Source organism: Brucella sp. NBRC 12953, assembly GCF_040369775.1.
Classification (GTDB): domain Bacteria; phylum Pseudomonadota; class Alphaproteobacteria; order Rhizobiales; family Rhizobiaceae; genus Brucella; species Brucella pseudogrignonensis.
Map to the genome: position 1 here is coordinate 113,981 of NZ_BAABSV010000004.1, position 114,511 is coordinate 228,491.

The following is a 114,511-nucleotide window of genomic DNA, read 5'->3' on the forward strand; positions in this document are numbered from 1 at the left end:
GATCAAATTCGGCAAAGGCGCTGTTCTCACCTAAGATGACACCACAGCGAACGATACCTACCTTCTCTTCAAGCGTCACCAGCCGATCCGACTCGTCGCCTGTTCTGCGATGACGTGCCAGCGATACCGCAGCGCCAACAGTCGGATGACCGGCAAATGGCAACTCGTAGTCCGGGGTAAAAATGCGGACGGCTGCCTCATGCATCGGATTTTCAGGCGGAAAGATAAAGACCGTTTCGGACAGATTGAACTCCCGCGCAATGCCCTGCATACGCGCGTCCGTCAGCCCTTCACTCTCGTGCACAACAGCCAGCGGATTCCCAGCCAGAGCCTTATCGGCGAAAACGTCGAAAATCTCATAATACCGGCCAGCACTGGCAGCTTCTGTCATCGTTCACGTCTCCCTCAGATCACAGTCGGCGAATAGCCTTAAGCTGCGAGCATAGCCAATTTCTCGGCGCTGTCATCTGTAAGAACCAATCGTTACTGTTGATTATCAAAATGCCAGTCGGCAAATGCGCGCACATAGGATGGCGTCGCCTGCCCCATGGCTCCTGCCTGCTTAACCGGAATGATTTCCGACAATTCCGGCTCGGCTTGAGCAGCGAGATTTGCCTCTATTCGTTTCAACAACTCCGTCGTCGAAAGATCAAAGTAATGTCGGCGGAAAAGCGCAATGCTTCCATCGGCAGTTACCAGATGCGTCTTGGCTTCCACCTTGGCATCACCGAGATTAATGCCCGTTTCCTCAAAGACTTCGCGCGCCATATTGGTTTCATAATCCGCCCGACCATCAACGACATCATTGTCATCAATCGAACCGGCTGGAAAATAAATGCGCCCTCCAGCGGCATTATGAGCGCCCATACGCGCGGCAATAAGATGCCCTTCAGATGATACAATCACTCCCACACCAAAAATGTGCCAGGGACGTAAAGGCTGTGCATCTTTGCGCCAATACATAAGAGTTGCAAAGCTCGTGCGATGGAAACCGGCGGAAAAAGACTGGCCTTCCAGTTTCGCTTGTGGTGCAAGATAAATTTCACCATCAAATAAAGTCGGATTAGCCTGACACTCGCGCTGCCAGTTTTCAGCGATTGCGGTTTTATTGGCTTGCGCATAATCGAGCGGTCCCGGAAAAATCCGGACATCGACACGATCAATTTCATAAACCGTGTTTTCTTTCACATGCTGCATTAGCCGTCTCATTCTCAAACAATGTTCAGCGTGACAGCCACGGGGCAATGGTCACTGGCCTTAGGACGATCCCATCCAGTGCGTGGATAACGATCAACTTCTTGTCCTGGCGGGAAAACCGTGCGCCAGGGCTGGCCACGGCGGATAATCTTCGGAATCGCACCACCGTTTTTGTCAGCCAGAGCTGGCGACGCAAGAATGTAATCAAGCTGGCAAAGATGGCGTTCCTGCGGTCCGCGGGTGTGATAGAGCGTCCAGCGGTCCATTTCAGGGCGTCGCTCCACAAGATTGATGGCGAAGCCATCGCTTAGCAGCGTATCCAGAGCACTGGCAGCTTCCTTCACAGGCGAGAATCGATAACCGTTCCACTCATCGCCTTCGATGATGACGCGTTCACGGTAATCGTTGAAATCACCGCAAATGAGCCAGCGCTTACCCGAAGTGTGCCCTGCGCCAAACTTCTCTTCGATAATGTGACGGATCGCACGCGTTTCTGCCTGTCTGACCGGCAAGGATGCAGTGCGACCATCAAGCCCGTTCCGGGCACCGCCCATTGATTTCAGGTGAACAACAAAAAGCGTCAGTGGCTTGCCGTCGATACGCATATCGAGACAAAGACAATCGCGCTTAAAAATGCGATCATGCGGTTCAAGTCCGAGCTCAGCAAGCACCGGCTGATAAAGATCAAGATCCTTATAGGTCAGATGCGCGTGGCTGGTGACTTCCAGCACTTCAATCCGCTGGCCATCACGCGTCGTATCGCGTGCCATCACGGCAACGTCGATGCCTCGGCTATCATTGCCGTCAATCAGATATTTATTGCGATAGCCTTGCCCGACCATCTTGAAAAGATAGCCATATTCAAACGCATTGAGGGCAGCGAGATTATCGACTTCTTGCAGGCAAAGCACATCGGCCCGTGTTTCGGCTATTGCCAGCGCCGTCATCTGCCGTGTGTCATCGGTATGGGCAATCGCCCGCGCCTGCTCCAGCAGACGGTATTGCGTTTCATCGCCGATCTCGAAGAGCTTGAGCGAGCGATCCTGATGCAATTCATTGCGAAAGCCGGAAAAATCAAACCGGCGCATCAGATTTTCGACATTGAAGGTTGCTATCGTAAACATGCCCGCGCAATCTCACCACTTGCGCTATGATTGGCAAGTGGTTCTTTTCAAAATTGCACAGCCGCGCTGGTTTTGATCAGAAAAGCCACCATATAAAGTCTGGAAATCAGGACACCGAAAATGCTTGATAAGATACGGTACATCGCACTTTGCTCAGGTCTCTTTGCAGCAAGCCTTGTTGGCAGCGCTGCAGCGGTTGACCTGAATACGCCCTACGTGCCGTCTTTGCGTCCAAGCACACCCCCTATCGCTGGCGGGCTGCCGCGGACTTATCAGCCACAAGCAGGATCAAGTAAGTGTTACGGCGTGGGGTGCCGCGACAGTGGCAATTACATCTCGCGCGAAGGCATCCCGATCTACAAGAATGGCGACCCGCTTCAAGTTCGCCCATCCAATCGCAAGCCTGTCACCACCTTCGGTCCAAGCAGCAATCATATTTCATGGTGCTCAAATCGTTACCGCAGTTATCGTACGTCGGACAACACATACCAGCCCTTGGCAGGGCCGCGTACCGGCTGTAATTCGCCTTTTCAATAAAAAAGCCGGGCAATGCCCGGCTCGTTTATTTCTTATGCAGCTTCCGATTTGGAATGCGTGCGGATCAAGCGCCCCAGACGCATGATGCCTTCATCAATCATTTCATCATTAGCGCATGAATAGCTCAGACGCAGCGTATTGGCACCCGTGCCATCCGCAAAGAACGCCTTGCCCGGTACAAACGCCACTTTCTCGCTTTCAATCGATGCGGCAAGCAATGCAGCACCGTCCATGCCCTTTGGAAGCGTGACCCAGATGAACATGCCGCCTTCCGGCTTGGTCCAGTCAGTGCCTTCCGGCATGTATTTAGCAAGTGCTTCCAGCATCTTATCGCGGCGGTGCTTGTAAACGCTATGCAGTTTAGCGACTTGCCTGTCAAAACCAGTCGAAGCAACACGATGGATGGCAATCTGGTTGATCGTCGAAGAATGAAGATCAGCCGCCTGCTTCATCAGAACCAGCTTGCGGATAACCGACTGCGAAGCAACCACGTAACCAACGCGCAGGCCAGGTGCGAGGGTCTTCGAGAACGATCCGCAATAGATCGTGCGGGTCTTTTCGATATCACCGCCGTGACGCGCAATATCCATCGACAGGATCGGCGCAATCGCTTCCCCGTTGTAACGCAGATACTGATAAGCGGCATCTTCGATAATCGGCACATTCAGCTCATCAGCATCGGCCAGCAGCTTTTCACGGCCCGCACGATCGACCGTTTCGCCGGTCGGATTGCTGAAATCTGCCGAAAGATAGGCAAACTTAACCTGACCGCCAGCATTTTCCGCTGCCTGCTTATAGGAATCCGGTGTGCGATTGCCATTCAGCGAGAGAATGTCATAGGTCGGTTCATAGGCGTTAAACGCCTGTAACGCACCAAGATAGGTCGGGGCAGTCACCAGCGCCGTGTCATTTGGCGAGATGAAAAGCTTGCCGAGATAGTCAAGTGCTTGCTGCGAACCGGACGTGATGAAGACGTTGTCTTCGGTACACGGAATACCGATCTTGGCAAGTTCACTCACCAACCAGGTACGGAGCGGCTTGTAACCTTCGGATACCGAATATTGCAGAGCTGCATTGGCTTCAGGGCCACCAAAGATGTCCTGATAAGCGCTCTGGAATTCAGTATGTGGAAACAGCGCCGGATCGGGAATACCGCCAGCAAAGGAAATAATATCCGGACGTTCCAGCAGTTTTAGAAGTTCACGGATTTCCGAAGCGCGCATACGTTTCGAGCGCGTTGCAAATACAGTTTCCCAGTCCAACACGGGAAATCTCCTCAATACGGTGGAGGCAAAGCCTCCTCAAACCTTGCCAGATAAAGTTCTAGCGATAGCGCAATTTTTTGCTAACGAGAACACTTTCTTCCATGCTGAGACGGAATAAAGATATTCTGAATTGTTTTGGCCAAATGACGCACAAAACACAAATTCCAAAAGCATCCGACGATCTTTTCGTGCGCTACATTTCACACGACCAAATCCCTATGCATGAAAGGGGCGTAAGAAACGCCCCCTTTTTGTCTGATCATCGAGCACCCAAAATCTAGCAAGATTCTGGCTCTGGCTTGGCGAAAATGGTGTTTTGTGAGAACCGGAGCGGAGCGTACATAAAGTACGTGAGCACCGGAAGTGAAACAAAATGCCATTTGCAGACGGCCAGAGCTTGAATATTGCAGATTTTTAGTTGCGTGCCTTGTCGACGAGCTTGTTCGCTGCGATCCATGGCATCATGCCGCGGAGCTTTTCGCCGACTTCTTCGATCTGGTGGCTGTCGTTGTTACGACGGATACCCTTGAAGCGAGCTGCACCTGCACGGTATTCCTGCATCCAATCGGAAGTGAACTTGCCGGTCTGAATGTCCTTCAGAACGCGCTTCATTTCTTCCTTGGTTTCTGCAGTGATGATGCGTGGACCAGTGACGTATTCGCCCCACTCAGCAGTGTTGGAGATCGAGTAGTTCATGTTCGCAATGCCGCCTTCGTAGATCAGGTCTACGATGAGCTTCATTTCGTGCAGGCACTCGAAGTAAGCCATTTCTGGTGCATAGCCAGCTTCTACGAGAACTTCAAAGCCGGTGCGGATGAGTTCAACAACACCGCCGCAAAGAACAGCCTGCTCACCGAACAGATCGGTTTCGCACTCTTCCTTGAAGGTGGTTTCGATAACGCCCGAACGGCCGCCGCCAACGCCCGAAGCGTAAGACAGAGCGAGATCATGTGCGTTGCCCGAAGCATCCTGATGGATAGCGATGAGGCAAGGAACGCCGCCGCCCTTCTGGTATTCGCCGCGAACCGTGTGGCCTGGGCCCTTTGGTGCGATCATGACAACGTCAACCGACTTCTTTGGCTCAATCAGGCCGAAGTGAACATTAAGGCCATGAGCGAAAGCAATCGCTGCGCCGTCACGGATGTTATCCTGAATGTGGTCTTTGTAGATGTCAGCCTGAAGTTCATCAGGGGTTGCCATCATGAGGAGATCGCCCCACTTGGCAGCATCAGCAACGTTCATCACTTCGAAGCCATCAGCTTCGGCCTTCTTGACCGTTGCCGAACCTTCACGAAGAGCGATGCGCACGTTGGCAGCGCCGGAGTCCTTGAGGTTCAGTGCATGGGCACGGCCCTGGCTACCGTAACCGACGATAACAACCTTCTTCGACTTGATCAGATTAACGTCTGCATCACGATCGTAATAAACGCGCATTTTCGTATTCCCTTCATTCAGATTATTTTTCAGATTGCTCTGCGGCTTCCTCGCGTTGGCCGTTGGTTATGCCCCGTAAAGAGCGAAAAACTGCTTTGTAGCACGCCGGGCGTCCCGGATGACCACTTCGTCAGTCAGTTCCAGCCGGTCGCCAAGCAGCAACCGGATCTGCATGTCCCGAACGACAAGTCCGAAAAATGCACGAAAAGCTTCGTCGATGTCGTCAAAAGCCAGAAGCTTTGCTTCCTGACCCATTTCGAGGATCGGCTTGAGACGCTTTGCCATCGCCACCGGACCATTGGCGAGAACGATGTCGCCAAGTGCCGATTTGCCCGATGCCGTGTGGCTGACAGCCAGACGGTTCAATGCAATCGATGTTGGACCAGACAGCACCAGCAGCCAGTCACGCGCAAAATGTTCTAGGCTTGAGAAAAGCGATTCCGCGTCAAGCTTCTCGCGAGCTACCGGCACGACACGAACCTTCGATGCTTGCCAGCGAACCATTGCGGTTAGCAGACCATCGCGATCACCAAACCATTTATAAAGGCTTTCCTTGGAGCAATTGGCAGCACGCGCAATGCTCGCCGTCGTCAAAGCGCGGTCCCCGCCTTCGACAAGAAGGCGCAACGCCTGCTCCAGAACATCGTTCTGACGCGGCGAAAAAGACGGCTGCTTCTGAGCCTGCAATTCGTCGCTTTTATCAGTCACGGATCAATCCCTCCACCTTGTACCGTACGGTACGGTTCCGTTTAATAATCCTTGCTTGACAGACCGTCAAGCAGGATTTTTCAACAAGATAGAAGATTTTAGAATTGCGATCCGAGCACCGCTTGGAGCTTCGTTTCGACAACTGGAAAGAAGCAAACAAATTCAAAAAGAAAGGGCGCCTTCCGGAATCAACTTCTCAGAAGGCGCCCTTTAAAAATATGCATATCTGGCTTCATGCCTTAGAGATTTACTTGTGTGCCTATTTCCACAACACGACCTGTTGGGATCTGGAAATATTCCGTCGCATCAGAGGCCGTACGAGCAAGCAGGATGAAAAGCTTATCCTGCCAGAGCGGCAAACCGGAATGTGCGGAAGCCTTGAGCCAGCGACGTGACAGGAAGAAAGACGTCGTCATGATGTCGAACTTCCAGCCGAGTTTTCGGCAAAGTCCCAGCGCGCGCGGAATATTCGGTTGCTGCATATAGCCAAATGTCAGCGTGACCTGCATGAAGCGTTCATTGAACTGCGAAACACGCGCACGGTCAGCACTCGACACCCAAGGCTTGGAAGCCGTTACAACAGTCAGAATAACATTGTTCTGGTGCAGAACCTTATAGTGCTTGAGACTATGCATGAGTGCCGTCGGCGCGCTCTTGGGATCACCTGTCAGAAACACAGCCGTTCCCGGAACAATTGTCGGCGGACGCTTGTTCATCTGCTCGACGATGAGATCGAGCGGCACCTCCGCCTTGCGTGTCTTTTGGAACAGGTGGCGCGTACCACGCACCCATGTCCACATGATGACCACAAGAATAAGCGCAAAGGTAATCGACGCCCAGCCGCCATCATGCACCTTGATGATGTTGGCGCTGAAGAACATCACATCAATGATCAAAAAGCCTGCAATCAGGGGAGCAGCGCGGCTGACACGCCAGTTCCAGATGCGAGTCATGACGAAATAAAGAAGACCGGTCGTGACCAGCATGTTGCCCGTCACGGCGATACCGTAAGCAGATGCCAGATTGTTCGACTTCTCGAAGCCGAGAACGAGAATGATGACCGTCAGACCAAGCAGCAAATTGACGCGCGGAATGTAGATTTGTCCGTGCAGTTTTTCCGACGTGTGCTGGATTTCAAGACGCGGCAGAATGTTAAGCTGAACCGCCTGACGCGCCACAGAAAACGCGCCGCTGATGACGGCCTGACTGGCGATCACAGTGGCAGCTGTCGCCAGGAGCACCATCGGCCAGAGCGCAAAATCCGGCATCATCTGGAAGAAAGGCAACGCCGCCGCTTCACCATGGGACAACACGAATGCCGCCTGTCCGAAATAGTTAAGCAGAAGACATGGGAACACAATCCAAAGCCAAGCTCGAACGATTGGCTTGCGGCCAAAATGACCAAGATCAGCGTAAAGCGCTTCGGCGCCTGTCATGGCAAGAAAGACTGCGCCTACGGTAATGAAGGCGACACCGGGGCTCACGACAAGAAAGCGCAGGGCATAATAGGGATTGAGCGCTGCCATTACGGTCGGATCGTCAAAGATATGCCAAAGACCCGACGCACCGAGAGCCAGAAACCACACTGCCATGATCGGCCCGAAAACAATCGCAACCTTGCCCGTCCCGTACTTCTGGATTGAGAAAAGAACGACGAGAATGACCACTGTAATGGGCACCACAAAGGGCGTCATATGGGGCGCAACAATCTGCACCCCTTCCACCGCAGACAACACCGAAATCGCAGGCGTAATGACCGCATCGCCAAAAAATAGCGCCGCTCCGCAAATACCAGCGGCCAGAACGATGTCGGGCCGCCCTTTAAGGGCAGCCCTTACCAAAGCCATCAGAGAGAGAATGCCGCCTTCGCCATTATTGTCGGCACGCAGCACGAAGATCACATATTTCACCGTCACAACGAGCAGAAGCGCCCAGAAGATCAGAGAAACGACACCCAGAATATCACTTCTGGAAAGAAACCCATCCGAAGTTGCCGCGTGCAATGCTTCGCGGAAGGCGTAGATCGGGCTCGTACCAATATCACCATAAACGACGCCGAGAGCACCAAGCACCAGCATCTTCATACTGTCATGGGAATGGTCGTTTTCTTCCGAAGCAATCGAGTTCTCTGGAGAAACGCCAGCAGGCAGCGTATTTTGAGAACCCGCCTGCGCATCTCCTGCGACTGGCGTGTTCTTATCTGGTTGCTCGCTGCTCATATGCAGACACCTCGTGAGGTCGTAAGTATCGGGATTGGATATCAGAGCGCCTGGGAGTTAAACAAACCGTCAACAGCTAGGGAATACATGATCGCTGCAAAGGTTCCCATGCAAGTTCGGTATCAGTCAAATGCCTGAAGTGTCAAAGTTAAACTCTTTAAAGAAAAGTAGGCTAACTCGCCGCTGAAGCGCGAAGCTCGGAATGCGGAAAACTTCATGTATGCTTCCCTCAAATGACCCAGCGCGCCCCCGAGCGTGGTTATTCTGTGGCGGGCGGTCTATATCTTGTCGCGCCCGCGCACAAATGCAGATTTCGCAAAGCTCCATTGTCAGCCATGCATTTTCGCAAAGCCTATCCAGCCAAGGCTGCAATGTATCGGCTAACGGTCACCGGCATGCCATACATCAAAGCATCTGCGGTCAGACCGTGCCCAATCGACACTTCGCTTAACTGCGGTACACGTTTCACCAAAGCTGGGAGATTCTCAACTGTCAGATCGTGCCCTGCATTGATTGCGAGTCCGAGCGCAGTTGCTGCATCTGCAGCTTTGCCGAGACGGCTCAGTTCCTGTGTAGCGGCAGCCGGATCATCATAAGTCGCTCCATATGGGCCCGTATAGAGCTCAATGCGGTCTGCGCCAATTGCCTTGGCCTTTTCATAACCCAGCGGGCCAGGGTCAGCAAATAACGATACACGCATTCCCTGTGATTTCAGCCGCTGAACGATAGGTTCCAGGAAATCGGATTTGGTTTCAAAGTCCCAACCGTGATCGGAAGTTGCCTGCATCGGATCATCAGGAACCAATGTCACCTGCTCAGGTTGATGTTTTTCAACCAGTTCCAGAAAGGCTTCTGTTGGAAAGCCTTCAATGTTGAATTCAGCCTGCGGGTATTCATCATCGATCAATGCGCGGATATCGCCAAGATCGGTAAAACGAATATGACGCTGATCAGGGCGCGGGTGCACCGTCAAGCCAGCCGCTCCTGCTGCAAGCGCCGCTCGTCCTAGACCGGTCACACTCGGCCAAGGAAGATCTCGTCGATTACGCAACATGGCTATGGCGTTGAGATTGACGGACAATTTTGCAGGCATAGAGCTTCGCTCCTTCAATTCGATATGAGGCTTTATATCGTCAGCCATTGAAAAGTGTGAGTGTTTTCCTGTCACACCTCAAACCAATATAGGGATTGCTAATTTTGAAGGCCTGCCGCAACCTTTATCCCCTGAGAGGCGTTTTAGTGAAATAACACGACGTTCTAAGAACCGGAGGTCAACGATGCGCAACGAGGACATTCCTGTCATCCGTCGCATTTCAACCAATCGTGAAGATGTCTTTGCTTTTGCAATCGAGGGACATCTCGACGACGCTTCCCTCGAAAATCTTTATGGGCTCCTCGATGCAGCCTATGAAGGCCATGATGAAATCGACCTTCTCATCCGCCTGACCGGCTATGACGGCGTGGATTGGGGTTCAGCATTTTCGGAGAGCATGCTGTCGATGCGTGCAAAATCTCTGCGTCACCTTCGACGTTATGCGATTGTTGGCGGCCCGCTATGGATACAGGCAAGCGTCACGCTCATGCAGCCGTTTCTGTCCATCGAAATGAAGACATTCGAATCCGAAGATGAGCCCAAAGCTTGGGAGTGGCTAAGCGCCGAACCAACGGAACAATGATTATTTTACAATTGTCAGCTGTTCGGCTGCACGCGTGATTGCGGTGTAAAGCCAGCGCTCGCGCGTGTCGCGGAAAGCGTAGCTTTCATCGAACAGCACGACATTATCCCACTGCGAACCCTGCGCCTTGTGAACCGTCAGCGCATAACCGTAATCAAAATCATCGAAACGCTTCTTGGTCTGCCAAGGAATTTCAGCATCCGGGTCCTCAAACTGCGCTTTGAGCAGTTTGATCTTGGCGACGCCTCGGTCTTCGTCTTCGGGCGAGACCAGCAGATTAATTCCCGGTTTCACTGTTTCCTTGGAGGAGGTCATTACCTTCCAGAGTGAGCCGTTCAGAAGCCCCTTGGCCGGATCGTTGCGCAGGCAAACCAGCTTATCGCCGGCCTGGGGGTATTCCGCAGTAAAGCCCTTCAACTCGCGCAGCCGCTGATTATAGCGCTTGCGTGTACGGTTGGTGCCAACGAGAACCTGATCGGCTGAAAGAACCAGATCCTGATTGACCTCAGATTTGGAAATAACTTTCGCTCTTCCCTCATCCCCATAAGCAAGCTCACGACCCTCACGCACGTCAAGCGCCATGCGGATGATCGGGTTATCGCGTGCCTGACGATGAATTTCCGTCAGCAGATAATCCGGTTCGTGCTCAGTAAAAAAACCGCCGCCCGAAATCGGCGGCAACTGTCCCGGATCACCCAGCACCAGAATAGGTGTGCCAAATGTCATCAGATCGCGACCGAGCTGCTCATCAACCATGGAACATTCGTCCACGACGATCAGAGCGGCCTTGGCCACTGGGCTTTGACGATTAAGGGAAAATGTCGGGGCGATAGACGTCTTACCGGTTGTTTCGTCTTCAATCGCTTCTTCACCGCGCGGCCGATAGATCAGTGAATGCAGCGTGCGCGCATTGTTTGCGCCCTTGGAGCGTAGCACCTGCGCGGCCTTGCCGGTGAAGGCCGCAAACTGCACATCACCATCCACATGCTCGGCAAAATAACGCGCAAGCGTGGTTTTGCCTGTGCCAGCATAACCAAACAGCCTGAAGATAGGGGAACGCCCTTCCTTCAGCCACTTGCCAACGGCTTTTAAAGCCTGATCCTGTTCCGGTGAAAACTGCATACCCTGTTCAGACAGGATTCGGCACTTAAAGACAAGTGAATAGGAGAACAAAACAGCATCAAAGCCATGAGGCCACACACAACAAACCATCAATGCTAGCTAATAAACGAGCCTATTATATTGAAGAATAAATTAGTAATGCAAATAATTATAAGTACGTTTAATCGTTTTCATCATAACTTAATAAATCATATTCAGTATAAACTTATAGAAGGAGTTCAATCATGATGCTTCTTGTTTTTGCAGTTTTGGCACTTTCATTAGTTTTCGCATGGTTCGGGCGTCAGTCCGTTGCAATATTTCTTGCCGTTCTCTGCCTTGCATTGGGCGTAAAACAGTTTCTTTGGGAAATATATAGTTCTGAATACGGCTATCGGATGCCTTGGATTCAAACAGAAGTGGTCGATCAGCCTAAGCGGCAACAGTCCGCTTCTGCTTTCACGCCGAGCTTAAAATCTGATGGAACAGCAGCATGATTGATTTAGCCTCAGATCATGACACCAACAAGCAGCAGACATTCGCCACTCTTCTCTCGATTTATCTTCTGGGAATGATGGCCGTCATCGCAGCAATTTTGACCGCAGCAATGGTGCTGCAATATGCCAATGGAGAAATACCTTGCCCGCTTTGTCTTTTACAACGCGTTGCGATGTTTGGTGTTTGTTTCGGCATCATTTTGCAGTTTCGGCATGGTTTCTCATACCGCAACACCGGCATGAGTATGATGTTCTCACTTTTTCTGCTGATCGTATCCGTGCGGCAGACATTGCTTGATATCTACCCTCGCCCTGGGCATGAATATATCGGCACCTCAGTCTTTGGCCTTCATATGCCCGTCTGGTCGATTCTCATTGCTGTCGCGCTGTTGATTGCCTTCGCTTTTCAACTCATCTTATGGGGCGGCAGCACGCAATTGCAGCACAAATCTCTGACGCATCAGTCGTCACTTCGCGTGTTGGCAACTGCTCTCAGTTTGTATGTGATTGCGATTGGTGTGATTAATTTCGTCTCGGTGGGCGTTCAATGCGGCGTCGATGAGTGCCACACCTTTGGCTACGCCCTTCTCAAATGAAAAATAGCGGCTGGAGTAACTCTCCGGCCGCTTTCCCAACTTAGCTGCCAACCAGTGCTGCAAATCTTTCCAGATCGACATTGCCACCACTGACGATCACGCCAACACGCTTACCTTTGAGCCCCGGCGCCATCTGCAAAGCGCCAGCGAACGCCAGGCAGCCGGTCGGTTCGACCACCATCTTCATTCGGCTGGCAAAAAACTTCATGCCTTGCACCAGATCATTGTCACTGACTGCCAAAATATCGTGAACGCTGTTCTGAATGACAGCAAATGTCATATCGCCAAGTGCCTGTGTCTGCGCGCCATCGGCTAAGGTTTTTGGAACGTCAATATGAACGATCTTGCCAGAACGGAATGATTGTTGGCCGTCATTGCCTGCTTCCGGCTCAACCCCATAGACATCGCATGAAGGTGAAAGCGCTTTGGCCGCAAGAGCAGAACCCGCCAGCAAACCGCCTCCACCGAGGCATACAAACAGCACGTCAAGTTGGCCAACCTCTTCAATCAGCTCTTTGGTTGCCGTGCCCTGCCCCGCAATGATATGCGGATGATTGAACGGCGGAATAAGCGTTAAACCGCCCTCCTCCGCAAGCTGCTTTGAAAGCGTATCTCGGTCTTCAGTATAACGGTTATAGGTCACAACCTTTGCACCATAGCCACGCGTTGCGTCCAGTTTTGCAGCGGGCGCGTCTTCAGGCATGATAATCGTGGCAGCTATGCCGAGCAATTTCGCCGAAAGAGCTATCGCTTGCGCATGGTTTCCAGAGGAAAAGGCAAGGACACCGCGCTTCTTCTGCTCACCGCTAAAGCGCGACAAGGCATTGTATGCCCCACGAAACTTGAACGCTCCGATACGCTGAAAGTTCTCGCATTTGAAAAAGAATTGCGCTCCTGTTTCGCGATCAATGGTCGATGAGGTGAAGACGGGCGTGCGATGCGCGTGCCCTTCAATCAGTTCAGCTGCAGACACCACATCGTCATAGGTAGGAAGCGCAGACATCATTCACCTCTTCAACTCGTTATTTTAACATCGGCCACAAGCTCAGAACGAGCAGCAAGGCCATGGTCAGATTGAACCACTTCAACCGGGTGGGATCGGCAAGCCAGTTGCGCAATAATGTGCCAAACCCCGCCCAGACCGACACGCTCGGCAGGTTCACAATTGCAAAGGCAGTACTCACCAGCAGCACTGCCACGTAGTAGTTGTCGTGGTTGGCGTAGGTCGCAATGCCGGTGATCGCCATCACCCAGGCTTTCGGATTAACCCATTGAAAGGCAGCAGCCTGAAAAAATGTCATCGGCACGCCGCTATCACTGGCCTTGGATTCACCGATGGAGCGCGAGGTCGCAATTTTCCATGCGAGATAAAGCATATAGGCCCCGCCCGCGAATTTGAGCGATGTATAGAACGACGGCATGGTTTCGATCAGCGCGCCAAGGCCAAAGCCAACCGCTAGCAGCAGCACGAAAAAGCCCACGCCGATGCCCAGCATATGTGGGACTGTGCGCCGAAAACCGAAGTTCACCCCCGACGCAAGCAGCATCAGATTATTAGGGCCAGGGGTCACGGAAGAAACAAAGGCGAATACGAGAAGCGCTAAGAAAATTTCAAAAGACATTGGATTGATCCAGCTAACAAGGACAAATTAGCCCAATAAAAAACCGGCACAATCGAAACATTGTGCCGGTTTCAACCGATATTGTCTCGATTTACGTAACTTACAGTCCCTGAGGACCGCGGTTCATTGCAGCCACACCGGTCCGGCAAATCTCCACGAGACCAAGTGGCTTCATCAGCGAAATGAACTGGTCGATCTTGGCCGTCTTACCGGTAATCTCGACGATGAAATGCTCGGTCGTTGCATCAACGATCTTCGCATTGAAAGCATCAGTCAGGCGCAGAGTTTCAGCGCGTGCCTCGCCCTTTCCTGCCACTTTAATCAACGCAAGTTCACGCTCAATTGGGCGCTCGTGGCCAAGCTCGACAGCGCGATGCGTCATGTCAACCACGCGATGAACAGGAACAATACGCTCCAGCTGATGACGGATTTGATCAAGCACATTCGGCGTGCCGCGCGTAACAATCGTAATGCGCGACAGATGCTGTTCATGCTCGGTTTCAGAAACAGTCAGGCTTTCAATATTATAGCCACGCCCCGAAAACAGGCCGATTACGCGGGCTAGAACACCCGGTTCATTATCAACGAGAACCGATAGCGTGTGTGTTTCCGGTGTCTGGGTATCGGCTGCAATGAAATATGCCGAGCCGGATGCTAGATTTTGTGCGTTCATATTCTTCACTCCGGATCAGACTAGGGAACGGCCCTTGGCGTCAATGGCATTGGCAACAGCTTCGTCAGTCGCTTCATCTGGCAACAGCATTTCATTATGCGCTTTGCCAGATGGGATCATTGGGAAGCAGTTGGCGAGATTGGCGACACGGCAATCGAAGATGACCGGCTTTTTGATATCAATCATTTCCATGATTGCATCATCAAGCAAAGCTGGCTTGTCGCAACGAATGCCATGGGCACCGTAAGCTTCTGCGAGCTTCACGAAATCAGGCATTGCTTCGGTATAAGAATGCGACAGGCGATTGCCATGCAGCAACTGCTGCCACTGACGAACCATGCCCATATACTGATTGTTCAGAATGAAAATCTTGATTGGCGCATTGTACTGAATGGCCGCCGACATTTCCTGAATACACATCTGGATAGAGGCATCACCGGCGATATCAATGACCAGTGCGTCAGGATGTGCAATCTGCACGCCCAAAGCTGCTGGCAAGCCGTAGCCCATCGTTCCCAAACCGCCCGATGTCATCCAGCGATTTGGCGCTTCGAAATCCATGAACTGTGCAGCCCACATCTGATGCTGGCCGACTTCAGTGGTGATGTATGTATCACGGTCTTTGGTCAGCTCGTTCAGACGTTGCAACGCATATTGCGGCATGATGACGTCTTTGTTTGGCGCATATGCCAGCGAATTGCGAGCACGCCAGCGGTCGATCTGCTCCCACCAGGCAGCAATCGCGTTCTTCTCAGGCTTCTTTGCTGAAGCACGGAACTGGCGAACAATATCTTCCAGAACATGCGCAACATCACCGATGATCGGTACATCAACGCGAACGTTTTTGTTGATCGACGATGGATCAATATCGATGTGAATCTTGCGCGAATGCGGAGCGAATGCATTCAGACGGCCCGTGATACGGTCGTCAAAACGCGCTCCAACGCACAGCATGACATCGCAATCATGCATGGTCATGTTGGCTTCGTATGTGCCATGCATACCGAGCATACCGAGCCAGTTCTTGCCCGATGCAGGATAAGCACCCAACCCCATCAAAGTCGAGGTGATCGGGAAATTGCTGATCTCAACCAGTTCGCGCAGCAGCTTCGTTGCAGCAGGACCAGAGTTGATAACACCGCCACCCGAATAGATGACCGGCTTCTTTGCAGTCAACAGCATTTCAACAGCCTGCGCGATAGCCGACTTGTCGCCTTCAATGGTTGGACGATAGCTTGTGCGCGGCGATGTCTGCGGTGGCGTGTAGATGCCGGTCGCAAACTGAATATCCTTTGGAATATCAACCAGAACCGGACCCGGACGACCAGTCGAAGCAATGTGAAACGCTTCGTGCAGAACGCGAGACAGATCATTTACGTCACGAACCAACCAGTTATGCTTGGTGCATGGACGGGTGATGCCAACGGTATCAGCTTCCTGAAAACCATCGGAACCGATGAGTGATGTTGGAACCTGACCGGAAATGCAGACCAGCGGGATCGAATCCATCAGCGCGTCCTGCAAAGGCGTAACCGCATTGGTCGCACCTGGGCCGGATGTCACCAGCATAACCCCAACCTTGCCGGTCGAACGTGCATAGCCTTCAGCCGCATGGCCAGCGCCCTGCTCGTGACGAACCAGAATATGCTGAACTTTGTCCTGCTGGAAAAGTTCGTCATAGATCGGCAGCACTGCACCACCCGGATAACCAAAAAGATGCTCCACGCCATGATCGATCATAGCCTGAACCACCATTTCCGCGCCGGTCATTTCGCGTTGCCCCGCGGAGATCGTCGCCGCCTCGCTTGTTGCTGCCGTCATCGTCGTCACTTCCCGTCTGCTTTACATATTCAATTTCGTTGATGTTTAGATAACAAAAAAGGCCCCCGAGGGAGCCTGTCTTTCGCGCATGGGAGCTTTCGCCGGATGGTTACACCATCCTGCCCATGCGCGTACGTACCACAAGAATAAGAGCTGTTCTGTTCATGGCGGCGAGAGTAATCAGCGAAAATCGTGTCGTCAACGCATAAATGTATGAAGCGCGATATTTTCTTCTGTCAAACTGCGCCTCTCGATAAGATTATTGCCCTGACAGGGCATTTTCACCTGAGGAGAACACCTTCCAGCTCTCGTCAAGCTGGTTGCGAAACCATGTTGATTGCCGCTTGGCATATTGGCGGGTGGCGATAATCGATCGCTCGATAGCGTCTTCACGCGTCATCTCACCCGCAAAAAATGCCGAAATCTCGCGCACCCCGATCGCCTTCATCGCTGGCAATGCCGGATCAAGATGAAGAGCGTTCAACGCGCGCACTTCGTCAAGCGCCCCATGGTCCCACATGAGATTGAAACGTTGAGCAATCCGCTCGCCCAACCATTTGCGGTCGGGCAGCAACACGATCTTTGTTGCGCTTGCATCATCAACGAGAGCCGTTCCGGTATTCTTCTGCCAGTGCAGCAGCGACTTGCCCGTTCCTTCAAACACCTCCAGCGCACGCACAATACGCTGACTGTCAGTCGGGCGCAGTGTGGCGGCAATCTCCGGATCAAGTTCTGTAAGAGCACTGTGGAGCGCTTCTGCCCCTTCTTCACTCATTCTATTGCGCCAGTACTCGCGCACATCTGCGGGCACTTCCGGCATCTGCGAAAGACCGCCTAAAAGCGCACGGAAATAAAGTCCGGTGCCCCCAACAAAGATCGGTGTGCGGGCTCTGAGATCAGCACGCGATAAAAGGGCTTCGACATCTGCAAACCATTTTCCTGTCGAATAGGATACTGATGGCGCGACATGGCCGTACAGAAAATGCTCGGCTTCACGAAGCTCGTCAGATTGCGGGCGAGCGCTCAAAAGATCGAGCACATCATAAACCTGCATGGAATCGGTGTTCACGATGAAGCCGCCGGTCTTCTTTGCCATATGAAGGGCAAGAGCCGACTTGCCGCTGGCCGTTGGGCCAGCTATCAGGATTGCATCCTTTGCCGCTTCACTCATCGCAGGAAATATTCCTCATGTCCCGATCCGCTTCCCTCGTTGCTACACTGATTGCCAATCCGGCCAAAGCGTCGCTTATTCCGTCCTTGGGGATTAAAGCCTCGGCAGCAGTGAATGCAAGCGGGCTTTACTGGCTCGCCGATGGCATCGCCTGCGATATACCGCTTGCTTCCGGTTTAAGCCATGAAGAAGCAGATCAGGCGTTGCGCTCTTCCCTTGATGGCGCTCCAGTTGATGTCGTGGTGCAGGAACAGGAAAGCCGGCGCAAGAAAATTCTGATTGCAGACATGGATTCCACCATGATCCAGCAGGAATGCATTGATGAACTGGCGGAAGAAGCCGGTCTTCGTGAACATGTTGCAGCGATCACTGCCCGTGCCATGAATGGCGAAATTGAGTTCGAACCGGCACTTCGTGAACGCGTAGCACTTCTCAAAGGTCTGCCACTGTCGGTGATCGACAAGGTTATCTCGACCCGCATTTCGCTTATGCCGGGTGGTGTCGAATTGGTGCGCACCATGCGCAAGCACGGCGCCTATACGGCACTTGTGTCTGGTGGCTTCACATCCTTCACACGCCGTGTTGCAGAAATGATTGGCTTTAACGAAGATCGCGCCAACACACTTCTTCATGATGGCGCGCATCTAAGCGGCGCCGTTTCCGATCCGATCCTCGGCCGCGAAGCAAAAGTGGAAAAGCTGGTCGAAATCGCTGACCGTCTTGGCCTCACCCCGCAGGATGCAATTGCTGTGGGTGACGGGGCCAACGATCTTGGCATGATCCAGCTCGCAGGCACAGGCGTCGCGCTTCATGCAAAACCAGCTGTGGCAGCGCAGGCAAAAGTGCGTATCGATCATGGTGATCTGACCGCCCTTCTCTATATTCAGGGCTATCGCAAATCGGATTTCGTTGAATGATTATTCTGGAAACGCCTCGCCTCATTATTCGTAACTGGGAAGATCGAGATCGTGAATTGATGCACGAGATCAACTCCGATGATGAGGTGATGCGTTTCTTTCCATTTCGGCGCAATCGTGCAGAATCGGATGATCTGTTTGAGCGTCTGCAGAAAATGATTACTGAAACTGGATTTGGCTTCTACGCACTCGAAGAAAAACTGAGCGGGCAATGCATCGGATTTGCAGGCCTTGCCCGCACTGACCTTGAACCGCCTTTTCCAAAAGGTACTGTCGAAATCGGCTGGCGACTAGCTCATCGTTTCTGGGGCAAAGGCTATGTAACGGAAGCTGGCAACGCGCTTCTGGCTTATGCCTTCGAAACACTGAACCTTCCCGAGGTCGTATCCTTTGCAGTGTTTAACAATGACCGTTCAACATCTGTTATGCAGCGTATAGGTATGGCTCGTGATGAGACTGGCGACTTCGATCATCCCAATGTGCCTGACGAAACGCCTCACCTCAAACATCACGTCGTCTACCGCTTAGCAAACTACACGAAGAACAGAATCACATTCAGAGCTACCCCGCCTAAATGATTCAAACTACAATGAAAAAGGCGTCGCAAATTGTTGCGACGCCTTTTTTGTTTAAGAAAAGAATATTTAGTCGATGCGGATTGTCACAAAACGCAGTTCGCCGGAACGCGACGCAAGCATCAGCAACGCATTCTTACGGCCTTCACGACGCAGAGCATCAATTCGCTTCTTCACATCAGCCGGTGACTTCACAGTAACCTGTCCGATATCGACAATCACGTCGCCGGTTTCGATACGCTTTTCACCAGCAGCAGAACCGGGAGCAACATAAAGTACAGCCACCCCTTCCACATCTTCGGCAATGCCAAATTCGCCACGCACATCGTCGTTGATTTCCGAAAGCTTCATACCGAGTACCGACGTGCCAGCCTGTTCCTTTTGCTCCTTCTTAGGAGCGTTTGGAACTTCTTCACCCTCTTCGCCTTCTTCCATATCTGGCGGAGGTGCCTGATCTTCGGTCGCTTCCTCGCTGCTCTTATCGTCTTCGACCAAACGGCCAAGCTTGACCTTTACGGTTTTCTCTTCGCCATCGCGGACAACAACAACTTCGACTTCATCCCCGACAGCGCTTTCGGCAACAAGACGCGGCAGGTCACGCGCGCGCTCTACCGGCTTACCGTCATAACGGATCACAACGTCACCCGCCTTGATCTCTTTATTGTCGACACCTGAATTTTCGATAAGACCCGCGATCAATGCGCCTTTAGATTCCTTCAGGCCAAGACTCTGGGCAATATCATCAGTGACCGGCTGGATACGAACACCGAGCCAGCCTCGGCGCACTTCGCCGAACTCTTTAAGCTGATCGATAACGCCAACAGCCATTTCAGCCGGAATAGCAAAACCAATACCAATCGAACCACCTGATGGTGAATAGATCGCCGTATTGATGCCGATCACCTTGCCGTCCATATCAAACAGCGGACCACCGGAATTACCGCGATTGATTGCAGCATCCGTCTGGATGAAATCATCATAAGGGCCGGACTGGATATCGCGCTTGCGTGCGGAAATAATACCGGCTGTCACTGTGCCGCCAAGGCCAAACGGATTACCGATTGCCAGCACCCAATCGCCAATGCGCGCCTTGTCCGAATTACCAAACTGCACGGATTTAAGCTTATGCTTCGTTGGATCAACTTTCAGCACGGCAAGATCGGTCTTTGTGTCCTTCCCCACCAGCTCCGCTTTCAGCTTGGAACCGTCAACGAAATTCACTTCGATCTCATCTGCATCGGCAATGACGTGGTTGTTTGTGACGATAAAGCCTTTTTCGGCATCAATCACAAAGCCCGAACCTAGCGATTGCACTTTGCGCGAATCGTTTTTCTTTGCGCCGTCCTTATCGTTGAAGAAGTCGTTGAAATACTCCTGAAACGGAGAACCTTCCGGCACCTGTGGCATAGGCACACCGCCGTCTTCTTCACCATCTTCCTTGACGGTCTGCGATGTCGAAATATTCACGACCGCATCCAGAAGGCCTTCGGCCAGATCAGCTACAGAACCCGGTCCCTGCCTGATTGGCGCTGTTTGCTGGGCGAACGAAGGTGCTGTGCCAATTGCAACTGTCCCTGTAAAACTCATCGCTCCAAGAGCTACGGTTGCTAAAAGGGTGCGAGCAAATCTCGCCTTGGGTGCAATTGCCATGAAGCTCTGCTCCGTTTCTGTCTGCGATAAGAAATCCAGAAGTTTAGATCGCTGCAAAATACGGCCTGTTTACGGCCCCGCATAGAGCGACGAGCAGAAATATAATGAATGAACTGGCTTATCCCCTGACAAGCCAGACAATGAAGACGCCAATTGCCAGTGCCGAAAGCCCTGCAATCCGCAACATGCTTTCGGGCGCTTCTGATGCATCGCGCGCAAGCTTTTTGGCAAAAAAAGGAAAGCCGCCGTAGAGCAGCCCTTCGAAGACGAAGAGAAGACCTACGGCGGCTAGAAAATCGCTCATTTGCGATAATTTCTCTTACTGAGACGGCGTTGCCAGTTTCCCACCAGCATCACGGAAGAACTTGAAGAACTCCGAATCCGGTGAGAGAACAAGCGTTGTGTCTGGCGTCTGGAGAGCTTCACGATACGCTGCCATCGAACGATAGAAGGCAAAGAAGCCAGGGTCCTTAGACGCAGACTGAGCGAAGATATCACTGCGCTGTGCTTCGCCTTCACCGCGAAGGATTTCAGATTCCTTACGTGCTTCAGCAAGCGTTTCCACAACCTGACGATCAGCAATAGCGCGGATACGCTGCGCTGCTTCACGACCACGCGCACGCAGACGTTCTGCTTCTGCAAGACGTTCTGCCTTCATGCGGTCGTAGGTCTGCTGCGAAACTTCAGCTGTCAGATCGGTACGACGAATACGAACATCTTCAATCGTGAGACCAAGCGAAGTCGCGTCAGCGCGCATCTGGTTTGCCACTTCACGCATCATGTCGCCGCGTTCTTCGGAGAGTGCAGCTTCAAAGCCACGCTGACCGTAAACGCCACGCAATGCAGCATCAAGACGCGTACGCAGGCGCTGTTCGGCGAGCAAAGTGCTACCCGAAACTGTCTCGCGGAATTTGCGGGCATCAGTAATACGATAAACGAGGAACGCGTCCACGTCGTAGAACTTACCGCCCGAAACCTGAACACGGATATCATCAAGATCGAAGCGCAGGAGACGATCATCGATCAACTGCACGGTATCTGCATCAAGAAAGCCGAAAGGCATTTTGAAATAGATGCCTGGTTCAGTCTTCACAGCAACAATCTGACCAAAGCGCAGAACGATTGCCTGCTGGCGTTCGTTAACAATGAACGTGGCCGAGTATGCCAGGAAAAGGATGACGGCGATGATACCGCCAATAATCGGAAGCCTGTTCTGAGACATTACTGTGCACCTCCGCCGGTCGTGGTTGCGTTTGCACCGGGACGCGGCTGCTGACGCATAAGTTCATTCAGAGGCAGATAAGGCACGACTTCTTTTCCGGGCTCCACGATGACTTTTTTCGTGCTCTTGAGTACCTGTTCCATCGTTTCTAGGAAAAGACGATTACGGGTAACTTCCGGCGACTTCTGATATTCGCCAAGCACCGAGCTGAAACGCTGCGCTTCACCTTCAGCTTCCTGGACAACACGGTTTTTATAAGCTGCTGCTTCTTCACGAAGCTGTGCCGCTTCACCGCGCGCCTGACCGAGACGCTGGTTGGAGTACTGGTTGGATTCTTCTACGAAGCGGTCTTCATCCTGTTCAGCACGCTGTACTTCATCGAACGCATCGGCCACTTCACGCGGCGGCGCTGCATCTTCGATGGAAACGGCGTTGACCTGAATGCCGGCATTGTAGCGATCAAGCGTTGCCTGAACGATGTCGCGAACGCTCTGCGCAATGGCAGCACGGTTATCACGGAACACGTCCTGAGCTGGTCGGCGGCCGACGATCTCGCGGATCGCACTTTCCGAAACCTGCTGGACCATCGAGTCCGGATTATCGACATTGAACAAATATGCACGCGGATCGGATACGCGGTAAAGCACCGAGAACTGAACATTGACGATGTTCTGATCGCCCGTCAGCATCAGGCCCTGCGTGGCGTTACGCGAGCCCTGCCCACCGATATTGATCTGCTTTTCGACGATCTGAGCCTTTTCATAGGTCTCGATCGGCCAGAAATGGAAATGCAGGCCCGGCTCGGAAACTTCAGCCTTTGGTTTACCAAAGCGAAGTTCCACGGCGAGTTCATCAGGCTGAACGGTATAGACCGACTGAAAAAGCCAGAAACCCAACACCGCTGCGCCGATGAGGAAAAATACGCCGCGATTGCTGCCGCCCTTGCCGCCACTGCCACCTGGAAAAACTTTTTTCAGACGGTCCTGGCCCTTACGGAGAATGTCTTCAAGATCCGGCGGTGTGTTTGGTCCGCCACCGCGCGGTCCTTTCGGTCCCTGCCCCCATGGGCCACCGTTGCCACCATTATTATTGTTATTGCCGTTATTATTATCGCCGCCGCCACCCCATGGGCCGCCGCCGCCATTCTGATTACTCCAGGGCATCCTCACCTCTCGTCCGGGAGACGGGAAAGCAAGCGCCACCTCCCGTCATCAACTAATGTTACCGTTTTATAGGCATCGCGAGGGCCGCTTTCAACGTGAGGCGGCAAATTTCCTGCGTTATAATTTACGCAACACGCCGTTCGTACTGAATATAGCGTGTTGGATGACTATCTTTTTCGCCTGCAGGCACGTCTTCACTCGAAATTACCTGCCAGATATTCGAATCGATTTCTGGGAAATACGTGTCACCATCAATTGTGGCCAGAACGCGCGTCAGATGCACCTTATCGGCCAATGGTAGCGCCTGCGCATAGATCTTGCCACCACCAATAATGCAGACTTCATCGACACCCAGCTCTATTGCAAGCTTGCGGCCGAGATTGATTGCATCTTCGAGCGAAGCAGTAATCTGAGCACCGTCGGCTGCAAAATTCGCATCTCTCGTTATCACGATATTTGGGCGCCCCGGCAAAGGCCGACCAATAGATTCCCATGTCTTCCGCCCCATAATCACCGGCTTACCAAGTGTGAGTGCCTTAAAGCGCTTGAGATCGGTAGACAGTTTCCAAGGCATGTCATTGTCGCGGCCAATGACACCATTTTCCGCGGCAGCCACAATGATCGATACAATCGGATTTCGAGCAGTCATATCTTACACCGCGATCGGAGCTTTGATCGTCGGATCAGCTTCGTAACCCACCAGTTCGAAGTCTTCGAATTGGAAGGCAAACAGATCTTTGACATCCGGATTGATCCGCATGGTCGGCAATGCTTTTGGCGTGCGGGTCAGCTGTAAACGCGCCTGCTCGAAATGATTGGAATAGATATGCGCATCACCAAGAGTATGCACAAAGTCCCCTGGCTCAAGGCCCGCAACTTGCGCAATCATCATCGTCAGCAATGCATAGGATGCGATGTTGAAAGGAACGCCCAGGAAAATATCTGCCGAACGCTGATAGAGCTGGCAGGAAAGCTTGCCATCAGACACGTAGAACTGGAACAGGCAATGGCATGGCGGCAGTGCCATTTCATCAACCAGCGCCGGATTCCACGCAGATACGATCAGACGTCGTGAATTAGGATTTTCACGCAACATCTTGAGAAGATTCGCAATCTGATCAATGTGGTGGCCATCCGGTGCTGGCCATGAGCGCCACTGATAGCCATAGACAGGGCCGAGATCGCCATTCTCATCGGCCCATTCATCCCAGATCGAAACGCCGTTTTCCTTAAGATAGGCGATATTTGTATCGCCTTTGAGAAACCACAGCAGCTCATGAATGATTGAGCGCAGATGCAGCTTTTTGGTGGTCAGAACCGGAAACCCTTCGGCCAGATTGAATCGCATCTGATAACCGAAAACCGAACGCGTGCCCGTTCCTGTACGGTCGCCACGGTCAACGCCATTGTCGAGCACATGCTGGAGAAGGTCGAGATAGGTACGCATAGGGAAACTTTCCGAGTCCGATTCGCTTTAGGACCACTATAAAGAAAAACCTCGGCGCGACGAGGCACCGAGGTTTCAAACTCCACAAGGGAGTGAATGGATCAGAGGTCGCCGAGCTTACCAAGCTGCTTTGCGACGAGATAATAGAAGGTGACGCGGTGCTTGTTGCGATCGCCCTTCATCACTTCAGCTACATGGTTGACCACTTCTTCAGCCTTGGCAGCGTCGGCAACACCGAGCTTCTTCGCTACCCAGCTATCGCGCACGCGCTTGAGTTCTTCCGGATCGGTTGCTGAAACTAGAGAGGAATCGCGATTGCGCAGCGCAATGCCGAGATGCTTTACGATCTTCTCGACAGCGGCTTCATCAGCGCCAGCATCATAACGACGGACATCCGCGAGATAGTCACTCATATATCCACTCTCCTTAGATTGGGTATCTGCCCCGATTAAACCTCCGCCACAGCTGGATATTTCTGTTTCTATCCAGCATGCACCGGTAGTGGAGTGAGGATTGACCAGCCTGCGCTGACTGTCAATAAAAATGAACGCTAAAAGCGAAGAGCAAGATCGGCGAACAACCTGTTAAATCATAACTACCCCCTTCCAATCGAAGAGAAGGACGCCTATATACGGCGTGTCAGCGCAAGCTGACTATGGTGATAAATGGACGATGTAATAAACCTATTGGACCCGGGGGCGGTACCCGGCGCCTCCACCACAACGCAAGAAGCATTAATAGCGAGTTGCGCTGCGGCGGGGGCGAAATAGGATCGACAAGGGTGTAAAGATCGCTCTTTTGCTCGGCATGATACCACCGTTATCGGGTCAATTGAGTAGTTGCAAATGACAACAAAGCTCAGGGTTACGCTCTCGCTGCCTAATGGCGGTGCGGGAAACCCACTCTAAAGCCCTTAGGGTTAGCACCTTAAGGCGGGGTTCGGAGGCACCTGGCAACAGAAGCCTCCACTTCTCTACAAAATTACAGCGGCTTAAATGAAAACGGCTCCAGAAAATCTGAAGCCGTTCTGTTTTAGACTATTGCTGCTTCTGTATCCGGCTCTGCCTTGCGCGAGAAAACAATCAGCGCAAGCAGGAAAGCCGTCACGGCACAGGCGGCGATTCCGCCTATCATCGGCAGTGCCGAACCATCGAAGAAAGCACCTGTGATACCAATTGCGATACCACCAATCACAAAGTGCAGCGTTCCCAAAAGTGCTGAGGCAGTTCCCGCAATTTCACCATGATCTTCAAGCGCCAGCACAGCAGTTGTCGGGATAACCAGACCAAGGAAGCCGTAACCGACAAACAGGAAGCTGGCGATTAGCCAAAGCGAATGATGGCCCATTAGCACGGCAGCGAACATCGCAAGCATAACAGCAGCAAATCCCGATACCGCCACGCGCATCACGCGGCGCAGTCCAAAACGGGCACCCAAAACACCATTGAGCTGCGACACACTAAAGAACGAGACCGCGTTCACCGAGAATGCCACAGCATATTGGCTTCTGGTCAGGCCATAATGGTCGATCAAAATGAACGACGAGTTAGCCAGATAGACGAAGAAAGAAGCGATACCGAACCCACCAATGGCAGCCAGCCCCATGAAGTAACGATCTTTGAGCAGGCGTCCATAGCCGCGCAATGCGCTGCTGAGATTACTTTCAAGACGAGCTTCGGCCCCTCTCGTTTCTTTCAGAGCTGTTGCAACCAGCACGATGCCGACAAGAGCCGCGACAAGCACCGCCCAGAACACGCCGCGCCAACCAAAGAAATCAATAAGCACCGAGCCACTCAAAGGCGCAAGGATCGGTGAAATCGAGAAAACAAGCATGAGCAGCGACATTAATCGTGCAGCATCCACGCCTGTATGGAGATCACGCACCACAGCACGCGGGATCACCGTACCGGCAGCAGCTCCAAGGCCCTGAAGGAAGCGGAACATCACAAGGACATCAATATTGGTCGCTAAAGCCGACCCGACGCTGCCGATCGCAAACAAAATAAGTCCGCCATAAAGAGGCACCCTGCGCCCCACCATGTCAGACAACGGGCCACAAAATAGCTGTGCAATCGCCAAAGCGATAAAAAACGCCAGAAGGCTCATCTGAACTGCACCGGTTTCGGCGCGCAGATCAGTCGCAATCGTCGGCAATGCTGGCAGATACATATCAATCGCAAACGGGCCTATTGCTGACAAAAGACCCAGAATAATTGCGTTGCGCACGAGACCGGAAGTAGCAGAGCCAGATGAGGATCCTAAACGGGTGCCTGAACTCATGGGGGGAGCACTTTCATCAATGTTTCGTGAGTCGCCTGTTACGACTTCGGCCCCGGGTCATCGCTTGGGAGGATGGCAGGTCAGGGTCGAAATATCGCAACCGGATGTCTATCCACATGTTATTGCTGAATATTTTCAATTATATCTGTGACAAACCGGCCCCCAACCGGATATCGCAGCCTTTAAAAACAGTGTAGCAATCCGCATAATGGACGAGATGTCAAAACCGTTTTGACACAAGTGTAAAATTAGACACTATTGTCCAAACCGTCAAGTCGTCTTATGTTATGAATATGAAACCTACTGACATGCTCGATATAGCCGTTCTGCCGGACAGACGTGCCACCCTTTCGAAAGGGATGAATTCTGCGGCAGTGAAACCGGGGCAATGCATGAAGCGCGACTTCATTCTTTGCGCTGCAGCCCGCGTGTTTTACCGCGATGGGTTTCAAGGTGCGAGCATAGATCTCATTGCCAGCGAAGCCGGAGTATCCCGTCAGACGATCTATAATCATTATCGCGACAAGGAAGCACTACTGGCTGCTGTCGTTGATGATGCCTTTGACCGGATGACTGCTAGCCTTTTTGCTGTTTTAGCCACTTTTCCGCAGTCGGGCGAAAATCTGGAAAAGGCTCTGATCTCATTTTCCATCAGGATGAGTCGTAGCTGCGTTTATGACTCTTCTACTGTTTTCCTTCGCAAACTTTTTCAATCCGACGAAGATGCTCTGCCGTTGAAAAGCGATATTTGCAGTAATCGCGGCCCCGCACAAGCCGTGCCAGCAATTGCCGCTCATCTGGCTCGTCTTGCGCTTGCCGGCGACTTGCAGATTGAGGATCCGGACCTCGCCGCTCGCCATTATCTGGCACTTATCAATGCTGACATTCACTACCACCTCCTGACAGGCCAAAGTGTGGATGATAGCATTATCGAGAAAAGCTCGATCAATGGTGTCCGGACGTTTCTGATGGCATTTGGCAAACGCGCTTAGGTCTTCCTCCCCCTTCACATTCGCGCCTTGATTGCTTTTACAGTCCCACCCTCGTGGGAGTTGAGCTTTTTCACGATATAATTTTCAATTCAATTGAGAACAAACTTGACATCAACCCGCGAATCCGTGGGATAAGCAAATCATGGTACAGGATTTGATCCGTTACGATATTTTGGCTCAGGAAGCCCTCCGCGGCGTCATTCGCAAGGTTCTTGCGGAGGTCGCGTCAACTGGCTTGCCTGGAAACCACCACTTCTTCATCACGTTCCTGACGGGAGCGCCTGGTGTGCGCATTTCATCGCGCCTCAAGGAAAAATACCCTGAGCAGATGACGATCGTTTTACAGCACCAGTTTTGGGATATGGTAGTGACAGACCAGCTTTTTGAGATTGGTCTGTCCTTCGGTGATGTCCCTGAAAAGCTGACCGTTCCGTTCTCGGCTATCCGCGGCTTTTACGATCCTTCCGTGAACTTCGAGCTGGAATTCGACGTGTCCGTCGTCCAGCCGACCAGTGACAATGACGAAGGCAGTAATATTTCTTCGATTGAGCTGATTTCTTCTGAAGAAGCCCCGGCCAAAAAGCCGAAGTCAAAACCGCGCAAAACTGCTGCGGAAAAGGAAGATGCAGCCGCCAAGGAAAACGAAGCGTCAGAAGGCGATGATGCAGAATCTAAACCATCTGCGGATGTCGTTTCGCTTGATTCTTTCCGCAAGAAGTAAGCTTAAACCTTCCTTATGAGATCAGAGCCAGAGCAGGTTTTCCTCTCTGGCGTTTTCATTTGCGCTTAAAAGCGACCTTCCCATAAGCCAGATTTTTTGCCCAATTGACTTTAATCAAGGCATACGGACAATTAGGCGATAATTATACAAATATTGGCAACGATTTGGATGGTGGTTTTATGCTGCGTTTAATTGCACAGGCAGTCTTGTGGCTCAGCGGGCTTATTGCTGCGGTATTCGTTGCAAAGGATGAGCCGAATTTTCCGCTCTGGCAAATGACGTTCGGCTTGCTTATGCTTGTTGTGCTGTCATTGGCCATCTGGTGGTTTACAAACCCCAGAACGCCAAGAAAATAACAGAGGCGGTTACAAGCCTAACCCACCAATCGAATAACAGGCTTTCATGAGCGATATCGTCAATCTGCGCCAGTTCAAGAAACAGAAGGCTCGCCAGTCGAAAGAACAGCAGGCCGAGCAGAACCGTATTCTTCATGGACGCACGAAAGCCGAGAAAGAATTCGCGCGAGAAGAAACGCGAAAAGCTGAAAAATTCCTCACCCTCAATCGGCTGGAGCCGAGCAAAAAACCGGATGACGGAGAGTGAGTGTCTCTGCCCGGCTTCGCAAGCATTCCGTCAGCATTCGTGGACATGCCACCAGCTACACACTGGAGGACCCCTTCTATGAAATCATAGAAGAGATAGCTCAAGAACGTGAGATGGCCGTTGCCGCTCTCATCGCGGAAATCGACAGTCAACGCGACCGAATGATAAATCTTTCATCAGCTTTGCGTCTTCATGCGCTTGAATGGCTTAAAGCCAAACTGCCAGTAACAAATTAACCTAATTTAAGGCTGAGTTTGTGGGCTGGGCTGCGTATCTGGCGAAGGCTCTAGACTCTTCAGGAAATCATTAAGCGACTGACCATTCTGGCCATTGAGAGGTGCTCCGCCGCCACTTGGCACAGGTATGGTAGCCCCATCATTTTGCATTTGCTCAGCCCTGCGTTGGGCCTCCGCCCGTGCATCGGCTTCAGCTTTTTTGCGCGCTTCCTCTTCCTGCTTCACACGCTCGCGTTCCTGTTCATCGGAAGTAAGCAAATCAAGTTGGCGACGCAGCTGCTGTTTTTCAACAATGCTTGCCTGCATCGCTTCAACGCGCTCCTGCTCACGCTCAAGCGCACGCTGTGTGAGGAATTGCACCAGCGGCTGACGGTCAAATTGAGCCGAAGGCGCGTCATAAGTGCCGCCGATTGAATAACGCAAATTGGCAGCGCCATCAGCTTCCGCATTATCTGCGTTTTTGAAAGACAAGCTGCCAGTACCACCCAAAGCAAGCGTGGAAAGATCAAACTGCAAGTCACCAGAAAGCACCGTATCGCCAGCGCTCAAACTAAATGGCGAAAGTCGCGCGATGCCACCGGCGACGGTGAAATCAAATCTGGTCATGCCTGCAATAAACTGCCCTTGGCCAACTGCTTTATCGGCAATTGCCACAAACTGCTTCGCATCAATTTGCGTGGCACCTGTAGGCTGATCTGCCAGTGTATCAGCTGCTGTCAACATCACGGGGAAACTAGCAGCATCAAGCCCGTTGATGGCGAAGTTTTCAACATCTGCACTTCCCGTGCCCGCAAGTGATGACACGAGCTCCGCGACACTTGTGCCGCTGCCGTTCAGCGACAATGCGGCCTTCACTGTCCCGGCAAGCGGGATGCCACCATCTGGCAGATGGTAGAAGTCCTGAAGTGCTGCACCACTCCATTTTAGGTCAGAGGCCAACAGCGCAGTCTTGTCGTTATTGCGCAGCGAAACGTTACCAACCAGATAGCCACCAGCCCAATTTCCAGTCAGTTCACCAAGCGTGAGCCCATCAATGCTTTTTTGCAGCCGCGTGGAAAAATCACTGACTGTTCCAAATCCATCCATATGCGCCTGTGCTGCGGTCAGTTTCATGTCCATGAGCAAAGGCAAGGACGGTCGAACAGCAAAAGTGTTTTTCGGCCACACAGACCCTTTACCCGCTTTTGTCGGTTCTATCGCATCCTGCCCAAGCATGATCCCAGCAAGGCTCGCCAACTCAATTGACGCAAGCTTTGCTTCACCCTTGATCTGCGGCAGACCACTGTCAGAAAAATTCGCCTCTATGCGCGCAGAGATGTCATCGCCGCCAAGTTTTCCTGCGAAATTTGGGAAGCGCAGCAAACCTTTTGCGAATTGAAAATCACTGGAGAGATCGGCAGAAAGCCCTTCCCCAAAACCAGGAAGCGTGTAACCGGCCGTCGCAATGAAGGGCTGCAAATCGGCCGATTTCAACTGAGCCTTGCCGCTCGCAGCAATATCGCCGCCAACCAATGAAAGAATACCATCGGCGACCGCGTTACCGTCAGGCGCGGTAAGCTTGAGTTGAGTACGCATACCAGCGCTTGGTGCACCCTGCATCGTCAGATCAGCGGTCAATTCACCAGCAAGGCCAAGTGGCAAAGATGGAACTCCCAGCAATGCAAGCACTGTCTCGCCATTCGGCGACGATGCTGTGCCATTAAGCTGCATTTGCATCGGATCACTGTCGGAGCTGCCACCACTCGTTGTTCCGGATAAATCAAGCTTCATCCCGCCCGCTTTGCCAGTCACACTGAACGAGGCTTCTCCACCTTTGGCTGGTGTCTTTGTGTTCGCTTCTTTGGTGCGCGCGCTTTTATCCTTGCCCGCATTTTTGCTCGCGGCGGTTGCCGATGCGGCAACGTTGCTGGGCGGTGCAACCGCATTTGCGATGATGTTGATTTCAGTGTCTTCGAACAGGCCCGGATAGTTATCCGCGCGCGCTGAAAGCGAGCGGAAGAACGGAACCTGCGGATGGCGATGCGCAGCCAAAGTCAGGAATTGCGAAAGATCGGAAGACAACAAGGTCGCATCCAGCGAGCCAGATGGCGCAGTCGCAAAAGGCTCATAAGTTCCGGTTGCAGTAAGGGTTGTGCCCGCGACGTCATTGATCATCAAGCGATCAAAATCAAAACGGCCACCATGCACGCGTACAGCGAGATCGACGCTGCCTGCTTCCATATCCTCATATTGGACTGGGCCTGCTTTAAAGCCGATATCAAGCGCCTGTCCATCAAGCGAGGCCATGCCGTGGCCGTCTGAGAAAAAACCAGTAAACGCCCGTAAAGCATTGCTATCGACAGAACCACCCTGTAGGCGCAAAGTGATAGCAGGTTCAGCTGAACCTGCTATCTGACGCAAGAAACTGCCCTTGAGTGTCGTTTTGCCAAGTCCGATTTCGAGATTATCGATGCTTTGCATTCCGTCGCGCAGATCGACTTTGCCTGAAAAACCGACGCCATCGAGTTTGCGGATCGATTCATCGACTGTTTCATTGAGCCACGAAGCAAGACCGGATGGTTGACGTGAGGCCACAAGCATATCACCCGCGAACCCGAAATCGCGCCCCACTGAAAGCCTGCCCTTGGCTTCAACCTTGGTGCGACCTGGAAGGTCGGCTGCGAACTGGCGGATATTCCAGCCATTGCCATCAGGCTCGGCGCTGACGGTCACGGAACGGATTGTGGTACCACCTGCAATTACCGCAGGCAGACGCAAATCTACATTGCCAGGCATACCAGGTATCGGCAATTGCTCCAGTATTCGCCGGGCAATCGCGACTCGATCGACAATCGGAATGGTCTGCACTTCCGCTTGGCTCTCTTGCGTATCGACCGGACCCCAGAAAATCTGCTGGCCATCAGCGCTGATCTCAAAGCGCGGCGTATCACCGTAATCAATCAGCGCCTTGCCGTTCACAACATAGGGGTTGTCGGCAGGTCCCTGCTCCATGCGAAACTCGCTCGCATCGAAACGGCTCTTGTTTGCATCGAATTTTCCACTAACGCGAAGATCGCTGAAGAATGGCTTCTCGATTGGAGCCTTCTGGTTTTTGGCAGCAGGTGCCATCGCATCAGCAGAGCGCAGTGAGAAATTACCGGCATAATTCAATCTGCCATCATCGAGCGTGATGTCACCGTCGGTTTCAAACGATGCAGGTACAGCTTCGGGCGAAATACGCGCGCGCAGACGCAATGAACCATCTGGCTTTGCTTCGCCGCTGTTAAGATCGAGCGCGAGCTTTTGCCCTTCGATGTTGAGGGTACCGTTGGCGTTCCACGGACCTGCAAGACTATTGGCCGACATAACAGCATTAATCGCTGTCGCTTCATGCGAACGGCCACTGGCTCTGTCGACCAGTGTCGCCTTGCCATCTGTGATCGAAAGACGTTCAACCTTGATCTTCGCCGGATCGAGCGGCGTTGACGGGCGAATTGCCCAATCAACCTTGCCATCCTTATCAAGCGAAATTGTTGCCTGCGGACGCTCCACGCGCATATCGAAAATCAGTAACTGGCCGCGCAGAAACGGCATCAGTTCGGCATCCATCGAGAAGGTATCGACAGTCATTACCGGATGTTCGGCATCTGCCCCCACCCGCACATCGGAGAAAGCCACCGAAGGAAACGGCAGCAATCGAGCACTGACATCACCTGTCACATGAACCGGCCGGCCAAGGATCTGGCTTGCCTCACGTTCGAACTCGGCCCGATAGCCGCTCCAGTCGACAAATGGCGGCACGACGAGCGCTGCAGTCAAAAGCAGCACCAGCAATCCACCCACGATGACGAATATGCGGCCCAAACGAAGCTCCGATAAAATGCTTAATGCTCGCCGAATGAAACAAAGGGTGAATCACGCGGTCTTTATCGGTGCAACATAACGGCATCGTTCCGGCGATAACAAGGCAAATTGCCTTTCACCGAAACGATTCATGGCTGTTTCATGGGTGATATTGAATCGCCTTATCAAAAAGACGATTCAAAACGCTGATTTGAATCAGGAAATCAGGATTTTCCCGGGGTTCATAATGTTATACGGGTCGATCGCTTTCTTGATCATCCGCATATAATCAGTCGCCTCACCAAGCTCCATGGGAAGGTATTTCATCTTGCCCTGCCCGATGCCGTGCTCGCCCGTGCAGGTACCTTCCATAGCAATTGCACGCCGGACCAGACGATCCATGAAATCTTCGGCGCGCTCCATCTCCGATGCATCATCGGTATCGAGCAGAAGCAGAAGATGGAAATTACCATCACCAACATGGCCAACGATTGGAGCAATCAGAGCGCTTTCAGCCAAATCTTTTTCTGTCTCGGCAATGCAGTCGGCAAGCCGCGAAATCGGCACGCAGACGTCAGTTGAGACGCCCTTTGCGCCCGTGCGCAGAAGGAAGGACGCAAGATAGGCATCATGCCGCGCACGCCAGAGCCGGTCGCGTTCTTCTGGATCATTGGTCCAGCGGAATTCTCCGCCACCATTTTCAGCGGCAATCTCGCCAAAGATTTCGGCCTGTTCGGCGACGCCGGTTTCCGTGCCGTGGAACTCGACAAACAGATATGGCTGGGCCTCATAGGGCAGTTTGGAATGCAGGATCAGAGCTTCCATCTGAAGCTTGTTGACCAGCTCAATGCGCGCAACCGGAATACCCATCTGGATGGTTTCAATCACCGCGCGGCAAGCTGATTCAACATCAGGAAACGGGCAGATACCGCCTGAAACAGCTTGCGGAATACCTTGGAGCTTCAAGGTAAGTTCAGTGATGATACCAAGCGTCCCTTCCGAACCGATCAGAAGGCGTGTCAGATCATAGCCAGCGGCTGTCTTTTTCACGCGCTTGGACGTTTCGATAAGACGGCCATCCGGCATAACGGCTTTGAGCGCCAGCACGTTTTCGCGCATGGTGCCATAGCGTACCGCATTGGTGCCGGAAGCACGCGTCGAGGCCATACCGCCGAGTGTTGCGTTCGCACCCGGATCAATCGGGAAGAAAAGCCCGGTATCGCGCAGATACTCGTTGAGTTCGCGACGTGTGATCCCCGGTTCAATAACGCAATCCAGGTCTTCTGCATGAACAGCCAGAACGCGGTTCATCTGTGTGAGATCAATCGAAACACCACCCGCAGGCGCATTCACCTGACCTTCAAGCGAGGAACCGGCACCAAAGGCAATCACCGGAACCTTATGCTCAGCACAGATGCGGACGACTTCCTGCACGTCCTGCGTATCATGCGCAAAAATGACAATGTCAGGTGCCTGTGTCGGCACATAAGTCGTCGTGTGGCCATGCTGCTCGCGGATTGCCTGCCCGGTCTGGGCGCGTTCGCCAAAACGCTGTTTCAGGATTTCAACTGCGGCAGCAATACCCTCCTCATTACGCTGAAGGGCAACCACATTCTGAAGCGACATTGTTCATTCTCCGTATTTCAAATTAGAGCGCCAGGCGCCCTAACACTCTAAAATCAGAGCATAATTTTACGCTAAACTGATTCAAGTTTAAGGAATTTTGCTCTATGCTGCAGGCAAAGCCAGAGCGACGGGGTCTTGGCCGAGATGCTCCGCAATGGCTCGCACAACCAGGTTGTGATCCTCACGCTGCGGCAGACCTGAAACAATTGCTGTTCCAATCACCCCTGCACCCGCCACATTGATCGGGAAACCGCCACCCGCGAGAGCATAATCGGCAACATCAAGCGCCTTGTGGGCCGCAAACATCTTGTCGTCGCGGTTCTGTTCAAGAACAAGGCGATAGCTCGAAGCATGAAACCTTCGCACGACATTGAATTTGCGGCGCAGCCATTCGCTGTTGTCCACAGTCGTTCCGGCAGTAGATGCAAAGAACAGACGGCGATCCCAAAGCGAAATATCGATAGCAACTGAAAGCTTTTGCTTCACGGCCAGATCACGAATGCGATGGCCAAGAGAAAACGCATCATTTTCGTTGAAAGACGTGAAAATCAACGCCTGTTCCTGTCGGATAATCTGCTTGATATCGTCGCTCTGAGCCATGTTGCATTATCTCCCCAAAATTCAGTGTGAGTTCTTTTGCGCCCTCAATCACATGAATGCAACCGCTTACCCGCACCATCAAACTTGATTGATCGCGCGTGAACCGCTAGTGGAGCCTTATGGCTCAGAAACCGAATATTGATGTACCCGCAAAAGGCGACCGCATACCGGAGTTTGTGGAAACCGCCGTATTCAAGCGCGATGTTTTTTCCGAAACCCGCGCAGGCTATTTTGCGGGCGATCCGGAAACCCGCATCATTCGCCGCGTGGTCAGCGCCGCTCCATGGTGGTCGAAGCCGCTGGCATGGATTTTGGCGCGGCGCGAAATCCGCGGCCTGAAAACAGTCCGTGGCATAGAAGGTGTTCCACAGCTTCTTTATACTGATCGCGACGGCCTCTATCGTTCATGGACGGATGGCACACCGCTGCATCTTGCGCGGCCTTCCGATCCCAAATGGTATCGCACAGCGCATCGCATTCTGCGCGACATGCGCCGCATGGGCGTTACGCATAACGATCTTGCCAAGCCACAAAACTGGTTGATGACGCCGGAAGGCGAAGCAGCTGTCATCGATTTCCAGTTGGCAAGCGTACATCGTCGTCGCGGTGCCTTCTATCGCCTGCTGGCCTATGAAGACTTCCGTCACCTTATCAAGCAGAAACGCGCCTTTGCTGCCGATCTGATGACACCGACCGAAAAGCGTATTCTCGCGCGGCGCTCGCTGCCATCGCGCATCTGGCTCGCGACCGGCAAAAAAGTCTACAACTTCATCACCCGCGGCATTTTCAACTGGTCGGATGGTGAAGGCACGGGCGACCGTATCGACAATGAAGGCCCAGCCATCATGGCGGCCCTCAAGTCTGATCCGCGCGTGAAAGACGTGGCGCTTGCGCTATATTCGCTGCCCGCCAAGGGCGTTGGTCTTTATGCGTTCGTTGAAACTCTGGATGCAGACGAAAAAAGTCTGCGTGCGCGGCTCAAGGGAACGAAGCTTGAACTCATCCAGCCGGTTGCACATCTGCCTCGACGTGATGACGGCACAATCCGTGACGACATCCTGCGCCTGATCGCCATGAACCAGATGACAGAGCTCGATGATTTGCTGAGCCGCGAGCCGGAAATGCGCGGATTGGTGGAAGCCCTTGCTTCGCACCGCCTCAATTTCACGGACCGGCGCGTCACTCAGCTTGAGTAATTTACTGGTCTTTCTTCCAAGAATCACTACATTCGGTGCAAATGTCCGATTTCCCCGACGATATGCCGTTTTTCGGCGATGACGTACCGGCTGACCGCGCGCCTGCGGCAGGCTCAATTGCCGCACGCGCCATGGCAGCGCGCAACCAACAACGTGGCGAACCCGATTATCTACAAGGGCTGAACCCTGAACAGCGTCAAGCCGTTCTGACCACAGAAGGGCCGGTTCTGGTTCTCGCAGGTGCAGGCACGGGTAAGACTCGCGTTCTCACCACGCGTATTGCGCATATTCTAACAACCGGCCGCGCCTATCCAAGCCAGATTCTCGCCGTGACCTTTACCAACAAGGCCGCGCGCGAAATGAAAGAGCGTATCGGCCATCTGGTTGGCGGCGCTGTTGAAGGTATGCCCTGGCTCGGCACGTTCCACTCCATCGGGGTGAAATTGCTGCGTAAACACGCAGAGCTGGTGAACCTCACTTCTGACTTCACCATTCTGGATACGGATGATGTGATCCGGCTGATCAAGCAGCTTATTCAGGCCGAAGGTCTGGATGACAAGCGCTGGCCTGCCCGTACATTCGCCAACATGATTGATGGCTGGAAGAACAAAGCCTTTGGTCCTGCCGATATCCCGGAAGGCGATGCACGTTCGTTCGGCAACGGCAAAGGCCGTGAACTTTATCACGCCTATCAGGAACGCTTACGCACGCTGAACGCTTGTGACTTTGGCGATCTGCTGCTGCATCCGATCCGCATTTTCCGCAATCATCCGGATATCCTGCGCGAGTATCACGCCAAGTTCCGATACATTCTGGTGGACGAGTATCAGGACACCAACACCGCGCAATATATGTGGCTACGTCTTCTGGCTCAGAGGCCTAAATCAAAATCGGCAGCGCCAACGCCATTTCCGACCGAAGGTCGGCAAGCCCGACCGGGCGTCGCGCCTGATGGCGCGCCCTCGCGGAGCGAGCCGCAAAGCGGCGACAGCGTGAGCGAAAACAAAGTCAATCTCTGTTGCGTGGGCGACGACGATCAGTCGATTTATGGCTGGCGCGGCGCAGAAGTGGATAACATCCTCCGCTTTGAGAAGGATTTTCCGGGTGCAGTCGTCATCAAACTTGAGCGCAATTATCGCTCGACGGCGCATATTCTCGGTACTGCAGCGCATCTGATTGCACACAATGAAGGTCGTCTCGGCAAAACGCTTTTCACCGAAGCGCCAAACCCTGATGATCCAAAAGTCAAAATCCACGCCGCATGGGATTCAGAAGAAGAAGCCCGTGCAGTTGGAGAAGCGATTGAACAGGCGCAGCGTCAGGGCCATCTGCTCAACAATATGGCGATCCTCGTGCGTGCATCCTTCCAGATGCGTGAGTTCGAAGATCGCTTCGTGACGCTCGGCCTCAATTACCGGGTCATCGGTGGTCCGCGCTTCTATGAACGCCTCGAAATTCGGGATGCCATGGCCTATATGCGCGTTGTTGCGCAACCGGCCGACGATCTGGCACTTGAGCGCATCATCAACACGCCGAAGCGTGGGCTTGGTGAAGCGGCCATCCGTCAGGTTCATGATTATGCCCGCGCACGCGATATTTCGATGTTTGCTGCGGCCTGCGATCTCGTTGAAACCGAAGAGCTGAAGCCAAAGCCGCGTTCGGCACTGCGTGAAGTGGTCGATAACTTCCGCCGCTGGCAGTCACTTCTCGACAATACCCCACACACAGAACTCGCCGAAACCATTCTCGACGAGTCCGGCTACACAGCCATGTGGCAGAATGACAAATCGGCAGAAGCGCCGGGCCGTCTAGAAAACCTCAAGGAACTTATCCGTTCCATGGAGGAATATGAGAGCCTGCGCGGCTTCCTTGAGCATGTTGCGCTCGTCATGGATGCCGAGAAGAACGAGGATATGGATGCGGTCAACATCATGACGCTCCATTCCGCAAAGGGTCTCGAATTTGAAACCGTCTTCCTGCCCGGCTGGGAAGAAGGCCTGTTTCCACATCAGCGTGCGCTCGATGAAGGCGGACGCTCTGGTCTGGAAGAAGAACGTCGCCTCGCCTATGTCGGCGTGACGCGCGCCAAAAAGAACCTGCATATCTGGTTCGTTTCCAATCGCCGCATTCATGGCATGTGGCAATCGACCATTCCGTCTCGCTTTCTGGAAGAACTTCCTGAAACTCATGTCGAAGTAGCGGAGATGGAAGGCAATTACGGCGGGTACGGTAATAGTGGCTATGGACAATCGCGCTTCGACAAGGCTGATCCTTTCCAGAACTCCTATTCAACGCCCGGCTGGCAGCGCGCGCAGCAGAACCGCTCGGATGCTACTCGCAACAATTGGGGCTCACGCTCCGGTGCCAATGTTGAACGTATTGGCTATGGCGAAACGGATTCAGGCTTTGGTGCTGGTCGTGGTTCCATCAAGGGGCGCACGATTGACGGTGAACTGGTTGCAAAATCGGTTGCTGACAAACCATCAGACTTCTTCGTCGGCGACCGCGTGTTCCATATCAAGTTTGGCAATGGAACAATCGCGACGATTGATGGAAACAAGCTGACCATCGACTTCGATAAAGCCGGACAAAAGCGCGTTCTCGACAGCTTCGTCCAGCGCGCATAGATCATGAAAACTAAATAAGCCGGAAATTATTCCGGCTTTCCTTTCTCCCACGTCACATCGCCTTTAAAGAGTGGAACGGTCGACAGCGATGTCTTGGCTGAACCATCCTGAACCTGTGTCGCATGAGCGAGATAGAGCAGCGTATTGTTCTTCTGGTCATAGATGCGCGTGATGACCAACTTCTTCCAGATCAGGCTTGTGCGTTCTGAGAAGACCCGCTCTCCGCCTTTACCAAGCTTGATGTCTCCAATAGTAATCGGACCAGACTGCTCACAGGAAATCGAAGCGTTGGACGGGTTTTCGAACCAATTGCCTTTTTGCAACCGGTCAATCATGCCACGAGAAAACGACGCCAGATAACAGGTAACGCCCTGCACCTTCGGGTCCTGCACAGCATCAACCACAATATCATTGCCCAGCCAGTCCACACCGACCTGACCGACTTCCTCAGCCGATACGGCAGCCGATGCGCCGATCAGCAACATTGGGGCAACAAGCAATCCGGCGAGCTTATTCAATTTGGACATTGGAAATCTCCAGTAACTGTGATGGAAAAATGGAGAAGCAAATCGGGCTTTGCAAGATTGGGATGCCTAAACACCCCATTTTTCCAGAAAGGCTTCGATTTCAAGCGCCTGGATGTCGGGGACAGCTTCATAAAGCTTTTCCACTGGCCAGTCCCACCAGTTGAGTGCGAGCAGTTTTTCAGCAACTTTGTCGTCAAAGCGCTTGCGAATGATTCGTGCCGGAACGCCGCCCACGACATGATATGGCGCTACGTCTTTCGTCACCACCGCATTGGCGCCGATCACCGCGCCATGGCCAATGGTCACGCCGGGTGTAATCACCGCGCCATGGCCGATCCACACATCATTGCCAATGGTGACACGCTTTGCCTGACGTCGCGCGCGAAACTCGCCGTCCACACCTAAATAACGGAAATATTCATTGGGCCGGTAGCTCACCTTATGGGTCGTCAACCGTTCCATCGGATGCTCAAGCGCGTTTATGCGCACATTAGCAGCAATAGAGCAGAATTTTCCGATCTCAGCATAAATGCCTTCGCCATTACGCTCAAAATAGGTGAAGTCGCCCACCGTGACTTCACGCAAGATTACACGCTCACCAATGTCGACATACCGGCCCAGCTTGCTGGATTTGAGCTGCGCGGTCGAATGGATCCGCGGTTCGCTATTCTGGAAACGAAGGTCTTCACCCTGCGTCATTTCAAAACTTTCTGAAATCTTTGCACTCTGCTAGACTGACATTGCAGTTCCAACATAGCCTGCGGCAGTTCGTCAGCGCTTGCATATAAGCGCTTTCCTGTCGCAGATCGATGTAAATTCAGAATAGCGTGCTTATGTGCGATAAATACAAAACAAAATTCAAGGCTGACTGGACATGAAAAAATTCCTGCCCATCTTCATCTTCGCTTTCATCATCGTGATTGTCGGTGCTGCTGGCTTTAATCTGATCCGTGACCGCAATTCAGCTGACCAGCCATTCGGCGGCTCGTTCAATCTGGTGTCGATGGATGGGAAACCATTTACCGAAAAAGACCTCCGCGAAACCCCTTCTCTTGTGTTCTTCGGCTTCACCCATTGTCCTGATGTGTGCCCGACCACGCTTTATGAACTGGACGGTTATCTGAAACAGCTCGGCCCGGAAGCTGCTGATATTAAAGCTTATTTCATTTCCGTTGATCCTGAGCGTGATACGCAGGACATCATGAAAACATATGTCAGCAACGTATCCGACCGCATCGTCGGCGTGACCGGAACACCGGCGAACATTGCCGACATGGTGAAGTCCTACCACATCTATGCCAAGAAGGTTCTGACCGAAGACGGCGAATATACAATGGATCACACGGCTTCCGTTTTCCTTCTCGATAAGGGCGGCCGTTTTCGTGGAACTATCGCGTATCAGGAGAACCCAGATACTGCTCTGGAAAAGTTGAAGAATCTGGCCAAAGGTCGCGCAAACGGGTAAACAAAGCTTCCAATTCGATTTGAGAGCTTATTATCCATGCCCCAATCACAACTCTTCTTTTCGGCTGACAAGACGGAAGCCGAACGAATCTATGACATCATCGAACAAGCATTCGAGGATGAAGCCTTCCCGATTGCGATTACCGAAATCGATGAAGACCGTCAGATTTTCGAAGTTTCCGTCTATACCGAAGATGGAGCCGAGGAACTTGCAGCGCGCATAGACGCGCTGGTGGGTGCAGGCAAGTTTGAAACAGAGGAACTGCCAGATATTGACTGGGTCACGCACTCGCTTTCAGTCCTGAAGCCAGTTCGGGCCGGACGTTTCTTCGTGCATGGCTCGCATGATAGCGACAAGCTTCACGCTGACGACATTCCGATTTTGATCGATGCGGGCCTTGCTTTCGGCACCGGTCATCATGGCACCACATCAGGTTGCCTTGAAATGATCGAAGAAGTGGTTGAGCGCGAACATCCAACCAACGCGCTCGATCTCGGCACCGGCTCCGCAGTTCTGGCAATCGCCATTGCCAAGCTTGCACCGATTCCAGTCCTAGCCACCGATATCGACCCGATTGCTGTCACTGTTGCCGCTGAAAATACCGTTCTCAACGGCGTGAGTGAGCATGTCATCACAGCGACTGCCGAAGGCTTTGACCATCCTATCTTCCGTTCCTATACGCCGTTTGACCTGATCGTCGCCAATATTCTCGCCAATCCACTGATGGAATTAGCGCCTGCGCTCAAATCGCATCTGGCTCCAAGTGGCTCGATCATCCTGTCCGGTATTCTCGACAGCCAGCATGATATGGTGCTTGCTGCCTATCAGGCGCAGGGGCTTACCCATCAGAAAACCTTTCATCGCGAAGGTTGGGTCACGATTCATCTGAAATAACGCGGTTGTCCTTATTCATTGCGAGTTACGCTCATGGCTTTTCAGACTTTTGATGTAACCACCGATCCGGCCAATGGCGCACCTCGGGTCGCTTTGCTGCGCGAAAAGCTTGCCGAACAGGGGCTGGACGGCTTTCTCGTTCCGCGTGCCGATGAGCATCAGGGTGAATATGTGCCGCCCCGTGCCCAGCGCCTCGGCTGGCTCACAGGCTTTACGGGATCGGCTGGCGCAGCCCTTATCCTAAAGAAGCAGGCCTATATTTTCATCGATGGCCGTTATGAATTGCAGGTCCGCAATCAAACCGATGGCAACGTGTTTTCTTATGAAAGCCTTGTCACCAATCCGCCTGCGAGCTGGCTTGCAGAAAACGGTAAAGGCCTGACGATTGGCTTCGATCCATGGCTGCACACGATTTCCGAAGCCAACGCATTGCGAGAAGCTCTGGAAAGTCAGGGCGGCAAGCTGGTGCCGGTTGCACATAATCTTGTTGATCTCGTATGGGACGATCAGCCAGAAGCACCTCTTGCGCCAGTCACTATTCAGCCTGCTCGTTTCTCGGGCCACGAGGCTGAAGACAAGATCAAGGAAATGCAAAAGGCGGTGGCAGTAGCGGGCGCAAGCGCAACCGTTCTGACCGACCCTTCATCGGTTGCCTGGGTGTTTAACATTCGCGGCAAAGACGTCTCCAACACGCCGCTGCCATTGAGCTTTGCAATCATTCCCGCAGAGGGTGAACCGGAACTCTTCATTGACGAGCGTAAGCTTGCCATTGAACCACGCGCCTATCTCACACAGCTTGCCAAACTGTGTGAACCAGCCAAACTTGAAGGCCATTTGAGCGCGCGTGCGGCAAGAGGTGAAACCATTCTGCTCGATCCGGCACTCGCTGCCGAAAAGCTTCGTCTTGCGGTAGAAGCTGCTGGTGGTCACGTCATTCATGGCAAAGATCCTGCCCGCCTGCCCCGCGCCATCAAAAATAAGGCAGAGCTTGACGGCTCCCGCGCAGCACATCAACGTGACGGCGTGGCTATGGTCAATTTCCTGTCCTGGCTCGATGCTCAAAAGCCCGGAACGGTAGATGAAATCTCAGCTGCGCAAAAATTGGAAGAGAGCCGCGACAAGGCTGGTCGCGATTTCCAGATGCCGCTCGAAGACATCTCGTTTGATTCAATTTCCGGCGCAGGTCCAGACGGCGCGATCATCCACTACCGCGTCAACACCGATACCAATCGTAAGCTCAACGACGGGGAGCTTTACCTGATCGATTCCGGTGCTCAGTATCGCGATGGCACGACAGACATCACGCGTACGGTTGCCGTCGGTACAATTACGCCGGAAACGATTCGCTCTTTCACACTCGTGCTGAAGGGCATGATTGCCATCACCACCGCACGCTTCCCAAAAGGCACACGCGGACAGGACATCGATGTGCTGGCACGCATCGCGTTGTGGAAACAAGGTTTCGACTATGCACATGGCACCGGCCATGGCGTCGGCAGCTATCTTTCTGTCCATGAAGGCCCGCAGAGCATTTCCAAAAAAGGCGTGCAGGAGCTTTTGCCCGGCATGATTCTTTCCAACGAACCGGGCTATTACAAGCCGGGCGCTTACGGTATCCGCATTGAAAACCTGATCATCGTCAAGGAAGCGGAAGTGCCAGCAGGCGGCGAGTTACCGATGATGAGCTTTGAAACGCTTACCTTCTGCCCGATTGACCGGCGCCTGATCGATAAATCACTTCTCACGCAGGAAGAGCTTGATTGGCTCAATGCCTATCATGACCGAGTGCGTGATAAGCTTATCGGCCACCTTGATGGCGCACAGGCTGAATGGCTCACAACAGCCACTGCGCCACTCTGAAATCAGGCCGGAAAGAAATGGCGCAGCGCGATTAACAGTGCTGCGCCCGCAAAAAACATCGTCATCATGCCCACGCGCAGCGAGAGCAGCACGCAGAAGACGAGCACGAGCAGTTCGCGCCAGCCGTGATCCGAAGCAGGTGCAGCAACAATTGCGGTAAGAACTGCCGCAGGCACAGCGTTGAGCGCTGCTTCAACACGATAATGCACACGCTCAAATCGCGACAAAATAAGATGCCCGCCGACACGGGTGAGATAAGTGCAAACAGCGCCCGCTATAATGATCCAGATCGTTGTGGACATGGCCCTATGCCTTCCCTGTTTGCGGCTTTGCGAGAATGGCTGCAAGCACAACGCCACCTATAGCACCCAGCGTCACATGCCACGGCGAGCCGACCAGCTTATACGCAACGACCGCGCAGATCGCGCTAACGATCACCACCGGCCACCAATGCTCGCGATGGCGAAAACTCATCACCATGCCAAGAAAATAGATCGGCAGCAGGAAGTCGATACCAAGCGCATAGGGATCGGAAATCAGATTGCCGAACAGCGCTCCGATAAGTGTCTCGAGAAGCCAGCAGATATAGATTGTGAGACCCACACCCATATACCAGGCAAAGCTGATTTTCCGACCGGCCTCAGCACGAATTTCAACTTCGGCATATTGTGGATCAACGAGCAGAAAAAAGGAGGCAGCCTTCTGCATGAAGGTGAAATGGCGGATGCGTCGGCCAACTGTCGCCGAATAAAGCACATGGCGGAAATTGACTGCGAAAATCGACAGAACAATCATCCATGGCGCGATGTTCTGGCCGAAAAGATCAAGCCCGACCATCTGGCTCGCTCCTGCATAGAGCATCGCACTCATAAAGACGGCTTCACTGATCGACAGACCATTATCGAGTGCCACAGCACCAAATAGCAGCCCAAACGGCGCGCCAGCCGCAACAATGGGAACGCCGCGTTTGACGCCCGCCCAGAAATCGTTCCGCGCTGAAACCGGTGCTGGTCGAAAACCCTGATCCACGAAATCACTCCTCAGTCAGGGAGTGCTTAAGAAATTTTGGGCCAAGTTGAAATCAGTTTTCGATAAAAATCATACTATTAGAAAGCACGCGCAGCATTTCAGCATCACCTATCATAATGTGTGATGCATCAATGCATTATTCTGATGTTTGTGGAACAGTGCCTTCGATCTTCTTGATCCAATCGATCAACGGGCGCGCCTGTTCGGTAAACTTCACCAGCCGATCTGCGAGGTCGGCGCGGGTTATGCTCTCTGGATCAATTTCCAGACGAACAGCAAAATGGCGATTGCGAATGGCTTCCTGAAGGTCTGAATCGGTTACGGCTTCAAAACCACGCGGCGTGCGCTTCAAACGATCATTATCGCTGATCTTCAAACGACTTTTCTTGAGCTTTGCCACAACGGCACGATACTCATCCGGCTTTTCAACAACCGCTTCGCGTATGGCTTGCAGAAGCTCTTTCTTCGGCCCCCACCATGCCACACCTGCATAGCAATCCCGCACGCCCGGCAAACCAATACAGACATAAAAGCAACCACTTTCGTCCCATTTGGTGCCGGAGTTGGACAAAAGCGCGGACAGATGCCGGTTATAAGGCGCTTTATCATGCGAAAACCGCGTGTCTCGCTTGATGCGAAACTGAGACTTCACCCGATCACCCTTGAAAGGCAATCCGGCTTTCTCAAAGCGCGCAGTCAGCTCTTCAACCAGATCGCCAAGCGGTTCTTTCAGATGCTCTTCAAACAAGTCCTTGTTTTCAACAAACCACTCGCGATTCTGATGAAAATCAAGCGCCTTCAGGAACGGAATAGCCTTGTCGCCAAAACCTTTGAATGGAGCCATCAGCCTTCCCCAACAAGTGCAAGCCACGCATCTTCGTCGATCACTTCGATGCCGAGTTCCGATGCTTTCGCAAGCTTTGACCCTGCCCCCGGACCGGCCACCACAAGATCAGTTTTCTTGGAAACAGAACCCGCAGTCTTGGCACCATGACGCTCGGCCATAGCCTTCGCTTCATCGCGCGACATGCGTTCAAGACTTCCCGTGAACACCACCGTCTTGCCTTCAACTGGCGACCCAGTGGCCACGCGTGCAACTTCATCCTGAGGGACCACACCCGCTTTGAACAGATTTTTCAGAACTTCCCGATTATGCGGTTCGGCATAAAAATCGACCACGGCTTCGGCAACAATCCCGCCAATGCCTTCAACCGCAATCAGATCCTGCCAGGCTTCGTTGCCCTTGTCGCTACGGTCGCCCTCTTTTGGTGGGATAGCCGTTGTTGCTGCTTCGGCAAACTTGTCGTAGGTGAGATAAGCCTTGGCAAATCGCTTGGCGTTCACTTCACCAACATGGCGGATACCAAGACCGAACAGGAAGCGATGCAAAGCAATCTCGCGCCGGTCATTGATTGCGTCATAGAGCTTCTTCACGGAAGTCGCACCAAAGCCCTCGATATTCTCGAGCTTCTTGAGCGGCGAATTCGCCTGTCTCTTCTGCAACGTGAAAATATCCGCAGGTGATTTGATTTTCAGGTTGTCATCTTCCGCATGGAAGAAAAACTCGACCTGCTTTTCGCCGAGACCTTCAATGTCGAACGCGTTGCGCGATACGAAATGGCGGATGCGCTCTACAGCCTGTGCGGCACAGGTCAAACCACCTGTGCAGCGATAGACCGCCTCGCCTTCTTCGCGCACGGCATGACTGCCACAAACTGGGCATTCATGCGGGAAATGGAACGGCACAGCATCAGCAGGGCGCTTTTCCAACACCACATCGACAATCTGCGGAATGACATCGCCTGCCCGTTGCACGATCACTGTATCGCCGATGCGAATGTCGTGATCCTCCTCACGGATACGTTCACCCTTGAGGCCTATGCCCTTGATGTAATCTTCATTGTGCAGCGTTGCATTGGTGACAACCACGCCACCAACAGTAATCGGCTCAAGGCGTGCAACCGGCGTCAGCGCGCCCGTACGTCCAACCTGAATGTCAATGCCGCGCAGAATCGTGGTTGCCTGCTCTGCCGGGAACTTGTGTGCGATAGCCCAGCGCGGGCTACGCGAGCGGAAACCAAGCCGTGTTTGCAGATCCAGCCGGTCCACTTTGTAGACAACGCCGTCGATATCGTAATCGAGCTTGGCACGCTCAAGCCCAATCGCCCGATAATGCGCAATAAGCTCATCTGCGCTCTGTAAACGTTTCGTCAGCGGATTGACCGGGAAGCCCCATTCGCGGAATACCTCCACCATGCCATGCTGTGTATCAGATGGCATTTCAGACATCTCACCCCAGGCATAGGCAAAGAACCTGAGCTTGCGGCTGGCCGTCACTTTCGCATCAAGCTGTCTCAGCGAGCCTGCTGCGGTGTTGCGCGGGTTGACATATGTTTGCTTGCCTTCTGCCACCATCTGCTCGTTGAGCGCGAGGAAGTCGCTCTTCGCCATATAGACCTCGCCGCGCACTTCGACGACCGCTGGAACACCTGCTGGAAGCTTATTTGGAATCTCACTGATGGTTCGGATATTGGCGGTTACATTTTCGCCGGTCGTGCCATCACCCCGCGTAGCAGCACTAACGAGAACCCCGTTTTCATAACGGATCGACATGGATAGCCCGTCGATCTTCGGTTCAGCTGTGAAAGCAATGGAATTATCCGGCAGTTGCCCGAGAAAGCGATATACGCTGCCGACGAAATCTTGCACGTCTTCATCCGAAAACGCGTTGCCAAGAGAAAGCATCGGACGCGCATGGACAACCTGTGCGAATTTGGAAACTGGTGCCGTGCCCACGCGCACAGAAGGACTGTCGGCCCGTACGAGATGCGGAAAACGCTCTTCAATGGCATCATTACGCCGCTTCAGCGCATCATAGTCTGCGTCCGAAATCTCCGGCCGGTCATTGGCATGATACAACTCATCATGATGAGCAATTTCACGCGCCAGCCGCTCCAGTTCTGCAGCGGCTTCAAGGTCGGTCAGTTTTTCAATGGAAATATCGGACATATGCGTGGCAAAACCTGCTGATTCAATTTTGCTCAACATAACCAAGAAATGAGGCCGCGCCTACAGCCGCGCGCAGTTACGAGCATATGGTCACACTGACAGCGTTCTGTCAGGAGACGAGCGCGCTATTCTCTGCCAGCAAACGCTCGGCTGCTGCACGCGCTTCATCGGTGATGCTGGCACCCGCCAACATACGCGCAATTTCTTCCTGCCGCTCATCGACACCAATCGAACGGATCGACGTAGACATGCGGTCTTCATTGGTTGCAGATTTTGCTATAAGAAAATGAGTGGATGCGCGTGCTGCAACCTGCGGCGCATGCGTAACAGAAAGAACCTGCACACGCGATGACAACCGTGCCAAACGTTGTCCAATCGCGTCAGCAACTGCTCCACCCACACCCGTATCGATCTCGTCGAAAACAAGCGTCGGAGCCGAACCGCGGTCGGCAAGCGCCACTTTCAGCGCCAGCAGAAAGCGCGAAAGCTCGCCACCAGAAGCTACCTTCATCATTGGTCCAGCACGCGTGCCCGGATTGGTGCGAACCCAATATTCAACCGTATCAATGCCTTCAGCAGCGCGCGCGTTGGTATCCGTCGTCATTTCAACGATAAACTCGGCGCGCTCCAGCTTCAGCGCTGGAAGTTCGGCCATAACCGCAGCCTTCAGATGCTCGGCAGTGTCCTTACGGCGCTCTGACAAGACCTTCGCAGCAGCATCGTAAGCTGCGCGCGTTTCGGTTGCCTGCGCTTCAAGCTGGATCAGCTTTTCTGCACCGGCATCCAGATCGGCAAGATCGGCGTCCATTTTGTCACGCAGTGCAGGCAAGCCTTCAACTGCAACAGAATATTTGCGGGCAGCAGCTCTAAGCGCGAACAGCCGCTCTTCAACCTGTTCCAGCACACGCGGATCAAAATCGATCTCTCGCATGGCGTGGTCGATGCCATCCTGCGCCAGTGCCAAACTATTGAGTGCTTCGTCAATCGCCTTGCAGACAGGCTCGAGCAGATGCGGCGCTTCCGGAATTTTACGCTCCAGACGACGCACAAGGCTTGCAAGTGTCGGCACTGGTGAACCATTGCCCGACAGAAGCTCACCTGCTTCGTTCACGTCACCCGCAATCTTCTCCGACTTCATCATGACAGCGCGGCGTTCAGCGAGCTCGTCTTCCTCGCCCGACTGCGGATCAAGCTTGGTTAGTTCTTCCACCGAAGAGCGCAGATAATCGCCTTCACGCTCAGCCTGTTCAACCCGTGCCCGATGCTTCGACAATGCACTTTCAGCATCACGCCACGCTTTATAGCGCTCGCGAACAGTCGTGGCCTCAGCATCGAGACCGCCAAACGCATCCAGCAATGTACGATGAAGGTCGGTATCGATCAGCGCGCGATCGTCATGCTGACCATGGATTTCGACCAGCCGTTTGCCCAGTTCGCGCAGCAGCGCAACGCTTGCCGCCTGGTCATTGATGAACACGCGCGTGCGCCCGTCACCCATCTGGAGACGGCGCAGGATGACGTCGCCGTCATCATCAAAACCATTTTCGCTCAGGAATTTACGGGCGGGGTGTCCACCCGGCACATCAAAAACGGCAGTCACCTGCCCCTGATCCGCCCCATGGCGAACCAGAGAAGCGTCGCCGCGCGCACCAAGCGCCAGCGACAACGAATCAAGCAGGATGGATTTACCGGCACCGGTCTCGCCCGTAAGCACGGACAAGCCGGTCTTGAACTCGATGTCGAGCCGTTCAATCAGGACAATATCGCGGATCGACAGGTGCGACAGCATGCGGGTATCGGCTTAAGCGCCGCCACCCGTGATCATTGCCGAAGCCTTGGCCAGCCACGAACCGCCGTTTTCACGCGGCTCAAGACCACCGCTCTGCAAGAGCTTGTAGCTATCCTTGTACCAGCGGCTGTCCGGGAAGTTCTTACCGAGCACCGAAGCTGCCATCTGAGCTTCGGAAGTCAGACCGAGCGCATAATAGGCTTCAACCAGACGGGCGAGTGCTTCTTCAACCTGGCGGGTGTTCGAATACTCTTCAACCACACCACGGAAGCGCTTGATCGCAGCCAGATATTCCTTGCGCTCAAGATAATAACGACCGACCTGCATTTCCTTGCCGGCGAGCTGGTCGCGGGCGACACGGATCTTAGTCTTGGCGTCGTCGGTATATTCTGAATCCGGGAAGCGATCGACCACTTCCTGCATCGCAGCGATTGCACGGCGGCTGGCCGCCTGATCGCGGGTCACGTCGGGAATCTGGCGGAAGTAGCTCAGACCGATGATGTAATAGGCATAAGCCGATTCAGGCGATGTCGGATAAAGCGTGTTATAACGCTTTGCCATGCTGACCGCTTCTTCGTAATTGCCTTGACGGTAATTCGTGAAAGCAGCCATGACGAGCGACTTGCGTGCCCATTCGGTGTAAGGGTGCTGACGGTCAACCGCTGCAAACTTCTTGGCAGCTTCACCGAGGCGGCCCGCATCAAGATTCGCGAGGCCTTCGTTGTAAAGCTTGTCCGCCGGATCGATCGTCTCAACATATTTGGTCAGATCGATATCGTCGTTTTTGCTGGCACATCCCGCAAGCGGAACAAAAACGGCAAGAGCGCTGGCAATCAACGCGGTTTTCGTCTTCACCGGGAATTTCGAACTCGTCATGCGGTCTCCGGCCATTTGGCAACGTCTTTTCTGTCTGGAGTAAAATGAACCCTGTAGTTCACTCTTTCCCCATTCTTCCCAATACATCAGCATCAGCACTTAGGTAAACATAGCCGAGGCTGTTTTGGCCGTCCATAAACCACATGCTGGCGAAATCGGCAATCGTCTAGCTGATCAATCGTCCGAATTTGGCACGCATAAGGCATCAATGGCTCGGCCTGAAGCTATATCTATGCAAACCAATGGCTTTTTCCTCACCAAATACGGAGGCTTGGCTCTCAGTCCACAATGAATACGCCGACTCATGCGAAGAAGACCCGGCGATCACGGCCCAATTATGGCCATAAACACCGGACTTCCAATAGAAAGTTCAAAGCGCCCAGGGCGCCGAGATATTTGGACGGACTGTAACAAAGTCCAAATTGTCTGCATTCCGACGCACACCGCTTGCTTCAACGATGTCGTAATTCGACTTATCGGCCAAAAGTGCCTTAACCGTCTCAGCATTCAGCCTGTGACCGCCGCGATAGGAACGGAAACAGCCAATGAAAGGCAGCCCGGCAAGAGCTATATCGCCAACAGCGTCAAGCGTCTTGTGACGCACGAATTCATCCTTGAAGCGCAGACCACCGGGATTGATCACCGAATTATCGTCACCGATGACAAGCGAATTGTCGAGTGATGAACCGAGCGCCAAACCTGCGGCCCACAGGCGTTCAACGTCTTTCATGAAGCCGAAAGTTCGCGCAGTTGATAGTTCTTTGCGGAAAGTATCCTCGGACATATCGGAGCCAAACTTCTGCCGACCGATGAGCGGGCACTCGAAGTCGATTTCCACTTCAAAGCGCGTACCCGAATAAGGCTGAAACTCGCCCCAGGAACCACCCGCTTCTACACGCACGGTCTTCAAAATACGGATGAAACGGCGCTTCGACTTCTGAACAACCATTCCAGCATCATCAAATGCATCAATAAAGCGCGCAGATGTCCCGTCCAGAATAGGAACTTCCGGCCCTTCCACTTCGACAACCAAGTTGTCTATAGCCAATGCGGAAATCGCCGCCATCAAATGCTCGACCGTGTTGATACGCGAATCCTGCGGACCGAGCGCGGTACAAAGGTCTGTTGCACCAATCTGCGAAACATGGGCACGAATATCGGCGTTGGTACTGAGGTCTGAGCGCTTGAATACAATTCCCGTATCCGCATCGGCTGGCAGAAACGTCACCGAGGCTGCAGCGCCACCGTGGACGCCGACGCCGGAAAGAGTAACCGCACGCCCGATTGTTTTTTGGTAAGCGCTCAAAATCAGTCCAATCTATCGTATGGGGCAAGATGCAGCTGCATCCCGCAAGAGATTTGCCAAGCATATAATGCCCGCAACTGACAATCGCCAGTTTCCATCGTATTCTTCTATAATAAGACAGTTATGTCGAAAATAGTGATGAGCGGCAGCTGTTCAAAATCACGCTTTCTTACAAACCATAACGACAATTATCAAAGCAAAATGCCGTGGAGCGTAAACTCCACGGCATCTGTATTTTCAATGTCGTATCAGATGATTAGTTCGACTGACGGCGCAGGAATGCCGGAATTTCGAGCTGATCTTCTTCCGAAGCAGCGCGCGGCTGCGGACGGCCCTGATCATCAAGCTGGCCACGACGTGGAGCATAGATCGAGCTGTCCTGCTGCATTGGGCGACGCTGTTCTGGCTGACGCATAGCAGGTTCACGATGCGCTGGTTCCAGACGAGCAGCTGGCTGCTCTTCTTCACGGCGCGTCAGACCACGGGTCAGGCGAGAAAGCAGACCCATTGGACCACGTTCTTCCTGAGCAGGCTGCTGAGGCGCTGCACGACGTGCATTGATTTCAGCCTGTGCAACAGGTGGGAAATCCGAAACAGCTGGCATACGCGGAGCAGGACGTGGCTGAGGAGCTGGTTCTGCATGCATCTGCTGTGGCTGCTGGTAAGCCTGTGGCTGCATGGCCTGAGCGGTTGCCTGATTGTTGATCATCTGCGGCTGTGGAGCGGCTGGACGTGCAACTGGTGCGCGTTCAAAGCTATCAGCGGCAGGAGCCTGGAAAATGCGGCTCTGTGGACGAAATTCAGGAGCAGCCGAAGCTGCTGGAGCAGCGGTTGCTGCAGCGATTTCGTTTTCGATCGACTGGGCAACTGGAGCAGGCTGTTCGACCTGACGTGGCTGTTCAACAACCGGAGGACGCAGAGCGCCATGCGGAGCCATCGGCTTGGTCTGTGCAGCAGGCTTTACCGGCTGGCGAAATTCCAGCGGCGCAGGCGCCGCGTCTCCGATCTGCTTGTCGATGCCGGTCGCAACAACGGATACACGGATGACGCCTTCGAGGCCTTCGTCGAAGGTAGCACCGAGGATGATGTTGGCTTCCGGATCAACTTCTTCACGGATACGAGTTGCAGCTTCATCGACTTCGAACAGGGTCATATCGCGACCACCGGTGATCGAAATCAGGAGACCCTTGGCACCGCGCATCGAGGTTTCGTCGAGGAGCGGATTAGCAATCGCAGCTTCAGCAGCAGCCATTGCACGGCCTTCACCCGAAGCTTCGCCAGTGCCCATCATGGCCTTGCCCATTTCGCGCATAACCGAGCGAACGTCAGCAAAGTCGAGGTTGATGAGGCCTTCCTTGACCATCAGATCGGTGATGCAGGCAACACCCGAATAAAGCACCTGGTCAGCCATTGCGAATGCATCGGCGAAGGTGGTCTTGTCGTTGGCAATGCGGAAGAGGTTCTGGTTTGGAATGACGATAAGCGTATCGACGTTCTTCTGCAGTTCTTCTATGCCAAGCTCAGCCGTCTTCATGCGGCGAGCACCTTCGAAGTGGAAAGGCTTGGTTACGACGCCAACGGTGAGGATACCGCGTTCGCGTGCAGCGCGTGCCACAACAGGAGCAGCACCAGTACCGGTACCACCGCCCATGCCGGCAGTGACGAAGCACATATGCGTGCCATTGAGGTGATCGACGATTTCGTCGATGCATTCTTCAGCTGCTGCGCGGCCAACTTCTGGCTGCGAGCCAGCGCCGAGACCTTCGGTGACAGCAGCACCAAGCTGGATCATGCGTTCAGACTTCGACATGGTCAGAGCCTGAGCGTCAGTGTTTGCAACGACAAAATCCACGCCGCGCAGACCGGCATTGATCATATTGTTTACCGCATTGCCGCCGCCGCCGCCGACACCGAATACGGTGATGCGAGGCTTCAGCTCGGTGATGTCCGGCTTTTGCAGATTAATGGTCATGGTTCTCGTTCCTCTTAAGCCTCTCACCGCTTCGCCGCCGCGGTGCTAATTGGTTATTACGCTGATGGTTACGCCCACATCACGCAATCAAATCACTCAATGTGTACTCAAAAACTCTCTCTCAGCCACTGGCTGACACGTTGAATTCGCCCGCCCGTACCAGTCATAAGACCGGAGGAGGCTGCCTTCACGGACCGTTCTTCAATACCTGCCACCTGAGGGTAGATCAGAAGACCAACGGTCGCGGAGAAAGCCGCACCCTTAGCCGCCTCAGGCAGTCCTGCTATTCCTAGAGGACGCCCGATTCGCACATTTCTTGCAAGAATCCGTCTGGCAGCTTCTGGCATTCCCGGCAGCTGGCTTGCGCCACCCGTCAGAACAACGCGCTTGCCAACGATATGTCCGAGGCCCGACTGGTTCAGCCTGTCGCGAACCAGTTCCAATGTCTCTTCCACGCGTGCACGGATGATCCGCGTCAATACTGAGCGCGGATATTGATTGGGTACATCACGCTCGTCATCGCCAATTGGCGGAACCGAGATCAGATCACGATCGTCAGCTGCACTTGGCAGCGCCGAACCGTACATGACCTTCAGACGCTCAGCATCTTCCATACGGGTGGAGAAGCCGCGCGCCACATCCATCGTGACATGTGTTCCACCGATAGCAACAGCATCAGCGTGAATGAACTTGCCTTCGGAGAAGACAGAAATCGTTGTCGTGCCGCCGCCCATATCGATGCAGGCCGCACCCATTTCGGCTTCATCACCAACGAGAGCTGCGAGACCGCTCGCATAAGGGGTCGCGACGATTGCTTCGACCGACAGATGACAACGATTGATGCAAAGCTCGAGATTGCGCAGTGGAGCCGCATCAGCTGTCAGCACATGCATATCAACGCCGAGACTGTCGCCCAGCATACCAAGCGGATCGCGGATACCGCGCTCACCGTCAAGCGTGTAGCCAACCGGCAGCGAGTGAACGAGGTGACGTTCAGCAGCAAGCGCCTGCTTGGCGCCTGCAGCCAGTACGCGGCGAATATCTGTCTGCTCAACTTCATGACCGCCGAGGTTGACGCTCGCGGTAAAGGTTTCGCTCTTGAGGCGACCAGCAGAAATATTAACAATCAGGCTGTCGACAGTCAGGCCAGCCATGCGCTCTGCAGCATCAACCGCAAGACGGATGGACTGTTCAGCCGCATCGAGATCAATGATGACGCCAGACTTCACACCACGCGAACGCTGATGGCCAATGCCCAGCACTTCCATGCGGTGCGTGCGACCTGGCAGCAAGACGCCGCTTTCATGAGGACGCAGACGTGCGATCACGCAGGAGACCTTGCTTGAACCGACGTCCAGAACTGTGAGCAGGCGCACCTTGCGCCCTGCAGTTCCAACCTGTGATGAACCTTTTCCGCCCAGAATACTCATACGCGCTTCCCCGTGCGGGCTAATTCTTTTTTACGATCAGCCAAGAACTTCTGGCGCTGCTCCATGCCGCTTGCCGTCAGCTGGACCGTGACGCGATCATCAAGACGCATATCGACCGCAGCAATATCGCGGGACAGAAGATGCTTTTCGCTATCCAGACGCTCGACTTCGGCGAGAGCCTTCATAGGCTCATCTTCCGGCAGCATAATACGAACGCCATTCTCCAGCAGAATGTCCCAGCGGCGGTCAGCAACGCGGATATAGGCACGAACCTTGCCAGCAAGCGCCGGATAGGCCGCAACCTCGTCCACGAAGCCCTTAACGCGCTTTTCAGCACCCTCACCCACAACAAGCGGGAGAGCATTGTAACGGCCCGGACGGAATGGGACGATGGTGTCGCCTGCAGAATCAATCAAAGAGAGCTCCTGGCCATTCTGCCAGACGGCAAATGCCTTGCGCTCTTCCAGAGAAACCAGCAGCGTACCAGGATAAACCTTACGCACTTCAGCACTTTCAACCCAAGGCAGCTTGGCGATAGCCTGACGCGCACCTTCAGCACTCATGCCGACCAGTGACGTCTCGCCGTCCAGCTCAAGCTGACCGAGAATATCGATATCTGACGTTTCGTTGTTGCCAACGACCTTCACGTCTTCAATCGCAAAACCAAAAGTGGAAGCGGTTGCCTTGATCATATTTTCGGAATGACCACCGAGCACCATGCCGTAGATGCCGGTTGCACCGAGAAATCCGAGCATACCAATCGTGCCAGCATAGCGCGGAACATTGATATTGCCCTGAAACATACGGACAGCAAAGCGGAAAGGCTTCCGCAGAAGGCGCGGCAGAACAAAGGCTGCACCCGATGCATCCCGCATCGTGCCCGAACGCCTATATTCCTGAGATCTGCCGTTCAACGCAAACAAGACGCGTCCTCCACCATCCAACTCAACAATTCACCAAAAGAGATACCTGCCGCCTTCGCGATATCAGGTACGAGCGAGGTAGGAGTCATTCCCGGCTGGGTGTTAACTTCCAGCCAAATAACTTCGCCTTCTTCGGAAAAACGATCGTCGAAACGGAAGTCTGATCTGCTTACGCCCCGACACCCGATTGCCCGATGCGCCGTAAGGGCCATTGTTTGTATTTTTTGGTAAATATTTGGTAAAATTTTTGCCGGACACACGTGAGTTGATGCGCCTGCAACATATTTTGAATCATAATCGTAGAACTGATGCCCCACTGGAATGATCTCGCAGACGTCCATCGCGCGATCACCCATCACGGCGCAGGTCAATTCGCGGCCAGCGATGTATTTTTCGACCAGAACCTCGGCACCATAATTCCATTCAGCAGAGCTGATGATTTGTGGCGGGTGAGTCTGATCTTCCTTGACGATTACAACACCGAAGCTCGAACCTTCACGGACCGGCTTGACGACGTAAGGCGGCTTCATCGGATGCTCAGAGCCGATTTCGAAACGGCTGAGCAGAAGCGACGGCGCAACAGCTACACCAGCCGCAGCCGCGACCTTCTTGGCGCGATCCTTGTCCATGGCAAGCGCTGAAGCCAGCACACCGGAATGCGTGTATGGGATCTGGAGATATTCGAGTACACCCTGAATGGCACCATCTTCGCCGAACGGGCCGTGCAGCGCATTGAACGCCACATCAGGCTTCAGCTCAGCAAGAACACTCGCGACATTGCGATCAACATCAATGCGCGTCACGCGATAGCCGCACTCTTCAAGGGTTTGCGCACAGGCAGTTCCGGACGAGAGACTAACTGGACGCTCCGATGAGAAGCCACCCATCAAAACGGCAACATGCTTTCCAGCCTTCTGTCCAGCCATGTCAGTCATCCCCTCTGCGCATCCCCTGCGCTCGAATCAAAAATAGAATCTGGATAGTCCGGCGACACAAGCCGCAGACACCCAAGTCAGGAAAACCCTGACGAATCAAATCACTGTACGGTTAACCATAAAGAATCAGAGAGTTGATTCCGTGGCAAGCCCCTATCAAAAGGGGAGCAACTTACGGAGCGCTCAACAAGCGCAAAAAAGCCCGGAATTTCAGTAGGAAATCCGGGCTTCTTAAAATTAGACTTTTTGCAAGAATTCTTTCACTTCTTCCCCTTCGCGGAACAAGCCAAGCCGCTTGATCTCCCAATGAAGGCGAATACCTGAATTCTCATAAACTTTAGCGCGAACAGTTTCGCCGAGCGTTTCAAGGTCATGGCCGGTCGCATTTCCGGTATTGATCATGAAATTGCAGTGCATCTCAGACATCTGCGCGCCACCAACACGCAGGCCACGACAGCCCGCCTTGTCGATTTCTTTCCACGCAGATGTGCCTTCAGGATTCTTGAAGGTTGAGCCACCGGTTTTTTCGCGCACAGGCTGAACAGTTTCACGGTGATTCTGCACCTCGTCCATGGCTTTCTGAATTTCTTCACGGTCGCCCGGAATACCTTCGAACAGAGCCGAGGTAAAAATCAGATCAGGCGACGCTGAGGAATGCCGATATGCATAACCCATATCCGCATTGGACAGGACATGCAGTTCACCCTTGCGATCAAGCGCACGCACTTCCACAACACGCTCACGCGTCTCAACGCCGTTGGCACCGGCATTCATGCGCAGAGCGCCGCCAATGCCCCCGGGAATGCCGTGGTAGAAATGAAAGCCACTCAGACCCGCTTCAAGTGCTGCCGCTGCCACGCGCTTATCCGGCGTCGCAGTCCCTGCCCTGAGCTGGGTTTCGGAAACACGTTCGACTTCGCCAAAACCCTTCGCCGATAGCCTGACAACAAAACCTGGAATGCCACCGTCACGCACCAGAAGATTGGAGCCGATACCTACAACCAGAAGCGGAATCTCTTCCGGCACAGCTTTCAGAAATTCCGACAGATCTTCTTCATCAGCAGGCTGAAACAGAACCTGCGCAGGACCACCGGCACGGAACCACGTAATCTTGTCCATGCCGGTATCCGGCATCATCCGGCCGCGAAGACCGGAAAGCCTGCCATCAAGCTTCTTGAGAAGAGTTTCGCCGCTTTCCATTACTTTGCACCCTGATCAGCCAATTCTTTCGGCAATGCATAAGCCCACTGTGTAATGTTGCCTGCACCGAGGCAAACCACGAAATCACCAGGCTCTGCAATAGAAGCCACCAACGGCGCCAATGCTTCAGGGCCGCTTGCATAACGTGCATCGCGATGACCAGCAGTCTTGATGCGCGACACGAGCGTTTCCGAGTTCACACCTTCAATCGGGTCTTCGCCAGCTGTGTAAACCGGTGTTACGATAACCGTGTCGGCATCATTGAAGCACGCTGCAAACTCATCAAACAGGCTGTGAAGGCGTGTATAGCGGTGCGGCTGAACAATGCCGATTATTCGACCTTTGGTTGCTTCGCGTGCTGCTTTCAGAACAGCTCGAATTTCAACCGGATGGTGGCCGTAGTCATCGAAAATTTCGACACCATTCCAGGAGCCGGTATGAGTGAAGCGACGCTTGACCCCACCGAACGCACCCAAACCACGACGGATATCGTCGGCTGTTATGCCAAGTTCATTTGCGACTGCAATCGCTGCCGTTGCGTTTGAAACATTGTGCTTACCCGGCATCGGCAAGCGGAGATCCTTGATCTCAACCGTATCGCCCTTGCGTGAGCGGATCAGCACGTCAAACAGGCTCGTTGCGCCATCCATGCGATGATTAACAAAGCGGACATCCGCCTGCGGGTTCTGACCATAGGTGATGATGCGACGATCTTCGATGCGGCTTACCAGAGCCTGCACTTCAGGATGGTCAAGACACATCACGCCAAAGCCATAGAACGGCACGTTCTCGACAAACTGCGCAAAAGCTGCACGTACATTGTCGAAATTGCCGTAGTGATCCAGATGTTCAGGATCGATGTTGGTAACAACCGCAATATCGGCTGGCAGTTTCAGGAAGGTGCCATCGCTTTCATCGGCTTCAACAACCATCCAGTCACCATCGCCCATACGAGCATTGGTGCCATAAGCATTGATAATGCCGCCGTTGATGACGGTGGGATCGAGATGACCTGCATCAAGCAAAGCTGCAACCATCGATGTGGTCGTGGTTTTGCCATGTGTGCCGCCGATAGCAACCGCACGACGGAAGCGCATCAGCTCGGCCAGCATTTCAGCGCGGCGAACAATCGGCAGAAGCTTTTCGCGGGCGGCAGCCAATTCCGGATTAGTTTTCTTGATGGCAGTCGAAACGACGATGACTTCCGCGTCGCCAAGATTCTCGGCCTTATGACCGACAAAGACCTCAATGCCCTTCTCGCGTAGACGCTGCACATTGGCACTGTCCGACTGATCAGAACCCTGAACCTTATAGCCCAGATTGTGCAGCACTTCCGCGATACCGCTCATGCCAATGCCGCCGATCCCGATAAAATGGACAAGCCCGATGTTGAGCGGCATTTTCATGGCCGAGTTCCTTCTTTCAATTCCTGAACTGATTTTCCTGCTGCAATAGCCTCTGCAAGATCGGCAAGCAACTGCGCGGCATCAGGCTTCCCAACGCTTTTCGCAGCTTTTGCCTGTTGCTCAAGCCTTTCTGGCTCGTTAATCGCTGCACTAATGATGCTGGCCAGTCGTTCTGGCGTTAGTTCAGCCTGCCGAACCACATCACAACCGCCTGCCGCAGCAAGAGCCGCCGCATTCGCCGCCTGATCATGATCAAGCGCATGTGGAAACGGCACCAGCATGGCCGGACGGCCAATCGCTGCGATTTCTGAAACGGTAGAAGCTCCCGAACGCGAAATCACAAAATGCGCGTCGGCAATACGGGCTGGCATATCGTTGAAGAACGGCGCGACATCAGCCGGAACGCGCAGATTCTGATATGCGGCACGAACAGTGGCCTCATCCTCTTTACGCGCCTGCTGGGTAATCAGCAGCCTTGCGCGTTCGCTCTCGGGCAAAAGCGCAATTGCTTCTGGGATCGCATTTGAGAAAAACTGTGCGCCCTGACTGCCACCAAATACCAGAAGGCGAAAACGCTGACCCTCTTTGGCCGGCCTATAAGGCGTGTTGGCAGCAGCAAGCACTGGCGGGCGAACCGGATTGCCGGTCGCAACAATCTTGTCAGCGAACGCACCGCTTGTTTCTGGCAGAAACCCGCCAGCAATCGCTTTCACGCGTCCGGCCAGCCCCTTATTGGCACGGCCCATGACAGCGTTCTGCTCATGCACCATTGTCGGGATACCCATATTGCTCGCAGCATAAAGCGGCGGCAATGTTGGGTAGCCACCGAAACCAGCAACCAGCTTCGGTTTCAGACGACGAAATAGTTTGCGGCTGTCGAGATTACCCTGCCACAGCGACCACAATGTGCGTGCCAGCGCAATCGGATTGCGCCCTGCAATGGTTGCTGAACGGATCACATGCACATGGTCTTCTGCAAAGGCACCGGCAAAACGCTGCGCGCGTGCATCCGTTGCCAGATGCACATCCCAGCCGCGAGACTTCAGTTCGTGCGCCAGTGCTTCAGCTGGAAACAGATGGCCGCCTGTTCCCCCGGCGGCCAATACAATTACGCCTTTTCCCATAGTCCCCTCACAAAGCCGGAATGCGCTCGCCCATGCTGACCGTATGCGTCATACGCGCTTCCGGACGACGGCGTGTCAGTGCCAGCAGGATGCCCATGGTGATCGCAATAGCAACAAGCGAAGAGCCGCCATAGGAGATAAACGGCAGAGTCATGCCCTTGGCAGGCATCAGATGCAGATTAACCGCCATGTTGATGATCGACTGGAAGCCGAACAGAATCACGATGCCGGACACAGCGAGACGTGTGAAAGCATCGCGCTCACGCAGCGCAATCGACAGTCCGCGGATCACGATAAACGCGAACAGCGCCATGATGATCATGCACAGAATGATGCCATATTCTTCTGCGGCAACCGAGAAGATAAAGTCGGTGTGGCTATCCGGGATGATACGCTTAACGGTGCCTTCACCCGGTCCCTGCCCGAACCAGCCGCCACGCAGAATGGCTTCGCGCCCTGCATCCACCTGGAATGTATCACCTTCACCGGTCATGAAGCGGTTAACACGGCCCGCAACGTGATCGAGCGTCATGTATGCACCAAACGCACCGACAACGGCGATGCCGCCAAGAACCAGAATCCAGAACATCGGCAAACCGGCGAGGAAGAACATCGCGCCCCATGTGCCGGTGGTGAGCATCGTCTGACCAAAGTCTGGCTGCAGCATCAACAGCCCAGCAGTCACACAGAACAGCATCATCGCCAGAAAATAGCCCGGCATCTCGCCGCCGCGTTCGCGCTCGGAGAAAAGCCATGCGCAGATGACCACAAAAGCGGGCTTCATGAACTCGGAAGGCTGAATGGAAATGCCTGCAAGACTGACCCAGCGGCGCGCACCCTTGATCTCGATACCGACGAAAAGTGCTGCTGCCATCAGAAACAGCGAGGCGCAGAGCAGGATCAGCGCAAAACGCCTGATCTGGCGTGGCGACAGGAACGAGACACCGATCATCACGGCAACAGCCGGAATCATGAAGAAGGTCTGTCGTTCCACGAAATGGAAGCTATCAAGGCCAATGCGCTGCGCAACGGCAGGGCTTGCAGCAAAGGACAACAGCACACCAAGCCCCATCAGGGCCAGACATGCAGCCAGAAAGTAACGGTCGATTGTCCACCACCAATTGGCGACAGCACCACGGTCAACGCGACTTACCATCAGCTTTCCCCTCTCATTGGCTCAATACCTGGGAGCGCAAGCACGGCGTTGCGGAATGCATCGCCGCGTTTTTCAAAATTCTGGAACTGGTCAAAGCTCGCACAGGCTGGCGAAAGCAGAACCACAGGTTCGCTTGCTGCATCATTGCCTGCATCGCGTGCAGCATGTTCAACTGCAACAGCCAGCGTGTCGGAAATCTCAAATGTCACCGCATCTCCCAGCGTCGCAGCAAACTGCGCCGCAGCTTCACCAATCAGATAGGCTTTGGTAATGCGCGGGAAAAACTCCGATAAAGCGCTGATACCACCAGCCTTGGGCACGCCGCCAGCGATCCAGTAAATGTGGTTCGCAAAAGACGACAGCGCAGGCGCGGTTGCTTCGGCATTGGTTGCCTTGGAATCATTGACGAACAGAACCTTGCCGCGATGACCAACCTGTTCCATGCGATGCGCAAGACCGGGGAAGCTTTTCAAACCTGCACGAATTTCTTCAATCGAAAGGCCGACCGACAAACAGGCCACGATTGCAGCCAACGCGTTCTGCGCATTATGCGCGCCGCGCAGCGAACCAATTCCCTCCAGTGAAGCGAGTTCTTCAACCTTGCCGCTCAATGTCGAATAGAGCTTTGCACCGTCAGCGAATGCACCGTTCTCAAGGCGCTTATCCTTGGAAATACGTGCGACTTTTACGCCCTTGTTTTCAAGACGATCCGCAATGCTCCCGCAATATTCATCGTCCACACCAACGATTGCCACACCGCTTTTCTCAACAAGCCGCTGCTTAATGGCAGCATAGTTTTCCATGGAGCCATGGCGGTCGAGATGATCAGGCGTAAGATTGAGAAGAATACCAGCAGTAGGATTGAGCGACGGTGCCAGATCAATCTGGTAGGACGAGCACTCGACCACATAGAAACGATCCGGTGCGGGCGCTTCCAATGTAAGGATCGCCGTGCCGATATTGCCGCCGAGCTGCATGTCGCGGCCCGAAGCCTTGATGATATGCGCAATCAGCGCGGTCGTGGTGGATTTGCCGTTCGTGCCGGTGATGGCGATAAACGGACAATCCGGCGCAATATGATTGCGTTCACGCACGAAAAGTTCAACATCGCCGATAATCTCGACACCGGCAGCATGAGCGAGATCAACTGTCCAGTGTGGCTTGGGATGCGTCAGCGGTACGCCGGGCGAAAGCACAAAGGCAGCGAACTGCGACCAGTCCGCTTGCCTCAAATCACCAGTCGCTATACCCGCACTCTGTGCGCGGGCAACACTGTCGGGATTATCATCCCAGGCAATGATCTTCGCTCCACCCGCCACAATGGCCTTGGCGGTAGCGATGCCCGACCCACCCAGTCCGAAGAGGGCTACAGTCTTATCTTTAAGGGCGGTGATCGGGATCATTCTGCGTGCCTGTTATCTGAGCTTCAATGTGGAAAGGCCGATCATGGCGAGGATAATTGCCACGATCCAGAAACGGATCACGACCTGGCTCTCCGTCCAGCCTTTCTTTTCAAAATGATGATGAATTGGTGCCATCAGGAAGACGCGCTTGCCGGTGAGTTTGAACGAACCAACCTGAATGATGACCGAGAGTGCTTCAACCACAAACAAACCACCGATGATGGCAAGAACGATTTCGTGCTTGGTTGCAACAGCAACCGTGCCGAGCATCCCGCCGAGCGCCAGCGAACCAGTGTCACCCATGAAGATTGCAGCAGGCGGTGCATTGAACCAGAGGAAGCCAAGACCTGCGCCGATAACAGCGCCCAGTACAACGGCCAGTTCGCCCGTGCCTGGAACAAAATGGATTTGCAGGTAATCGGCAAAGATCGCATTACCCGAAAGGTAGGCGATGAAGCCGAAAGAGGCCGCAGCAACCATCACAGGCACAATCGCAAGACCATCAAGACCGTCAGTCAGGTTCACCGCATTGCCTGCGCCAACCATGACGAAGGCTGCCAATGGAATGAAGAACCAGCCGAGGTTCAGAACAAACTGCTTTACGAACGGGAACGTCAGCGATGAGGAGAACGGCTCCTGTCCTGCCCGCATGATGATGAAGGCTGCAATCGCCGCAATCAGAAACTCGATGCCCAGACGCGATTTACCGGAAAAGCCTTTATCCGACTGTTTCGTGACCTTGAGATAGTCGTCGTAAAAGCCGATTGCACCAAAACCAACTGTGACCATCAGCACGACCCAGACATAGACGCTGGCGAGATTGGCCCAGAAGAAGCAGGAGACCAGAATACCGGTCATAATCATCAGGCCGCCCATGGTGGGCGTACCAGCTTTCTTGAAGTGGGTCTGAGGGCCATCAGCACGGATCGGCTGACCTTTTCCCTGTCGCGCGCGCAGCGAATTGATGATCGCAGGGCCGAACAAGAACACGATCAACGCCGAGGTAATCATCGCCCCGCCAGTGCGGAACGTGATGTAGCGGAACACGTTAAACGGTGTCACATGCTCGGCGAAGATTGAAAGAAGCATCAACATGCTGAGAAAAATCCCTCAAAAACTGCTACTCGGCAGGCACCACTGGCGGAAACTGATTGGTAAGCGCCTTGACGATCTTGGAAAAGCCAATCCCCTTGGATGACTTCACCATGACAACATCGCCGGGACGCACAGCCTTCGTCACCAGCGGCAACAATTCATCGGTGCTCTGCCTGTATTCGACGCTAATTTCAACCGGCAAGGCATTTTTGAGCACCGACATTTCGCGTCCGCCGATATAAAGCACGTTCACTTCCGCATCGACGATGGGGCGTGCAAGATCGGCATGAAGCTTTCCAGACTGACGGCCAAGCTCCAGCATATCGCCCAGAATTGCGATGCGACGACCACGCGGGCCTTCAGGCGGTGTTGCATGAAGCAGCGACAGCGATGCACGCATCGAGGTCGGGTTTGCATTGTAGCTTTCATCGATCAGCGTGAAGGAACCACCATCCGGATGCTCCAGAACATGACGCGCGCCGCGTCCGCCTTCAGCAGTCAAAGTTGCCATCGCAATGGCAACCTTTGCCATATCTGCACCAACGAGATGGGCCGCGCCAAGTACAGCAAGCATATTTTGCACGATATGGCGTCCCGGCATGCCGACTTTTACAACAGCTTCTTCGTTACCGATCTTCACCGTCATGCATGAGCAGGTCGGATGCATCTTCACTTCACGCAGGCGATATTCGGAACGGGCATTTTCGCCGAAGGTGACGATATGCTCGACGCCTGCCTTTTCGGCAAGCTCTTCAAGCTGCTTGAAACGCTTGTCGTCGCGATTGAGAAGCGCATAACCACCCGGCACAACACCTTCAAAAATCTCGGCTTTTGCCACTGCGATTTCTTCGAGATTTGCAAAGTGACCAAGATGTGCCGGTGCGATCAACGTTATGAGGGCCACATGCGGGCGAACCATCTTAACCAGCGGTCGGATTTCGTCGTGGTGGTTCATGCCAATTTCAAACACACCATAATCGGTATCAGCTGGCATACGGGCGAGTGTCAGCGGCACGCCCCAATGATTGTTAAACGACGCAACCGATGCATGAACCTTGCCTGAATCGGCCAGCACATGACGCAGCGCTTCCTTGGTCGTCGTTTTACCGACAGAACCGGTAACAGCAATGATCTGAGCTTTGGAACGATCACGCGAGGCAATACCGAGCTTGATCAAGGCTTCAAGCACGTCTTCAACCACGATCATCGGAACCTTGAGATTACCGAGAGCCGGAAGACGGGATTCGTTGACGACCAGAAGACCAGCACCAGCTGCCATGGCAGCCGTTGCAAAATCATGTCCATCAAACAATTCGCCTTTGATTGCAAAGAAAGCTTCGCCCTCTTTCAGCGTACGGCTATCGATAGAAATCCCGGTGATACCCGCAGGCAACGTACCGAAAGGCCGGCCTTCCATGGCCTCCACCATATCGGCAGATGTCCAAAGCCAGTCACTCATCCCTTATGCTCCTCAAGGCGTGCTGCCAGTGCAGCCGCCACTTCCGTATGATCCGAGAACGGCAGCGTGATGTCGCCGACGATCTGGCCTTCTTCGTGTCCCTTACCCGCAACCACCAGTGTGTCACCGGGCATCATCATGGAAACTGCAGTGAAGATTGCCTCGCGCCGGTCGCCGATTTCGGTCGCACCGGGGGCCGCAGCCATGATTTCCGAACGGATTTGTGCGGGCACTTCCGAACGTGGATTGTCGTCGGTTACAATGGCAACATCGGCGAGACGTGCAGCAATTTCACCCATGATCGGGCGCTTGCCCTTGTCACGGTCGCCGCCACAGCCAAACACCACGATCACGCGTCCAGTTGTAAATGGACGCACGGAAGTAAGAACGTTTTCAAGTGCTTCCGGCTTATGTGCGTAGTCCACATAGGCCGGAGCGCCCTCTTCCGTGGCTCCAACCAGATCAAGACGGCCCGGCGCACCCTTGAGGCGCTCAAGCGCACGCATGGCAGCCGCAGCCGGAACACCCGTAACCATCGCAAGACCTGCCGACACAAGCGCATTGGCAACCTGAAAGTCACCGGCCAGCGGCAGTTCGACTTCAAAGATTTCGTCAGCAATGCGCACTTCAATGTGCTGGCGGAAACGTTCATGCTCGACGCGTTTGATGGTAATGAAATCGCCTTTGCGACCAACAGTCTTCACATCGCAACCAGCGGCTTTTGCAGCTTCAATCGCCTGTGGCGAGAACTGGTCATCCGCAAAAATGATTGCAGGTGCACCTTTTGGAAGCAGCGTATCGAACAGGCGCATCTTGGCGTGCAGATATTCTTCGATCGTCGCATGATAATCCATGTGATCGCGACCGAGATTGGTGAACGCGCCAGCAGCAAGCTTCACACCATCGAGACGACGCTGATCAAGACCATGGGACGAGGCTTCCATCGCGGCATGGGTCACACCTTCATCGGCAAGCTCTGCGAGCACGCGATGCAGTTCAACCGGATCAGGTGTTGTCAGCGAATTATAATCACTGCGGGTTGGCGAGAAAACGCCTGTCGTTCCGATATTGGCCGCAGGAAAACCCGCATAAGCCCAAATCTGTCGGGTAAACGAAGCAACAGAAGTCTTGCCGCTGGTACCCGTCACGGCAACCATGACTTCAGGCTGCTTGCCATAAAATTGAGCGCTCGCAACGGCCAATGCATGACGTGGATCTTCAACATGCAGAACAGGCACACCGAGGTTTTCAATGGCTGCATTCTTGCCAGCGATAACGGCAACAGCACCACGCTTGACGGCATCGACTGCATAGGCGGAGCCATCCGCTTTTACACCTTTGAGAGCCGCAAAAAGGAAGCCGCGCTCGACTTTACGAGAATCTGAGGTGACACCAACAATGTCCACTTCGCTCGCAGCGCCGGAGGCCAGTTCCTTAAAGAGTGTAATTTCCTTCAGCTTCATGGTCATACCAAATCCAGGTTCAGTGGTGCAGTTTCCGCTTCCCGCTACAACTACACAAATCAGTCGTTTATCGAATCAGCAGAAGCGATCTCTGATGCTGCTGGCGCAAATTCCTGTTTAAAATCGGGCTTAACCCCCAAAAATGAGGCTGAGCGCCTAATAATATCGGCAACCATTGGCGCAGCATTAAGACCAGCGGTCGCGCTGTACTTGCCTTCTTCCGGCTTAGGCTCGTCAATAATAGTCAGAACGACATAGGTAGGATCGTCCATCGGGAAGGATGCGAGGAATGCATTGAAGCGCACATCCTTCGAATAGCGGCCATGCACGACCTTTTCAGCCGTACCCGTCTTGCCGCCGACACGATAGCCCTGAACCGTTGCACGTTTACCCGAACCGCCTGGCGCGGTTGAGTTCAGGCGATAAAGATAACGCATGTCCGCTGACACCTGCGGATGAATAACCTGCTGCGCCACCTGATCGGCCTGAGCCTGCGTGCGTGTAAGGAATGTCGGCTCAATCAGCTTGCCGCCATTCATCAAAGCTGCTGCACCAACAGCGGTCTGCAGCGGCGTGGTCATCATGCCGTGTCCGAACGAAATGGTCATTGAGTGAACCTTCTTCCAGACGCGCGGCTCGACCGGGCGCGCCACTTCAGGCAGCTCAGTCTGCATACGGTCAAGAAGACCCATTTTCTTCAGGAACGCACGATGACCTTCAATGCCGACAACGTTGGCTTCATGACCCGAACCAATGTTGGACGAGAAGATAAAGACTTCAGGCAGCGTCAACACGCGGCCTTTGCCGTGGAAGTCGCGGATTGTCTGACGACCGATAACCAGCGGACGCGACGCATCGATCCTCGAATTGAGATTAAACTTGCCCGAATCTAGCGCCATTGCTGTAGTGAAGCTCTTGATTGTCGAGCCCATTTCGTAGGTACCCGCCGACATGCGGTTCAAGCGATCCTTATCGAGCGCGTTAACCGGATTGTTCGGATCAAAATCCGGCACCGAAGCCATAGCAATGACTTCGCCGGTCTTCACGTTGAGAACCACGGCACCCGCAGCAATCGCGCGATAACGTTCCATCGCCTTGACGAGAACGTCGCGCATGATGTGCTGCACGCGGATATCGATCGAGAGCTTGATCGGCTCAAGCGATTGCCCGGTTGCCATACCGACAGCGCGAAGATCGCTCAGTCCCTGACTGTCGATATATTTTTCCATACCCGCAATGCCCTGATTGTCGACATTAACGAGACCAAGAATATGCGAAGCGGTTGGACCACCCGGATAAAAGCGACGCTTTTCCGTACGGAAGCCGATACCGGGCACACCCAGAGCCATAATCTGGCTCTGCTGACGTGGCGTCAGACCGCGCTTCACCCAGACGAAGCCTGCTCCACTTTTCAGACGGCGATAGGTCGCTTCCCAGTCGAGATCGGGAATAACGGTTGAGAGAAGTTCGATTGTTTCATCCGGATCGACGATCTTGCGTGGCTCGGCAAACAGCGAAGCGGTCTTGATATCAGTCGCAAGGATTTCACCATTGCGATCCAGAATGTCCGGGCGCGATGCGAGCTGATGTACGGCAGGGCCGCCAGAGTCATCACCCTCGCCGCCAATCACACCGAAATAGACCAGCTTACCGCCGATCACGCCATAAATGCCGACGAAGCAGGCAATGGCCATCCAAAGACGATTGCGTGCGCGATTGCCGTGCTTTTTACGCGAGCCGACAAAAGCCATATTGCCGGCCAGCTTTTCATTGCCAGCCGGCTCAAAGCCGTCATTGGTGTTCTGTTTGTTCTTCTTGGAAAATCCGAGCTTCAGCCGCATGATTAGTGCCTCGCTCCATTCTTCTTGATGCTGCCAGTGGTTGTCGCGTCTGGCTCCAGAACGCCACTTGCCACCAGTTCATCGCTACCTGAGATAAGTTTCTGAATATCATCCAGCTGACGCTCTGGAATGTCTTCCACGCCCATAGCAAGCTGCTCTGCTTCAATTGGCTGGAGCTTCAGCTCTTCCGCGTAAACGCCAACGAGACTCTGCAGACGACCTGGCTGCGTCATCAATGCCCAATCCGCGCGCAACAGCGTAATCGTATCCTTCTCGGAATCGATCTGACGCTTGAGTTTGGCAATAACAGCGATCTGCCTTTCCGCATCATATTTGATGGTATAGGTGATCGTTGCTGCCACCAGCATCGCCGCTATCATGATGAGTTCAAAAGTACGCAGCACTCGTTCAACTCCGGGCCAGTTCATACGTTTCAGGCAGCTTTGGCAGCCCGAAAAGTGAAAGATCATCTTCTAGAGGCGGATTTTCAGTCCTCAGTCCCGCACGCAGTTTTGCAGAGCGAGCACGAGGATTGCGCTCTTCTTCTTCGGCGCTCGGTCCAACAGCCCCTTTTACCGCAGCCGTAAAGCTTGGAAGGCGCACATGCGTTTCCGGCAAATGCCGCGATCCAGCGCTACCACCGGCACGATCAGCAAAGTAGCGCTTGACCATACGATCTTCGAGCGAATGGAAGGTCACGACAACAAGGCGACCACCGGGCTTCAGAATACGTTCGGCTGCAAGCAATGCTCGCGCCAGTTCGCCAAGCTCATCATTCACATAGATGCGCAACGCCTGAAACACGCGCGTTGCAGGATGAATAGGCACTTTTGGATTACGGCCGACCAGCGATTCAATCGCATTGGCTAGATCAAGTGTGCGCGTGAAAGGCTGTGTTTCGCGACGCTTTTCAATCATGCGCGCGATGCGACCTGCATGACGCTCTTCGCCGAGAAAATTAAAGATGCGTGCAAGATCGCCCATCTTCAGGCGGTTAACCACATCGGCAGCGCTTGGACCGTTGCGTGACATGCGCATGTCGAGCGGCCCATCCTTCTGGAAGGAAAAGCCACGCTCGGCTTCATCGATCTGCATCGACGAGACACCGATATCGAGCACAACGCCATCCACCTTCGCGCCTTCTCCCTCGACTGTTTCAACAGCTTCATCCAGCGCCGAAAACCGGCTTTCAACCAGATTGAGCCTGCCTTCGAACTGCTTTTCCATGACACGACCGGCTGCAATGGCAGTCGGGTCGCGATCAATAGCGATTACGCTTGCGCCCTGCTCCAGAATACGTCGGGTATAACCGCCCGCACCGAATGTGCCATCGACGATTACTTTGCCGGTTTCGGGTTTCAGGGCATCAATCACTTCGGAAATAAGCACCGGAACGTGACGGACCTGAGCCCCTTCGGCTTGAGATTGGTCTCCGCCGAGGCTAGCCATCATCCCGATCCTTTCCCGGGATCAAGTCCCGCTATCCTGTGTTTTCTGTATGGATTCCGGCCAATTGTAGACGAGCTTCGATTTGGCGGATTCGTTCAAACAGTTATCGGATATTAAGCTTAATGAACCGTTATCCTTTGCAACGCCCATACAGAAAACCAGGGCTTATACAAAAGTTTTTCTGGCATGATTTCAGCTTGTCCAACGACCGAAAACTGCGCGCTCAACCGGCAGTCAATTCTTCCAATAACCAGATCCAACGATCACATAGATATGAAAAAAGCCCCCATTTGCTGCCGTTGACGGCAAGCCATGCTGGCGTTATTAATTGCAAATAATTCGCAATTGCATTTTGAAAGCTTAACGCATGGCATTTAAGATGGCTCCGCGGGGAAGTACGCCCCCCGCTCCGCAAGACGTTACATTTGAAGGTTGGCGTCGTGATCGGGGCGAAGCCTCGATGTCCGATGTACACCGGTCTATCCGGGTAAACCGATCCGGTTCAAAACTTCGCCGCGCAATGGCTTTCTTTGGCCCCGGTTATCTTGTCGCCGTAGGCTATATGGACCCCGGCAACTGGGCCACCTCGCTCGCAGGTGGCTCCCGCTTCGGCTATATGCTGCTGTCGGTCGTGTTGATTTCAAATCTCATGGCAGTACTTCTGCAAGCACTATGCACCCGGCTTGCGGTTGCAACCGGTCGCGATCTCGCTCAAGCCTGCCGCGATGCCTATCCACGCTTTCTCGCCTGGCCTTTGTGGTTTTTGGCAGAACTTGCCATCTGCGCCACCGATCTTGCCGAGGTTATCGGCACGGCAATCGGTCTCAATCTGCTTTTCGGCATTCCGCTGGAAATCGGCGTCATCATTACCGCCGCAGACGTGCTTCTTGTTCTCTATCTCCAGAACAAGGGCTTTCGTCGGGTCGAAGCGCTCATCATCACGCTGCTCGGCGTCATTGCGCTCTGCTTCCTGATCCAGATTTTGATGGCTGAACCCAAGTGGGGCGAAGTGATCCGCGGCTTTGCGCCAACCACAGAAATCATCCGCAATCCGGATATGCTCTATATAGCATTGGGCATTATTGGTGCGACCGTGATGCCGCATAACCTCTATCTGCATTCCGGCATCATTCAGACACGCGATTACGGGCATACTTTGCCGGAAAAGCGCGAAGCAATACGCTTTGCAACACTCGACTCGACGATTGCCCTTACCTTCGCACTGCTGGTCAATGCATCGATCCTGATTTTGGCCGCAGCAAGCTTCAATGCGACAGGCAATACCACCGTCGAAGATCTCGACAAAGCCCATGCCTTGCTCAACCCGTTGCTCGGTTCCGCTCTGGCGCCAACACTGTTTGCAATTGCGCTGCTATGCTGCGGGCTTAATTCGACCATCACGGCGACCATGGCTGGTCAGATCGTGATGGAAGGCTTTATCGATATCAAACTGAAGCCCTGGTTGCGTCGCGCAATCACCCGCTTCGTCGCTATCGTGCCAGCAGCTATAGTGACGATCATGTACGGCTCGCAGGGCACGACGGAACTTCTGATCCTGTCGCAGGTGGTGCTCAGTCTTCAGCTGCCCTTTGCCATTATCCCGCTCGTGATGTTCACAGCAGAAAAGAAAAAGATGGGCGCGCTGGTGGCGCCGCGCTGGGTAACAATCCTTGCGGCAGTTACCGCTGCCATCATCGTCGTGTTGAACATGAAACTCATCTACGACTTCTTCACAGGCGTACCGATTTGAGACGGCACAGCGGCTTTCCAACCCGGAAAGCCGCTGCTTTTTTACTTGACCGCTGAATTGCCACCGTCAGCATAAAGCGCTGAACCGGAAACAAAGCTCGCCATTGGCCCTGCAAGAAACAGTGCCGCCTGAGCAATTTCTTCGGGCTGCGCAATCCGTTTCATTGCATGAAGGCCCGCCGCCCACTCTTTCTGCGTATCACTGCCTGCCATCGGCGTATCGACACCGCCCGGCAAAAGCGCGTTGGCTCTGATGCCTTGCGCGCCATAATCTGCGGTGATGCCCTTCACCAATCCCATCAACCCAGCCTTTGCGGCACCATAGAGTGACATTCCAGGAATGCCGACACTGGTGCCAACAAAGGTCGATGTAAAAATGATCGAACCGCCGCCGGACTTGAGCATGAATGGTATCTGCGATTTCGCGCCGAGAAATGCCGATGTCAGATTTCCGGCAATCACCTTGTTCCAATCATCAAGGCTTGCTTCTGTCATCGGTCCGATGGGGCCGACAGTACCAGCATTGTTAAAAGCAATATCAAGACGACCGAACTCACTTTGCGCAACGGCTATGAGTTTCTCATGTGTTTCAGCTCGTGAGGCGTCGCCAGCAACATAATGTGCTTCTCCGCCAAGCTCTTTGATAGCTTGCGCTACTGGCACCAACCCCGCCTCATTGCGGGCATTTAGAACGATAGCTGCACCTTGCGCGGCAAACAGCATTGCCGTAGCCCGCCCTATTCCCGACGACGCACCGATAATGATTGCGACCTTATCTTTTAAGCTCGACATGGAAACCTCCTTGATTGGGAAGTTCCGCAATAGATGTGCAACAAAAACACAACTATCCGTTTCCTGCGATCAAACAGAAATGGGGAAGGATAAAGTGTCAGTCGGTCTGTAAGCCGGGTTCTGTATGGCCGGACTTGCGTCCAACGTGGCAGCCATTCATCTGGGACGGATGTCGCCACCCGCCTCTTGCAACCCACCCGGACGGCTGATCCGGAAACTGATTGCCGGTTCTTGCGAACCGGCGCGCCGTCCCTATTCGGTTTTGCTCCCAATGGGGTTTACCGTGCCGCCTGTGTTGCCACCGGCGCGGTGGGCTCTTACCCCACCCTTTCACCCTTACCCCGTCATCCCTGCCGCTTGACCAAGTGGTACGGAAGACGGGGCGGTCTACTCTCTGTGGCACTGTCCCTGGGGTCGCCCCCGCCGGGCGTTACCCGGCATCGTGTTTCCATGGAGCCCGGACTTTCCTCACCTGCCGCCTTTCGGCATATGACAAGCGCGGCTGCCCGACCGACTGACGGGCGCGTATATAGCACGATCATGCCAAGTGGGAACCGGGTTTCGAAAAAATCTATGCAAAACAGAAAAGCCGGCAGCGAAACCGCTACCGGCTTTTCGTTTACATCATCGGTTTGGAACTCTACGCAACCGACAACATAAATTCAGAGCCTATCCCGAAAAGGGCTAAACGACTTTCAGGATAGGCGTCAGAACAAATATTAAAGGCCAGCCATGTAGGCCTTAACCGAGCTGCAATATTTTGCAGAGGTTGGGTTCATGCGCTTTGCACCATGACCGGCATTGTACTTGAGGATCGTGCCGCAGGTGCTGCCGCCGCCGAGCTTCTGTGCCATTGCAAGATACTTCATGCCAAACTGGATGTTGGTCGAAGGCTCATAGAGGCCCTTTGCAGAACCGGTATAACCGAGGCCACGAGCCGTCGAGAGCTTGATCTGCATCAGACCGATTTCACCAGCCTTGCCGCGAACATTTGGCTGGAAATTGCTTTCGTGACGAACAACCGCATGGGCGAGCGACGAAGGCACACCGTAGGTCGCTGCATAGCGATTGATAATCTGGGAGTAGCCGGTACCGCTCTTCACGGACTTTGACGTCTCACCGCGAGACTTGGACCGCTTCGCGCTCTTTGCCGTTGGTGCGGCACGCTTTGTGATGACCGAAGCCTTCTTCGCGGTTTGCTTGCGTTCTGTCTGGGCTGAGCGTGATGACTGTTCAGACTTGTTGGTTTCAGCAGCCTTGTTCTGGGCGCGAGCCTTCAGAAGATCTGCCAGATTGGTTGGTTCGTTGACTGGCGCACTCATTGCAGAATTAAGGCCAAAAGAACTCATGGCGCCAATCAGGGCGCATACAACAACAAATTTTACTTTCATAACCTACCGTCTTGGATCGTTTTTTATGGGGCTTTGCTGGTCTTGGGGGCAGCAGAGCCGTTTGAATTATGATCCCGCATGACTGGCCAAAACCCGCCCGTCGCCGCTGGGAATGCCAGATCATTTGCTGGGGAAATGCAGCCGAAGATTGGTTGGGGAAGTAAATTAGTCTTACAGGTTGTAATAAAGACTGTCACATTTCGTGATACGCGCCATGGTGGAAAAATACCATCGCCAAAAGGTGTAATCGTTCTAATTTAATGAAATTACTACAGAAATATGAAACCTCAAGCTATCACGCATAAGCATGAAATCTCATGCTCATGCGGTAACATTTTGTAGGGAAAAAATAAGCCTGTAGAGGGTATCTATAGTAGATACGTCCGCTACACCGTCCACATTTTGTGTCCGAAAATGCCGCTGAAACGCCTTAATTACGGTCTCGGTAGCCTCATCGAACACACCGTTGATCTCGATTTTATATCCGTAAAGTGCCAGCATGGACTGCAAAGCTTCGACCGGTTGCCCTTGCTCGCCACGCGCGAGAAAGCGTCCGCCCCGGACAGCAGTGGGTTCGATAAGATGACCAATCCCTGCGGCATGAAGCTTCTTCCACGGGAAGTTGTGCCCCGGATCTGTTTTACGCTCTGGTGCGATGTCCGAATGCGCGAGTACGTTTTCGGGACGGATTTCATATCGGCTACATATGCTGCGGCAAAGCTCGATTACTGCTTCAATCTGACGGCCCGCAAAAGGCGGATAATTTTCGAGATTGCCCGGATTGACGATTTCGATCCCAATTGATGCTGAATTGATATCGGTCTCGCCCTTCCAGAAGCTCTTTCCTGCGTGCCATGCGCGCGCCTTTTCCGACACCATCTGCACTACGCGGCCATCTTCATGAACCAGATAATGTGCCGACACTTCCATCTCAGGCGACTTGAGAATATCAACCGCCTCCTGAGCCGTCGCGAGGCCCGTATAATGCAGGATCAGATAGGTTGGTGTCTTGCCGTCCTTGCGAATGCCGAAATTCGGCGACGCATCAATCGAGGCCGCTGGATAATCGGGCCTATCCAAAACAAGTGTCGCCAGGATTTCTGCTTCTGATACGTCTGCGCTGCTCATGCGGCTTCCAATTGTTTTTCTACGCTTGCCCAGGCTGCATTGATGGCAGCAAGGCGTGTATTTGCGATCTTTATAAATTCCAGCGGAAGACCTTCCGCAACAAGCCGGTCAGGATGGTGCTCTTTCACCAATGAACGGTAGCGCTTGCGCGCATCCTCAAACGACACACCGCGAACAAGCCCGAGGATGGCATAAGGATCACCCTCTCCGCGATTGACATGGCGGAGTGCGATGCGCTCGAAGCCTTCCTCGTCATAACCGAAAATCTCAGCAACGCTCGCAAGGAACGCCATTTCCTTGTCATGCACATAGCCGTCAGCGGTCGCGATATGAAAAAGACCGTCGAGAATATCTTCAAGCAGATGACAATTATCGTCGCCTTCGCGGCAAAGACCTGCCAGCTGACGCGCGTAGCTTTCATAGCCCGCCACATCCTGCTGAGCGAGATTATAGAGACGAACCACATGGGCGTGCTCTTCTGGCGGCACTGAAAAAATGCTCTGGAACGCCCGAAACTCATCCTGCGTCACCACACCATCCGCTTTTGCCATTTTTGCAGACAGCGCGATCATGGCAATGGAAAATGCAACGCGACGACGCGTATCTGCATCGCCCTCAAAAACCGTGCGCACGGCTTCGATAACGCTGGAAATAGCGTTCAGCGTTACAGAGGTGACGAACTCACCGATGCGGACCCAGATCGACATGAATCGTTTCTATATAATTCCGTAAAGGCTGGAAACAACAACCCGTTGCAATCGACGAAAAAACAATAATTTAGAAAAATATCGCTGCCTGTGAAGACGATTATTGCGCGGCCTGACGAGCCTCAAACGACTGCTGTGCAGCACTCGCCGCCGCTTCGCCTGCGGCCTGTGCCTGCTCAACGCTCTGACCCACAGCTTTGGCTGCAGCTTCGGCATTGGTGCGCGCACGCTCAATCGCTGCAGCCTTTTGTTCGGGAGTTATGACGCCAGCATTATCCTGCAAAGCCTTCATTAAATCTGGTCCAGCCTGTGTATCACTGGATGGGGCTGGAGCAGATGTGTTTTGCTCTGGCTGAGCTGGAGCAGCAGCCTGCTCGTCCTCTCCTTTGCCGCAAGCAGCAAGGGCAACCAGAACAACAGCGGAAATCAAAAACAAAAAATGACGGCTCATAACAAAAGCCATAACCGAAGAAAGCCTGCGTTTGAACATGGAAAACGCAGTCATACTGTCTTTATTGACGACTACTGCAGAGTTATCCATCAACTTTGCTCCTTTCGGGGAAAATGGCGGCCTGCAAAACAGACCGCCATTCAGCCGCGAACTGATCGCGGTTCACATAAACCAACTGCAATTTAATTTGCAGGAGGTGTACCCGTGCCCGGTGTCGATGGTGCCGGTGCTGGGGTCGACGGAGTCGTTGTTGTATCGTTATTTGCCGGCGCTGATGGCGCAGGGGTGGACGGCGCACTATTCGTATCTTTCGAATTGTCGCTGCAGGCAGCAAGTCCGAGGAACGATACGGCAGCTACCGCACTTACCAGAAACTTTTTCATAATGGCTCTCCTTCCCTAAAAATCAGCGCTGCGGGGATTTAGCCAACGCTGCTTTGGTTTTCCGTGTCTGATCGGTTCATCCGATCAATCACCTACGAAGACAGTCGCCACATCGCTCTTTAGTCCCCGGCGATGCTTTACGACGATGCCAACGTCACAACAAAAAACGGCGAGCATGCGGAAAGGTTCTCTCAAATAGTCTTACTGCTCGTAACAAAACGCCATAATAACAAAGTTTTAACCATGATTTTCCCGTAAAACTGCCGTCACGCCCCTGTCACTGGCAGATGTTTAACTTGCGCAAGCAAGGTCGGATTCGCCTTTAAAACTTCGCGCATCTTGCCCGAACCAATTCAGAATTCGGAATGCGCTCAATAAACGGGGAGCATGGCATGACAGGACAAGACGCCAACGGAACGATCCTTCAACGCGCCGTCACACAAAATCATGCGCTCTCACGACAGGGCTTTTCAGAGCGTCTTTTTGCCTGGTTGTTTAAGGGGCTGGTGTATCCACAAATCTGGGAAGACCCGGAAGTCGACATGGTTGCGCTCGCCATTCAGCCCGGCCATCGTATCGTGACCATCGCGTCAGGCGGCTGCAACGCGCTTTCCTACCTGACCGCCGATCCGGCTCGCGTCGAGGCCGTCGATCTTAACCGTGCGCATGTGGCGTTCAATCGCCTGAAGCTCGCAGCACTCAAGCACCTGCCCGATTATGCCACCTTTTATCGCTTCTATGGTAAGGCTGATGACAAGGCCAATCTCGCAGCCTACCAGCGCTTTATCCGCCCGCATCTTGATCAAGAAAGCCGCGCCTACTGGGAAAAACGCAAACTGAGTGGCCGCCAGCGCATCTCAATCTTCTCGCGTGATCTGTATCGTCACGGCCTTCTGGGTGTCTTCATCGGCATGGGGCACCGCGTTGCCCGCCTTTATGGCATTGACCCGCGTGACATTCTCAAGGCACGCACAATGGAAGAGCAGCGGACATTCTTCGATACAGCACTCGCACCCTTGTTTGAAAAACGCATGGTACGCTGGGCCACCGCTCGTAAATCATCGTTGTTTGGCCTTGGCATTCCGCCGCAGCAATATGATGCGCTGGCAACCGCCGGTAATGGCGACATGGCTTTCGTCCTTCGTGCACGCCTTGAAAAACTCGCCTGCGCCTTTCCGCTGACTGAAAATTATTTCGCCTGGCAGGCCTTCGGACGTGGCTATAGCGGCAATGAGGAAACCGGCCCCCTGCCGCCCTATCTCTCTCGCGCCAATTTTGAAACCGTGCGCGCCCGCGTGGACCGCATGACGGTTCAAAACGCCAACTACACCGAGTTCCTTGCACAGAAGCCAGCCTCATCCGTGGATCGCTATATTCTGCTCGACGCACAGGACTGGATGAATGACGGCCAGCTCAACGCGCTCTGGAGCGAAATCACACGCACAGCAGCGCCCGGTGCCCGCGTCATCTTCCGCACGGCAGCAGAACCAAGCCTGCTTCCGGGCCGTGTTGATCCGTCAATCCTGGCCCATTGGGATTACCGCGAAGATGAATCGCGCGCGCTACATGATCGCGACCGCTCTTCTATATATGGCGGCTTTCACCTCTACACATTAAAGGACGCTTGATATGGGCGTTAATCCATTGGGCAGTCGCGGACGGGCTCAGGGCATCGATCATGCCAGCCTGATGGACCGGGTTTATAAGCGGCAACGGCATTTTTACGATGCAACGCGCAAATATTATCTCCTTGGCCGCGATACAATGATCGCTGGCCTCAATGTTCCGTCCAATGGCCATGTTCTCGAAATCGGTTGCGGCACAGGCCGCAATCTCGTCAAGACCGCCCAAGCCTACCCGGACGCAAAACTGTTTGGCATCGATATTTCAGCGGAGATGCTGGAAACGGCCCACAGTGCGGCTGAGCGGGCCGGGATTGCCGAGCGCACCAGCCTCGAACGCGCCGACGCCACGCATTTCAACCCCGAAGCGCTTTTTGGTCAAAGCGATTTCGACCGTATCTTCATTTCCTATGCCGTTTCGATGATCCCGCAATGGCAACCTGTTATCCGGGAAAGCATTCGCCACCTCAAAGCGGGTGGCGAACTTCACATAGTCGACTTTGGAGATCAGCAAGGTCTGCCCTACTGGTTTAAGAAAGCACTTTTCACCTGGCTTCGCTGGTTCCATGTGACGCCTCGTAGTGATCTCTTCACTGTCGCAGACCACATGGCCGCGGAACAAGGCGCCATATCAAGACACAAAGTGCTCTATCGCGGCTTTGCATGGATCGCGACCATCCGCGCCGAATAAGCCGCAACTGGTGCGACACAATCTATTTCCCGCAAAGTTTTGCCCGCTGACTGATGACGTCAGCATCGGGATCGCGTAACCCTTGTTAAGATTGATTCGCGACACCGGGACCACTGTATGAACCGTATGGCCAACCGCAGCATTCTAGCCCTTGGCATGTTACTTCTAGCCGGCTGCACCACAGTCGACTACGACTTCGCCGACGTTAAAAAGTCGGGCAATTCGATGCAGCAGATGGCGCGCCCGACAGGAGCCGTCAATGCACCGCGGTTCGGTGATCGAAAACCGTTTGAATGGACGGGCCGCACACCGTGGCATTATCCAATCCATGGTACGGATGTTTCAAAATATCAGGTCGATGTTGATTGGAATGCGGTACGCCGCAGCGGCATTTCGTTCGCCTTCATCAAGGCAACAGAAGGCGGCGACCGCTTTGATGACCGTTTCACCGAGCATTGGAACGGCGCGAAGCAGGCTGGCATTCCGCGCAGCGCCTATCACTTCTATTACTTCTGCCGCCCAGCCATCGAACAGGCACGCTGGTACATTCAGAATGTTCCGCGCGATCCGAACGCACTGCCTCCTGTTCTCGATATGGAATGGAACGCAAGTTCGCCGAGCTGCAAGCTAAGGCCAAATGCGGTCGTGGTGCGCAAGGAAATGAAGATTTTCCTTGATGCCGTCGAAAAGCACTATGGCAAACGACCGATCATCTACACAACGGTCGACTTCTTTGATGAAAACGACCTCAACCAGATGCGTGAATATCCGTTCTGGCTGCGATCCACGGCTGGGCATCCTACAGAAAAATACGGGCCGCATCCTTGGACCTTCTGGCAATATACGGGTACGGGAACCATTCCGGGCATCAAGGGTGACGCAGATATCAATGTGTTTGCCGGCAGTGCCAGTGCATGGAAAAAGTGGCTGGAAAGCAACAAGGTCCGTTAACTCGGCATCAAATGAGAACTCACGCTAAGTTTCGCTTCATTTCCATGACGTGATGAGGCAATAGCTTTTGGAAATAAATGGGGAAGTTCTTTCTCTTTTAATTGTGAGTTCTCTCGATGAAACTTATCGCTTCAGTGATGGCTGCCGCTTTACTGGCATCAACTGCAATTTCTCCCGCGCTCGCCTCTCCGGGCCCGGATGCCGCAACCAATGCGGCCAATCTGCCCAAGCCGGAATGCGAGATCGATTACGGTCAGTGGATGGATAATCTGACCAAGGAAGCACGCGAAGCAGGCGTGGGTGAAAAGGGCATTGCCGAACTGCACAAGGCAATGCTCGAGCAAAAAGTTCTCGACCGCGACCGCAAACAGACGGTCTTCAACCTGACATTCACCGAATTCTCCAAGCGCTTGATTTCTGAAGCGCGCCTGAAGAACGGCCAGAGCAACCTCGTCAAATATGCCGATGTGTTCAAGAAGGTCGAAGACACTTACGGCGTGCCGGGTCCGGTTCTTGCAGCCTTCTGGGGGCTTGAAACCGATTACGGCGCCATTCAGGGTGATTTCGACACGCTGAACGCGCTTGTGACGCTTTCCTACGACTGCCGCCGCCCAGAGCTCTTCCGTCCTCAGTTGATCGCCCTTCTCAAGCTTTTTGATACCGGTGTTGTCGATGCGGCAACGACAGGTGCATGGGCTGGCGAAATCGGCATGATGCAGCTTCTGCCGAAGGATTATCTTGAGCGCGGCGTTGACGGCGACGGCGACGGCAAGGTCGACCTCAAGAACAGTGTGCCTGATGCGATGATGACGGCAGGCCGCATGATTTCCGAACTCGGCTGGAAACGCGGCGAGCCTTGGCTCGAAGAAGTACGCATCACCAAAGACCTGCCGTGGGAAGAATCCATCCGCACCAATCGCAAGCCGCATTCATGGTGGGCTGAACAGGGTGTCGTGGGTCTCAAGGGACCGCTTGGCCCTGATGATGGCGATGCATCACTCCTACTGCCGTTGGGCCGCAAGGGACCAGCATTCCTGTCTTATGCAAACTTCGATGTTTTCGTGGAGTGGAACAAGTCGATTGTTTACGCGACCACGGCTGCTTATTTTGCCACTCGCCTTGCAGGTGCTCCAGCCTTCAATCCGGGCAACCCTGATCAGGGCTTGACGCAGGAACAGATGAAGGAACTGCAGAACAAGCTTCAGGCTCGTGGCTATGATATGGGCAAGATTGATGGTGTCTTCGGCGTATTGACCCGCGATGCAGTCCGCACCGAACAGCTGCGTCTTGGAATGCCAGCTGATTCCTGGCCAACTCCAGAGCTGCTTGAAAAGCTCTGACTCTGAATGAATCCAAGGCGCGGATAACCCCGCGCCTTTTTAGTTCTAGAGTATTTCCAGCAAAAGCGGGAACCACTCTATCGTTGCAAGTGATCCCGCCATGCTCTCGACTCTGATCGTCGTCCTGCCCGTATTCGCCCTGATTTTCTCAGGTTGGCTTGCGTTCAAGCTGAAAATATTGGGCCCACATGCAATTGCGGAACTCAATCGCTTTGTCGTCTATCTCGCATTGCCGGCCCTGCTATTCGACATCATGGCCAACACGCATGGCAGCGAACTTTGGCAACCGGGCTTTATCGCCGTGTTTCTGCTCAGCAGCGCCATCGCCTTTGCCCTGCCCTTCATTATCCGCCTGCGCGGCAAGCAGCCGCTCGCAGACAGCGCCATCGATGGCCTTAATGCAGCCTATCCCAATACGGGCTATATGGGCATTCCGCTTTCGATGATTGCATTTGGTTCAGGCGTACTCGCTGCAACTACGATCACCATCATCATCACCGTTTGTGTGACCTTCGCTTTCGCCATTGTCCTGATCGAGATCGGCCTGCAAACAGAGAAGAAGCCGCTGCATCTAGTGTGGAAGGTTACGCGTTCGCTGATCCGCAATCCGCTGCTCGTAGCACCATTCCTCGGAATGCTGGTGCCTGTAACTGGCTTTACCATTCCTGCACCTGCCGAAACTTTCCTGAAGATGTTGGGCGGCGCTGCCTCTCCTTGCGCGCTGGTTGCGCTTGGGCTTTTCCTTGCCCAGCCCCGAAAGATCGAGCGGGAAAGCATCAATGCCATCGCTTTTCTTGTCTCGGTCAAGCTCATCGTCATGCCGCTCGCCACATGGCTGCTTGCAGTCTATGTGTTTAAACTGCCGCCGCATCTGGCACAAAGCGCGACTTTGCTCGCCGCACTCCCCGCTGGCACCGGACCCTTCATGCTGGCCGAACATTACCGTCGTGAGGCAGCAATTACGTCGAATGTAATTCTCTATTCGACAACGATTTCGGTCGTGACTCTGTCCGTTTTTCTGGCGTTTATCAGCTGAAACGCCCCAAAAATTGTGTCAAAACCACCTTCAAAATTGGCGGTTTCGTGGCATTTTCATGAAATGTGAACAAAATTTTACAGTTAAAAATTTCAATGACTTAGGTGGTAAACAGAAGGTTTTTTCCACGATCACCGCATATTGCAGCAAGAAATCTTCTTTTGTTTGAGGCCTTTTGCGCTTAAATTCAGGTTCTCTACCAGCGCGCATTCGACTTCGTCGGATGCTTAGAAGGAGACAGACCAATGGGACTTACGCGATCTTTGAATGTCCTCATGATCTGTGCAGCATTTGCATTTGTTGCAGCGTTGATAGCAGGCGTTATTCCCTGATTGGGAACAGCCTAAGCCATTAGACGGCATCGGTTTTTGAGGATGAACCTATCCGTTTCACTTAAAGGAAAAGCCCGGTTTCAGACCGGGCTTTTTTCATTTCAGGCGACTTCCAACTGGGCTTCAGTTTTAGGCCGAATACCAATCATATGGCAGATCGCGTATGGAAGGTCAGCTCGGTTCATCGTGTAGAAATGGAAGTCCTGCACGCCGCGTTCAATCAGATCCATGACCTGTTCGGCAGCAATGGCTGCTGCAACAAGCTGATGCGTCTGCGGGTCATTATCCAGCCCGTCAAAGCGCTCTGCCAGCCATGCCGGAATATGCGTTGCTGAACGCGCGCAGAAATTGCGAACCTGCTTGAAATTATGGACCGGCAGAACACCTGGAACGATCGGGATATAGATACCCGCACGGCGCACACGCTCGACATAACGCTCATAAAGGTCGTTATCGAAGAAGAACTGCGTGATGGCGCGCGTTGCGCCATTATCGACCTTGCGCTTGAGCATATCGATATCGGTCGCAAAATCCGGGCTTTCCGGATGCTTTTCTGGATAGGCCGAAACAGAAATGTCGAAGTCAGCAAGCTTACGCAGACCACCGACGAGCTCAGCGCCATTCTGATAGCCGCCCGGCGTCGGAACATATTTCTCGCCGATACCGGCAGCCGGATCACCACGCAGCGCTACGAAGCGATTGACGCCAAGTGCTGCGAACTCCTGCGCCACGCGATCAACTTCCTCACTGGTCGCATCGACACAGGTGAGATGCGCAGCAGGCTGGACATCTGTTTCTTTCAGAATACGTGCAACCGTGCGAATCGTGCGCTCACGCGTAGAACCACCCGCACCATAGGTCACGGAGACAAATTCCGGCTTTAGCGGCGCAAGCCGCGTTACCGTCTCCCACAGGCGCTGTTCCATTTCTTCCGACTTGGGCGGGAAGAATTCGAACGAAACCCGGGTGGTCTGGCCGATATCTGGTCGGCGGGAAAGACCATAGAAACCCATCAAACTGTCTCCGTCATGCTTTCATTGCGCGAAGCCGGATCAGCAATCAGCACACGCGGATCACGGGCAAGCCAGAGCTTTACCGTCAATCCGTCATCGCCATTGGCAACCTTCGGCCCCAATTCAGTCGTTGTGTCGGGCTCAAGCCCTGTTTCTTTCAACCAGCCGAGCATCTGCTCATCGCTGAAGCCAAGCCTCAAATGCGCGTGTTCTTCGCGCAGAAACTCAAGCTTATGCGGTGCAAAATCGACAATCAGCAGCCGCCCGCCAGGGCGCAGCGCACGCGTTGCCTCGCGAATAGCAGCCTGCGGATCATCAAGAAAATGCAGAACCTGATGGATGGTTACGAGATCGAAATTCTCACGTTCGACGGGCAGCGCATAAACATCGCCCTGCCGCACTTGCGCATTGCTCACCGTTGCAAGGTCAAGATTGGCACGCGCCACGGCAAGCATGTCGCGATTGATATCGATGCCAAGGCCGCGGGAATAAAGCGGTGAAAACAGTTCCAGCAGCCGACCGGTGCCCGTGCCAACATCAAGCATCGCTTGAAATGGCTTATCACCCACAATGGTCTTGAGCGCCGCTTCCACGGCATTCTCAGACACATGAAGCTTGCGAATTTCGTCCCAGCTTCCGGCATTCGCACTGAAATAGGCCGCAGCCTTTTCCTGACGATTGGATTTGACCTGTGAGAGGCGCTCCAGATCACGCTCAATCAGCGCATCCGTCGCATCGAGCCGGATGAGAAGATTGCGTGCAACCTCGCCGCACAGCGCATTATCGGAAAGCCGGAAATAGGCCCAGGCACCTTCCTGATAACGGTCGATCAGATCAGCTTCACCGAGCAGCTTGAGATGGCGCGACACGCGCGGCTGCGACTGGCCAAGAATTGTGGTCAGGTCAGACACCGTCAAATCGCCCTTGGAAAGAAGCGCAAGGATGCGTAAGCGGCTTGGCTCGGCCACCGCTTTTAAAACATCCACCATCTGATCAAGCTGCAAACGCAATCCGCAACCTCCACGCTCTAAAACATATAAAGATATGTTTATGTGAATTACGATAATGACGCAAGCAGTTTTCGCAAACCCATACACAGCAAAACTGTCACCCGGTTCGGGTAGCCGTTTGAGCAGAATGGTAGCTGGGTTATGATTATATCGAATCTTGCTGCAGGCAGGAAAGGAAGACGGCCATGGGTGCAAGCACTGTACGACAGAAGGCAATTGCAAAATCGCTCACGCTTTTGCTTCCCGCGGTCCCCTATTCAGATTCAGAGCCAATCCGAGCTGCAGCACTTGCGCCTCATATGAAGACACTCCCACCCTCGGTGGCCGTCTGGCTTGCAACGGTTGCGCATGTCCGCCACGCGCATACCGACTATGACACTCTGCGCGATGACGGATACGATAAGGATTCAGCGCGTTTCTTTGTACTGGATGACATCAACAAAAAGCTAACCGAATGGCGCGCCACACGTCTCGTCACCGCGGATGATGATGAGAAGGTAGAAATGTAAACGCCGCCCGAAGGCGGCGTCTAACACGTTCAGGTATCAGTGGGTTCCGTGACCCTGCAAATAACCGTGTTTGCGCGGATCAGGCATGACCAGACCGACGATGAACACGATCACCATCATGATGGTCACGTACCAGAAGAACCCGCTTTCAAAGCCGGCCTTCTTGAACCATAGCGCCACATATTCGGCAGTACCGCCGAAGATTGCATTGGCAATGGCGTAGGAAAAACCTACACCCAAAGCACGCACTTCAGCCGGAAACAGTTCCGATTTCACGATGCCGCCAATCGACGTGTACATGCTCACAATTGCCGAAGCGATGGCGATATAGACAAATGCCATTGTCGGGCTTTGCACAGAGCCAAGCACTGTGAGCAAAGGAATAGTCGTCAACACCGATACGCCGCCAAAGGCGATCATCATCGGTTTGCGACCAACCTTGTCGGAGATATAGCCAAACAGCGGCTGCATGAGCATGAATGCAAACAGCGCGACCGTCATAACCTCGCTGGCCGTTTCCTTGTTCATACCGGCGGTATTGACCAGATATTTCTGCATATAGGTCGTGAACGTATAGAAGGTCAGCGAGCCGCCAGCCGTGAAGCCCACAACGACCAGAAATGCCTTGCGGTGATGCTTCCAGATCGTCGCAAAACTACCTGCAGCCTTGCTGTTACGTGACTCTTCGGTGGAGGTTTCGTGCAGTGTACGGCGCAGATAAAGCGCAACGATTGCAGCCAGACCGCCAATAGCAAACGGGATACGCCAGCCCCATTCATGCAGCTGTTCTGGAGTCAGGAAGAACTGCAGAATTACCAGCACCAGAACAGCAAGAAGCTGACCGCCAATCAGCGTCACATACTGGAACGACGAGAAGAAACCGCGACGCCCGGCAAGAGCCACTTCACTCATGTAAGTGGCAGTGGTGCCATATTCTCCGCCAACCGACAGGCCCTGCAACAGTCGCACCAGCAAAAGAAGAAGCGGTGCCCAAAGGCCGATGGACTCATAGGTCGGAAGGATAGCAATAGCAAAAGAACCAAGACACATCATGCTGACCGAAATCAGCATAGAAGTACGGCGACCGAGCTTGTCCGCGAGCCGACCAAACAGCCAACCGCCAATCGGGCGCATAAGAAAACCGGCTGCAAAAATGGCCGCCGCGTTCAGCAGCTGACTGGTCTGATCTTCAGCCGGGAAAAACTGTGATGCAAAGTAAAGTGCGCCGAAAGAATAGACATAGAAGTCGTACCATTCGACCAGATTGCCGGAGGCGCTCGCAACGATCGCATAAATCCGGCGGCGCGTATCGTGAGCGTCATGTTTCTCTTCGATCTCACCATTGGCATCGCTGTGCATTTCTGCATTGCTCATTCTGAAACTCCCGATAGCAGCCGAAAACGGGGAAACGACTGCATGATCACTTGCCTTGCTTGGGAGAGAGCAAAACCAGTAATCGTTGATCTCTAAATCAATATATTCGGCAGGTCGGTCGGGCCTCAGATTTCAGTCTGCAAGTCTGCATGGTTCGACCAAAAGCCGCACAGTCTCTGAAGCTAACCTTGACGCAACATCTTTGAAAAACAGATGTCACCACTCCCAATCAAGCGATCCCAGCGGGCATCAAAAATTGTTTGGAATTACCTCCGATATCGCAAAATCATAGGAGCAATATCGTTTGTATGCAATCTATTATCATGCACTACTATTGGATTAGAAACTCTTCAGCAGGCACATAAGCATTTGAAGTTTAAATATTTTACCGGATAAGCGATTTGCAGACCCGGTAAAATCTTTGTGAAAGACGGTCTCCGCAACAGACGAGAGAAGACTCGCTAAAGCGTTTTGTTATTTTCTGGCAACGATGAAAATTCGTGGGAAGCGCAGCAGCACACGACCATCATTCAGCGTTGGATAGAATTCCAGAAGACGCGATTTGTATGCTTTCAAAAATTCGCGCTGCTCATCATCATCCAATGGATCAAGGAAGGGACGCAAACCGGTGGATTTCACCCACTCAATGATAGCGTCCACATCAGCCAGCTGATGATTGTAAACCACATGCCAGATATCAACACGGGAAGCATGATCAATCAGCGCGTTGTAATAATCGGCGACAGGCGGCAGAGGACCCCTTCCCTTATTGCCAATCTTCACGGCGAAGGGCTCGGACCTGGCAACTTCACGCATCAATACGTGGGTTGGCTCTGCCATATTATCCGGCATTTGCACCGCGAGATAAGCGCCAGTCCGGAGCTGCGACAAAAGCCTTTGCATCTGCTCTTTATGATCAGGAATCCACTGAAAAACCGCATTGGAAAACAGCACATCCGTCTCAGCGTCAGGCCCAAACTTCGTCAGGTCACCCAGAGAAAAATCAACCTGTGGCAAGCGCTGCTTGGCTTTCTCGATCATATCCGGCGACGTGTCGAAACCCGAGATTCTTGCATTCGGCCAACGATTGGCGAGAAGCTCGGTGGAGTTTCCGGGACCGCAACCGATATCGACCACCTTGCGCGGACTATCGATCATAATCTGCGCTAGAAGATCAGCTGCCGGGCGGCTACGTTCATCTTCAAACTTCAGATATTGCTTTGCGGACCAGTCTTTCATTTTCCACTCCTCATTACACCCTCACAATTCGTGAGAGTTAAGCACATGCGGTCAAACAAAAAGGCCGGTGCGATGCACCGGCCTTTGATTTCTTAGCGCGTCAGCGGCTTGTAGGTTACCCGCTTCGGATTGACGCTTTCAGGTCCAAGACGGCGGACCTTGTCAGCTTCGTAATCCTCGAAGTTGCCTTCGAACCATTCAACATGGCTATCGCCTTCAAAAGCGAGGATGTGCGTTGCCAGACGATCGAGGAACATACGATCGTGGGAGATGATAACAGCGCAGCCAGCATACTTTTCAAGCGCATCTTCGAGCGCTGCCAGCGTTTCCGTATCAAGATCGTTGGTTGGTTCGTCGAGGAGCAGAACGTTGCCGCCTGCCTGAAGCATCTTGGCAAGGTGCACGCGGTTACGCTGACCACCGGACAGATTGCCAACCTTGGCCTGCTGATCGCCGCCCTTGAAGTTGAACGCACCGCAATAAGCGCGGGAGTTCATTTCAAACTTGCCAAGCTTGATAATGTCGTTGCCGCCAGAAATTTCTTCCCAGACATTCTTGTTTGGGTCGAGGTGATCACGGCTCTGATCGACGTAACCAAGATGAACCGTATCGCCGATGCGGATCGAACCGGAATCCGGCTTTTCCTGACCCGTAATCATCTTGAAGAGCGTCGACTTACCGGCACCGTTTGGACCGATAACACCAACGATACCACCCGGAGGCAGCTTGAAGGTAAGGTTTTCAATCAGCATACGGTCGCCAAACGATTTGGTCAGACCTTCTGCTTCAATAACCACCTGACCAAGACGCTCACCAGCCGGGATCAGAATCTGGGCATCGCCCGGACGCTGATTATTGGCAGCTTCGACCAGCTGGTCATAGGCCTTGATACGTGCCTTCGACTTGGACTGACGCGCTTTCGGGCTCGCAGCAATCCACTGGCGTTCACGCTCAAGCGCCTTCTGACGGGAATCGTCTTCACGGCCTTCCTGAATCATGCGCTTGGACTTGGCTTCCAGATAGGCAGAATAGTTGCCTTCATAAGGAATGCCGCGACCGCGATCGAGTTCGAGAATCCAACCCGTGACATTGTCGAGGAAGTAGCGATCGTGCGTGATGAGCAGGACAGCGCCTTCGTATTCACGCAGATGCTTTTCCAGCCAAGCGGTGGTTTCAGCGTCAAGGTGGTTGGTCGGTTCGTCGAGCAGCAGCAGATCAGGCTTCGAAAGAAGCAGCTTGCAAAGTGCCACACGACGACGCTCACCACCGGAAAGCTTGGTGACATCAGCATCAGCTGGCGGGCAGCGCAGAGCTTCCATCGCCATTTCAACCTGACTGTCCAGATCCCAGAGGTTCTGGCTGTCGATAACGTCCTGAAGAGCCGCACCTTCGTCTGCGGTTTCATCAGAATAATTCATCATCAGCTCATTATAACGGTCGAGAATAGCTGTCTTGTCAGCCACACCTTCCATCACATTGCCGAGTACGGTCTTTTCAGGATCAAGATGCGGTTCCTGAGCAAGATAGCCACAAGTCGCACCTTCAGCGAGCCATGCCTCGCCGGTATAATCCTTGTCCATACCGGCCATGATCTTAAGGATCGTCGACTTACCGGCGCCGTTTGGACCAAGAATACCGATCTTCGCATCTGGATAGAATGACAGGTGAAGGTTTTCGATAACCTTCTTAGCGCCGTAGGCCTTATTCAGCCCGGACATATGATAGATGAATTGGCGTGCCATAAAGCGCGTCGTCTCCACGAGTTAGAGAGCGTGTACGACTATTCGGTCGAACCGCAGATAAAATTCTGAAGGCTATGTAGGCGAAATAGAGCGCGGAAGCAAATATCATCGCGCAAAGTCCAAATGGAAATATGCCTTGATAAAATGAAACCGGGCGCGGATATTTCCGTCACCCGGTTTCCCCTCTGGCCACTATTCGAGAAAGTATCCTCCCTTTCACCGAATAGCCTGCTAGTTATGCCTTAACGACTGGAATTCGACGCCCCTGAATTCTCTTCAAAACTCCGTCCATATCCCCTGATAAAGATAGATTTGCCTAGGATTTCGCGGTTTTCAAGCGGAATTTTCTCAAAAATTGCAAATGCCTAAAATTAGTTCATTCAACCTTTGGATGCCTTTTTTAAAGACGCTACCAAAAGACAATTTGACTATTTGCGCAGCATAAATTCAGATGATCCCATGTCATTTGAAACCATCAATCGCTTGCCCCTCTCAGACGGAACCGATCTGCCATACCGTCAGTCGCTGTCCGCTGCGCAAGACGCCCCAAAGGCTATCGTGCACATCTGCCATGGTCTTGCCGAACATTCGGCTCGTTATGCGCGCTTCGCAAAGGCGCTTAATCAAGCGGGCTACCACGTCTATGCACATGATCACCGTGGTCATGGTGCAAACATAAGTCCTCATGCACCAAGAGGAATGTTTGCACAAAAAGGCGGCCAAAGAGTGGCCATCGACGATATTCTCGCACTAAACCGCCATATTCATGCAGCCTATCCCGGCGTGCCTGTGGTTTTGTTCGGGCACTCGATGGGTGGACTTATCGCACTGAACTATGCGCTTGCACATTCAGATACCATCGATGCAGCTGCAGTCTGGAATGCCAATTTCAATGGCGGCATCGAAAACAGTGCTGCCATGGCGCTGCTGAAGGCGGAGCGGATGTTCAAGGGCTCCGACGTTCCAAGCTCTATTCTGCCGAAGCTCACCTTCCGCGCATGGGGAGCATCCATTCCCGGCCATAAAACGGCTTTCGACTGGCTCTCGCGCGATCCGGCAGAGGTTGAAGCCTATGTGAATGATCCGCTCTGCGGCTTCGACGCGAGTGTTGCACTGTGGATCGACGTCTTTCGTATGATGAAAGCTGGTGCAACCGACAGCAATTTTGCGGGTATCCGCAAAGATTTGCCTTTCAATCTGGTTGGAGGCACTCAGGATCCTGCAACAGACAAGGCCAAAGCGACGCGTAAACTTGCGGACAGAATGCAGGGCATGGGCTTCAGCAAGGTCACTTGCACGATTTACCCCGGCACGCGCCACGAAAGCCTCAATGACATCAACCGGGATGAAGTGACGCAGAATTTTCTGGATTGGCTTGCAGAGGTACTTCCGTCTGGACATATGTCGGAGTAAAAGCGGCTGATAAACAACTATCCGGTCCAACTCACGATTTCTTGAAACACTTGGTTTGCCCGGCAATCAATGTTATGGAGCCCGCCTTGCGCGCTACAGGGCACCTGTACTGAGATATTAAGCACACGATTTTACGGCAAATGCGCAAGGAATGAAGGAAGCTCCGCTTGGCAACACCAACGATTTCTGTGGTCATCCCCTGCCGCAATGAGGCCGACAATCTCGCTTTTCTACTCGACGAAGTCGATAGCGCTATGCTGGGTCGCGCGTATGAAGTGATTGTCGTTGACGATGGTTCGACAGATTCCACCAGCGATGTGCTGGCTGGTCGCATCCATGCAGGCAAGCCGCTGCGCCATATCCGCCACGACCGTTCATCCGGACAGAGCGCTGCATTGCGCTCCGGTGTTTTCGCAGCTCGTGGCCAGATTGTTGTGACGATGGACGGCGACGGACAGAATAATCCGGCCTATCTGCCAGCACTTGCAGACGCTTTGATCAATGCAGGCCCGGCTTTTGGTATCGCCGCCGGTCAGCGTCTCAAGCGCACCGACACCAAACTCAAGCAGCTTTCCTCACGCTTTGCCAATAATCTGCGCGGCGCGATCCTGAAGGACAAGACACGCGATTCCGGTTGTGGTCTCAAGGCACTGCACACTGAACTTTTCCGACAGTTGCCATTTTTTGACGGCTGGCATCGTTATCTGCCAGCGCTGGCCCTGCGTGAAGGCTTTGATGTCGTCCACATCGATGTCACCGACCGCGAACGCCGCCATGGCAAATCCAACTACGGCATTCTCGACCGTGGCCTGCGCGGCATTCTCGACCTTTATGGCGTATGGTGGCTGCGCAAGCGTCGCAAGGTTGTGCCGCGCGTGACGGAGATTACCCATGACTGATATTTTCAACAGCCTCGCTCAATGGCTGCACGATGTGTTCGTCGCACAATGGGACGGCTGGATCATTCTAGGCTTTATCGCACAGGCCTGTTTCACCATGCGCTTCGTCGTGCAGTGGCTGGCATCTGAAAAGGCCAAGAAAAGCGTTATGCCGGTGGCATTCTGGTTCTTTTCGCTGTTTGGCGGCGCGTTGCTGCTGATTTATGCGATCCAGCGCAAGGACCCGGTCTTCATCGCTGGACAGGCTCTGGGCCTTATCGTTTACGTCCGCAATCTCTGGCTGATTGCCAACGAGAAGAAGCGCGTGGCAGCGGCTGACTAGTTCGCTGTTCACAGCTCAAAATCAAAACGCCGATCTGATGAGTTCAGATCGGCGTTTTTGTTTTAGCTACTGGATTTTTAGAGTCCGCCCCACTGAGCGATAATCAAGTCCGGTTCCGGCCACATCATCGGCTTTATAGACATTGCGAAGATCAATCAGCACATTGCCTTCCATCGCATTGGCGACACGCTTCAGATCCAATGCGCGATAGGCATTCCATTCGGTGAGCAGCGCCACAACGCCTGCGCCTTTTGCGGCCTCATAAGCGGAGCTGCACCAGATCACATCCGGCAATACTGCCTTTGCAGCATCCATGGCTTCGGGATCATGTGCACGAACAGAGAGGCCTGCCTTCTGGATAGCCGCAATGATATCGAGCGACGGCGATTCACGAATATCGTCAGTGTTCGGTTTGAAGGCGACACCAAGCACGGCAACCGTATTCGCGCCGCTTTCGCGAGCCGCTGTAACGATACGCTCTGCCATTGCTTGCTTGCGCGCCTCATTGACCGAAATCACTTCCTCGATCAGCGACTGCGGCGCATCGTATTTCTTGCCGGTTGCAGCAAAGGCGCGTGTGTCCTTCGGGAAGCAGGAACCGCCAAAGCCCGGGCCAGCATGGAGGAATTTCGAACCGATGCGGTTATCCATGCCGATGGCGCGCGCGACTTCCTGCACATTGCCGCCGGTCTTTTCGCAAAGATCGGCTACCTGATTGATGAAAGTCACCTTCATCGCAAGAAAAGCGTTGGCCGCATATTTGATGATTTCCGCGTTCTCCAGCGACGTGACCACCATCGGCGTTTCACGCAGATAAAGCGGACGATAAAGCCGCTGCATCGCAGCCTTACCACGCTCATCATCAACACCGACGACAACGCGATCAGGGCGCATGAAATCTTCAATCGCAGAGCCTTCACGCAGGAATTCAGGATTTGAAACCATCGAAAAGGCAACGCCCGGACGCGCTTGCGCGATACGATCACGAATGCGCGCATTGGTGCCAACAACAACGGTCGATTTAATGACGACCACCGCCCCCGGCTTCATGGCCGCAGCAATTTCATCAGCAGCAGCTTCAATATATTGCAGATCGGCTTCGCCATCGCCACGCCGCGACGGCGTGCCAACGGCGATCAGGATGACATCGGCATCGGCAACGCTGGTCGCCAGATCGGTGCTGAACTCCAGCCGCCCGTCACGAATATTCCGGCCCATAAGCTCATCAAGCCCCGGCTCGAAAATCGTAACCTTACCCGCTTCAAGCCGTTCGATGATCGACGGATTCTTGTCGACACAGGTGACGTGAAAGCCAAATTCGGCAAAACACACGCCCGAAACCAGACCCACATAGCCCGTCCCGATCATCGCCAACTTCATATGTTTAGACCTTTTTGTTCATCGCAAGCCTGCTGAACCAGTTGAGATTTCGGTTATGGCCTGTCTAAAATGTTGGTTTTCGAGACCCGGAGCGCAGCGTACTTTGGGGTACGTGAGCACCGGAGGCTCAAAAACCGACATTTGCAGACGGCCAGAGCCGGAATATCGCTAGGTTCAGAGCCACTTATCATAATCTGATACCAGCAGATGTACTGGCTGTTCGTTTTCTTCAATATTGGAAAAACGTCCGATCGGCTCACGGAAAATATTATCCGTCAGATCGTCGTTCACTGTCGATACTTCACCGATCAGCACATCGGCACCCTCACCCCAAAAAGCGTGCCAGTTGCCCGGCAGAAGCGTGACGCTTTCACCCGGACTCAGCTTCAGATGAGCACCGGCCTTTTGCGTCACGAGACGGCCATCGGTTGCAACCGTTACATCGGTTTCTTCATCGACGCTGCCATCGGCGCGCGAATTGAAGAGTTCCAGTACCAGCGTGCCGCCACCGCGATTAATGATGTCTTCTGCCTTCACCACATGACGATGCATCGGCGAAAGCTGATTCTTGCGCGAGATCATGATCTTTTCGGCATAAAGCATACCGCCACCGCGCTTGAGGTCTTCGGCATTGCCGTTGCGCGTGGTGAAGAGGAACAGACCAAGATCCTCAAACTTGCCCTGACCGTAATCCGTAATGTCCCAGCCAAGACGACCATCGAGAATGGCCTTTGCATCGCTCGAAGTGCGCGTTTTCAGCTCTTCTGGCGACCAATAAGCAAAAGGAGGCATGACGTAGCCAAAGGAACGAATGAAGGCGTCGCTCTCGCGGATAATCTCATTGATTTCTGAACGTTTCATGGCCTCTGAACCTCCCATAGAATGAAACTGAATATATTTCGCAGTTTGGTAACTGCCTTTTTAGCCTCTTGGCAATCCCACAAGAGAGAGTCTCACACAATTGCGAAGTCCGGCATCATTCTCAGCGCGTCATTTTGGAGCATATCCCGAAAAGTATGAAGCGGTTTTCGGGCAAGATACGCGTCTAAACAACGAGTTAGAGCACCGATCAGCTGGACGCTGATCAAAGCCCGCCCTAGCGTGTCGTCTTTACGCGAAAATCATGTCGCATCCCAATGCGCGTTTAGAACATTTCGATGATTGAATCATGACAACGGGAGCCAGTCTGAACATCGGCAGATGAACAGACAAGCCATTGAGATAACGGGAAAAGCCGTGCTTCCGGAGGATTAAGGGAACACCGGATCGGGCCAAGGTCGCTGAGAGAACAGCAAAAGGCCAATCCAACGACAGAACACAGAGGGTTCGAGGCTATGGACGTTCGCAACGAAATGCTGGGGCTTTTGACCGGGCGCGACCCAAATTTCAGCCTGGAGCAGAAATTTTATACTGATCCGGATTTCTACAAGCTTGATCTGGAAAACATCTTCTATCGCGATTGGCTGTTTGTCGGCCACGATTGCGAGCTGCCAAAAACCGGCTCTTACATGACCGTTCAGGTCGGCGCATACCCTGTCGTCATCGTGCGCGATGCTCAGGGCGGCATCCGCGCGTTCCACAATTCCTGTCGCCATCGCGGCTCACGCATATGCTCCGCCGAAAAAGGCACTGCAGCGAAGCTCGTCTGCCCTTACCACCAGTGGACCTACGAACTCGATGGTCGCCTGCTGTTTGCACGTCAGGTTGGCCCGGATTTCAAGCCTGCCGAATATGGTTTGAAGCAGGTTCACTGCGAAAACGTCGCGGGCTATATCTATGTCTGCCTTGCAGACGAAGCGCCGGACTTCAATGGTTTCCGCACTCTCGTCGAGCCTTATCTCGCGCCGCACAATATCAAGGAAGCAAAGGTCGCCTTTGAAAGCTCGATCATCGAGAAAGGCAACTGGAAGCTCGTATGGGAAAACAACCGCGAGTGCTATCACTGCGCGGCCAACCATCCTGAACTTTGCCGCACCTATCCTGAAGCACCAAGCGCTACCGGCGTTCAGGGGGTGATGGAAGACCCGGAAATCAACCAGCTCTGGAAGAACTGCGCCTCCATCGGCCTTCCTGCTGAGTTTAACATGTCGGAAGACGGCCGCTACCGCATCACCCGAATCCCGCTTCTGCGCGATGCAGTAAGCTACACCATGTCGGGCAAACCAGCCGTCAAGAAGCCTTTGAGCGATCAGGTAGCGGGTAACACCAATATCGGCGCTATGCTGCTCTTCAACTACCCATCAACCTGGAACCACCTGATGGTCGATCACGCCATCTCGTTCCGCGTGCTGCCAATCAGCGCCGAGGAAACCATGGTGACGACAAAGTGGCTGGTTCACAAGGATGCGGTTGAAGGCGTTGATTACGACCTCGATGAGCTGACCCATGTGTGGATTCAGACCAATGACCAGGATCGCCAGATCGTGGAAGAAAATGCGGTCGGCATTCGCTCACCCGCTTACCAGCCCGGCCCTTATTCGGTCGAGCATGAAGGTGGCGTGATGCAGTTCCTCGAATGGTACACCAACACTGTCACACCTCGCCTGAAGGGTGAAACGGCAAAGCTTAGCCGCGTCGCATAAACTGTAATACGTATTGAAGAAGTGAGAAGGCCATGCAGCCTCTGAAATATCTGGACGAGATGCTGCCGTGGAACGACAGGTTGCAGATGCTGCAATGCATCTCGGCCATCGAAGAAGCGCCAGACGTTATGACCTTCTCCTTCAAAACGCTGGAGGACAACTGGTTCCGCTATACGCCGGGCCAGTTCGTCACTCTTGAACTGCCGATTGAACGGGCCGATGGATTAGGGCCGGTGCTGCGGACCTACACGCTGTCATCGACCCCTTCCCGGCCCTATCATATCTCAGTCACCGTCAAAGCGCAGAAAGATAGCATCGGCACGCGCTGGATGCTCGATCATCTGCGCCCACCGATGACCATCAAGGCCTATGGCCCAAATGGCGACTTTTCGCTCGCCAATCATCCGAGTGAAAAATATCTCTTCATTTCGGCTGGCTCCGGCATCACACCAATGGTTTCGATGACGCGCTGGCTATTTGATTGCGCACCGGCAACCGATGTCGCCTTCATCAATTGCGCGCGCTCCCCTGACGACATCATCTTCCGCAAGGAGCTTGAATTGCTCTCTGGCCGCATGGAAGCCATGCGCCTTGCATTCATCGTCGAGCAATCATCCGCCCGCCATGTCTGGCCCGGCCTGCATGGACGTATCGACCGTGCCCGGCTCGAACTGCTGGCGCCGGATTTTCTGCATCGCAAAGTATTCTGCTGCGGTCCTGAGCCGTTCATGAATGGCGTGCGTGGCCTTTTGGAGCAATCCGGCTTCAACATGGCCAACTATCATCAGGAAAGCTTCCAGCCTGCGACCGAAATCTCTGCCGTGCCAGTGCCTTCTGCTCTGGCGGTGGATACACCGGCGGCGCCGGTAAAGCCCGCTGTCGCACCCGCCAGCGTCGTCTTCAGCCTGTCCGGCGTTGAAGTCGAATGCACCGAGAATGACACAATCCTACTGGCAGCGCGAAATGGCGGGCTCAAAATCCCGAGCGCCTGCGAGTTCGGCATCTGTGGCACCTGCAAGGTCAAATGCGTCGGCGGTGAAACCGAAATGAACCACAATGGCGGCATTCGTGACGACGAGATCGCGGAAGGCTACATTCTTGCCTGTTGCAGCCGTCCGCGTGGTCGTGTCGAAATTGATGCCTGATTAGGCTTTTTTCAAAAACTCAGTACGCAGCACGAGGCCTTTGACTTGCTTTGTGCTGCAATCAACCTCGTCTGGATTTCCGGTCAGGCGAATGCCCTTGACCAGCGTACCACGCTTGAGCGTGGTTGATGTTCCTTTGACCTTCAAATCCTTGATGAGCGTAACAGAATCGCCGTCGTTCAGCTGCGTTCCGTTGCTATCGCGCGTGATTTCATCGGTCATAACTACCCCCTGTTCAAGTAAAGAAAGTAGGTCGGTAGCACCAAAGACAATGTAATACCAGAACGCGGATAATTGCTGGCAAGCACCCTTGCCGCTGATTATAATCGCATCAAAGCAGTCAGGAGCGTTTTATGATCGGTCATGCCCTTCTCGTCGTTGATGTGCAAAATGATTTCTGCCCCGGTGGTGCACTAGCCGTCGATAAGGGCGATGAAATTCTGCCAGCTATCAACCGGCTGATCGATGAGAGCGAGCATGTCATTCTGACACAGGACTGGCACCCTGCGGGTCACTCAAGCTTTGCCACAAGCCATTCTGGTAAGAAGCCATTCGACACCATCGCTATGCCTTATGGCCCACAAACATTATGGCCCGATCACTGTGTTCAAGGCACACATGGAGCCGACTTTCATCCAGATTTAAAGTGGACGCGCGCGCAGCTCGTTATTCGCAAGGGCTTTCGCATCGGCATCGACAGCTATTCATCTTTTTATGAAAACGACCGCAAAACACCGACAGGCCTGTCGGGCTACTTGCGTGACCGCAACATTGGCTCTCTGACAATCGCCGGACTGGCAACCGATTTCTGCGTTGCCTATTCCGCGCTCGACGCCGTGTCACATGGCTTTCGTGTGCGCGTTCGGCTCGACGCCTGTCGCGGCATCGACATAGGCGGATCGATGGACACCATGCTCAATCAAATGCAAAAGGCGGGCGTTGAACTCATCAACGAACCCGCCCTTGCATCTCATTTCATCTGATTATTTTTCGATCTCGCCATCCGGCAGGACGACATAGATCAGCACGGCAATGATGGTGATGAAGAAGCGGAAGGCGGATTCGATACCGTTCCAGGTTGAAGACATCCACATACCGAACCATTCGCCGCCAATCGACATGAAGCCTACCTGCCAGACGAGGAAGCCAACAGACAGGCCAGCAATTGCCCATTTCTTTGAGTGATTGAAGCTCTTTGCATCACCACTCAGTCGACCGAACATGGCAAAAGCACCAATCCAGCAAAGAATTGCCGTCAATGTCTCTGCCGCGATAATCAGAATGTATCCGGCATTATGTAGGAAATTGCTATCGATCGCGCGATATTTGATGGTTGCGTCCGGAAAGATCGTATCCATCAGAAGCACATGCTGGACGAAAGCAAAATTGCTTCCGTAGTCTGTGATATTGCCGAACGAAACGAGTGTTGCGAAGAAAGCGATTGCCGCGACAAAGGCGGTTTTGCTCAAACGAGTAACGACCATGGAAGACCCCTCTCCAAAAAAGTCGTAGCCGCTGGCTTATAGGCTTGCGGCATATGCTGATATGCTCCGGCCTATCAACGCCGGGAGCTCACCAAAGCTCGCTAACTCTGCTGATTCCGTCAAGCCTCAAGAAAAAGGAGGCTTTCGCCTCCTTTTCTCGTTTCGCTTGTAAGCGTTTTATCAATGCAGCGCCGCTTCATCGGCCTCATTCTGCCACTCGGGGTTTTTCTTGTTGTAGCGAATGGATGACAGCAGCGAGAGACCGATCAGCACTGCGCCGATCAGACCAGTGATAACCTCTGGAATGTGGACCAGCGTCTGCACATACATGATCACCGCCAGCACCATAATCGCGTAAAAAGCGCCGTGCTCAAGATAGCGATACTGGCCGAGCGTCTTACGCTCCACCAGCATGATGGTGAGTGAGCGCACATAGAATGCACCGATGCCAAGACCGATGGCAATCACAAATAGATTGGTGGTGAGCGCAAAGGCACCAATCACACCATCAAAAGAGAAGCTGGCATCCAGCACTTCAAGATAGATGAAAGCGCCAAGACCGCCACGATGGACCATGTCCACCTGTTCCTGCGAAGCGTCGAGCACTTCGCCCAGGCCCTCAACTGCAAGGAAGGTCAGCAGGCCGAACAATGCGGCGACTAGAAATGTGTGCGAATGCTCGGCATCAAGCTGATAGGAGAAGAAGAGAATGAGTGCGACGGCAACGCCGATTTCAACACCCTGAACCGACGCGAACTTCGACATGCGGCTCTCAATGATCTTCACCCAATGCACATCTTTCTCGACGTCGAAGAAGTACTTCATGCCAACCATCAGCAGGAATGTGCCGCCAAAGGCAGCAATGCCCGTGTGGGACTCGGCAATGACCCGCGCATATTCATTAGGCTGCCAAATGGCGAGTTTCAGTGCGGAAATCGGGTCTGTCCACATGGCAACCGCAACGATTGCCAGCGGGAAGATGATCCGCATACCGAAAACGGCGATGATAATGCCCCAGGTCAGGAACCGATGCTGCCACTTGGGCGTCATGTCACGCAGAATGCGTGCATTCACAATGGCATTGTCGAATGAAAGGGAAATTTCGAGAACACTCAGCACCGCACAGATGATGAAGACGGAGACCATGCCCCCGACGGTGCCGGTTGTCGAATAGCCAAGCCAGAGAGCGCAGAGAAGTCCAATGACCGTGAAAATCGCAGGCCAAATGAAATATTTATAAGTGGTCATCGGAAACCATCTGATTTTTATGTTTATGAGGCAGGCCGAACTATCGATCTGGCAAGGAGCCAGACAAACGGCATCCTCCTGCGGGCGTTCTTCCTTATGTAAGAAGCGACACCGCGGCGGACAAGAAAAACAATGGCGAAATTGTGTTCACGAAAAAACGCAAGCTTCAAGATTGCGTGATCGTTAACGGTAGCACTTCATTGCTAGCAAAAAGCCGCATGGCTTTCGTGGTTATTTGTCATAGACTTATCGACATCAGAGGCAGAAACCATGTCATCCGGATAGGAAGTTTACTATGATAACAGGGCCGCAATGCCGTGCAGCACGCGCACTCGTAGAATTCTCTCGCGAGCGACTGGCACAACTATCGGGTATCGACACCGGAACCATTGAACAGTTCGAACGGAAGCTTGGAACGCCTTCCGATAAACAGATCCAAGCGCTGCAAGATACGCTGGAGAAGGTGGGCGCTCAGTTTATCTGGGAGAACGGTGGTGGACTTGGCGTGCGTCTGAAATTTAACCGCTCCGAAGCAAAACGAATTGCCAATCTCGAAAACGAGGGCGGAGTGGTCGGTTACGACGACGTACCATAATTATAGCATTTCCAGCAAAAGTGCGAAGCGGTTTTGCGTCGGATAATGCGTAAAAACAAATAGTTACAGCGGTTCCAACGATTCTTTCCTAACTGGAACCGCTGAAAAAGGGCGACCTGATCGGCCGCCCTCATTTTCAGAGTTCTTACCAGCTTACTTTTTCTCAATGAGTGAAGCTGGCTCAAGCTTCGAGGTCCAGTTCTTTGAACGAAACACCGCGAAGAACCGGATCATCGTAAGTCTTGATGTAATAGACCTGGTTCTTCAAATCGCCGATTGTGCTCCACTGTGTATATTCAGCAGGCGTATTCGGCTCTTCGATCCAGCCTTTTGGAATGTCGAAGTTATTGACGATATGCTCAGCAAGTCGCACGCTTTCGACGCCACTGGCAACCGGTTTGGCTGACAGGACATAAGCGCTAGCACGAACGAAACGCGATGGTGGTGTCGTGTCGCCCGGAATGCCCAACATGCCTGAACCCTCGCCAAGCGGCGTGATTTCAGCCCCGAGGATTTTCACAGGCTTCGCATTATTCGGCGACAATTTGACGTAATTCCGGAGATTGGTCATGTGCCAATCGAACGAAGGTGAATTCGTCATCACGCCAAGTGGGTTGTCATAAACCTTCAGCTTGCCATCGACTGGTTCGATGACAATAGATGCGCCGGTGGCATCGTGAAGGGTGTAGTGCAGCGGTGGTGCGATGCCCATATTCTTCTGGATAACTGTAACGACTGAAATATTGCTCAGCGCTTCTTTCACTTCTGCAACAGTTGCAAAATTCGTCAAAGCCCAGGTCAGAACATCCCAAGGTGCAAGGCTGTCTTCAGCTTTGGCATCTGCAGGATCGGTGTATTTTGCAAAATCAGAGAAATAAAGAACGCCGCCGGTCAGGCCTTTTTCGTTCATACCATCCGCGAGTGCAGTGACGCCGAAAGCGTTCATGCCCACCGCCGCATATTTGGCTTTCCACGACTTCGCTTCCTTGCCATCTGCCGGTGTGGCTGAAATTTCAAAGTTGCGCGGCAGTACGATCAAATCGGAATCGATTGGGAAAGCGAATTCCATTGTGCGTCCGTAAACGACGCTACCGTCTGTTGTCGGCAATACAAAGCTCGTGCAGGCTTGTGCCACCTGCGGGACGATGAGTGCCGAAGCAAGTGTTGCAACCGCTGCACCACGAGCCAACATTCGGTAAGAGGACTTCCAGATAGACCAATTCTTTTGCATGATAAACCTCATCACAAAATTAGATGCCTGGATTGATAAAATGCAGCCACTTGGGAGCTCGGCCACATTCGGAAGCCAGAAACATTCATTAATCCAATTGCATCGGAATAGAACGGTTGCCTCAGAGCAAAGTCAACAGACAAAACCTCTGTATTACATTCATTTTCTGGTTTATTTCTTGTCATGATTAACATAATTATGGATTACGCCTTTAATGGCCCTGTCTTTTATATGTTTCTAAATTAGGTTCCGAGAGGATAATTCCGTGAACAGAAACAATTCGCGCACCGATAGTAATAATTTACTGAATACTACTTTTAGAAATATTATATTAGCTAGCTCTTTTATATTAACGGCTGCTGGGGCTACCCACGCTGCCGATATCGTCGCTGCTCCTCCTGTTCAGACCGATATTCAGGATCAACAGCGCTGGCGTGTGATTTTCAGCCCCTATGTCTGGGGTGCATCGCTGAACGGTAAAGCGGGCCTACTTGGGCTGAACACAAATGTTGACGTGCCGTTCAAAGACATTCTCGATAATCTCGATATGAGCTTCATGGGCAATGTCGAAGTGACGAATGGTACATTCGGCGCCTATTTTGATGGCCAATATACCAAGACCAGTCAGGGCGCGGATGTTCTCAATGAACAGCTCGACATGGACATCACATCGACGACCCTCTCAGGTGGCGTCTACTATCGCCTCTATGAACAGCAGCTCGAGGGCACCACACTTTTCGGCAGACAGCGCGTCTTCGCAATCGAGCCGACTGTGGGCGTTCGCTGGACCGAACTGAAAGCGAAGGTCAATATCGGACCATTCAGCGCATCTCGTAAAGCAGATTGGACTGATCCATTCATCGGGACGCGTGTCTTCTACGACATCAATGATCGCTGGAACATCTTCGCAGAAGCGGATATTGGCGGCTTTGGCGCAGGAACCAAGCTGAGTGCGAATGGTCAGATCTATCTCGGCTATCGCACACTGGTATTTGATGTTCCCACCACCTGGCGCGTCGGCTACCGTGCGCTCTACCAGGATTATCGCGACAATGATGGCGTCGAGAAGTTCAAATATGACGTAACTCAGCACGGTCCAGTCATCGGCCTCTCGGTCCAGTTCTGATACCCATTCAGCAGCTCTGCAATTGGTCGAGCTGTAATTCAAAGCCGCTGGGGTTTTCCGGCGGCTTTTGCTTGTCCATGGAATTGGTCAGCCAAATAACCAGGATCGAGCGCAAGCCTTTGTTTAGCAAGAAATAATGGAAAGCCATTTCATACTTGCAAGATTTTCTAATATGGCCTCAACTACCTGAGCAGGTTATAGATTTTGGGGAACAGGGCGCGGGATGACATCAATATTCGAACTATCCGTGTATCTTTCGTTCGTAACGTTCGCGATACTCGGTGTTGCCGTATATTTTGTGGGCCGCTTGGCACTCCACATTCTGTCTCGCCATGCCAATCACGATATTTTATCAATCCCGATCGGTGCTTTCATCAGCACTATTGCTACGGCTTGGGCGCTCTCGCTTGGGTTTGTGGCCGCAGATATCTGGACAGCGAACTCGAAGGCTGATCAGGCTACAAGCGAAGAGCGGTCATCAATCTCGCGACTGATCGGAGCTGCAAGCCCCGACATTCTCAACGCGCCTGTGCTCGTGAATTCGTTGTCCGAATATCGCTCTGCAGTCATTAAGGACGAATGGCAGGGGAACAGTAACATTTATCCCGTTCATTCCGTTGAGGTTGCACTGCAAAATATTCGGCGTGAGATCGTACACCTCGCCAAAACTGACATTCCTGCACCGATCATATCGCAGCTCGTCCGCGATTTTGATGAATTGCAGGATGCGCGCAATGCACGGCTTTCTGTCGGCTCAACTTCGGTTGACATGTATAAGTGGTATCTACTGTTCTCACTAACGGTCCTGACGATAATTACAATTGCCGCAACACATGCGGACAGAGTAACGGCAGGGATCAAAGCTATGGTAATTTATTCGATCACGGCTGCATTTTGTCTATGGATTCTCGCCATTCATGCCAATCCTTATCAGGGGATAGAGCGTCTTGAACCATCGCTCTTGTTTACAAACCAGAAACAAACCTGATCCGCAGCTTTGAAAGCGAAATAGGAACTCGTTATGAAACCGCTTGCCGTAGCAATCACTGCACTGACGCTCTTTGTAGCTGCGCCAAAGGCCGAGGCTCAGACTTTCAGTGTTTGTCATGGCTATGAATGCTATTATCGAACCAAGGTGACTTTATCTGCCCAGGATCTGCGCCGAGTTCAAAGCCTCATGCGCCAGGGAGCGCAATCGCCCGCCGCCGAACGTAAAGCGTTGCGGTCAGCAATTGCCTTGTTTGAGCAACGCAGCACGGCTTTCATCGGCGTGCGCGACAAACCGCGAATGCAATTTGGCAAAGCGCGCATCAAAGGCCAGATGGATTGTATCGATGAATCGACCAACACTGATAATTTTATCCGATATCTGGATGCGCGAGGGTGGCTAAAACATCATTCGCCAGCACGCAAAACAACACGCGGCAGCTTTATTGACGGCCGCTATCCACACTGGACCGCCGTAATCCAAGCGAAGGATGGCGAGCGCTGGGCCGTTGATTCCTGGTATGAAGCAGGCGGCGGTCCGCCCGACATTATGCTGCTTGCCGAATGGAAACGCCGTGGTTATGGCGGTGAGAGATAAATATCGATCAGGTGTTGCACTGGATTGCCGTGATAGGCGTCACGAATGCAGCGCATAAAGTTGAGAAATGCGTCGACCGTTTCAACAAGGGGGTTACCAATGGCTATTCTGAGAAAGTCCTTTGCCGCTGCATGCACCAGCGCTCTCGTCGCCGTCAGTATGTTTGTCGCACCTGTCGTCGAAGCCTGCACACGCGTAGTCTATCTCGGAGCGAACGATCAGGTAATCACTGCCCGCTCCATGGACTGGAAAGTTGATGTCGGCACCAATCTCTGGATTTTCCCGCGCGGAATGGATCGTTCAGGTGAAGCCGGACCAAACTCCGTCAAGTGGAAGTCTAAATACGGAAGCGTCATTTCCTCCGGCTACGACATTTCCACAACCGACGGCATGAACGAAGCCGGTCTTGTGGCCAATGTGTTATGGCTGGTTGAATCTGAATATCCGAAATATGACGGAACGGGTCCCGGCCTGTCCATAGCAGCCTGGGCGCAATATGTGCTCGACAATTTTGCGACCGTCGATGAAGCCGTTAAAGCGCTCAGTGCCAACCCATTCACAATCGTCACTGACAAGGTTCCCGGTGAAAGCAGGCTAGCAACGCTGCATCTCTCCATGTCAGACGCATCAGGCGACAGTGCCATCATCGAATATATCGACGGCAAACAGGTCATTCATCACAGCCGTGAATATCAGGTAATGACCAATTCGCCGACCTTTGATGAACAGCTGGCACTTCACTCCTATTGGACACAGATCGGCGGAACGGTGATGCTGCCGGGCACCAATCGGGCTTCGGATCGCTTCACGCGCGCGGCCTTCTACATCAATGCTATTCCGAAGTCAGAAGAACCAGTCGAAGCACTGGCGAGCGTTTTCAGCGTCATTCGCAACACATCAGTACCTTTCGGCATCACCACACCTGATCAGCCGAACATCTCATCGACACGCTGGCGCACAGTCGCTGATCACAAACGTAAGCTCTATTTCTTTGAATCTGCGCTTACGCCCAACATCTTCTGGGTCGATCTGAACACAATCGACTTTTCAGCCGATAAAGGAAAGGTTCAGAAACTCGATCTGGGACCAGATCAGCGCAACATCTTTTCCGGCGTCGTAAACAAAGATTTCAAGGATTCCGAACCGTTCAAGTTCCTCGGTCTTTGAGTTCAACGAAACTGCAATCCGGCCAAGAGAATTTGAAAAACCGCCCATTAATCTGAACCAAACAGCCTTTGACGCGTTGTTTAATCACAACTAACCAGAACGGAGGAAATCCAATGGACTGGAATCGCGTAGAAGGTAATTGGAAACAGGCTAAGGGTAAGGTCAAGGAACAGTGGGGTAAACTTACTGACGATGATCTTGACCAGATCAATGGTCGCCGCGAACAGTTGGAAGGCAAGATTCAGGAGCGCTACGGTATCGCTAAGGACCGTGTGAAGTCCGACATCGATGACTGGTACAAGCACCAGCAGTGGCTGTCATAGCCCGCCCAAGCTCTAACGAAATGAAGCCCTGCCCGTTGGCGGGGCTTCATTTTTGCTTGCTTAGCAGCGATCAACGCGCTGAAGCGATGCCGACAGTCCCATAAGCGAGAATGTGTAGCGTGTCTGCGTGCCACGAACAGAAGTCGCCTGCACATTAACCGAGCGGCCAGACCGCATTGCGCTGATAATGCGCGCCTCATCGCCTTCATTCTGTGCCCAAGCCCGATTCCCTTCAGTGAAAAATGGGAACTGCGCACCGTCCACCATCACCCTCACCGTGCTATCGGCTTTAAGCTGATAACCCATAACGAGCTGGGGGCTGTAACCGCCTCCAGACTTGGAAATAATAATAAAATTATCGCCATGCCTGACGCCTGCCGGAAGGAAACTCGACGGCACAGTCAAAGCATAGCATTTGTTTCCGGGCAGCTGCGTGTTCTGATAAACGCCCCAATCCCGAAACTCACCAACATGACTTGTTTTAGCCGAAGCCGCGAAAGAACTCGCCACCAACCCTGCAAGCGCCAACGCAACAGTGGTTGTTTTTTTAGTCATTGCCTGAAACCTCCATAATATCGCCAATCACGCAGCATAAAAAATTGTTTCATTGCGTTACTATTTCCTTAACAGACCCCTAAAAAATTGTTGAACAGGTAAAATCGTCGCGGCCACGCGTAATTCGCGCATGAGAAAGCCCGCCTGGCGATTAAACCGGGCGGGCTACAACCGTATGAGCTTATGAAATCAACCAGATTAAATTCGGATTGAAATTCAATTCACTGCTTAGAACACGTTTCGCTCTGACTAAAACGCACCAGCGCTCTAAAAGCGGAACTGAAGACCGAAGGAGTAGCCAACCTGATTTCCGTCGTCATGACCAAAGCGCGCATTGATTTCGCTGAAGACGCCGACCTGTTCAGTTACAGCGAGCTGAGCACCAAGCTGCGCACGTCCAAAGTCTTTATCAACATTGCCCAAATCGGCGATACGTACACCGCCATCCGAAAGGCTTGTCAGCTGGATGCTGTCAGGACGACCATCTGCAAACTCATGCACCCACTTCAAGCTGGAATATGGACGGAGAACCATTCCATTGCCCAGCGCAATTGTGCCATGCAAACGCCAGCCGATACTGGCCTCGAATGAATCAAACGTTTGTTTGTCATAGCTCATGCCGGTGCGGAAATCGCTGTCTTCGTCAAAGCCGTTGATGCGATACCGCATATAATCAAGACCAGCGACCGGGCCGCTTTTTACGCCGCCCAATGTGAAGTCATGGCCACCCTCAACCCGAGCGCCCCAAGACAAGGCTGACGTATCTGACGAAAGTCGTTGATCGAGTAGCACTGGGCCGTCAATCGCCTGTAGGAATATCGAGCGTTTATTATCGAAGCTGCTACGCCCGATATTCAAATCACCCGCAAGCCAATTTGAAGCGCTGTCCTGAAACAACGCATAAAGGCCAGCCTGCCAGTTGTCGCTCTCGATAGAACCCTCGTGGTTGAGCTTATCGCGACTGCGTTGAAATCCGATACTGCCACCAAAGGTCCAGGAATCGTTGTAACGATAATCACCGAGAAGATTGATGCCCAAACGCGTTGCATCGGATATCCGTGCGCTGATTGATCAGGCGTTTCAGGTCGACAAACAAGGAAAGCTGAACACAGATCGCATTCTCGCCCTGAAACGACTGAAAATCACGGATGAAACCGGCGAATGGGAAAAGGCCATGATGGTGATTTCGGATTCCGTGCGTGTCATGGCGTCCAAGGAGCATGCTCGCTTCTATTCGGTGGACAAAAATACGGGGAACGCTGCTCGCATTCCGCTGGATTTAGCCAATGCCTAACATCAACTTCACAGCATCCAAAATGAAAAGAAATCAGAGCCTGTTACGATCAGAAAGAGCGCTAAGACCCATTTCTAAAAAGCTGAGGTTCGCCGAAGCGCTTCTTCAAAGCTCCAAGCTCATTATTCAATTTATCAAGCGCGGACAAAACAAAGTTCGTATGTTTGAAAATATCAAGGTATCGAACTGTGAAAAAATCGACGAAATCCAAAATTTCTTTGTCGCTGGCATCGTCGGGATCATCCAGAGTAGAGACGTGTACAAAATCAGCCAATCTGTTGGCAGCATTTCGCGCCAGCAAAAGTTGAAGCACAACGTCCCCTCCAATAAGCGGCTCAACGCGAGCAATCGATGGAGAATTCAGGAAACTCTCAACATTCCTAAAAGCAATTGCATATTCTTCAGCGTCGGGGAACACCATTGCTGCACTGTTCCCGTCCCTCTTTATAGTGTTCCTAAGCCTAACCAAAGCTGGGGTGCTACTTATGAAGAGCGCTCTAATCAATTCACAACCCTGTTGAATAGAAACCTGCTGCTGAAAGAGTTGGATATCAATCAACTCTCTATGATGCTTTGCCTGCTCCGCGTCAGTCGCTTGCATTTGGCGAATAGTAAAAAATGCTGCTGCTACAGCCAGAATACCCCCAATAAGGCTCTGGAAATCATAAAGAAAATTTGCGACCGGGTTACCACAACGTTTTCCAATACTGTTGGCTTCTGGCAATGCGCACCTTTGACCAAAGTGAAAATCGATAAAGATAAAGGTGAAGACAATTGCAATCGCTATTGTCAGAAAAATCAAGCTTTTTTGCAACGTAGACAAGTCGCTCATTCGTATTCCCCCGCCAATACCACGATGCTTTCGTTCAGGTGTGGAAGCTGATGACCAATAATTTCAAGCTTAGATATTACAATTTGCCGTCGTCGCTCGCCTTCATCGTGAGAGGGAACGTATCCCTTGCCTCGGTTGTAATCGATAATGTCGCTTTCCACTTTACTGGACACTTTGACGAGCAGATCGAGTTCCCTACGCAAAATCTGAAGTGCTCGATATCCCCGTTGGTCCAAGAGTGGCTTCACCGCATCCAATTGATCTCGAAGGAGTACATCTTTGAGCTCTCTAACAACGGGCGTGAGAGAGTTCACGCGTGTTTCATTAGAAACGCTCATAATCCAACTATTGTAATCAGTAGACTGGATTTCATAAATCAGCTCTTCGACGTCTCGTTCACACTCTTGAATATCGATGACCTGCGGATGTGCTGCGCGACGCGCGATCAACTGGTCTCGTCTGAGATTAAGGCGCATCAACTCTTGATGTCGCGATTCCTGACGATCATCTGTTTCACGCATCGTATTGACAGTCAGATAAGCTGCAAAAATCGCGAACGCACCCGCAATGAGGGGCTGGTAGTCATAAACCCACTTAGCCCACGGGTCATTCAAGTGATCATGCCAAAGCGTAGGAGGCACTATGGCCACGAATGCCACCAACGCGGCCAGACCTATTATCCTGTTGTTCAACTAGGCTCCCCCCATAATCGAATCGAAAATCACAAATTCAGTAGTTTTTTTACTGCCGATATTCGCGATTGTAAGCTCAAAGAAGGAGTTCTGAAATGAGCTCAACGACAATTATAAATATCGCCAAGAACCAGCTCGGCCTTGACGAAGACACCTATCGCGGCATGCTTCACCGCGTGACCGGCAAAGTTTCTCTGCGCGTCATGACTGAGGTCGAAAAGCAGAATGTCATCGAAGACTTAAAGCAGAAGGGTTTCGATCCCGCCGCTAAGCGGCCTTTAAAGGACAGTCGAAAACGCCTTGAAGGCAAATATGCCTCAACACTGCAGGCCATGTGGATAGCTGGTTACAATCTCGGTGTCGTGACCAATGGCTCTGACGAGGCGCTTATTGCATTCGTTAAGCGCCAAACAAATCTCGACCATGTGCGTTTTCTTCACAATCCAGCTGCTGCCAACAAGGCAATTGAAAGCCTGAAAAGCTGGCTTAAACGAGCAGCTGGTGTTGACTGGAAAAAAGACGTCATGCTGCCAAAAATGGGCCAATGCACCACAAGGACAGGTAGTGCTGGCGCAATGGAAAATCCTTCTCAATAGCAAAGCCAGAGATATTGAAGGAAGAACTTTGGCGCAAACAGCGTGGTCTATTTGTCGTCGTTCTGGAAAGCCGGTTCGTGAGTTGATTATCAGCGGGCCGCACTAATGACTGTCGATGGCAATTACGCCTTGCAGTTCTACCATTGCCAGCCCAAACGAGGACGCTTAGCGTCAAGGCATATTAAGAAGGGGCATCAAAAATGAAACGCGCATCATTACTCGCCACGGCTCTCTTACTCTGGTCATCAGCCGCATTTGGCGGAGATCAGAACCAGACACTAGAGGACTTCTCTAGCGATCTCGTCGAGCTTTACAGCCTTTCAGGGATTACTAAGAACCAATTAGCTGCCATGAACCCTAAAGCTCAGGTGTATGCGGTTCATCGTTTAATGAAGCAAGCAAACCAGTTTCAAGCTAAGTGGCGAGATAGTGATCTGGTTGAAATTGATCGCTTCCATGTCTCCGGAGGCGATCAACCGGCACTCGATATTGAGTTTCGCTTCAAATGATAAAAGCCCCGGCAAGTGCTGGGGCTTTCTTTTATCTGTGAAGGCACTTTAAAAGCGCTTTAAACGCTCCTTGACAAGGCAACTGGAATTTCGATGATTCCGATTTCCCCTGACAAAATTCCGAAAAATCGCGTCACGCTACACCGGAATTCCGGTGAGACAAATCGAGGAAAAAACGATGGAAAAACAACGTCCGAAGACAGAAATGGTGGGCCCGGAGGGACTCGAACCCCCAACCAAGCGGTTATGAGCCGCCGGCTCTGACCAATTGAGCTACAGGCCCACGCAACACTGCACCTACCCTAAAGAAAGATACGACACAAGCTGTCAATTACACGAGTTGCCCTAATGCGCACATATTCGATTGTCATTCATGCAACTCAAGACACGATTCATCTGAATTGAACCGCCAGGTTGCAAATCAACTGCGTTTCAGGCCAGATATTGTGGCGTTTTGCTTTAGAGGGAACTTAAATACACTCAATGACAAAGCAGAAATGGCTTCTCAAGGAGTCTGCTTTGCACAAGCTGCCTCAACTTTCTCTACAGGAGATTTTATGAACAACCGCGCTACTACCCTTCTTGCCACTTCATTTTCGGCAATCATGCTTGCAGGTGCATTTTCACTGCCAGCTGCAGCGCAGGAGAATCACATGACGAAGCAGCCAGCACGCATTGCAGTGACCGGCGAAGGCAAGATGAACTCTGCCCCGGACATGGCAATTCTGAACCTCACTGTATTGCGCGATGCTGAAACGGCACGCGAAGCAATGACGGCCAATAATGAAGCAATGGCCAAGGTGCTGGAAGCAATGAAAAAGGCCGGCGTCGAGGAGCGTGATCTCCAGACCAGCGGCATCAATATTCAGCCGCGTTATGTCTACCCAGACGACAAGAATGGCCTGAAAGAACCAAAAATCAGCGGTTATAGCGTATCCAACAGCCTGAGCGTGCGTGTGCGTGATCTGGCCAAGGTTGGCAATGTCCTCGATGAATCCGTAACGCTTGGCGTCAATCAGGGCGGCGACCTTACCTTCGTGAACGATAATCCAGCTTCCACGATCAACGAAGCCCGTAAGCGTGCCGTTGCTGATGCTATTGCCAAGGCAAAGACCCTTGCCGATGCAGCAGGTGTTGGCCTTGGTCGGGTCGTTGAAATCAACGAACAGAGCCGTCCGCCTATGCCGATGCCAATCGCGCGTCAGGCCAAGATGATGTCAGCCGCTGCCCCTGAGGATTCCGTTTCAGTCGCAGCCGGTGAAAACAGCTATAATGTTTCGGTCAACGTCGTTTTCGAGATCAAGGAATAACGACAAAGAAGGGGCGTTCACGCGCCCCTTTTACTCTACCAGTCTAAGACAACAGAAAAAGCCAGCCTGAGTTTCAGGCTGGCTTTTTGTTTAGTCACTAGGTCCGATTAACGGATGATTGGGCAACCGCGTACATTGGCGAATACAACGCCGGTCGGGCGACCATGGCGGAAGCCGCGTACCTGAACCGATTTTCCGCGATAAGCAACGCGTGCGTTACGAATACCCATGCGGTGTGCCTTCATCTTGGCGCCTTCAACCGAGCAGGCCGGACCGCGATAGGCAGGACGTCCATGATGACGATTACCACGATAATCGATGTTGATCACAGGCGAATGCGCTGCGGTGCTGACCGCAGGCACGGATGCAGGCGATGCAGCATTTGCCGAAGCACCAGCGGTGAAGACGGCAGCGAAACCGATTGCAGCAGTGACAACGAATGACTTGAGCGACATTGCGGACATCTTAAAACCCTTTCGAACTTTTATCAGGTGATCTTTACCCGAGACATCCGATAAGTAGGCCATCGAACATGAACGGAAAGCCAAGCTCACGTTCATATAGCGTTCAGTTTGGTAAACACCGTCAAGGACCGATACAACGTATCCTCATAAAAATAATATAAAACAATCACTTAAGTTGAAAAGTAGCGCCAAACCGAAATCGCTAAAGAGCGAACATTAAACTTAATTAATGCACCCTATTAAGATGATTAATCCAATGGCACCATGTGCTGGATGTATTCTTCTTCATCCTTGAGTTCATGATCAAAAGCCGTCACCTTGCCGCGAACGGAGACCCCGGCTTCATAGATCGTATCTGGCGAACCTGATACCAGAGGGTGCCACCAATAGAGATCAGCACCTTCTGCAACCAAGCGATAAGCACAGGTAGCCGGAAGCCAATTGACTTCATGAACGATCTCAGGCGTCAGGAACACACAATCCGGCACCGTTTTGCGACGGTTCGGATAGTCGCTGCACTTGCAGCTCTCTGCATCCAGAAGTGTACAGGCAACAGTCGTCCAGTAGACTTCCTCAGTGTCGTCATCCAGCAATTTATGCAGGCAGCACTGACCGCATCCATCGCACAGGCTTTCCCATTCCTGTCGGTTGAGCTGCTCTAGAGATTTGGTTTGCCAGAAGGGTTTCTTATCCATGACGCTGCATATAGTGCAATTAGATACTTTTGGGCATGGGCAAATCGCCGCCCTTCCCTATTGAATGCTGAGCATTCTTGCGTTAGACAACCTTCGTCATCCTTATGACCGTAAGCGTCTTACGTTAGGCAACGCATCAATTTAGCTGGGAACAGCTATCCGCTTTGATGTTTCGTTGCGCGTTCCCCGCATAATATTCAGGAATACATATGTCTCAGTTTAACGGGTCACGCCGCAGAAAACTGCCAGCGCGTTATGCATCTATTGTGATGCCATTCATTCTTTCGATCATGATGACGTTCGTCGTCTCGCTGATCGCAACGGCGAAAAGCCTTGGCTTTGCCCACCCTGATCTGGCCTATAGCTGGATGACTTCGTGGGCTCTGTCCTGGGCAATAGCCTTCCCGGTCCTGCTTGCCATCCTGCCAGTGGTTCGAAAGATGGTCGGCTTCGTCTGCCATCCGCATTAGAGCGCCGTGCGCCCTTTTGAGCGCACAAAGGACGCTCTAAACTATCGAATCTACGCATCGTGCTTTCCGAAAATCGATTCCGATTTTCGGGCCGATGCTGTAGAGCGCCGTGCGTCCATTCGGACGCACAAAGGTCGCCCTTTTGCGTAGGATAATGAGATAATAAATAACTAGAGCACACAAAAAAGCCGCGCAGTGTTCATGC

At 53.1% G+C, this 114,511-nt stretch carries 111 protein-coding genes, 1 tRNA gene, 2 other RNA genes and 1 pseudogene (1 of these 115 only partly in view); 41 read left to right on the top strand and 74 right to left on the bottom strand.

Annotated features, from left to right (window positions below):
• The 3 genes from ABWV94_RS10840 to ABWV94_RS10850 form a co-directional block, all read right to left on the bottom strand.
• A protein-coding gene (locus ABWV94_RS10840) for a PhzF family phenazine biosynthesis protein (protein ID WP_079212048.1) crosses the window boundary here: on the bottom strand, window positions 1-391 show its beginning. It extends 536 nt beyond the left edge of the window; 391 of the gene's 927 nt are visible here — the first part of the coding sequence; its start codon is at window positions 389-391; the stop codon falls past the left edge of the window.
• Window positions 392-483: 92 nt separating this feature from the next.
• Complete coding sequence (locus ABWV94_RS10845) at window positions 484-1,197, bottom strand: NUDIX domain-containing protein (RefSeq protein ID WP_079212049.1); 714 nt, start codon at window positions 1,195-1,197, stop codon at window positions 484-486.
• A gap of 14 nt (window positions 1,198-1,211) precedes the next feature.
• A complete protein-coding gene (locus ABWV94_RS10850; RefSeq protein ID WP_079212050.1) occupies window positions 1,212-2,321 on the bottom strand; it encodes an endonuclease/exonuclease/phosphatase family protein in 1,110 nt (369 codons plus the stop codon).
• A 120-nt stretch (window positions 2,322-2,441) separates the two neighbouring features.
• Between ABWV94_RS10850 and ABWV94_RS10855 the strand changes: the two genes are divergently transcribed.
• On the top strand, window positions 2,442-2,858 hold the full coding sequence (locus tag ABWV94_RS10855; protein ID WP_007875678.1) for a BA14K family protein: 417 nt from the start codon (window positions 2,442-2,444) through the stop codon (window positions 2,856-2,858).
• A 32-nt stretch (window positions 2,859-2,890) separates the two neighbouring features.
• Here the strand turns inward: ABWV94_RS10855 and ABWV94_RS10860 are convergent, their stop codons facing one another.
• From ABWV94_RS10860 to ABWV94_RS10880, 5 genes are all read right to left on the bottom strand, one after another.
• Window positions 2,891-4,123, bottom strand: a complete 1,233-nt coding sequence (locus ABWV94_RS10860; protein WP_113498026.1) for an aminotransferase-like domain-containing protein — start codon at window positions 4,121-4,123, stop codon at window positions 2,891-2,893.
• 414 nt (window positions 4,124-4,537) lie between these two features.
• Window positions 4,538-5,557, bottom strand: coding sequence for a ketol-acid reductoisomerase (ilvC, locus tag ABWV94_RS10865; protein ID WP_007875687.1), 1,020 nt, complete (start codon window positions 5,555-5,557; stop codon window positions 4,538-4,540).
• A gap of 66 nt (window positions 5,558-5,623) precedes the next feature.
• Complete coding sequence (locus ABWV94_RS10870; protein WP_007875688.1) at window positions 5,624-6,265, bottom strand: TetR/AcrR family transcriptional regulator; 642 nt, start codon at window positions 6,263-6,265, stop codon at window positions 5,624-5,626.
• A 239-nt stretch (window positions 6,266-6,504) separates the two neighbouring features.
• Window positions 6,505-8,349: a potassium transporter Kup gene (locus tag ABWV94_RS10875; RefSeq protein ID WP_235820841.1), complete on the bottom strand. Its 1,845-nt coding sequence runs from the start codon at window positions 8,347-8,349 to the stop codon at window positions 6,505-6,507.
• Between the two features lie 487 nt (window positions 8,350-8,836).
• On the bottom strand, window positions 8,837-9,577 hold the full coding sequence (locus ABWV94_RS10880; protein ID WP_113498128.1) for a pyridoxine 5'-phosphate synthase: 741 nt from the start codon (window positions 9,575-9,577) through the stop codon (window positions 8,837-8,839).
• Window positions 9,578-9,761: 184 nt separating this feature from the next.
• Here ABWV94_RS10880 and ABWV94_RS10885 point away from each other — a divergent pair, with 184 nt between their 5' ends.
• Window positions 9,762-10,160, top strand: a complete 399-nt coding sequence (locus ABWV94_RS10885) for a SpoIIAA family protein (protein WP_079212053.1) — start codon at window positions 9,762-9,764, stop codon at window positions 10,158-10,160.
• On the opposite strand, the gene ABWV94_RS10890 is transcribed toward ABWV94_RS10885, so the two are convergent.
• Window positions 10,161-11,282: an ATP-dependent DNA helicase gene (locus tag ABWV94_RS10890; protein WP_064320802.1), complete on the bottom strand. Its 1,122-nt coding sequence runs from the start codon at window positions 11,280-11,282 to the stop codon at window positions 10,161-10,163. It abuts the gene before it with no gap.
• Between the two features lie 224 nt (window positions 11,283-11,506).
• Here ABWV94_RS10890 and ABWV94_RS10895 point away from each other — a divergent pair, with 224 nt between their 5' ends.
• Window positions 11,507-11,758 carry a hypothetical protein gene (locus ABWV94_RS10895; protein WP_079212054.1) on the top strand — a complete coding sequence of 84 codons (252 nt, stop codon included), beginning with the start codon at window positions 11,507-11,509 and terminating at the stop codon, window positions 11,756-11,758.
• 74 nt (window positions 11,759-11,832) lie between these two features.
• Window positions 11,833-12,354 (top strand): disulfide bond formation protein B, encoded by a 522-nt coding sequence (locus tag ABWV94_RS10900; protein WP_247645060.1) that lies wholly within the window; start codon window positions 11,833-11,835, stop codon window positions 12,352-12,354.
• Between the two features lie 40 nt (window positions 12,355-12,394).
• On the opposite strand, the gene ABWV94_RS10905 is transcribed toward ABWV94_RS10900, so the two are convergent.
• The 5 genes from ABWV94_RS10905 to miaA all read right to left on the bottom strand — a co-directional run bounded on the left by ABWV94_RS10905 (window position 12,395) and on the right by miaA (window position 17,641).
• Window positions 12,395-13,357 (bottom strand): threo-3-hydroxy-L-aspartate ammonia-lyase, encoded by a 963-nt coding sequence (locus tag ABWV94_RS10905; RefSeq protein ID WP_079212583.1) that lies wholly within the window; start codon window positions 13,355-13,357, stop codon window positions 12,395-12,397.
• A gap of 19 nt (window positions 13,358-13,376) precedes the next feature.
• Window positions 13,377-13,976, bottom strand: a complete 600-nt coding sequence (locus ABWV94_RS10910) for a LysE family translocator (protein ID WP_079212056.1) — start codon at window positions 13,974-13,976, stop codon at window positions 13,377-13,379.
• A 100-nt stretch (window positions 13,977-14,076) separates the two neighbouring features.
• Window positions 14,077-14,649, bottom strand: coding sequence for an acetolactate synthase small subunit (ilvN, locus tag ABWV94_RS10915; RefSeq protein ID WP_007875697.1), 573 nt, complete (start codon window positions 14,647-14,649; stop codon window positions 14,077-14,079).
• 15 nt (window positions 14,650-14,664) lie between these two features.
• The gene (locus ABWV94_RS10920) at window positions 14,665-16,470 is read right to left on the bottom strand and encodes an acetolactate synthase 3 large subunit (RefSeq protein WP_269137101.1); all 1,806 of its coding nucleotides are present in this window, start codon (window positions 16,468-16,470) and stop codon (window positions 14,665-14,667) included.
• A gap of 259 nt (window positions 16,471-16,729) precedes the next feature.
• Window positions 16,730-17,641, bottom strand: coding sequence for a tRNA (adenosine(37)-N6)-dimethylallyltransferase MiaA (miaA, locus tag ABWV94_RS10925; protein ID WP_113498024.1), 912 nt, complete (start codon window positions 17,639-17,641; stop codon window positions 16,730-16,732).
• Between the two features lie 17 nt (window positions 17,642-17,658).
• On the opposite strand from miaA, the gene serB reads away from it, so the two are divergent.
• Together serB and ABWV94_RS10935 are read left to right on the top strand one after the other, a co-directional pair.
• Window positions 17,659-18,558: a phosphoserine phosphatase SerB gene (gene serB, locus ABWV94_RS10930; RefSeq protein WP_007875700.1), complete on the top strand. Its 900-nt coding sequence runs from the start codon at window positions 17,659-17,661 to the stop codon at window positions 18,556-18,558.
• On the top strand, window positions 18,555-19,136 hold the full coding sequence (locus tag ABWV94_RS10935; protein WP_113498022.1) for a GNAT family N-acetyltransferase: 582 nt from the start codon (window positions 18,555-18,557) through the stop codon (window positions 19,134-19,136). Before serB ends, ABWV94_RS10935 begins: the two co-directional genes overlap by 4 nt.
• A gap of 66 nt (window positions 19,137-19,202) precedes the next feature.
• Here the strand turns inward: ABWV94_RS10935 and ABWV94_RS10940 are convergent, their stop codons facing one another.
• From ABWV94_RS10940 to ABWV94_RS10970, 7 genes are all read right to left on the bottom strand, one after another.
• Window positions 19,203-20,783, bottom strand: a complete 1,581-nt coding sequence (locus ABWV94_RS10940; protein ID WP_112805716.1) for a Do family serine endopeptidase — start codon at window positions 20,781-20,783, stop codon at window positions 19,203-19,205.
• A gap of 118 nt (window positions 20,784-20,901) precedes the next feature.
• A complete protein-coding gene (locus tag ABWV94_RS10945) occupies window positions 20,902-21,087 on the bottom strand; it encodes a DUF2065 domain-containing protein (protein ID WP_007875705.1) in 186 nt (61 codons plus the stop codon).
• A 15-nt stretch (window positions 21,088-21,102) separates the two neighbouring features.
• Window positions 21,103-22,005, bottom strand: coding sequence for a protease modulator HflC (hflC, locus tag ABWV94_RS10950; protein WP_007875707.1), 903 nt, complete (start codon window positions 22,003-22,005; stop codon window positions 21,103-21,105).
• On the bottom strand, window positions 22,005-23,168 hold the full coding sequence (hflK, locus tag ABWV94_RS10955) for an FtsH protease activity modulator HflK (RefSeq protein ID WP_064320808.1): 1,164 nt from the start codon (window positions 23,166-23,168) through the stop codon (window positions 22,005-22,007). The genes hflC and hflK overlap by 1 nt, the downstream gene beginning before the upstream one ends.
• 124 nt (window positions 23,169-23,292) lie before the next feature.
• Window positions 23,293-23,817, bottom strand: coding sequence for a dihydrofolate reductase (locus ABWV94_RS10960; RefSeq protein ID WP_113498020.1), 525 nt, complete (start codon window positions 23,815-23,817; stop codon window positions 23,293-23,295).
• A gap of 3 nt (window positions 23,818-23,820) precedes the next feature.
• Entirely contained in the window at window positions 23,821-24,615 is a 795-nt protein-coding gene (locus ABWV94_RS10965; RefSeq protein WP_113498018.1) for a thymidylate synthase, read from the bottom strand.
• A gap of 101 nt (window positions 24,616-24,716) precedes the next feature.
• Window positions 24,717-25,028 (bottom strand): DUF2853 family protein, encoded by a 312-nt coding sequence (locus ABWV94_RS10970; RefSeq protein ID WP_007875715.1) that lies wholly within the window; start codon window positions 25,026-25,028, stop codon window positions 24,717-24,719.
• Window positions 25,029-25,214: 186 nt separating this feature from the next.
• Here ABWV94_RS10970 and ssrA point away from each other — a divergent pair.
• Window positions 25,215-25,585: a transfer-messenger RNA gene (gene ssrA / locus ABWV94_RS10975) on the top strand.
• Window positions 25,586-25,647: 62 nt separating this feature from the next.
• Here ssrA and ABWV94_RS10980 read toward each other — a convergent pair.
• A complete protein-coding gene (locus ABWV94_RS10980; protein ID WP_113498016.1) occupies window positions 25,648-26,895 on the bottom strand; it encodes a multidrug effflux MFS transporter in 1,248 nt (415 codons plus the stop codon).
• A 287-nt stretch (window positions 26,896-27,182) separates the two neighbouring features.
• Between ABWV94_RS10980 and ABWV94_RS10985 the strand changes: the two genes are divergently transcribed.
• The 5 genes from ABWV94_RS10985 (at window position 27,183) to ABWV94_RS11005 (ending at window position 29,447) form a co-directional block, all read left to right on the top strand.
• Window positions 27,183-27,887: a TetR/AcrR family transcriptional regulator gene (locus ABWV94_RS10985; protein WP_231195843.1), complete on the top strand. Its 705-nt coding sequence runs from the start codon at window positions 27,183-27,185 to the stop codon at window positions 27,885-27,887.
• Between the two features lie 142 nt (window positions 27,888-28,029).
• Window positions 28,030-28,608 (top strand): SspB family protein, encoded by a 579-nt coding sequence (locus ABWV94_RS10990; RefSeq protein ID WP_007875719.1) that lies wholly within the window; start codon window positions 28,030-28,032, stop codon window positions 28,606-28,608.
• Window positions 28,609-28,712: 104 nt separating this feature from the next.
• Window positions 28,713-28,964, top strand: a complete 252-nt coding sequence (locus ABWV94_RS10995) for a hypothetical protein (RefSeq protein WP_064320811.1) — start codon at window positions 28,713-28,715, stop codon at window positions 28,962-28,964.
• 46 nt (window positions 28,965-29,010) lie between these two features.
• Window positions 29,011-29,211 (top strand): DUF4169 family protein, encoded by a 201-nt coding sequence (locus ABWV94_RS11000; protein ID WP_113498014.1) that lies wholly within the window; start codon window positions 29,011-29,013, stop codon window positions 29,209-29,211.
• The gene (locus ABWV94_RS11005; RefSeq protein WP_007875722.1) at window positions 29,208-29,447 is read left to right on the top strand and encodes a ribbon-helix-helix domain-containing protein; all 240 of its coding nucleotides are present in this window, start codon (window positions 29,208-29,210) and stop codon (window positions 29,445-29,447) included. The genes ABWV94_RS11000 and ABWV94_RS11005 overlap by 4 nt, the downstream gene beginning before the upstream one ends.
• Before the next feature lie 6 nt (window positions 29,448-29,453).
• On the opposite strand, the gene ABWV94_RS11010 is transcribed toward ABWV94_RS11005, so the two are convergent.
• The 3 genes from ABWV94_RS11010 to ABWV94_RS11020 all read right to left on the bottom strand — a co-directional run bounded on the left by ABWV94_RS11010 (window position 29,454) and on the right by ABWV94_RS11020 (window position 35,495).
• A complete protein-coding gene (locus ABWV94_RS11010; RefSeq protein WP_113498010.1) occupies window positions 29,454-33,290 on the bottom strand; it encodes an AsmA family protein in 3,837 nt (1,278 codons plus the stop codon).
• A gap of 195 nt (window positions 33,291-33,485) precedes the next feature.
• Window positions 33,486-34,895, bottom strand: coding sequence for an FAD-binding oxidoreductase (locus tag ABWV94_RS11015; protein WP_285534536.1), 1,410 nt, complete (start codon window positions 34,893-34,895; stop codon window positions 33,486-33,488).
• Between the two features lie 102 nt (window positions 34,896-34,997).
• Window positions 34,998-35,495, bottom strand: a complete 498-nt coding sequence (locus tag ABWV94_RS11020) for a heme-degrading domain-containing protein (protein WP_064320815.1) — start codon at window positions 35,493-35,495, stop codon at window positions 34,998-35,000.
• A 119-nt stretch (window positions 35,496-35,614) separates the two neighbouring features.
• Here ABWV94_RS11020 and ABWV94_RS11025 point away from each other — a divergent pair, with 119 nt between their 5' ends.
• Both ABWV94_RS11025 and ABWV94_RS11030 read left to right on the top strand, forming a co-directional pair.
• On the top strand, window positions 35,615-36,691 hold the full coding sequence (locus ABWV94_RS11025) for a serine/threonine protein kinase (RefSeq protein ID WP_079212065.1): 1,077 nt from the start codon (window positions 35,615-35,617) through the stop codon (window positions 36,689-36,691).
• A 41-nt stretch (window positions 36,692-36,732) separates the two neighbouring features.
• Window positions 36,733-39,318, top strand: coding sequence for an ATP-dependent helicase (locus tag ABWV94_RS11030; protein ID WP_113160018.1), 2,586 nt, complete (start codon window positions 36,733-36,735; stop codon window positions 39,316-39,318).
• Between the two features lie 26 nt (window positions 39,319-39,344).
• On the opposite strand, the gene ABWV94_RS11035 is transcribed toward ABWV94_RS11030, so the two are convergent.
• A complete protein-coding gene (locus ABWV94_RS11035; RefSeq protein WP_079212067.1) occupies window positions 39,345-39,845 on the bottom strand; it encodes a CreA family protein in 501 nt (166 codons plus the stop codon).
• 66 nt (window positions 39,846-39,911) lie between these two features.
• Complete coding sequence (locus ABWV94_RS11040) at window positions 39,912-40,544, bottom strand: DapH/DapD/GlmU-related protein (protein WP_113498006.1); 633 nt, start codon at window positions 40,542-40,544, stop codon at window positions 39,912-39,914.
• A 175-nt stretch (window positions 40,545-40,719) separates the two neighbouring features.
• Between ABWV94_RS11040 and ABWV94_RS11045 the strand changes: the two genes are divergently transcribed.
• From ABWV94_RS11045 to ABWV94_RS11055, 3 genes are read left to right on the top strand one after another with little or no spacing between them, the layout of a single operon-like run.
• Window positions 40,720-41,310, top strand: coding sequence for an SCO family protein (locus ABWV94_RS11045; protein ID WP_113498004.1), 591 nt, complete (start codon window positions 40,720-40,722; stop codon window positions 41,308-41,310).
• A gap of 36 nt (window positions 41,311-41,346) precedes the next feature.
• Window positions 41,347-42,204 carry a 50S ribosomal protein L11 methyltransferase gene (locus ABWV94_RS11050; RefSeq protein WP_353413610.1) on the top strand — a complete coding sequence of 286 codons (858 nt, stop codon included), beginning with the start codon at window positions 41,347-41,349 and terminating at the stop codon, window positions 42,202-42,204.
• A gap of 33 nt (window positions 42,205-42,237) precedes the next feature.
• On the top strand, window positions 42,238-44,064 hold the full coding sequence (locus ABWV94_RS11055; RefSeq protein WP_113498000.1) for an aminopeptidase P family protein: 1,827 nt from the start codon (window positions 42,238-42,240) through the stop codon (window positions 44,062-44,064).
• 2 nt (window positions 44,065-44,066) lie between these two features.
• On the opposite strand, the gene ABWV94_RS11060 is transcribed toward ABWV94_RS11055, so the two are convergent.
• From ABWV94_RS11060 to rsmH, 22 genes are all read right to left on the bottom strand, one after another.
• Window positions 44,067-44,366, bottom strand: a complete 300-nt coding sequence (locus ABWV94_RS11060) for an AzlD family protein (RefSeq protein WP_007875748.1) — start codon at window positions 44,364-44,366, stop codon at window positions 44,067-44,069.
• A gap of 4 nt (window positions 44,367-44,370) precedes the next feature.
• Window positions 44,371-45,093, bottom strand: coding sequence for an AzlC family ABC transporter permease (locus tag ABWV94_RS11065; RefSeq protein WP_112805871.1), 723 nt, complete (start codon window positions 45,091-45,093; stop codon window positions 44,371-44,373).
• A gap of 136 nt (window positions 45,094-45,229) precedes the next feature.
• On the bottom strand, window positions 45,230-45,937 hold the full coding sequence (locus tag ABWV94_RS11070; protein WP_113497997.1) for a DUF2461 domain-containing protein: 708 nt from the start codon (window positions 45,935-45,937) through the stop codon (window positions 45,230-45,232).
• Window positions 45,937-48,102, bottom strand: a complete 2,166-nt coding sequence (gene ligA, locus ABWV94_RS11075; RefSeq protein WP_113498126.1) for an NAD-dependent DNA ligase LigA — start codon at window positions 48,100-48,102, stop codon at window positions 45,937-45,939. Before ligA ends, ABWV94_RS11070 begins: the two co-directional genes overlap by 1 nt.
• 109 nt (window positions 48,103-48,211) lie before the next feature.
• Window positions 48,212-49,891 (bottom strand): DNA repair protein RecN, encoded by a 1,680-nt coding sequence (gene recN, locus ABWV94_RS11080; protein ID WP_007875769.1) that lies wholly within the window; start codon window positions 49,889-49,891, stop codon window positions 48,212-48,214.
• 12 nt (window positions 49,892-49,903) lie between these two features.
• Window positions 49,904-50,767: an outer membrane protein assembly factor BamD gene (locus tag ABWV94_RS11085; protein WP_007875771.1), complete on the bottom strand. Its 864-nt coding sequence runs from the start codon at window positions 50,765-50,767 to the stop codon at window positions 49,904-49,906.
• Window positions 50,768-51,137: 370 nt separating this feature from the next.
• Entirely contained in the window at window positions 51,138-52,073 is a 936-nt protein-coding gene (lpxC, locus tag ABWV94_RS11090) for a UDP-3-O-acyl-N-acetylglucosamine deacetylase (RefSeq protein ID WP_113497995.1), read from the bottom strand.
• A gap of 256 nt (window positions 52,074-52,329) precedes the next feature.
• The gene (gene ftsZ, locus ABWV94_RS11095) at window positions 52,330-54,045 is read right to left on the bottom strand and encodes a cell division protein FtsZ (protein WP_007875784.1); all 1,716 of its coding nucleotides are present in this window, start codon (window positions 54,043-54,045) and stop codon (window positions 52,330-52,332) included.
• Between the two features lie 107 nt (window positions 54,046-54,152).
• Entirely contained in the window at window positions 54,153-55,475 is a 1,323-nt protein-coding gene (gene ftsA / locus ABWV94_RS11100) for a cell division protein FtsA (RefSeq protein WP_007875786.1), read from the bottom strand.
• Window positions 55,472-56,398 (bottom strand): cell division protein FtsQ/DivIB, encoded by a 927-nt coding sequence (locus ABWV94_RS11105; protein WP_039859930.1) that lies wholly within the window; start codon window positions 56,396-56,398, stop codon window positions 55,472-55,474. The genes ftsA and ABWV94_RS11105 overlap by 4 nt, the downstream gene beginning before the upstream one ends.
• The gene (locus ABWV94_RS11110; protein ID WP_113497993.1) at window positions 56,386-57,324 is read right to left on the bottom strand and encodes a D-alanine--D-alanine ligase; all 939 of its coding nucleotides are present in this window, start codon (window positions 57,322-57,324) and stop codon (window positions 56,386-56,388) included. Before ABWV94_RS11110 ends, ABWV94_RS11105 begins: the two co-directional genes overlap by 13 nt.
• 246 nt (window positions 57,325-57,570) lie before the next feature.
• A complete protein-coding gene (gene murB / locus ABWV94_RS11115; RefSeq protein ID WP_079212076.1) occupies window positions 57,571-58,533 on the bottom strand; it encodes a UDP-N-acetylmuramate dehydrogenase in 963 nt (320 codons plus the stop codon).
• Window positions 58,533-59,939: a UDP-N-acetylmuramate--L-alanine ligase gene (gene murC, locus ABWV94_RS11120; RefSeq protein WP_113497990.1), complete on the bottom strand. Its 1,407-nt coding sequence runs from the start codon at window positions 59,937-59,939 to the stop codon at window positions 58,533-58,535. Before murC ends, murB begins: the two co-directional genes overlap by 1 nt.
• Entirely contained in the window at window positions 59,936-61,063 is a 1,128-nt protein-coding gene (gene murG, locus ABWV94_RS11125) for an undecaprenyldiphospho-muramoylpentapeptide beta-N-acetylglucosaminyltransferase (RefSeq protein ID WP_113497988.1), read from the bottom strand. The genes murC and murG overlap by 4 nt, the downstream gene beginning before the upstream one ends.
• 7 nt (window positions 61,064-61,070) lie before the next feature.
• Window positions 61,071-62,219, bottom strand: coding sequence for a putative lipid II flippase FtsW (gene ftsW / locus ABWV94_RS11130; protein ID WP_007875797.1), 1,149 nt, complete (start codon window positions 62,217-62,219; stop codon window positions 61,071-61,073).
• A complete protein-coding gene (gene murD / locus ABWV94_RS11135) occupies window positions 62,219-63,622 on the bottom strand; it encodes a UDP-N-acetylmuramoyl-L-alanine--D-glutamate ligase (protein ID WP_113497986.1) in 1,404 nt (467 codons plus the stop codon). Before murD ends, ftsW begins: the two co-directional genes overlap by 1 nt.
• Before the next feature lie 12 nt (window positions 63,623-63,634).
• A complete protein-coding gene (gene mraY / locus ABWV94_RS11140; RefSeq protein WP_007875799.1) occupies window positions 63,635-64,717 on the bottom strand; it encodes a phospho-N-acetylmuramoyl-pentapeptide-transferase in 1,083 nt (360 codons plus the stop codon).
• Window positions 64,718-64,742: 25 nt separating this feature from the next.
• Window positions 64,743-66,176: a UDP-N-acetylmuramoylalanyl-D-glutamyl-2,6-diaminopimelate--D-alanyl-D-alanine ligase gene (locus ABWV94_RS11145; RefSeq protein WP_007875801.1), complete on the bottom strand. Its 1,434-nt coding sequence runs from the start codon at window positions 66,174-66,176 to the stop codon at window positions 64,743-64,745.
• Entirely contained in the window at window positions 66,173-67,645 is a 1,473-nt protein-coding gene (locus tag ABWV94_RS11150; protein WP_113497984.1) for a UDP-N-acetylmuramoyl-L-alanyl-D-glutamate--2,6-diaminopimelate ligase, read from the bottom strand. The genes ABWV94_RS11145 and ABWV94_RS11150 overlap by 4 nt, the downstream gene beginning before the upstream one ends.
• Before the next feature lie 53 nt (window positions 67,646-67,698).
• Window positions 67,699-69,480, bottom strand: a complete 1,782-nt coding sequence (locus tag ABWV94_RS11155; protein WP_064320830.1) for a peptidoglycan D,D-transpeptidase FtsI family protein — start codon at window positions 69,478-69,480, stop codon at window positions 67,699-67,701.
• Window positions 69,481-69,482: 2 nt separating this feature from the next.
• The gene (gene ftsL / locus ABWV94_RS11160) at window positions 69,483-69,884 is read right to left on the bottom strand and encodes a cell division protein FtsL (protein WP_007875804.1); all 402 of its coding nucleotides are present in this window, start codon (window positions 69,882-69,884) and stop codon (window positions 69,483-69,485) included.
• A gap of 4 nt (window positions 69,885-69,888) precedes the next feature.
• Entirely contained in the window at window positions 69,889-70,932 is a 1,044-nt protein-coding gene (rsmH, locus tag ABWV94_RS11165; protein WP_192797986.1) for a 16S rRNA (cytosine(1402)-N(4))-methyltransferase RsmH, read from the bottom strand.
• Between the two features lie 457 nt (window positions 70,933-71,389).
• Here rsmH and ABWV94_RS11170 point away from each other — a divergent pair, with 457 nt between their 5' ends.
• The gene (locus tag ABWV94_RS11170) at window positions 71,390-72,679 is read left to right on the top strand and encodes an Nramp family divalent metal transporter (RefSeq protein ID WP_231195821.1); all 1,290 of its coding nucleotides are present in this window, start codon (window positions 71,390-71,392) and stop codon (window positions 72,677-72,679) included.
• A 41-nt stretch (window positions 72,680-72,720) separates the two neighbouring features.
• On the opposite strand, the gene ABWV94_RS11175 is transcribed toward ABWV94_RS11170, so the two are convergent.
• The 7 genes and pseudogenes from ABWV94_RS11175 to ABWV94_RS11205 all read right to left on the bottom strand — a co-directional run bounded on the left by ABWV94_RS11175 (window position 72,721) and on the right by ABWV94_RS11205 (window position 77,530).
• Entirely contained in the window at window positions 72,721-73,470 is a 750-nt protein-coding gene (locus ABWV94_RS11175; RefSeq protein WP_113497982.1) for an SDR family oxidoreductase, read from the bottom strand.
• 93 nt (window positions 73,471-73,563) lie between these two features.
• Window positions 73,564-73,988: RNase P RNA component class A (gene rnpB / locus ABWV94_RS11180), an RNA gene on the bottom strand.
• A gap of 201 nt (window positions 73,989-74,189) precedes the next feature.
• Window positions 74,190-74,861 carry a lytic transglycosylase domain-containing protein gene (locus ABWV94_RS11185; RefSeq protein ID WP_007875824.1) on the bottom strand — a complete coding sequence of 224 codons (672 nt, stop codon included), beginning with the start codon at window positions 74,859-74,861 and terminating at the stop codon, window positions 74,190-74,192.
• Window positions 74,862-75,182: 321 nt separating this feature from the next.
• Window positions 75,183-75,989 (bottom strand): N-acetylmuramoyl-L-alanine amidase, encoded by an 807-nt coding sequence (locus ABWV94_RS11190; RefSeq protein WP_113497980.1) that lies wholly within the window; start codon window positions 75,987-75,989, stop codon window positions 75,183-75,185.
• Window positions 75,986-76,696 (bottom strand): J domain-containing protein, encoded by a 711-nt coding sequence (locus ABWV94_RS11195; RefSeq protein WP_007875826.1) that lies wholly within the window; start codon window positions 76,694-76,696, stop codon window positions 75,986-75,988. The genes ABWV94_RS11190 and ABWV94_RS11195 overlap by 4 nt, the downstream gene beginning before the upstream one ends.
• A 100-nt stretch (window positions 76,697-76,796) precedes the next feature.
• Window positions 76,797-77,197: pseudogene (locus ABWV94_RS11200) on the bottom strand (hypothetical protein).
• A 132-nt stretch (window positions 77,198-77,329) separates the two neighbouring features.
• The gene (locus ABWV94_RS11205) at window positions 77,330-77,530 is read right to left on the bottom strand and encodes a hypothetical protein (RefSeq protein WP_079212087.1); all 201 of its coding nucleotides are present in this window, start codon (window positions 77,528-77,530) and stop codon (window positions 77,330-77,332) included.
• Between the two features lie 392 nt (window positions 77,531-77,922).
• Here ABWV94_RS11205 and ABWV94_RS11210 point away from each other — a divergent pair, with 392 nt between their 5' ends.
• From ABWV94_RS11210 to ABWV94_RS11230, 5 genes are all read left to right on the top strand, one after another.
• A complete protein-coding gene (locus ABWV94_RS11210; RefSeq protein WP_064320833.1) occupies window positions 77,923-79,158 on the top strand; it encodes a BtaA family protein in 1,236 nt (411 codons plus the stop codon).
• Window position 79,159: 1 nt separating this feature from the next.
• Complete coding sequence (locus tag ABWV94_RS11215) at window positions 79,160-79,843, top strand: class I SAM-dependent methyltransferase (protein WP_113497978.1); 684 nt, start codon at window positions 79,160-79,162, stop codon at window positions 79,841-79,843.
• 117 nt (window positions 79,844-79,960) lie between these two features.
• Complete coding sequence (locus tag ABWV94_RS11220) at window positions 79,961-80,794, top strand: glycoside hydrolase family 25 protein (RefSeq protein WP_007875833.1); 834 nt, start codon at window positions 79,961-79,963, stop codon at window positions 80,792-80,794.
• 116 nt (window positions 80,795-80,910) lie between these two features.
• The gene (locus tag ABWV94_RS11225) at window positions 80,911-82,134 is read left to right on the top strand and encodes a lytic murein transglycosylase (protein WP_113497976.1); all 1,224 of its coding nucleotides are present in this window, start codon (window positions 80,911-80,913) and stop codon (window positions 82,132-82,134) included.
• A 100-nt stretch (window positions 82,135-82,234) separates the two neighbouring features.
• Window positions 82,235-83,170 (top strand): AEC family transporter, encoded by a 936-nt coding sequence (locus tag ABWV94_RS11230; RefSeq protein ID WP_113497974.1) that lies wholly within the window; start codon window positions 82,235-82,237, stop codon window positions 83,168-83,170.
• Between the two features lie 433 nt (window positions 83,171-83,603).
• Here ABWV94_RS11230 and metF read toward each other — a convergent pair whose 3' ends face one another.
• Entirely contained in the window at window positions 83,604-84,515 is a 912-nt protein-coding gene (metF, locus tag ABWV94_RS11235; RefSeq protein WP_007875844.1) for a methylenetetrahydrofolate reductase [NAD(P)H], read from the bottom strand.
• On the bottom strand, window positions 84,515-85,504 hold the full coding sequence (locus tag ABWV94_RS11240; RefSeq protein WP_039859954.1) for an ArsR/SmtB family transcription factor: 990 nt from the start codon (window positions 85,502-85,504) through the stop codon (window positions 84,515-84,517). The genes metF and ABWV94_RS11240 overlap by 1 nt, the downstream gene beginning before the upstream one ends.
• Window positions 85,505-85,710: 206 nt before the next feature.
• Between ABWV94_RS11240 and ABWV94_RS11245 the strand changes: the two genes are divergently transcribed.
• Window positions 85,711-86,034: a DUF2293 domain-containing protein gene (locus ABWV94_RS11245; RefSeq protein ID WP_064320838.1), complete on the top strand. Its 324-nt coding sequence runs from the start codon at window positions 85,711-85,713 to the stop codon at window positions 86,032-86,034.
• Window positions 86,035-86,070: 36 nt separating this feature from the next.
• Here ABWV94_RS11245 and ABWV94_RS11250 read toward each other — a convergent pair whose 3' ends face one another.
• From ABWV94_RS11250 to ettA, 3 genes are all read right to left on the bottom strand, one after another.
• A complete protein-coding gene (locus tag ABWV94_RS11250; protein WP_112805659.1) occupies window positions 86,071-87,408 on the bottom strand; it encodes an MFS family transporter in 1,338 nt (445 codons plus the stop codon).
• Window positions 87,409-87,882: 474 nt separating this feature from the next.
• The gene (tam, locus tag ABWV94_RS11255) at window positions 87,883-88,647 is read right to left on the bottom strand and encodes a trans-aconitate 2-methyltransferase (protein ID WP_353413620.1); all 765 of its coding nucleotides are present in this window, start codon (window positions 88,645-88,647) and stop codon (window positions 87,883-87,885) included.
• 92 nt (window positions 88,648-88,739) lie between these two features.
• On the bottom strand, window positions 88,740-90,389 hold the full coding sequence (gene ettA, locus ABWV94_RS11260) for an energy-dependent translational throttle protein EttA (RefSeq protein ID WP_007875859.1): 1,650 nt from the start codon (window positions 90,387-90,389) through the stop codon (window positions 88,740-88,742).
• A 459-nt stretch (window positions 90,390-90,848) separates the two neighbouring features.
• On the opposite strand from ettA, the gene ABWV94_RS11265 reads away from it, so the two are divergent.
• The 3 genes from ABWV94_RS11265 (at window position 90,849) to ABWV94_RS11275 (ending at window position 93,023) form a co-directional block, all read left to right on the top strand.
• Entirely contained in the window at window positions 90,849-91,802 is a 954-nt protein-coding gene (locus ABWV94_RS11265; RefSeq protein ID WP_353413622.1) for an alpha/beta hydrolase, read from the top strand.
• A gap of 167 nt (window positions 91,803-91,969) precedes the next feature.
• Window positions 91,970-92,701 carry a glycosyltransferase family 2 protein gene (locus ABWV94_RS11270; protein WP_007875863.1) on the top strand — a complete coding sequence of 244 codons (732 nt, stop codon included), beginning with the start codon at window positions 91,970-91,972 and terminating at the stop codon, window positions 92,699-92,701.
• Complete coding sequence (locus tag ABWV94_RS11275; protein ID WP_007875866.1) at window positions 92,694-93,023, top strand: lipid-A-disaccharide synthase N-terminal domain-containing protein; 330 nt, start codon at window positions 92,694-92,696, stop codon at window positions 93,021-93,023. Before ABWV94_RS11270 ends, ABWV94_RS11275 begins: the two co-directional genes overlap by 8 nt.
• Before the next feature lie 66 nt (window positions 93,024-93,089).
• Here ABWV94_RS11275 and ABWV94_RS11280 read toward each other — a convergent pair whose 3' ends face one another.
• Window positions 93,090-94,403 (bottom strand): UDP-glucose dehydrogenase family protein, encoded by a 1,314-nt coding sequence (locus ABWV94_RS11280; protein WP_113497967.1) that lies wholly within the window; start codon window positions 94,401-94,403, stop codon window positions 93,090-93,092.
• A 174-nt stretch (window positions 94,404-94,577) separates the two neighbouring features.
• Window positions 94,578-95,264 carry a D-lyxose/D-mannose family sugar isomerase gene (locus ABWV94_RS11285; protein ID WP_113497965.1) on the bottom strand — a complete coding sequence of 229 codons (687 nt, stop codon included), beginning with the start codon at window positions 95,262-95,264 and terminating at the stop codon, window positions 94,578-94,580.
• 473 nt (window positions 95,265-95,737) lie between these two features.
• Between ABWV94_RS11285 and ABWV94_RS11290 the strand changes: the two genes are divergently transcribed.
• Together ABWV94_RS11290 and ABWV94_RS11295 are read left to right on the top strand one after the other, a co-directional pair.
• Window positions 95,738-96,985 carry an aromatic ring-hydroxylating oxygenase subunit alpha gene (locus ABWV94_RS11290; RefSeq protein WP_113497963.1) on the top strand — a complete coding sequence of 416 codons (1,248 nt, stop codon included), beginning with the start codon at window positions 95,738-95,740 and terminating at the stop codon, window positions 96,983-96,985.
• Between the two features lie 32 nt (window positions 96,986-97,017).
• Window positions 97,018-98,130, top strand: coding sequence for an FAD-binding oxidoreductase (locus tag ABWV94_RS11295; RefSeq protein ID WP_007875874.1), 1,113 nt, complete (start codon window positions 97,018-97,020; stop codon window positions 98,128-98,130).
• Here ABWV94_RS11295 and ABWV94_RS11300 read toward each other — a convergent pair whose 3' ends face one another.
• Window positions 98,131-98,352 carry an alkylphosphonate utilization protein gene (locus ABWV94_RS11300; RefSeq protein WP_007875876.1) on the bottom strand — a complete coding sequence of 74 codons (222 nt, stop codon included), beginning with the start codon at window positions 98,350-98,352 and terminating at the stop codon, window positions 98,131-98,133.
• Between the two features lie 131 nt (window positions 98,353-98,483).
• Here ABWV94_RS11300 and pncA point away from each other — a divergent pair, with 131 nt between their 5' ends.
• Complete coding sequence (pncA, locus tag ABWV94_RS11305; protein ID WP_113497961.1) at window positions 98,484-99,113, top strand: bifunctional nicotinamidase/pyrazinamidase; 630 nt, start codon at window positions 98,484-98,486, stop codon at window positions 99,111-99,113.
• Here the strand turns inward: pncA and ABWV94_RS11310 are convergent, their stop codons facing one another.
• Both ABWV94_RS11310 and ABWV94_RS11315 read right to left on the bottom strand, forming a co-directional pair.
• The gene (locus tag ABWV94_RS11310) at window positions 99,114-99,614 is read right to left on the bottom strand and encodes a DUF2165 family protein (protein WP_007875879.1); all 501 of its coding nucleotides are present in this window, start codon (window positions 99,612-99,614) and stop codon (window positions 99,114-99,116) included. It abuts the gene before it with no gap.
• A 180-nt stretch (window positions 99,615-99,794) separates the two neighbouring features.
• Window positions 99,795-100,862 carry a DUF475 domain-containing protein gene (locus ABWV94_RS11315; RefSeq protein WP_007875881.1) on the bottom strand — a complete coding sequence of 356 codons (1,068 nt, stop codon included), beginning with the start codon at window positions 100,860-100,862 and terminating at the stop codon, window positions 99,795-99,797.
• A gap of 295 nt (window positions 100,863-101,157) precedes the next feature.
• Between ABWV94_RS11315 and ABWV94_RS11320 the strand changes: the two genes are divergently transcribed.
• Window positions 101,158-101,457 carry a helix-turn-helix domain-containing protein gene (locus ABWV94_RS11320; RefSeq protein WP_105518745.1) on the top strand — a complete coding sequence of 100 codons (300 nt, stop codon included), beginning with the start codon at window positions 101,158-101,160 and terminating at the stop codon, window positions 101,455-101,457.
• Window positions 101,458-101,638: 181 nt separating this feature from the next.
• Here the strand turns inward: ABWV94_RS11320 and ABWV94_RS11325 are convergent, their stop codons facing one another.
• On the bottom strand, window positions 101,639-102,688 hold the full coding sequence (locus ABWV94_RS11325; protein ID WP_353413626.1) for a linear amide C-N hydrolase: 1,050 nt from the start codon (window positions 102,686-102,688) through the stop codon (window positions 101,639-101,641).
• Between the two features lie 325 nt (window positions 102,689-103,013).
• Here ABWV94_RS11325 and ABWV94_RS11330 point away from each other — a divergent pair, with 325 nt between their 5' ends.
• The 5 genes from ABWV94_RS11330 (at window position 103,014) to ABWV94_RS11350 (ending at window position 106,889) form a co-directional block, all read left to right on the top strand.
• A complete protein-coding gene (locus tag ABWV94_RS11330) occupies window positions 103,014-103,814 on the top strand; it encodes a hypothetical protein (protein ID WP_064322430.1) in 801 nt (266 codons plus the stop codon).
• A 223-nt stretch (window positions 103,815-104,037) separates the two neighbouring features.
• Window positions 104,038-104,802, top strand: a complete 765-nt coding sequence (locus tag ABWV94_RS11335; RefSeq protein WP_007875892.1) for a bestrophin-like domain — start codon at window positions 104,038-104,040, stop codon at window positions 104,800-104,802.
• Between the two features lie 33 nt (window positions 104,803-104,835).
• A complete protein-coding gene (locus ABWV94_RS11340) occupies window positions 104,836-105,399 on the top strand; it encodes a hypothetical protein (protein WP_007875893.1) in 564 nt (187 codons plus the stop codon).
• A gap of 99 nt (window positions 105,400-105,498) precedes the next feature.
• Window positions 105,499-106,566, top strand: coding sequence for a linear amide C-N hydrolase (locus ABWV94_RS11345; protein ID WP_007875894.1), 1,068 nt, complete (start codon window positions 105,499-105,501; stop codon window positions 106,564-106,566).
• Window positions 106,567-106,679: 113 nt separating this feature from the next.
• Complete coding sequence (locus ABWV94_RS11350; protein ID WP_007875896.1) at window positions 106,680-106,889, top strand: CsbD family protein; 210 nt, start codon at window positions 106,680-106,682, stop codon at window positions 106,887-106,889.
• 60 nt (window positions 106,890-106,949) lie between these two features.
• Here ABWV94_RS11350 and ABWV94_RS11355 read toward each other — a convergent pair whose 3' ends face one another.
• Both ABWV94_RS11355 and ABWV94_RS11360 read right to left on the bottom strand, forming a co-directional pair.
• Window positions 106,950-107,444, bottom strand: coding sequence for an invasion associated locus B family protein (locus tag ABWV94_RS11355; RefSeq protein WP_039859959.1), 495 nt, complete (start codon window positions 107,442-107,444; stop codon window positions 106,950-106,952).
• A gap of 267 nt (window positions 107,445-107,711) precedes the next feature.
• Complete coding sequence (locus ABWV94_RS11360) at window positions 107,712-108,482, bottom strand: autotransporter outer membrane beta-barrel domain-containing protein (RefSeq protein WP_353413628.1); 771 nt, start codon at window positions 108,480-108,482, stop codon at window positions 107,712-107,714.
• Between ABWV94_RS11360 and ABWV94_RS11365 the strand changes: the two genes are divergently transcribed.
• Window positions 108,475-108,738 carry a DUF3164 family protein gene (locus tag ABWV94_RS11365; protein ID WP_113498124.1) on the top strand — a complete coding sequence of 88 codons (264 nt, stop codon included), beginning with the start codon at window positions 108,475-108,477 and terminating at the stop codon, window positions 108,736-108,738. The two genes, ABWV94_RS11360 and ABWV94_RS11365, sit on opposite strands and share 8 nt — an antisense overlap.
• A gap of 61 nt (window positions 108,739-108,799) precedes the next feature.
• On the opposite strand, the gene ABWV94_RS11370 is transcribed toward ABWV94_RS11365, so the two are convergent.
• Window positions 108,800-109,570, bottom strand: a complete 771-nt coding sequence (locus tag ABWV94_RS11370; protein WP_113497956.1) for a hypothetical protein — start codon at window positions 109,568-109,570, stop codon at window positions 108,800-108,802.
• Window positions 109,567-110,262, bottom strand: coding sequence for a hypothetical protein (locus ABWV94_RS11375; RefSeq protein ID WP_353413631.1), 696 nt, complete (start codon window positions 110,260-110,262; stop codon window positions 109,567-109,569). The genes ABWV94_RS11370 and ABWV94_RS11375 overlap by 4 nt, the downstream gene beginning before the upstream one ends.
• 95 nt (window positions 110,263-110,357) lie before the next feature.
• Here ABWV94_RS11375 and ABWV94_RS11380 point away from each other — a divergent pair, with 95 nt between their 5' ends.
• Both ABWV94_RS11380 and ABWV94_RS11385 read left to right on the top strand, forming a co-directional pair.
• Window positions 110,358-110,858: a regulatory protein GemA gene (locus ABWV94_RS11380; protein ID WP_353413633.1), complete on the top strand. Its 501-nt coding sequence runs from the start codon at window positions 110,358-110,360 to the stop codon at window positions 110,856-110,858.
• A gap of 200 nt (window positions 110,859-111,058) precedes the next feature.
• Complete coding sequence (locus ABWV94_RS11385; RefSeq protein ID WP_113497952.1) at window positions 111,059-111,367, top strand: hypothetical protein; 309 nt, start codon at window positions 111,059-111,061, stop codon at window positions 111,365-111,367.
• A 206-nt stretch (window positions 111,368-111,573) separates the two neighbouring features.
• On the opposite strand, the gene ABWV94_RS11390 is transcribed toward ABWV94_RS11385, so the two are convergent.
• A tRNA-Ile gene (locus tag ABWV94_RS11390) sits at window positions 111,574-111,650 on the bottom strand.
• Between the two features lie 274 nt (window positions 111,651-111,924).
• Between ABWV94_RS11390 and ABWV94_RS11395 the strand changes: the two genes are divergently transcribed.
• The gene (locus ABWV94_RS11395; protein WP_353413635.1) at window positions 111,925-112,677 is read left to right on the top strand and encodes an SIMPL domain-containing protein; all 753 of its coding nucleotides are present in this window, start codon (window positions 111,925-111,927) and stop codon (window positions 112,675-112,677) included.
• A gap of 107 nt (window positions 112,678-112,784) precedes the next feature.
• Here the strand turns inward: ABWV94_RS11395 and ABWV94_RS11400 are convergent, their stop codons facing one another.
• Window positions 112,785-113,141: a hypothetical protein gene (locus tag ABWV94_RS11400; protein WP_007875905.1), complete on the bottom strand. Its 357-nt coding sequence runs from the start codon at window positions 113,139-113,141 to the stop codon at window positions 112,785-112,787.
• A gap of 248 nt (window positions 113,142-113,389) precedes the next feature.
• Window positions 113,390-113,836 (bottom strand): YcgN family cysteine cluster protein, encoded by a 447-nt coding sequence (locus ABWV94_RS11405; protein WP_007875906.1) that lies wholly within the window; start codon window positions 113,834-113,836, stop codon window positions 113,390-113,392.
• 209 nt (window positions 113,837-114,045) lie between these two features.
• Here ABWV94_RS11405 and ABWV94_RS11410 point away from each other — a divergent pair, with 209 nt between their 5' ends.
• On the top strand, window positions 114,046-114,306 hold the full coding sequence (locus ABWV94_RS11410) for a DUF2798 domain-containing protein (protein ID WP_079212104.1): 261 nt from the start codon (window positions 114,046-114,048) through the stop codon (window positions 114,304-114,306).
• Window positions 114,307-114,511: the final 205 nt, after the last annotated feature.

Coding starts and splice junctions, on each gene's coding strand:
- ABWV94_RS10845 (WP_079212049.1), bottom strand. CDS start 1,197: ATGCAGCATGTGAAAGAAAACACGGTTTATGAAATTGATCGTGTCGAT.
- ABWV94_RS10850 (WP_079212050.1), bottom strand. CDS start 2,321: ATGTTTACGATAGCAACCTTCAATGTCGAAAATCTGATGCGCCGGTTT.
- ABWV94_RS10855 (WP_007875678.1), top strand. CDS start 2,442: ATGCTTGATAAGATACGGTACATCGCACTTTGCTCAGGTCTCTTTGCA.
- ilvC (WP_007875687.1), bottom strand. CDS start 5,557: ATGCGCGTTTATTACGATCGTGATGCAGACGTTAATCTGATCAAGTCG.
- ABWV94_RS10875 (WP_235820841.1), bottom strand. CDS start 8,349: ATGAAGATGCTGGTGCTTGGTGCTCTCGGCGTCGTTTATGGTGATATT.
- ABWV94_RS10880 (WP_113498128.1), bottom strand. CDS start 9,577: ATGCCTGCAAAATTGTCCGTCAATCTCAACGCCATAGCCATGTTGCGT.
- ABWV94_RS10885 (WP_079212053.1), top strand. CDS start 9,762: ATGCGCAACGAGGACATTCCTGTCATCCGTCGCATTTCAACCAATCGT.
- ABWV94_RS10890 (WP_064320802.1), bottom strand. CDS start 11,282: ATGCAGTTTTCACCGGAACAGGATCAGGCTTTAAAAGCCGTTGGCAAG.
- ABWV94_RS10895 (WP_079212054.1), top strand. CDS start 11,507: ATGATGCTTCTTGTTTTTGCAGTTTTGGCACTTTCATTAGTTTTCGCA.
- ABWV94_RS10900 (WP_247645060.1), top strand. CDS start 11,833: ATGATGGCCGTCATCGCAGCAATTTTGACCGCAGCAATGGTGCTGCAA.
- ABWV94_RS10905 (WP_079212583.1), bottom strand. CDS start 13,357: ATGTCTGCGCTTCCTACCTATGACGATGTGGTGTCTGCAGCTGAACTG.
- ABWV94_RS10910 (WP_079212056.1), bottom strand. CDS start 13,976: ATGTCTTTTGAAATTTTCTTAGCGCTTCTCGTATTCGCCTTTGTTTCT.
- ilvN (WP_007875697.1), bottom strand. CDS start 14,649: ATGAACGCACAAAATCTAGCATCCGGCTCGGCATATTTCATTGCAGCC.
- ABWV94_RS10920 (WP_269137101.1), bottom strand. CDS start 16,470: ATGACGGCAGCAACAAGCGAGGCGGCGACGATCTCCGCGGGGCAACGC.
- miaA (WP_113498024.1), bottom strand. CDS start 17,641: ATGAGTGAAGCGGCAAAGGATGCAATCCTGATAGCTGGCCCAACGGCC.
- serB (WP_007875700.1), top strand. CDS start 17,659: ATGTCCCGATCCGCTTCCCTCGTTGCTACACTGATTGCCAATCCGGCC.
- ABWV94_RS10935 (WP_113498022.1), top strand. CDS start 18,555: ATGATTATTCTGGAAACGCCTCGCCTCATTATTCGTAACTGGGAAGAT.
- ABWV94_RS10940 (WP_112805716.1), bottom strand. CDS start 20,783: ATGGCAATTGCACCCAAGGCGAGATTTGCTCGCACCCTTTTAGCAACC.
- ABWV94_RS10945 (WP_007875705.1), bottom strand. CDS start 21,087: ATGAGCGATTTTCTAGCCGCCGTAGGTCTTCTCTTCGTCTTCGAAGGG.
- hflC (WP_007875707.1), bottom strand. CDS start 22,005: ATGTCTCAGAACAGGCTTCCGATTATTGGCGGTATCATCGCCGTCATC.
- hflK (WP_064320808.1), bottom strand. CDS start 23,168: ATGCCCTGGAGTAATCAGAATGGCGGCGGCGGCCCATGGGGTGGCGGC.
- ABWV94_RS10960 (WP_113498020.1), bottom strand. CDS start 23,817: ATGACTGCTCGAAATCCGATTGTATCGATCATTGTGGCTGCCGCGGAA.
- ABWV94_RS10965 (WP_113498018.1), bottom strand. CDS start 24,615: ATGCGTACCTATCTCGACCTTCTCCAGCATGTGCTCGACAATGGCGTT.
- ABWV94_RS10970 (WP_007875715.1), bottom strand. CDS start 25,028: ATGAGTGACTATCTCGCGGATGTCCGTCGTTATGATGCTGGCGCTGAT.
- ABWV94_RS10980 (WP_113498016.1), bottom strand. CDS start 26,895: ATGAGTTCAGGCACCCGTTTAGGATCCTCATCTGGCTCTGCTACTTCC.
- ABWV94_RS10985 (WP_231195843.1), top strand. CDS start 27,183: ATGAATATGAAACCTACTGACATGCTCGATATAGCCGTTCTGCCGGAC.
- ABWV94_RS10990 (WP_007875719.1), top strand. CDS start 28,030: ATGGTACAGGATTTGATCCGTTACGATATTTTGGCTCAGGAAGCCCTC.
- ABWV94_RS11000 (WP_113498014.1), top strand. CDS start 29,011: ATGAGCGATATCGTCAATCTGCGCCAGTTCAAGAAACAGAAGGCTCGC.
- ABWV94_RS11015 (WP_285534536.1), bottom strand. CDS start 34,895: ATGTCGCTTCAGAATGTGGTTGCCCTTCAGCGTAATGAGGAGGGTATT.
- ABWV94_RS11020 (WP_064320815.1), bottom strand. CDS start 35,495: ATGGCTCAGAGCGACGATATCAAGCAGATTATCCGACAGGAACAGGCG.
- ABWV94_RS11025 (WP_079212065.1), top strand. CDS start 35,615: ATGGCTCAGAAACCGAATATTGATGTACCCGCAAAAGGCGACCGCATA.
- ABWV94_RS11030 (WP_113160018.1), top strand. CDS start 36,733: ATGTCCGATTTCCCCGACGATATGCCGTTTTTCGGCGATGACGTACCG.
- ABWV94_RS11035 (WP_079212067.1), bottom strand. CDS start 39,845: ATGTCCAAATTGAATAAGCTCGCCGGATTGCTTGTTGCCCCAATGTTG.
- ABWV94_RS11040 (WP_113498006.1), bottom strand. CDS start 40,544: ATGACGCAGGGTGAAGACCTTCGTTTCCAGAATAGCGAACCGCGGATC.
- ABWV94_RS11045 (WP_113498004.1), top strand. CDS start 40,720: ATGAAAAAATTCCTGCCCATCTTCATCTTCGCTTTCATCATCGTGATT.
- ABWV94_RS11050 (WP_353413610.1), top strand. CDS start 41,347: ATGCCCCAATCACAACTCTTCTTTTCGGCTGACAAGACGGAAGCCGAA.
- ABWV94_RS11055 (WP_113498000.1), top strand. CDS start 42,238: ATGGCTTTTCAGACTTTTGATGTAACCACCGATCCGGCCAATGGCGCA.
- ABWV94_RS11060 (WP_007875748.1), bottom strand. CDS start 44,366: ATGTCCACAACGATCTGGATCATTATAGCGGGCGCTGTTTGCACTTAT.
- ABWV94_RS11070 (WP_113497997.1), bottom strand. CDS start 45,937: ATGGCTCCATTCAAAGGTTTTGGCGACAAGGCTATTCCGTTCCTGAAG.
- ligA (WP_113498126.1), bottom strand. CDS start 48,102: ATGTCCGATATTTCCATTGAAAAACTGACCGACCTTGAAGCCGCTGCA.
- recN (WP_007875769.1), bottom strand. CDS start 49,891: ATGCTGTCGCACCTGTCGATCCGCGATATTGTCCTGATTGAACGGCTC.
- ABWV94_RS11085 (WP_007875771.1), bottom strand. CDS start 50,767: ATGACGAGTTCGAAATTCCCGGTGAAGACGAAAACCGCGTTGATTGCC.
- ftsZ (WP_007875784.1), bottom strand. CDS start 54,045: ATGACCATTAATCTGCAAAAGCCGGACATCACCGAGCTGAAGCCTCGC.
- ftsA (WP_007875786.1), bottom strand. CDS start 55,475: ATGAGTATTCTGGGCGGAAAAGGTTCATCACAGGTTGGAACTGCAGGG.
- ABWV94_RS11110 (WP_113497993.1), bottom strand. CDS start 57,324: ATGGCTGGACAGAAGGCTGGAAAGCATGTTGCCGTTTTGATGGGTGGC.
- murB (WP_079212076.1), bottom strand. CDS start 58,533: ATGGAAAGCGGCGAAACTCTTCTCAAGAAGCTTGATGGCAGGCTTTCC.
- murC (WP_113497990.1), bottom strand. CDS start 59,939: ATGAAAATGCCGCTCAACATCGGGCTTGTCCATTTTATCGGGATCGGC.
- murG (WP_113497988.1), bottom strand. CDS start 61,063: ATGGGAAAAGGCGTAATTGTATTGGCCGCCGGGGGAACAGGCGGCCAT.
- ftsW (WP_007875797.1), bottom strand. CDS start 62,219: ATGGTAAGTCGCGTTGACCGTGGTGCTGTCGCCAATTGGTGGTGGACA.
- murD (WP_113497986.1), bottom strand. CDS start 63,622: ATGATCCCGATCACCGCCCTTAAAGATAAGACTGTAGCCCTCTTCGGA.
- mraY (WP_007875799.1), bottom strand. CDS start 64,717: ATGTTGATGCTTCTTTCAATCTTCGCCGAGCATGTGACACCGTTTAAC.
- ABWV94_RS11145 (WP_007875801.1), bottom strand. CDS start 66,176: ATGAGTGACTGGCTTTGGACATCTGCCGATATGGTGGAGGCCATGGAA.
- ABWV94_RS11150 (WP_113497984.1), bottom strand. CDS start 67,645: ATGACCATGAAGCTGAAGGAAATTACACTCTTTAAGGAACTGGCCTCC.
- ABWV94_RS11155 (WP_064320830.1), bottom strand. CDS start 69,480: ATGCGGCTGAAGCTCGGATTTTCCAAGAAGAACAAACAGAACACCAAT.
- rsmH (WP_192797986.1), bottom strand. CDS start 70,932: ATGATGGCTAGCCTCGGCGGAGACCAATCTCAAGCCGAAGGGGCTCAG.
- ABWV94_RS11170 (WP_231195821.1), top strand. CDS start 71,390: ATGTCCGATGTACACCGGTCTATCCGGGTAAACCGATCCGGTTCAAAA.
- ABWV94_RS11175 (WP_113497982.1), bottom strand. CDS start 73,470: ATGTCGAGCTTAAAAGATAAGGTCGCAATCATTATCGGTGCGTCGTCG.
- ABWV94_RS11185 (WP_007875824.1), bottom strand. CDS start 74,861: ATGAAAGTAAAATTTGTTGTTGTATGCGCCCTGATTGGCGCCATGAGT.
- ABWV94_RS11190 (WP_113497980.1), bottom strand. CDS start 75,989: ATGAGCAGCGCAGACGTATCAGAAGCAGAAATCCTGGCGACACTTGTT.
- ABWV94_RS11195 (WP_007875826.1), bottom strand. CDS start 76,696: ATGTCGATCTGGGTCCGCATCGGTGAGTTCGTCACCTCTGTAACGCTG.
- ABWV94_RS11205 (WP_079212087.1), bottom strand. CDS start 77,530: ATGAAAAAGTTTCTGGTAAGTGCGGTAGCTGCCGTATCGTTCCTCGGA.
- ABWV94_RS11210 (WP_064320833.1), top strand. CDS start 77,923: ATGACAGGACAAGACGCCAACGGAACGATCCTTCAACGCGCCGTCACA.
- ABWV94_RS11215 (WP_113497978.1), top strand. CDS start 79,160: ATGGGCGTTAATCCATTGGGCAGTCGCGGACGGGCTCAGGGCATCGAT.
- ABWV94_RS11220 (WP_007875833.1), top strand. CDS start 79,961: ATGAACCGTATGGCCAACCGCAGCATTCTAGCCCTTGGCATGTTACTT.
- ABWV94_RS11225 (WP_113497976.1), top strand. CDS start 80,911: ATGAAACTTATCGCTTCAGTGATGGCTGCCGCTTTACTGGCATCAACT.
- ABWV94_RS11230 (WP_113497974.1), top strand. CDS start 82,235: ATGCTCTCGACTCTGATCGTCGTCCTGCCCGTATTCGCCCTGATTTTC.
- metF (WP_007875844.1), bottom strand. CDS start 84,515: ATGGGTTTCTATGGTCTTTCCCGCCGACCAGATATCGGCCAGACCACC.
- ABWV94_RS11240 (WP_039859954.1), bottom strand. CDS start 85,504: ATGGTGGATGTTTTAAAAGCGGTGGCCGAGCCAAGCCGCTTACGCATC.
- ABWV94_RS11245 (WP_064320838.1), top strand. CDS start 85,711: ATGGGTGCAAGCACTGTACGACAGAAGGCAATTGCAAAATCGCTCACG.
- ABWV94_RS11250 (WP_112805659.1), bottom strand. CDS start 87,408: ATGAGCAATGCAGAAATGCACAGCGATGCCAATGGTGAGATCGAAGAG.
- tam (WP_353413620.1), bottom strand. CDS start 88,647: ATGAAAGACTGGTCCGCAAAGCAATATCTGAAGTTTGAAGATGAACGT.
- ettA (WP_007875859.1), bottom strand. CDS start 90,389: ATGGCACGCCAATTCATCTATCATATGTCCGGGCTGAATAAGGCCTAC.
- ABWV94_RS11265 (WP_353413622.1), top strand. CDS start 90,849: ATGTCATTTGAAACCATCAATCGCTTGCCCCTCTCAGACGGAACCGAT.
- ABWV94_RS11275 (WP_007875866.1), top strand. CDS start 92,694: ATGACTGATATTTTCAACAGCCTCGCTCAATGGCTGCACGATGTGTTC.
- ABWV94_RS11280 (WP_113497967.1), bottom strand. CDS start 94,403: ATGAAGTTGGCGATGATCGGGACGGGCTATGTGGGTCTGGTTTCGGGC.
- ABWV94_RS11285 (WP_113497965.1), bottom strand. CDS start 95,264: ATGAAACGTTCAGAAATCAATGAGATTATCCGCGAGAGCGACGCCTTC.
- ABWV94_RS11290 (WP_113497963.1), top strand. CDS start 95,738: ATGGACGTTCGCAACGAAATGCTGGGGCTTTTGACCGGGCGCGACCCA.
- ABWV94_RS11295 (WP_007875874.1), top strand. CDS start 97,018: ATGCAGCCTCTGAAATATCTGGACGAGATGCTGCCGTGGAACGACAGG.
- ABWV94_RS11300 (WP_007875876.1), bottom strand. CDS start 98,352: ATGACCGATGAAATCACGCGCGATAGCAACGGAACGCAGCTGAACGAC.
- pncA (WP_113497961.1), top strand. CDS start 98,484: ATGATCGGTCATGCCCTTCTCGTCGTTGATGTGCAAAATGATTTCTGC.
- ABWV94_RS11310 (WP_007875879.1), bottom strand. CDS start 99,614: ATGGTCGTTACTCGTTTGAGCAAAACCGCCTTTGTCGCGGCAATCGCT.
- ABWV94_RS11315 (WP_007875881.1), bottom strand. CDS start 100,862: ATGACCACTTATAAATATTTCATTTGGCCTGCGATTTTCACGGTCATT.
- ABWV94_RS11320 (WP_105518745.1), top strand. CDS start 101,158: ATGATAACAGGGCCGCAATGCCGTGCAGCACGCGCACTCGTAGAATTC.
- ABWV94_RS11325 (WP_353413626.1), bottom strand. CDS start 102,688: ATGCAAAAGAATTGGTCTATCTGGAAGTCCTCTTACCGAATGTTGGCT.
- ABWV94_RS11335 (WP_007875892.1), top strand. CDS start 104,038: ATGACATCAATATTCGAACTATCCGTGTATCTTTCGTTCGTAACGTTC.
- ABWV94_RS11340 (WP_007875893.1), top strand. CDS start 104,836: ATGAAACCGCTTGCCGTAGCAATCACTGCACTGACGCTCTTTGTAGCT.
- ABWV94_RS11345 (WP_007875894.1), top strand. CDS start 105,499: ATGGCTATTCTGAGAAAGTCCTTTGCCGCTGCATGCACCAGCGCTCTC.
- ABWV94_RS11350 (WP_007875896.1), top strand. CDS start 106,680: ATGGACTGGAATCGCGTAGAAGGTAATTGGAAACAGGCTAAGGGTAAG.
- ABWV94_RS11355 (WP_039859959.1), bottom strand. CDS start 107,444: ATGACTAAAAAAACAACCACTGTTGCGTTGGCGCTTGCAGGGTTGGTG.
- ABWV94_RS11365 (WP_113498124.1), top strand. CDS start 108,475: ATGCCCAAACGCGTTGCATCGGATATCCGTGCGCTGATTGATCAGGCG.
- ABWV94_RS11370 (WP_113497956.1), bottom strand. CDS start 109,570: ATGAGCGACTTGTCTACGTTGCAAAAAAGCTTGATTTTTCTGACAATA.
- ABWV94_RS11380 (WP_353413633.1), top strand. CDS start 110,358: ATGAGCTCAACGACAATTATAAATATCGCCAAGAACCAGCTCGGCCTT.
- ABWV94_RS11385 (WP_113497952.1), top strand. CDS start 111,059: ATGAAACGCGCATCATTACTCGCCACGGCTCTCTTACTCTGGTCATCA.
- ABWV94_RS11395 (WP_353413635.1), top strand. CDS start 111,925: ATGAACAACCGCGCTACTACCCTTCTTGCCACTTCATTTTCGGCAATC.
- ABWV94_RS11400 (WP_007875905.1), bottom strand. CDS start 113,141: ATGTCCGCAATGTCGCTCAAGTCATTCGTTGTCACTGCTGCAATCGGT.
- ABWV94_RS11405 (WP_007875906.1), bottom strand. CDS start 113,836: ATGGATAAGAAACCCTTCTGGCAAACCAAATCTCTAGAGCAGCTCAAC.
- ABWV94_RS11410 (WP_079212104.1), top strand. CDS start 114,046: ATGTCTCAGTTTAACGGGTCACGCCGCAGAAAACTGCCAGCGCGTTAT.